Annotated in this window: 94 protein-coding genes and 4 tRNA genes (1 of these 98 only partly in view); 54 read left to right on the top strand and 44 right to left on the bottom strand. The window is 65.4% G+C overall.

Annotated features, from left to right (window positions below; translation table 11 throughout):
• The 3 genes from CH268_RS18010 to CH268_RS18000 all read left to right on the top strand — a co-directional run.
• A partial coding sequence (locus CH268_RS18010; protein ID WP_141215057.1) for an MBL fold metallo-hydrolase occupies positions 1–268 on the top strand: 268 nt, incomplete at its 5' end.
• 145 nt (positions 269–413) lie between these two features.
• Positions 414–1088 carry a DUF5642 family protein gene (locus tag CH268_RS18005; protein ID WP_371129016.1) on the top strand — a complete coding sequence of 225 codons (675 nt, stop codon included), beginning with the start codon at positions 414–416 and terminating at the stop codon, positions 1086–1088.
• 169 nt (positions 1089–1257) lie between these two features.
• Complete coding sequence (locus CH268_RS18000) at positions 1258–2373, top strand: DUF4192 domain-containing protein (RefSeq protein ID WP_045841790.1); 1116 nt, start codon at positions 1258–1260, stop codon at positions 2371–2373.
• A 12-nt stretch (positions 2374–2385) separates the two neighbouring features.
• On the opposite strand, the gene galE is transcribed toward CH268_RS18000, so the two are convergent.
• Both galE and CH268_RS17990 read right to left on the bottom strand, forming a co-directional pair.
• Positions 2386–3366 (bottom strand): UDP-glucose 4-epimerase GalE, encoded by a 981-nt coding sequence (gene galE / locus CH268_RS17995; protein ID WP_027496874.1) that lies wholly within the window; start codon positions 3364–3366, stop codon positions 2386–2388.
• A 46-nt stretch (positions 3367–3412) separates the two neighbouring features.
• Positions 3413–4099, bottom strand: a complete 687-nt coding sequence (locus CH268_RS17990) for a metal-dependent transcriptional regulator (RefSeq protein WP_027496875.1) — start codon at positions 4097–4099, stop codon at positions 3413–3415.
• Between the two features lie 185 nt (positions 4100–4284).
• Between CH268_RS17990 and CH268_RS17985 the strand changes: the two genes are divergently transcribed.
• Together CH268_RS17985 and CH268_RS17980 are read left to right on the top strand one after the other, a co-directional pair.
• Entirely contained in the window at positions 4285–5553 is a 1269-nt protein-coding gene (locus tag CH268_RS17985) for an acetoin utilization protein AcuC (RefSeq protein ID WP_048318380.1), read from the top strand.
• Positions 5554–5617: 64 nt separating this feature from the next.
• Positions 5618–8275: a bifunctional acetate--CoA ligase family protein/GNAT family N-acetyltransferase gene (locus CH268_RS17980; RefSeq protein ID WP_027496877.1), complete on the top strand. Its 2658-nt coding sequence runs from the start codon at positions 5618–5620 to the stop codon at positions 8273–8275.
• Positions 8276–8413: 138 nt separating this feature from the next.
• Here the strand turns inward: CH268_RS17980 and CH268_RS17975 are convergent, their stop codons facing one another.
• The 3 genes from CH268_RS17975 to CH268_RS17965 all read right to left on the bottom strand — a co-directional run bounded on the left by CH268_RS17975 (position 8414) and on the right by CH268_RS17965 (position 11450).
• Entirely contained in the window at positions 8414–9385 is a 972-nt protein-coding gene (locus tag CH268_RS17975; RefSeq protein ID WP_027496878.1) for a sigma-70 family RNA polymerase sigma factor, read from the bottom strand.
• A 169-nt stretch (positions 9386–9554) separates the two neighbouring features.
• Positions 9555–11036, bottom strand: coding sequence for a N5-glutamine methyltransferase family protein (locus CH268_RS17970; protein WP_094665404.1), 1482 nt, complete (start codon positions 11034–11036; stop codon positions 9555–9557).
• 45 nt (positions 11037–11081) lie between these two features.
• Positions 11082–11450: a DUF3099 domain-containing protein gene (locus tag CH268_RS17965; protein ID WP_027496880.1), complete on the bottom strand. Its 369-nt coding sequence runs from the start codon at positions 11448–11450 to the stop codon at positions 11082–11084.
• Positions 11451–11541: 91 nt separating this feature from the next.
• Here CH268_RS17965 and CH268_RS17960 point away from each other — a divergent pair, with 91 nt between their 5' ends.
• A complete protein-coding gene (locus CH268_RS17960; protein ID WP_027496881.1) occupies positions 11542–11778 on the top strand; it encodes a DUF3039 domain-containing protein in 237 nt (78 codons plus the stop codon).
• A gap of 38 nt (positions 11779–11816) precedes the next feature.
• On the opposite strand, the gene CH268_RS17955 is transcribed toward CH268_RS17960, so the two are convergent.
• Complete coding sequence (locus tag CH268_RS17955) at positions 11817–12881, bottom strand: YihY/virulence factor BrkB family protein (RefSeq protein WP_045841788.1); 1065 nt, start codon at positions 12879–12881, stop codon at positions 11817–11819.
• 191 nt (positions 12882–13072) lie between these two features.
• Between CH268_RS17955 and CH268_RS17950 the strand changes: the two genes are divergently transcribed.
• Positions 13073–14812 carry a DEAD/DEAH box helicase gene (locus CH268_RS17950; RefSeq protein ID WP_032400812.1) on the top strand — a complete coding sequence of 580 codons (1740 nt, stop codon included), beginning with the start codon at positions 13073–13075 and terminating at the stop codon, positions 14810–14812.
• 148 nt (positions 14813–14960) lie between these two features.
• Here CH268_RS17950 and CH268_RS17945 read toward each other — a convergent pair whose 3' ends face one another.
• Complete coding sequence (locus tag CH268_RS17945; protein WP_027496884.1) at positions 14961–15155, bottom strand: DUF7455 domain-containing protein; 195 nt, start codon at positions 15153–15155, stop codon at positions 14961–14963.
• Positions 15156–15388: 233 nt separating this feature from the next.
• Here CH268_RS17945 and CH268_RS17940 point away from each other — a divergent pair, with 233 nt between their 5' ends.
• Complete coding sequence (locus CH268_RS17940) at positions 15389–16318, top strand: EamA family transporter (protein WP_094665325.1); 930 nt, start codon at positions 15389–15391, stop codon at positions 16316–16318.
• A 71-nt stretch (positions 16319–16389) separates the two neighbouring features.
• Positions 16390–16749 (top strand): DUF952 domain-containing protein, encoded by a 360-nt coding sequence (locus CH268_RS17935; RefSeq protein ID WP_032370442.1) that lies wholly within the window; start codon positions 16390–16392, stop codon positions 16747–16749.
• A gap of 78 nt (positions 16750–16827) precedes the next feature.
• Here CH268_RS17935 and CH268_RS17930 read toward each other — a convergent pair whose 3' ends face one another.
• The gene (locus tag CH268_RS17930) at positions 16828–18156 is read right to left on the bottom strand and encodes an RNA polymerase sigma factor (RefSeq protein WP_032365052.1); all 1329 of its coding nucleotides are present in this window, start codon (positions 18154–18156) and stop codon (positions 16828–16830) included.
• Positions 18157–18316: 160 nt separating this feature from the next.
• Positions 18317–19141 carry a polyphosphate--glucose phosphotransferase gene (ppgK, locus tag CH268_RS17925; protein WP_048318496.1) on the bottom strand — a complete coding sequence of 275 codons (825 nt, stop codon included), beginning with the start codon at positions 19139–19141 and terminating at the stop codon, positions 18317–18319.
• Between the two features lie 198 nt (positions 19142–19339).
• Here ppgK and CH268_RS17920 point away from each other — a divergent pair, with 198 nt between their 5' ends.
• Positions 19340–20239, top strand: a complete 900-nt coding sequence (locus CH268_RS17920; protein WP_441346982.1) for an inositol monophosphatase family protein — start codon at positions 19340–19342, stop codon at positions 20237–20239.
• A 48-nt stretch (positions 20240–20287) separates the two neighbouring features.
• Here CH268_RS17920 and cei read toward each other — a convergent pair whose 3' ends face one another.
• A complete protein-coding gene (gene cei, locus CH268_RS17915) occupies positions 20288–20968 on the bottom strand; it encodes an envelope integrity protein Cei (protein WP_027496890.1) in 681 nt (226 codons plus the stop codon).
• Positions 20969–21511: 543 nt separating this feature from the next.
• Here cei and CH268_RS17910 point away from each other — a divergent pair.
• A complete protein-coding gene (locus CH268_RS17910; RefSeq protein ID WP_027496891.1) occupies positions 21512–21814 on the top strand; it encodes a DUF4193 domain-containing protein in 303 nt (100 codons plus the stop codon).
• Between the two features lie 86 nt (positions 21815–21900).
• Here CH268_RS17910 and CH268_RS17905 read toward each other — a convergent pair whose 3' ends face one another.
• On the bottom strand, positions 21901–22395 hold the full coding sequence (locus CH268_RS17905; protein WP_032370616.1) for a DUF3093 domain-containing protein: 495 nt from the start codon (positions 22393–22395) through the stop codon (positions 21901–21903).
• A 196-nt stretch (positions 22396–22591) separates the two neighbouring features.
• On the opposite strand from CH268_RS17905, the gene dut reads away from it, so the two are divergent.
• Positions 22592–23059: a dUTP diphosphatase gene (gene dut / locus CH268_RS17900; RefSeq protein WP_027496893.1), complete on the top strand. Its 468-nt coding sequence runs from the start codon at positions 22592–22594 to the stop codon at positions 23057–23059.
• A 78-nt stretch (positions 23060–23137) separates the two neighbouring features.
• Positions 23138–23965, top strand: a complete 828-nt coding sequence (locus tag CH268_RS17895; protein ID WP_094665321.1) for a DUF3710 domain-containing protein — start codon at positions 23138–23140, stop codon at positions 23963–23965.
• A 6-nt stretch (positions 23966–23971) separates the two neighbouring features.
• On the opposite strand, the gene CH268_RS17890 is transcribed toward CH268_RS17895, so the two are convergent.
• Positions 23972–24682 carry an alpha/beta fold hydrolase gene (locus CH268_RS17890; protein ID WP_255182433.1) on the bottom strand — a complete coding sequence of 237 codons (711 nt, stop codon included), beginning with the start codon at positions 24680–24682 and terminating at the stop codon, positions 23972–23974.
• A 167-nt stretch (positions 24683–24849) separates the two neighbouring features.
• Here CH268_RS17890 and CH268_RS17885 point away from each other — a divergent pair, with 167 nt between their 5' ends.
• Together CH268_RS17885 and CH268_RS17880 are read left to right on the top strand one after the other, a co-directional pair.
• Positions 24850–25227: an OB-fold nucleic acid binding domain-containing protein gene (locus CH268_RS17885; RefSeq protein WP_027496896.1), complete on the top strand. Its 378-nt coding sequence runs from the start codon at positions 24850–24852 to the stop codon at positions 25225–25227.
• Positions 25228–25339: 112 nt separating this feature from the next.
• Positions 25340–25999, top strand: coding sequence for a DUF3159 domain-containing protein (locus CH268_RS17880; RefSeq protein WP_094665402.1), 660 nt, complete (start codon positions 25340–25342; stop codon positions 25997–25999).
• On the opposite strand, the gene CH268_RS17875 is transcribed toward CH268_RS17880, so the two are convergent.
• Both CH268_RS17875 and CH268_RS17870 read right to left on the bottom strand, forming a co-directional pair.
• On the bottom strand, positions 25973–26632 hold the full coding sequence (locus CH268_RS17875) for a potassium channel family protein (RefSeq protein WP_094665317.1): 660 nt from the start codon (positions 26630–26632) through the stop codon (positions 25973–25975). The genes CH268_RS17880 and CH268_RS17875 overlap by 27 nt on opposite strands.
• A 49-nt stretch (positions 26633–26681) precedes the next feature.
• Positions 26682–27347, bottom strand: a complete 666-nt coding sequence (locus tag CH268_RS17870) for a potassium channel family protein (RefSeq protein ID WP_027496899.1) — start codon at positions 27345–27347, stop codon at positions 26682–26684.
• A 180-nt stretch (positions 27348–27527) separates the two neighbouring features.
• On the opposite strand from CH268_RS17870, the gene CH268_RS17865 reads away from it, so the two are divergent.
• From CH268_RS17865 to CH268_RS17855, 3 genes are read left to right on the top strand one after another with little or no spacing between them, the layout of a single operon-like run.
• Positions 27528–29525, top strand: coding sequence for an APC family permease (locus CH268_RS17865; RefSeq protein ID WP_032365101.1), 1998 nt, complete (start codon positions 27528–27530; stop codon positions 29523–29525).
• Positions 29522–30793: a class I SAM-dependent RNA methyltransferase gene (locus CH268_RS17860; RefSeq protein ID WP_094665315.1), complete on the top strand. Its 1272-nt coding sequence runs from the start codon at positions 29522–29524 to the stop codon at positions 30791–30793. The genes CH268_RS17865 and CH268_RS17860 overlap by 4 nt, the downstream gene beginning before the upstream one ends.
• A 44-nt stretch (positions 30794–30837) precedes the next feature.
• Positions 30838–31833 (top strand): iron-siderophore ABC transporter substrate-binding protein, encoded by a 996-nt coding sequence (locus tag CH268_RS17855; RefSeq protein WP_255182432.1) that lies wholly within the window; start codon positions 30838–30840, stop codon positions 31831–31833.
• Here CH268_RS17855 and CH268_RS27610 read toward each other — a convergent pair.
• Positions 31785–31982 (bottom strand): hypothetical protein, encoded by a 198-nt coding sequence (locus CH268_RS27610; RefSeq protein ID WP_037219315.1) that lies wholly within the window; start codon positions 31980–31982, stop codon positions 31785–31787. The genes CH268_RS17855 and CH268_RS27610 overlap by 49 nt on opposite strands.
• Before the next feature lie 25 nt (positions 31983–32007).
• Here CH268_RS27610 and CH268_RS17850 point away from each other — a divergent pair, with 25 nt between their 5' ends.
• The gene (locus CH268_RS17850; RefSeq protein ID WP_032382120.1) at positions 32008–32529 is read left to right on the top strand and encodes a CGNR zinc finger domain-containing protein; all 522 of its coding nucleotides are present in this window, start codon (positions 32008–32010) and stop codon (positions 32527–32529) included.
• Between the two features lie 22 nt (positions 32530–32551).
• On the opposite strand, the gene CH268_RS17845 is transcribed toward CH268_RS17850, so the two are convergent.
• On the bottom strand, positions 32552–33391 hold the full coding sequence (locus CH268_RS17845; protein ID WP_027496904.1) for an ABC transporter permease: 840 nt from the start codon (positions 33389–33391) through the stop codon (positions 32552–32554).
• Positions 33388–34401 (bottom strand): ATP-binding cassette domain-containing protein, encoded by a 1014-nt coding sequence (locus CH268_RS17840; RefSeq protein ID WP_094665311.1) that lies wholly within the window; start codon positions 34399–34401, stop codon positions 33388–33390. The genes CH268_RS17845 and CH268_RS17840 overlap by 4 nt, the downstream gene beginning before the upstream one ends.
• Before the next feature lie 164 nt (positions 34402–34565).
• On the opposite strand from CH268_RS17840, the gene CH268_RS17835 reads away from it, so the two are divergent.
• Together CH268_RS17835 and CH268_RS17830 are read left to right on the top strand one after the other, a co-directional pair.
• Positions 34566–35321 carry a sigma-70 family RNA polymerase sigma factor gene (locus tag CH268_RS17835; protein WP_027496905.1) on the top strand — a complete coding sequence of 252 codons (756 nt, stop codon included), beginning with the start codon at positions 34566–34568 and terminating at the stop codon, positions 35319–35321.
• Positions 35318–36076 carry an anti-sigma factor gene (locus tag CH268_RS17830; protein WP_032382119.1) on the top strand — a complete coding sequence of 253 codons (759 nt, stop codon included), beginning with the start codon at positions 35318–35320 and terminating at the stop codon, positions 36074–36076. Before CH268_RS17835 ends, CH268_RS17830 begins: the two co-directional genes overlap by 4 nt.
• A gap of 42 nt (positions 36077–36118) precedes the next feature.
• Here CH268_RS17830 and glsA read toward each other — a convergent pair whose 3' ends face one another.
• Positions 36119–37945: a glutaminase A gene (glsA, locus tag CH268_RS17825; RefSeq protein ID WP_094643157.1), complete on the bottom strand. Its 1827-nt coding sequence runs from the start codon at positions 37943–37945 to the stop codon at positions 36119–36121.
• A gap of 180 nt (positions 37946–38125) precedes the next feature.
• Here glsA and dxs point away from each other — a divergent pair, with 180 nt between their 5' ends.
• Positions 38126–40006, top strand: coding sequence for a 1-deoxy-D-xylulose-5-phosphate synthase (dxs, locus tag CH268_RS17820; RefSeq protein WP_094652920.1), 1881 nt, complete (start codon positions 38126–38128; stop codon positions 40004–40006).
• Here dxs and CH268_RS17815 read toward each other — a convergent pair.
• From CH268_RS17815 to CH268_RS17775, 8 genes are all read right to left on the bottom strand, one after another.
• On the bottom strand, positions 39993–41288 hold the full coding sequence (locus CH268_RS17815; RefSeq protein WP_094665309.1) for an MFS transporter: 1296 nt from the start codon (positions 41286–41288) through the stop codon (positions 39993–39995). The genes dxs and CH268_RS17815 overlap by 14 nt on opposite strands.
• Before the next feature lie 99 nt (positions 41289–41387).
• Positions 41388–42785: a sugar porter family MFS transporter gene (locus CH268_RS17810; RefSeq protein ID WP_032365061.1), complete on the bottom strand. Its 1398-nt coding sequence runs from the start codon at positions 42783–42785 to the stop codon at positions 41388–41390.
• A 218-nt stretch (positions 42786–43003) separates the two neighbouring features.
• Complete coding sequence (locus CH268_RS17800; protein WP_094665307.1) at positions 43004–43750, bottom strand: SDR family oxidoreductase; 747 nt, start codon at positions 43748–43750, stop codon at positions 43004–43006.
• A gap of 92 nt (positions 43751–43842) precedes the next feature.
• Positions 43843–44703, bottom strand: a complete 861-nt coding sequence (gene sigJ / locus CH268_RS17795) for an RNA polymerase sigma factor SigJ (RefSeq protein ID WP_094665305.1) — start codon at positions 44701–44703, stop codon at positions 43843–43845.
• 97 nt (positions 44704–44800) lie between these two features.
• Entirely contained in the window at positions 44801–46906 is a 2106-nt protein-coding gene (locus tag CH268_RS17790; protein ID WP_094665303.1) for a 3-hydroxyacyl-CoA dehydrogenase NAD-binding domain-containing protein, read from the bottom strand.
• Positions 46903–48129, bottom strand: coding sequence for a thiolase family protein (locus CH268_RS17785; RefSeq protein ID WP_032391474.1), 1227 nt, complete (start codon positions 48127–48129; stop codon positions 46903–46905). The genes CH268_RS17790 and CH268_RS17785 overlap by 4 nt, the downstream gene beginning before the upstream one ends.
• A 72-nt stretch (positions 48130–48201) precedes the next feature.
• Positions 48202–49482 (bottom strand): HRDC domain-containing protein, encoded by a 1281-nt coding sequence (locus CH268_RS17780; protein ID WP_094665301.1) that lies wholly within the window; start codon positions 49480–49482, stop codon positions 48202–48204.
• Positions 49483–49541: 59 nt separating this feature from the next.
• Positions 49542–50141 carry a DUF3000 domain-containing protein gene (locus CH268_RS17775; protein WP_255182431.1) on the bottom strand — a complete coding sequence of 200 codons (600 nt, stop codon included), beginning with the start codon at positions 50139–50141 and terminating at the stop codon, positions 49542–49544.
• 164 nt (positions 50142–50305) lie between these two features.
• On the opposite strand from CH268_RS17775, the gene hemE reads away from it, so the two are divergent.
• Genes hemE through CH268_RS17750 form a run of 5 tightly spaced genes read left to right on the top strand, consistent with a single transcriptional unit; the run spans position 50306 to position 56451 of the window.
• Positions 50306–51379: a uroporphyrinogen decarboxylase gene (gene hemE, locus CH268_RS17770; protein ID WP_094665297.1), complete on the top strand. Its 1074-nt coding sequence runs from the start codon at positions 50306–50308 to the stop codon at positions 51377–51379.
• Positions 51376–52731 (top strand): protoporphyrinogen oxidase, encoded by a 1356-nt coding sequence (locus CH268_RS17765; protein ID WP_094665295.1) that lies wholly within the window; start codon positions 51376–51378, stop codon positions 52729–52731. Before hemE ends, CH268_RS17765 begins: the two co-directional genes overlap by 4 nt.
• A 5-nt stretch (positions 52732–52736) precedes the next feature.
• Entirely contained in the window at positions 52737–53432 is a 696-nt protein-coding gene (gene hemQ / locus CH268_RS17760) for a hydrogen peroxide-dependent heme synthase (RefSeq protein WP_027496920.1), read from the top strand.
• Positions 53429–54133, top strand: coding sequence for an HAD family hydrolase (locus CH268_RS17755; RefSeq protein ID WP_255182430.1), 705 nt, complete (start codon positions 53429–53431; stop codon positions 54131–54133). Before hemQ ends, CH268_RS17755 begins: the two co-directional genes overlap by 4 nt.
• Complete coding sequence (locus CH268_RS17750; protein ID WP_255182429.1) at positions 54130–56451, top strand: molybdopterin-dependent oxidoreductase; 2322 nt, start codon at positions 54130–54132, stop codon at positions 56449–56451. Before CH268_RS17755 ends, CH268_RS17750 begins: the two co-directional genes overlap by 4 nt.
• On the opposite strand, the gene CH268_RS17745 is transcribed toward CH268_RS17750, so the two are convergent.
• The 6 genes from CH268_RS17745 to CH268_RS17720 form a co-directional block, all read right to left on the bottom strand.
• Positions 56429–56887, bottom strand: coding sequence for a MaoC family dehydratase (locus CH268_RS17745; RefSeq protein ID WP_176457974.1), 459 nt, complete (start codon positions 56885–56887; stop codon positions 56429–56431). The two genes, CH268_RS17750 and CH268_RS17745, sit on opposite strands and share 23 nt — an antisense overlap.
• 88 nt (positions 56888–56975) lie before the next feature.
• On the bottom strand, positions 56976–57788 hold the full coding sequence (locus tag CH268_RS17740; protein ID WP_032391471.1) for a polysaccharide pyruvyl transferase family protein: 813 nt from the start codon (positions 57786–57788) through the stop codon (positions 56976–56978).
• 125 nt (positions 57789–57913) lie between these two features.
• A complete protein-coding gene (gene msrB, locus CH268_RS17735; RefSeq protein WP_027496925.1) occupies positions 57914–58342 on the bottom strand; it encodes a peptide-methionine (R)-S-oxide reductase MsrB in 429 nt (142 codons plus the stop codon).
• A 27-nt stretch (positions 58343–58369) separates the two neighbouring features.
• Positions 58370–59647, bottom strand: a complete 1278-nt coding sequence (locus CH268_RS17730) for a glycosyltransferase family 87 protein (protein WP_239536511.1) — start codon at positions 59645–59647, stop codon at positions 58370–58372.
• A gap of 47 nt (positions 59648–59694) precedes the next feature.
• Positions 59695–61269: an alpha/beta hydrolase gene (locus CH268_RS17725; protein ID WP_094665293.1), complete on the bottom strand. Its 1575-nt coding sequence runs from the start codon at positions 61267–61269 to the stop codon at positions 59695–59697.
• A gap of 48 nt (positions 61270–61317) precedes the next feature.
• Complete coding sequence (locus CH268_RS17720) at positions 61318–62103, bottom strand: pyrimidine reductase family protein (protein ID WP_094665291.1); 786 nt, start codon at positions 62101–62103, stop codon at positions 61318–61320.
• Positions 62104–62137: 34 nt separating this feature from the next.
• On the opposite strand from CH268_RS17720, the gene zapE reads away from it, so the two are divergent.
• On the top strand, positions 62138–63151 hold the full coding sequence (zapE, locus tag CH268_RS17715) for a cell division protein ZapE (RefSeq protein WP_094665289.1): 1014 nt from the start codon (positions 62138–62140) through the stop codon (positions 63149–63151).
• Positions 63152–63172: 21 nt separating this feature from the next.
• On the opposite strand, the gene CH268_RS17710 is transcribed toward zapE, so the two are convergent.
• The 7 genes from CH268_RS17710 to CH268_RS17685 all read right to left on the bottom strand — a co-directional run bounded on the left by CH268_RS17710 (position 63173) and on the right by CH268_RS17685 (position 65616).
• The gene (locus CH268_RS17710; protein WP_255182428.1) at positions 63173–63700 is read right to left on the bottom strand and encodes a GNAT family N-acetyltransferase; all 528 of its coding nucleotides are present in this window, start codon (positions 63698–63700) and stop codon (positions 63173–63175) included.
• Positions 63697–64149 carry a hypothetical protein gene (locus tag CH268_RS28285; RefSeq protein ID WP_141215161.1) on the bottom strand — a complete coding sequence of 151 codons (453 nt, stop codon included), beginning with the start codon at positions 64147–64149 and terminating at the stop codon, positions 63697–63699. The genes CH268_RS17710 and CH268_RS28285 overlap by 4 nt, the downstream gene beginning before the upstream one ends.
• 17 nt (positions 64150–64166) lie before the next feature.
• On the bottom strand, positions 64167–64874 hold the full coding sequence (locus tag CH268_RS17705) for an alpha/beta hydrolase family protein (protein ID WP_052718684.1): 708 nt from the start codon (positions 64872–64874) through the stop codon (positions 64167–64169).
• Positions 64867–65217: a hypothetical protein gene (locus CH268_RS17700; RefSeq protein ID WP_052718683.1), complete on the bottom strand. Its 351-nt coding sequence runs from the start codon at positions 65215–65217 to the stop codon at positions 64867–64869. The genes CH268_RS17705 and CH268_RS17700 overlap by 8 nt, the downstream gene beginning before the upstream one ends.
• 126 nt (positions 65218–65343) lie before the next feature.
• Positions 65344–65418: transfer RNA gene (locus CH268_RS17695), tRNA-Val, on the bottom strand.
• A gap of 38 nt (positions 65419–65456) precedes the next feature.
• Positions 65457–65527 (bottom strand) — tRNA-Cys (locus CH268_RS17690).
• A gap of 17 nt (positions 65528–65544) precedes the next feature.
• A tRNA-Gly gene (locus CH268_RS17685) sits at positions 65545–65616 on the bottom strand.
• A gap of 265 nt (positions 65617–65881) precedes the next feature.
• Between CH268_RS17685 and CH268_RS17680 the strand changes: the two genes are divergently transcribed.
• From CH268_RS17680 to pdxS, 9 genes are all read left to right on the top strand, one after another.
• Positions 65882–65953: transfer RNA gene (locus tag CH268_RS17680), tRNA-Val, on the top strand.
• Between the two features lie 147 nt (positions 65954–66100).
• Complete coding sequence (locus CH268_RS17675) at positions 66101–66493, top strand: TIGR02611 family protein (protein WP_094621941.1); 393 nt, start codon at positions 66101–66103, stop codon at positions 66491–66493.
• A gap of 101 nt (positions 66494–66594) precedes the next feature.
• The gene (thrS, locus tag CH268_RS17670; RefSeq protein WP_094665285.1) at positions 66595–68655 is read left to right on the top strand and encodes a threonine--tRNA ligase; all 2061 of its coding nucleotides are present in this window, start codon (positions 66595–66597) and stop codon (positions 68653–68655) included.
• Position 68656: 1 nt separating this feature from the next.
• A complete protein-coding gene (locus CH268_RS17665; protein WP_027496935.1) occupies positions 68657–69211 on the top strand; it encodes an HIT family protein in 555 nt (184 codons plus the stop codon).
• A gap of 25 nt (positions 69212–69236) precedes the next feature.
• The gene (gene pgsA / locus CH268_RS17660) at positions 69237–69920 is read left to right on the top strand and encodes a phosphatidylinositol phosphate synthase (protein WP_027496936.1); all 684 of its coding nucleotides are present in this window, start codon (positions 69237–69239) and stop codon (positions 69918–69920) included.
• Positions 69917–70822 (top strand): phosphatidylinositol mannoside acyltransferase, encoded by a 906-nt coding sequence (locus CH268_RS17655; protein WP_032370467.1) that lies wholly within the window; start codon positions 69917–69919, stop codon positions 70820–70822. Before pgsA ends, CH268_RS17655 begins: the two co-directional genes overlap by 4 nt.
• Positions 70819–71943, top strand: coding sequence for a glycosyltransferase family 4 protein (locus tag CH268_RS17650; protein WP_027496938.1), 1125 nt, complete (start codon positions 70819–70821; stop codon positions 71941–71943). Before CH268_RS17655 ends, CH268_RS17650 begins: the two co-directional genes overlap by 4 nt.
• Entirely contained in the window at positions 71943–72968 is a 1026-nt protein-coding gene (locus CH268_RS17645; protein ID WP_032365079.1) for an NUDIX hydrolase, read from the top strand. The genes CH268_RS17650 and CH268_RS17645 overlap by 1 nt, the downstream gene beginning before the upstream one ends.
• A gap of 239 nt (positions 72969–73207) precedes the next feature.
• Positions 73208–74083 carry a pyridoxal 5'-phosphate synthase lyase subunit PdxS gene (pdxS, locus tag CH268_RS17640; RefSeq protein WP_094652899.1) on the top strand — a complete coding sequence of 292 codons (876 nt, stop codon included), beginning with the start codon at positions 73208–73210 and terminating at the stop codon, positions 74081–74083.
• Positions 74084–74105: 22 nt separating this feature from the next.
• Here the strand turns inward: pdxS and CH268_RS17635 are convergent, their stop codons facing one another.
• A complete protein-coding gene (locus CH268_RS17635; RefSeq protein WP_441346981.1) occupies positions 74106–74741 on the bottom strand; it encodes a hypothetical protein in 636 nt (211 codons plus the stop codon).
• A gap of 58 nt (positions 74742–74799) precedes the next feature.
• Between CH268_RS17635 and CH268_RS17630 the strand changes: the two genes are divergently transcribed.
• From CH268_RS17630 to CH268_RS17575, 12 genes are all read left to right on the top strand, one after another.
• Entirely contained in the window at positions 74800–75651 is an 852-nt protein-coding gene (locus CH268_RS17630) for an acyl-CoA thioesterase (protein ID WP_027496942.1), read from the top strand.
• Complete coding sequence (gene pdxT, locus CH268_RS17625) at positions 75648–76250, top strand: pyridoxal 5'-phosphate synthase glutaminase subunit PdxT (protein ID WP_094665283.1); 603 nt, start codon at positions 75648–75650, stop codon at positions 76248–76250. Before CH268_RS17630 ends, pdxT begins: the two co-directional genes overlap by 4 nt.
• 88 nt (positions 76251–76338) lie before the next feature.
• Complete coding sequence (locus CH268_RS17620; protein WP_032365082.1) at positions 76339–77097, top strand: YebC/PmpR family DNA-binding transcriptional regulator; 759 nt, start codon at positions 76339–76341, stop codon at positions 77095–77097.
• Between the two features lie 106 nt (positions 77098–77203).
• Positions 77204–77821: a crossover junction endodeoxyribonuclease RuvC gene (ruvC, locus tag CH268_RS17615; RefSeq protein ID WP_032370470.1), complete on the top strand. Its 618-nt coding sequence runs from the start codon at positions 77204–77206 to the stop codon at positions 77819–77821.
• Positions 77818–78423 (top strand): Holliday junction branch migration protein RuvA, encoded by a 606-nt coding sequence (gene ruvA / locus CH268_RS17610; protein ID WP_032372502.1) that lies wholly within the window; start codon positions 77818–77820, stop codon positions 78421–78423. The genes ruvC and ruvA overlap by 4 nt, the downstream gene beginning before the upstream one ends.
• Before the next feature lie 54 nt (positions 78424–78477).
• On the top strand, positions 78478–79506 hold the full coding sequence (ruvB, locus tag CH268_RS17605; protein ID WP_045841916.1) for a Holliday junction branch migration DNA helicase RuvB: 1029 nt from the start codon (positions 78478–78480) through the stop codon (positions 79504–79506).
• 138 nt (positions 79507–79644) lie between these two features.
• Positions 79645–80070, top strand: coding sequence for a preprotein translocase subunit YajC (gene yajC, locus CH268_RS17600; protein WP_032372501.1), 426 nt, complete (start codon positions 79645–79647; stop codon positions 80068–80070).
• 160 nt (positions 80071–80230) lie between these two features.
• Entirely contained in the window at positions 80231–82000 is a 1770-nt protein-coding gene (secD, locus tag CH268_RS17595; protein ID WP_032365084.1) for a protein translocase subunit SecD, read from the top strand.
• 1 nt (position 82001) lies between these two features.
• Entirely contained in the window at positions 82002–83183 is a 1182-nt protein-coding gene (gene secF / locus CH268_RS17590; protein ID WP_032372500.1) for a protein translocase subunit SecF, read from the top strand.
• A 20-nt stretch (positions 83184–83203) separates the two neighbouring features.
• Positions 83204–84907, top strand: a complete 1704-nt coding sequence (locus CH268_RS17585; protein ID WP_094665281.1) for an ABC transporter substrate-binding protein — start codon at positions 83204–83206, stop codon at positions 84905–84907.
• Positions 84904–85461 carry an adenine phosphoribosyltransferase gene (locus CH268_RS17580; protein ID WP_051365142.1) on the top strand — a complete coding sequence of 186 codons (558 nt, stop codon included), beginning with the start codon at positions 84904–84906 and terminating at the stop codon, positions 85459–85461. The genes CH268_RS17585 and CH268_RS17580 overlap by 4 nt, the downstream gene beginning before the upstream one ends.
• Before the next feature lie 299 nt (positions 85462–85760).
• On the top strand, positions 85761–88016 hold the full coding sequence (locus tag CH268_RS17575) for a RelA/SpoT family protein (RefSeq protein ID WP_167327864.1): 2256 nt from the start codon (positions 85761–85763) through the stop codon (positions 88014–88016).
• Positions 88017–88088: 72 nt separating this feature from the next.
• On the opposite strand, the gene CH268_RS17570 is transcribed toward CH268_RS17575, so the two are convergent.
• A complete protein-coding gene (locus CH268_RS17570) occupies positions 88089–88886 on the bottom strand; it encodes a peptidylprolyl isomerase (RefSeq protein WP_255182426.1) in 798 nt (265 codons plus the stop codon).
• Complete coding sequence (locus CH268_RS17565; protein WP_094665390.1) at positions 88883–89746, bottom strand: peptidylprolyl isomerase; 864 nt, start codon at positions 89744–89746, stop codon at positions 88883–88885. The genes CH268_RS17570 and CH268_RS17565 overlap by 4 nt, the downstream gene beginning before the upstream one ends.
• A 191-nt stretch (positions 89747–89937) precedes the next feature.
• On the opposite strand from CH268_RS17565, the gene CH268_RS17560 reads away from it, so the two are divergent.
• The 3 genes from CH268_RS17560 to CH268_RS17550 are packed head-to-tail and all read left to right on the top strand — an operon-like array spanning position 89938 to position 92532.
• Entirely contained in the window at positions 89938–90630 is a 693-nt protein-coding gene (locus CH268_RS17560) for an MBL fold metallo-hydrolase (protein ID WP_094665388.1), read from the top strand.
• Between the two features lie 2 nt (positions 90631–90632).
• Positions 90633–91904 (top strand): histidine--tRNA ligase, encoded by a 1272-nt coding sequence (gene hisS, locus CH268_RS17555; RefSeq protein ID WP_032388471.1) that lies wholly within the window; start codon positions 90633–90635, stop codon positions 91902–91904.
• Complete coding sequence (locus CH268_RS17550; RefSeq protein ID WP_094665279.1) at positions 91894–92532, top strand: hypothetical protein; 639 nt, start codon at positions 91894–91896, stop codon at positions 92530–92532. Before hisS ends, CH268_RS17550 begins: the two co-directional genes overlap by 11 nt.
• An 11-nt stretch (positions 92533–92543) precedes the next feature.
• Here the strand turns inward: CH268_RS17550 and CH268_RS17545 are convergent, their stop codons facing one another.
• Positions 92544–93014: a DUF3237 domain-containing protein gene (locus tag CH268_RS17545; protein WP_094665277.1), complete on the bottom strand. Its 471-nt coding sequence runs from the start codon at positions 93012–93014 to the stop codon at positions 92544–92546.
• A gap of 128 nt (positions 93015–93142) precedes the next feature.
• Between CH268_RS17545 and CH268_RS17540 the strand changes: the two genes are divergently transcribed.
• Positions 93143–94171, top strand: coding sequence for an Rv2578c family radical SAM protein (locus tag CH268_RS17540; protein ID WP_094665275.1), 1029 nt, complete (start codon positions 93143–93145; stop codon positions 94169–94171).
• A gap of 11 nt (positions 94172–94182) precedes the next feature.
• On the opposite strand, the gene ypfJ is transcribed toward CH268_RS17540, so the two are convergent.
• Complete coding sequence (ypfJ, locus tag CH268_RS17535) at positions 94183–95100, bottom strand: KPN_02809 family neutral zinc metallopeptidase (protein ID WP_094665386.1); 918 nt, start codon at positions 95098–95100, stop codon at positions 94183–94185.
• Between the two features lie 169 nt (positions 95101–95269).
• Between ypfJ and aspS the strand changes: the two genes are divergently transcribed.
• Positions 95270–95585, top strand: the beginning of a protein-coding gene (gene aspS, locus CH268_RS17530; protein ID WP_032372494.1) for an aspartate--tRNA ligase. It continues 1472 nt past the right edge of the window; the window shows 316 of its 1788 coding nt (coding positions 1–316); it begins with the start codon at positions 95270–95272; the stop codon falls past the right edge of the window.

The following is a 95585-nucleotide window of genomic DNA, read 5'->3' as shown; positions in this document are numbered from 1 at the left end:
GGCGTTGCATACTCCCGGTCATTCGCCGGGGTCGAGTTGTCTGTATCTGCCCGAGGCGGGTCAGTTGTTCTCGGGGGACACGTTGTTCTCCGGTGGGCCAGGGGCGACGGGGCGGTCGTATTCGGATTTCCCGACGATCATCGGCTCGATTCGGGATCGGTTGTTCGCGTTGCCCGCCGAGACCCGGGTCAACACCGGGCACGGAGACGGAACGAGTATCGGGGACGAGTCCCCGCACCTCGAGGAATGGATCGCCCGCGGGAACTGACACCGACGACACTGCCGTAGCTCGCCTGCCGCGTTCGAGGTAGGTGGAATGAGACAGTGGTGGGGACGCCGAAGCGCTCGCTGCGGCGTCCCCACGAACTCGAAGAGGACTTCACGTGAGCCGCGCCGCACAGACCCGCCTGACCATCGCTGCCACGTCGGCGGCGATCGGAGCATTCGTGCTGGTGGGGTGCAGCTCCACCGTCACCGGAACAGCCGAGCCCACCGCCGGTGGCACCACCGCATCGCAGCCCGGCACGGACCTGAACACACTGCTCATCGACCCGGCGAGCTTCCCGGCCCCGTACGACGCGTTGGTGCTGCCGCAGCAGGCCATCTCGCAGGCCGCTCCCGATCTCAGCGGAATACCGGCCGGCGCCGAGGTCAGCCCGGCAGGGTGCAAACCAGCGGACCAGGACTTCGGCCCGACCGGTACGGCGATGATCGTCGGCACCGACAACGACAGTCGATCCACGATCTCCATCGAACTGACCGCTGTCGACCAGCCGCTCTCGGCGCGCAAAGAGCAACTCGAACAGTGCGGCGAAGTGACCGCAACCAAGTCCGGTGCCACCTCCACGGTCACGTCCACGCTGACACCCGCACCGCCGATAGACGCTGACGACACACTCGCCGTCCGACAGACCGTCTCGTCGGGCACCGGCGGGGATGCCGTCACCCAGTCGATGTTGACCCTGATGGCGCAGGTCGACGGCGTGCGGATCTCGGCGACATTCATGTCCTTCGGGTCCGCCACACCCGATGCGATGACGCTGGACGAGCTGTTCACGGCCGCGGTGCAAAAGGTGAACCAGAGCTGACGTTCTCCCGCCGGAGTGGCGGCCTCTCTAGCAGAGCGGACCGACACGGTCCGCTCGGCGGAGGCGGGTGGACGCCGTTTCATCCACAGAGAGTCCGGCATGCACAGGGTGCTGCTCGGCCCCTGGTCGAGCCGGGAAGGCACCACGGAGCCTCGTAAGACTTCGAGGCATGTACACACCGACGAACTCCCACGACCCCTTCTCCGGTCGACACCGCGTACGGATCGGTGACGCGAGCGAACTGTTGGCCGCGATCCCGGCGATGCTCGGCTTCGATCCCCATCGATCGATGGTGCTGATCGCGCTCGAGGACGGCGGCACCAGCATCGGCCCGACGATGCGGCACGACCTCGTGCTGGCCGGCGAACACACCGATCGACGTGCGGGTAGCGACACTCGCGCCACGCCGGACATGCTCGACGTCATCGACTACCTGGCGGGCTACTGCGCATTCGAGAACATCGTCTCGGTGATCGCTGTGTTCGTCGACGACAGACTCGGCCGCAACGAGCGAACGCACTACACACTCGACGTTCAGGATCTGGTGAACGAGCTCGAGGTCACCCTCCCGACGTTCGGTGTGCGGCTCGAAGCCGCCTTCGCAACCTCGGCCATTGCCGATGCCGCGCACTGGTGGTCGCTACAGGGACCACGGCAGCACGGTCGTATAGCCGATCCGACGGCATCGCCGCTGACGGTGGCCAGAGTGCTGGACGGCTATCCGGTGCGACGCTCGAGAGACGAGCTCGCCGAATTCATCGCACCCGGCCCGGTCGAGACGGTGCAGGCAGTCGCCGCCGAGATGGCAAAGTTTCGGCGCAGCGGTGCACTGTCGCTGACCGACCACCTGACAGCGGTGTTGTCCTACCTCGCGCGGTCTCCCTACGACTCCGAGCTCGAGACCACCGACTTCGCGCGGGTCGCCGTCGCGATCGGGCATGTGCAGGTCCGGGACGCGGTGCTGGCACTGACTCTCGGTGAGGATGCAGATATCGTCGAGGAATTCTGGGCGCACCTCGTCCGTGTGGTTCCGAACCGCGAAAGAGCAATAGCAGCAACACTTCTCGCGTTCAGCGCCTACGTGCGAGGAGACGGGCCGATGGCCCGAATCGCGATCGATGCGGCCCTGAAGGCAGACAGCTCCCACAGTTTGGCGTCGCTGTTGGACCGGTCGCTCGGTGTCGGTGCCAGTCCTGCCCTGGTTCGCGAAGTCGCCGAGAGTGGGTTCGCCTGTGCGCGAGCCTGTGGCATTCGGCTACCGGGCGACCCGTTCGGTCGGCGCTGATCTGGAGTCTGCTCAGCGAGCCGCGTGAGAACGGTCGCCGAGCTGCTGCAGAAAGTCCCACGCATCGGACACGATGCGATCGAGATCGGTCAACTCCGGCGTCCAATGCAGTTCCTCGACGGCACGGGCGCTCGATGCGATCAGCACGGCCGGATCACCGAGCCTGCGAGGCGCATGTTCGACGGCAATGGGCAGTCCGGTGACGCGCTTGCACGACGAGATGACCTCGTCGACGGAGAATCCCGTTCCGCTGCCGAGGTTGTAGATGGAGTGCCGACCGGGTTGGGCGGCATCGACGGCGAGGATGTGCGCTTCGGCGAGATCGGCGACGTGGATGTAATCGCGGACGGCTGTGCCGTCGGGAGTGGGCCAGTCCGTGCCGAACACCGAGATCTTCTCTCGCTGACCGAGGGCGACCTGTAATACGAGGGGGATGAGATGGGTCTCGACGACGCGGTTCTCACCGAAACCCTTGTACGCGCCGGCCACGTTGAAGTACCTCAGACTGGTAGCGGCGAGACCGTAGGCCGCTGCGTACGAGGTGATGGCGTGGTCGATCGCGAGTTTCGTCGCACCGTACGGGTTGGTGGGACGTGTGGGGTCGTCCTCGGTGATGGGAGTCTTCTCGGGCTCGCCGTAGGTGGCCGCGGTGGAGGAGAACACCAACTTGGGGGTGCCGGAGGACCGGATCGCGTCCAGAAGAGCCAGGGACGTCACTACGTTCCCACTCCAGTACTTGTCCGGCGACACAACCGACTCGCCCACCAACGACTGCGCTGCGAAATGCAGAACTGCATCGAAGTCGCCGCCCGTCAATACTTCCGCCGCGACGTCTTTGATGTCACCCTCGACGAAAGTGACCCCGGCGGGAACGGCATCCCGATTACCGGTGGACAGGTTGTCCACGACGACGACCTCATGGCCGCGTTCGTCGAGTACCGCCGCGCACACACTGCCGACGTACCCTGCACCACCGGTAACGAGAAGCTTCACTGTTCGATCTCCCTCACACGCGGCAGAGGCCGTCCGTGGGAAGAGATCAGACCTTCTTCACCTGAACGGCATGCGCCATTTCGTCGGATATGTCGACACCACTGTGTCCTGGCACCGTGATCGTCACCGACCCGGGCTTGGCTTCGACTGTAACCCGGGCGTCGGGAACCACGCCCGCCTCGCGTAGCTGAGCGATGACCTCGGGGTCGGACTGAACGTGCTCGGCCAAGCGGCGAACGACGACCGCCGTAGGCTCGCCGAGCGGGACGTCGGTGAGACGAATGAGAGCCTCCGGTGCCAGTGTCGTCTGACCCAGACCCAGCTCCGCCAGACCAGGGATCGGATTACCGTAGGGCGAGGTCGTCGGGTTGTTCAGCACGGTGACCAACCGGCGCTCGACCTCCTCGCTCATCACGTGTTCCCAACGGCACGCCTCGGCGTGCACATCTTCCCAGCGCAGTCCGATGATGTCGACGAGCAGACGCTCCGCGAGACGGTGCTTGCGCATGACCGCGACGGCCAGGCTGCGGCCCTTCTCGGTCAGCTCCAGATGCCGGTCGCCGGCGACGGACAGAAGACCGTCGCGCTCCATTCGGGCGACGGTCTGACTGACGGTGGGACCACTCTGCTCCAGCCGCTCGGCGATCCGCGCGCGGAGCGGGATGACGCCTTCTTCTTCCAAATCGTAGATCGTCCGGAGGTACATCTCCGTGGTGTCGACCAGATCCTTCACACTCAACCCCTTCGTCGGGTTCGATCCTACCGTCAGCGGCTCTGAATCGGCGCTGCACCCGATGGCGGCGGGCGCGGCGCATCACAACCCCGGAAGCCGCTCGCCGTGGCGCGTCACAACCGGGTACCGAAGACAACACCGGAACCCGGCAACACCATCCCGCGCGGCAACGTAGTTTTGTCCGTATGTCTGATCAGGCGACACGCGCCGCCGTATCCATTCCGAACCGTCCCGAGGACATCGTCGTGTGGAGTGCGGACTATCTCGGTTACCGGTGGAGCGACGACCATCCGATGAACCCGACGCGGCTCGATCTGACGATGGCCCTCGCCACCGATCTCGGTGTGTTGGCGGGCGTGGAGCTCGTCGAACCGTCGGCGGCACCGGACTCGGAGCTGCTGCGTTTCCATACCAGCGCGTACATCGAGGCCGTCAAGCGCGCGCCGTCGCAGGGTCCGGCCCTGCGAGACCCCGACGACGTCGTCCACGGTCTCGGTTCCGACGACAACCCGGTGTTCGAGCACATGCACGAAGCCAGCGCGATGCTGACCGGCGGCTCCTTGGCGGCCGCGCGTGAGATCGCGTCGGGGCGGGCCAGGAGAGCCGTGAGCATCGGTGGTGGAATGCACCACGCGATGGCCGATTGGGCCTCGGGCTTCTGCGTCTACAACGACGCCGCCATCGCGATCTCGTGGTTGCTGGACAACGGGTTCGATCGCATCGCCTACATCGACGTCGACGCACACCACGGCGACGGCGTCCAAGCAGCGTTTCTCGGTGATCCTCGGGTTCTGACGGTTTCGTTGCATCAGCACCCGGCAACACTGTGGCCGAACACCGGATGGTCGACGGAGGTAGGAACCGAACGCGGCGAGGGTTCCTCGATCAACGTCCCGCTGCTGCCCGGTACCGCGGATCGACTCTGGCTGCGTGCATTCCATGCGATCGTTCCGGGCGCCATCGGAGCGTTCCGGCCGCAGATCATCGTCAGTCAGTGCGGCGTCGACAGTCACCGCGAGGATCCGCTCGCAGACCTCGCGCTCACCGTCGACGGGCAGAATGCGGCCTTCCTGGCGATGCGCGACCTTGCGGACCGATACTCGGAGGGTCGGTGGTTGGCCGTCGGGGGAGGCGGGTACGGCCTCGTCCGGGTGGTTCCACGGGCCTGGACTTATCTGATCGCCGCTGCCCTCGGCCGCGACATCGATCCGATGGCACCCCTACCCGACACCTGGCGCGAGCGAGTGAGAACCATGGCACCGAGCGTGGATCTGCCCCAGACCATGGGCGACGGTGGGGATGTCGACTATCCCGCCTGGGACGGTCCCGGCGGATCGTTGGCCGGAACGGACGGCACCGACCGGGCACTCGAACGTGTCGACTCGGCCATCATTGCCACTCGTCGAGCAGTGTTTCCGCTGCTCGGACTCGATCCGGAGGACCCGCGTGACTGATTCCACCGGCACCGAATCGGCCGCTGAACAGGCCGCCGCGACAGACGAGAAGAGCAGCAAGGAACTGGCGCGAGAGCGCGCGGAAACAGAGTTTCCGCGGCACTGGGTCGCCGACGTTCTGACGTCGGACGGCGGCGTCGTGCACCTGCGGCCCATCGTGCCCTCGGACTCCGAGGCCATCGTGGCTTTTCACGGACGACTGTCGGAGCGCACCAGATACCTTAGGTACTTCGGCCCCTATCCGACGATGCCGCAGCGGGACGTTCTGAACTTCACCACTGTCGACCATCACGACCGTGTGGCCTTCGTTGCAGTACTGGGCGACGACATCATCGCGGTCGGCCGGTACGAGCGGCTACCCGAGGGCGACGGCAACTCGGCCGAGGTTGCATTCGTCGTCGCCGACGCCCACCAGGGCCGCGGACTCGGACCCATCCTGCTCGAGCACCTCGCGGGTGCGGCCGCCGAGAACGGCGTCAACATGTTCGTCGCCGAGGTGTTGGCCGAGAACCGCAACATGGTCACCGTGTTCCGGGAGGCCGGATATCAGGTGAGCCGTTCCTTCGAGGGCGGCGTCCTGCGGCTGGAATTCGCCATCGATCCGAGCGAGGCGTTGCTGTCGGTGCGGAACTCTCGCGAGCGCGCAGCCGAGGCCCGTAGCGTTCGCAACGTACTCAGCCCTCGATCGGTCGCCGTCATCGGCGCATCGACCGACAGCTCCAAGGTGGGCAACGCGGTGCTGGCGAACTTGCTCGCCGGTAACTTCACGGGCCCGGTGTACCCCGTCAACGCCGACCACCGCTCGGTGCGCGGTGTGCGTGCGTACGCCACGGTGCACGACATCCCGGACCCGGTCGACCTTGCTATCGCGGCGGTTCCGGCCGATGCCATCGACGCGGTGCTCGACGACTGCCTGGACAAAGGTGTCAAAGCACTGCTCGTGGTGTCGGGTGGATTCGGCGAGACCGGGCCTGCGGGGCAGGAGAGCGAGCGCAGGCTGGTGCTCGCCGCCCGTGCCCACGGGATGCGATTGATCGGGCCCAACGCGCTCGGCGTCGCGAACACCGACCCTGAGTTCGGGTTGAACGCCACATTGGCACCGCATCTGCCGACCCCGGGCAACGTCGGCTTCTTCTGCCAGTCCGGCGCACTCGGCATCGCAATTCTCGACGAGGCAGCCAATCGCCGACTGGGTCTGTCGACGTTCGTCTCTGCCGGCAACCGAGCGGACGTCTCGGGCAACGACCTGTTGCAGTACTGGGACTCCGACCCGGCGACCGAGGTGATTCTGCTGTACCTGGAGAGCTTCGGAAATCCCCGCAAATTCACCCGAATCGCTCGACGGGTCGCGCGCAGCAAGCCGATCATCGCGGTCAAGAGCGGCCGCGGAGCCGTACCACCCGCACACGCCATCGGTGCCGACATCGACGATTCCATCGTCCGAGCGTTGTTCGCCCAAGCCGGAGTGATCCAGGTCGACACCATCTCCGAACTGTTCGACTGCGCAGTACTGTTCGGCAACCAACCCTTGCCGGCCGGCCCGCGTGTGGCCGTCGTGGGCAACTCCACGGCCCTGGGAGTCCTGGCCGTCGACGCCGCTCGCGCCAAAGGCTTGCATGCCGATATCCCGACCGACGTCGGACCGCAGGCCGGTCCCGAGGATTTTGCCGCGGCCGTCTCGTCGGCACTGGCCGCCTCCGACATCGATGCAGTGATCGTCGTGTTCGTGCCCCCGGTCGCGGTCGAGGTCGAACCGTTCGCGACTGCGCTGGGCAATGCGGTCCGGGGATCCGACAAGCCGGTGCTGTCGACATTCCTTGCCACCGAAGGTATCCCGGATGTGTTGGCTGTACGCGGGCCCGGCGGGCACCCGGTTCGGGGCTCGGTTCCGTCGTATTCGAGCCCCGAACGAGCCGTGGCGGCACTCGCCGCCGCGTGGCGGTATTCGTCCTGGCGCTCGCGGCCGGTGTCGAATCTGGTTCGGCCCAAGAGCATCGACGGCGATCGCGCCAAGCAGCTGGTCCGGGATTGGCGTTCGGCAGGGGGCCAAGGGCGCTGGCTGTCGGATTTCGAGACTGCCGAACTGTTGGCCTGTTACGGCCTCGACGTCGTGGCGTTCCGCGCCGTCACCGACGAGAACGAGGCCGTCGCGGCGGCCGACGAACTGGGGTACCCGGTTGCCGTGAAGGCGACAGGGAAGCGGTGGCGGCACCGGCCCGATCTGGGCGGTGTCCGCTTGGACGTCGCCGACGCCTCGGCAGTCCGTGTGGCATACCGCAACCTGGCGGCCGAATCCGGAGAGCCGCTACTGCACGTCCAGCGCATGGCAGTCAAGGGAATCGGCTGCGTGGTGCGGGTTCAGGACGACCCGTCGTTCGGATCGCTCATCTCGTTCGGTCTGGCCGGAGTGATCTCGGATCTGTTGGGCGACCGTGCCTACCGTGTGCTGCCGTTGACCGAGGACGAAGCGGCACAGTTGATCGACGCGCCGAAGGCTGCTCCGCTGCTGTCGGGCTACCGAAACGCCGTGCCGGTCAACAAGAGTGCGCTGATCGACCTCGTCCAGCGCATATCTGCGCTGGCCGAGGACATTCCCGACATCCGTGAGATTTCTTGCGAACCGGTGCTGGCATCCGCCGACGGCGCATACATCACCGATGCGCGAGTACGAATCGGGCCCGAACCGACGAAGGCAGACCTCGGTCCCCGACGATTGCGTTGACGAGGACTGTGTCGCCGAAAACGAGAGAAGCGGCGACCGAGCCGACGTCCCGAGGGGAAAAGAACGTCGGTTCGGCCACCGCGTCGGATGGCGCGAACGGGAGTGGTCACCGTCGCTCCACCGGTCGGAGAACCGGAATCAGCTGGCGTACGAACGCAACTTCTCGGCGCGGTCACCCTGGCGAAGCTTGACCATCACCTCGCGCTCGATCTGACGCACGCGCTCGCGAGACAGTCCGAAGAGCTTGCCGATCTGATCGAGGGTGCGCGGCTGGCCGTCGTCCAAGCCGTAGCGCAGACGAATGACCTGCTGCTCACGTTCGTCGAGGGTGCCGAGCACGACGCGAACGTCGCTGTGCAGCAGCCCGGCGATGACGGCGTTCTCGGCGGACGTGGCTTCCGAGTCCTCGATGAAGTCACCCAGCGGCGCTTCCTCGTCGCTACCCACCGGCATGTCGAGGCTGACCGGATCCCGGCTGTGGTCGAGCAGATCCGCAATCTTCTCCACTGCGATGCCCGATTCACTCGACAGCTCTTCGTCGGTTGCCTCGCGTCCGAGCTGCTGATGCAGCTCCCGCTTGATCCGGGCGAGTTTGTTGACCTGCTCGACGAGGTGGACAGGGAGCCGAATCGTTCGGCTCTGATCTGCCATGCCGCGAGTGATGGCCTGACGGATCCACCACGTTGCGTAGGTCGAGAACTTGAAGCCCTTCGCGTAGTCGAACTTTTCCATGGCGCGAATCAGGCCCAGGTTGCCCTCCTGGATCAGGTCGAGCAACGGCATTCCGCGACCGGTGTAGCGCTTGGCGAGCGAGACGACCAACCGGAGGTTTGCTTCGAGCAGATGGCTGCGCGCCGCGCTTCCGTCCCGCACGATGATGGCCAGGTTGCGCTTCTTGACTGCGCTCAACCGTTTCGTGTTCTCGAGAACCTGCTTGGCGTACAGACCTGCCTCGATCCTCTTGGCCAGGTCGACCTCTTCTTCAGCCGTCAGCAACGCGGTGCGGCCGATGCCGTTGAGGTACACGCGAACGAGATCGGCTGCTGGGCTCTGGGCGTCCAGATCGGCATCGGTGGGCCGCGGACGAATCGTGGTGCTGGGGCTGGTCATGACTTGCCTCCTGGTCGGTGGTGTCTCACAGGTTCAACGCTCGGGACGCTCCGATAAGTTCCCACGCCGATCCTTGTGATACCCGCCTGACCAGGGAATACGGCGGGTCCGTCCTGAGAAGTTGCTGAGAACGTTCGCAGCGGGAACGGCAGCGCAGCCCCAGGTCCGTTCAGCGAGCCGGCAACACGAGTCCGTGCCGCACCAGACCCTGCATCAGCGTCACCGCATGCCCCGCCAGTTCGTCGGCATCCTCACCGTGCGCGGCGGCGAGCAGCTCGACCAGTTCGCCCACCGCGAGCCCATCCGGACGCAGGCCCGCCAGAAGCGCGGCACCGAGCTCGTCGACGTCGTGCTGCCACTGTGGTCCGTTTCCCCGGTGTACACGGATCGCCACCGGAGCCCAGCCCTCGTCGCCGGGAAGAAACACCCGTTCGAGCGCGGTGTTGGGGTCGAGAGTCAGTACCGAGTCGAGAATGTCGTTGTCACGGAGCCACTCGAGCCGAGAGAAATACTCGAGCGACTCGTTCCCGATCGGGTCGGAGAACCCGTGCGTCAACTCCTCGGCCAGCAGATCCGTCGGAGAGTCCGTCTTGCGTAGATAGACGAACCCGAAACCGACGCCCTCGACACCCGCGGCGGCGAAATGATCGAGCCAGGACTGGGCCACCGCGGCCGCATCGGGGTCGCGCGGGTCCAAACCGCCGTCGCGCATCCAGGTGCCCACATACAGAGCGGGGTCTGCCACGTCACGCTCGACCACCCAGGCGTCGACGCCGTGGGCGGGAAGCCAGGAGGCCACTCTCGTACGCCAGTCCTCGCCCTCGAGGTGCACCCACGACGCGAGGATGGCAGCAGTCCCACCGAGGGTGAGGTGCTCGGGTGCCTGGGCGATCATCAATGCGCTCGCACCGTCGAGGTCGAGGCCGGAATCTCGGTACGAGTGCAGTACTTCGGCTCGTCCCACGACGAACGGGGGATTGGCGACGATCCGATCGAACGTACGTCCGGCCACCGGCTCGAACCACGAACCGTGCAGCAATTCGACGTCGAGACCGTTGAGGGCCGTCGTCGCTGCCGCCAGATCCATCGAACGCGGGCTGATGTCGGTCGCGGTGACCGTCGTTGCGTAGTCGCACGCGTGGACGGCTTGGACGCCGCATCCGGTTCCGACGTCGAGGACGGTGTCCACTGGCGAGGTCGGTGTACCGCGCAACAACGACAGCGACGCCTGGCCGACGCCGAGCACATGATCGGTGGCCGTGTCGGCGACGCGCATGCTGCCGTCGGGATCGGAGACGATCCACCGGGTTCCGTGCCCGGCGTCGAGGGGCCGGATGTCGAGCAGGGTGCGCACCGTGGATCCGGTACGAGTGAGAATGCCGGCCGAGATGGCTTCGGAGACGGTCAGCGGTGCGAGAGCGGCCGCGACCTCGTCCTCGGGGCAGTCGTCGACCAGCAGGAACAATCGCACCAGGACACCCAGATCTCCGCCGCCGAGGCTCGCATTGCGGACCGGTACCGGTTCGCTGCGTCCCAGTGCGGCGTGGGCGTCGGAGCCCAGCAACCTCAGGACGCCGTCGGCGTCGTAACCCGCGCGATCGAAGGCTTCACGGAGGGCAGCGGCGGCAGCGACCAGTGGGGACGGAGAAATCTGTGCGTTCACCCAGCAAGTGTCGCACCGCCTGTCGGCTTCCTGTCAGTCCTCGCCGGCTTCGATCACGCGGTGATTGCTCGATTCGATGGCCGGACTGTCGATGGTCCGGTAGTCGTACCGGCTCATTTCGTCCTTGGTACGCGGCGGCCGATCGTTCGCGATCAACACCGCCATCCATGGGAGCGGAATGGACAGACCGACGATCGCCATGGATATCCATGGGTTCATCCACATTCCGTATGCCAGTGCAGCGAGCACCAAGGCCGGTATGCGGAAGGACATGATGAACATGTACTTGCGGACACGCGCTTTGTGCTGCTCTTCCACCGACTGTTGCGCCTCGGTGATCAGGACGGGCCCATCCGGCGAGTCGCTGTACGCGCTTCCGTCGAACCCTGGGGTTCTCGTCATACCTCCACTGTGGCACTACCGCTCACAGATTGCATACGACGAGCTGTGCGACCGGTTCGAACACAGTGTGGCGACGGATTAATCTGTGTTCATGAGCACTCAGACGAAGGACCGTCCCGACATCGCTCCGGACGAAACCACCGACGATGACCGGCCGAAATTCTTCCATTACGTCAAGAAGAACAAGATCGCCGAAAGCGCCGTCATGGGTACCCATGTGGTAGCGCTGTGCGGCGAGGTGTTTCCGGTCACCAAGTCTGCAAAACCGGGCTCACCGGTGTGCCCGGACTGCAAGAAGGTCTACGAGGGCCTCAAGAAGGGCGAGTGACGGCTCACCTCCGACGGTGACCCCGCCGGACCCGACCGTCACTGAGACGGTTCGGGCCGGTCGGATCGCTGCCGATCGCCGACCACTTTGATCGGGCCTGTGGCCAGACGCCGCGCTACCGCGGTCACCGGTCCCGACGGCTTGTCGTCCGCCGCTGCCTGAGCAGCGAGCCACTCACGCATTTGATCCATTCGGGTTGCTCTGGCCGGCCAGAACTCCTGGATCGTCGCGTTGAACTCGGCTCCGAGGACCACGGCGAAGCCGAGAAAGAACGTGAAGAGCAGAAACGCGATCGGAGTTGCCAGCGCACCGTAGGTGTAGCCGGTGCTGGTGACCCAGGTCAGGTACCGGCGCAGTACGGCGCTGGCAATCATGAAGAACACCCCGGCCAGCAGTGCTCCACCGAGCAGACGATGCCAGGGCAGTGACGTGTGCAACGCCAGCTTGTACAACGTGGTCAGTCCGATGATCAGCAACAAGCCGACGGCCGGGTAGTACAGGAAGTCGACGAGTTCGCTGCCGACGGTCAGCCACGAATCGGGCAATATCTGCTGGACGTACACCGGTCCGAGTGCGACGAGCGGAAGCACGAACACCGCGATGATCAGGAAGCCGACGTACAGGAGCAGCGCGAAGAACCGCTGCCAGACGGGATTTCGCGCGTCGGCCTGTCCGTGTGCTTCGACGATGGAGTCCACGAACGTCGAGATCGCCGACGAGCCCGCCCACAGCGAGAGCAGAAAGCCGACCGAGACGATTTCGCCACTGCCCTGTGCGAGTACGTCTCGGACGGTCGGCGCGATGATCTGATCGACGACACTGCTGCTGAAGAGCGTGTTGCTGAAGGTGATGATCTTCGATTCGATGATGTCGACGGTGTTGGGGCCGAACCATCCTCCGACGAAACCGAGACTGCCCAGCACCCCGAGCAGAAGGGGCGGTAGCGACAGCGTCTGCCAGAAGGCGGCGGTCGCGGCCTTGCTGAAGATCGAATCGTCCCAGGCCTTGCCGAGCGTGCGCAGAGTCACTTTCCACACCGCACGTAGCGGGTTTCTCGCCGACAATCGCGGCGGTGTGGGAGTTGGGCCTGCAGACTCGCTCATGGTGCCTCCAGCATTCCTGACCGATGCCGACTTCGCCTAACGACCGACGCGCCGTGTCGCGTCCGACATCACCCCAGCGATGCGGGATCCGTCGGTACGGAGCGATAGGCTCCTCGGCGGACACTGCAGGGCTACCGAGAGCGCGAGGAATTTACATCGATGCCAGGAACCGGCGGCCAGTGAGCGCTGACATGTTCGATCCCACACCACCATCCACCGATCAGACGGCTGCGCCCGTCGCCGGCGGGGCACCGCTACGTGCCTGGCAGCGACGCGCGCTGACGAAGTATCTCGTCGCCTCGCCCAAGGACTTCCTGGCGGTGGCGACCCCGGGTGCAGGTAAGACCACGTTCGCCCTGCGCGTCGCGGCCGAACTGCTTGCGCACCGCACCGTCGATCAGGTGACGGTGGTGGCACCCACCGAGCACCTCAAGCATCAGTGGGCCGAGTCGGCGGCACGGGTGGGCATCGCGTTGGACTCACGCTTCTCCAACTCGACCGGGCAGACCTCGAGTGACTACCACGGTGTGGTGGTGACCTACGCGCAGATCGCCTCGCATCCGTTCAAGCACCGAGTGCGCACGGAGGCCCGCAAGACTCTGGTGATCCTCGACGAGATCCACCACGGTGGTGACGCGAAGAGCTGGGGCGAGGGCATCCGCGAGGCGTTCGGCGACGCCACCCGACGCCTTGCGTTGACGGGTACTCCGTTCCGCAGCGACGACAGTCCCATTCCGTTCGTCAATTACGAACCGGATCAGGACGGCCTGATGCGGTCGAAGGCCGATCACGCGTACGGCTACTCCGACGCCCTCGCCGACGGTGTCGTTCGCCCGGTCGTCTTCCTCGCGTATTCCGGGGAGGCACGGTGGCGGGACAGCGCAGGCGAGGAGTACACCGCTCGGTTGGGCGAGCCGCTGAATGCGGAGCAGACCGCACGGGCATGGCGTACCGCCCTCGACCCGCAGGGCGACTGGATGCCCGCGGTGCTGTTGGCTGCGAACACACGATTGGCACAGTTGCGGTCGGGCGGTATGCCCGACGCAGGTGGTCTCGTGATCGCGACCGACCAGACGGTGGCGCGGGCCTACGCCAAGCTGATCGAGGTGATCACGGGGGAGACGCCGACGCTCGTCCTCTCCGACGACCCCACATCCTCGGCTCGTATCGCCGAGTTCGGCAAGAGTGATCAGCGGTGGATGGTTGCCGTTCGCATGGTGTCCGAGGGTGTCGACGTTCCGCGTCTCGCCGTCGGCGTCTACGCCACCAGTGCATCCACTCCGCTGTACTTCGCGCAGGCAATCGGCCGTTTCGTGCGATCACGCCGTAAGGGCGAGACGGCGAGCGTCTTCCTGCCGTCGGTACCGGTCCTGCTCGACCTCGCCTCACAGCTCGAGGCTCAGCGCGACCATATTCTCGGCAAGCCCCACCGCGAGAAGGACGGCTTCGACGACGAGCTGCTGGCCGACGCCAACAAGCAGAAAGACGAGCTGGGCGAGGAAGAGAAGGCGTACACCTCCCTCGGCGCGGATGCCGAGCTCGATCAGGTGATCTACGACGGGTCCTCGTTCGGGACCGCGACGTTCTCGGGCAGCGACGAAGAGGCCGACTATCTCGGGCTCCCCGGCCTGCTCGACGCGACGCAGATGCGCGACCTGCTTCGCCAGCGTCAGCAGGAGCAGATCGACAAACCCGCTCCGGGCCCGGCGGTCCCCGCGCCTGCCGTCGTCAACGACAGGGCCACCAGTGCCGGCCAGTTGGCCGGCCTGAGGCGGGAATTGAACAGTTTGGTTGCGGTGTACCACCACCGGACGGGGAAGCCGCACGGCGTCATTCACGGCGATCTGCGTCGAATCTGCGGTGGCCCGCCGACGGCGATGGCATCGGCGGAGCAGCTGGGTGAGCGAATCGCGCAGTTGCGCAAAATGTAGCACCCGACGGACGAGCGCTGCCGGCGGACTGTGCCGGTGACACGACAACGACGGACGGTCCAGAGACCGTCCGTCGTTGTGATCGTGCGTTGATGCAGTTGTATCGGTACAGCTGTGGCGAACTGGCGTCCCCCGACGAGTCGGTGGGTTACACCGTGGAGTCCGATTCGGTCATCACCGTTGCGTTCACTTCACGCAAGCGGGCTTCGTGCTCGGTGGCGTGGTGACCGCAGAAGAGAAGCTCTCCACCGGTCGAGAGCACGACACGCGCGCGAGCCCCTGCACCGCACCGGTCGCACCGGTCCGCTGCTGTCAATTGTGGGCTGGTCAATGTTCCGGGCATGACTCCTCCGTACTGGCTTGCGGGTATGTCCCGTTCGCCTGGGGCCGGTCCGCCGCGTCGGTATGGCGCGGTTCGTTCACTCTGTCAGACGTATGGCGGTCACGCGTTGTTCCCGAGCGCGTTTCTTTGTGTTGTCACTAACACGAAACATGTCCTACGAGCAGGAACGCCGTGGATCCTGTTCGCTGACAGCTGATACGGAATCGGACGGGTGGCGGCAGTAGGGTCCCGGTGTGGCTTCGACTTCTCTCTCGCTGTCCGGCGCTTCGAGGCTGGGTATCCCGTCGCTGTTCGTGATCGGTGCCGTATGCATGTACGTCGGTGCGGCCATCGGAGTGTTCCTGTTCGACACGGTGAACCCGGCTGCGGTGGCCTGGCTGCGGGGCTTCGGTGCCGCTGTCGTCCTGATCGCCTGGCGTAGGCCGTGGCGTCGACGCGGCGGTGCCGGATCCGTATGGACGGTACGACGCGCGGTGACCGCTGCCGCGTTCGGAGCGGCCACCATCGGCATGAACGTGATGTTCTACGAGGCCATCGCTCGGCTGCCCCTCGGTGCGGCGGTCGCCATCGAGTTTCTGGGCCCGATCGTCGTCGCCGCAGCAGGATCTCGGAAGCTCACCGATGCACTCGCGGTCGTTCTGGTGGTTGCGGGCGTTGCTGCCATCGCATCGGCTCAGTTCGAGGGCGGCGAGGTGGGATTGATCGGAATCGCGTTCGCGCTCGGTTCGGCGGCTCTGTGGGCGGCGTACATCGTGCTGGGCAAGTCCGTGGCCGACGCCGGGCAGGGGCTCGACGACATGGCCGCCGGTTTCGGAATCGCATCGGTGGTTCTCGCCGTGCCGCTGTTCGCACCGTTCGCATTCGCGCACACCGACGTTCTGAGCGACTGGCGCATCTGGGTTCTGGGCCTGGGCGTCGGATTGTTGTCGAGCGTCGTTCCGTACGTTCTCGACCAGTACGTCCTGGTCCGAGTGGGTCGGGCTCGCTTCGCGTTGCTGTTGGCGTTGCTGCCCGCGACCGCGACTGTCGTCGGTGCCGTGGTGCTGACCCAGGTGCCGACGCTGCTCGAGTCCCTGGGAATCCTTGCCGTTATCGCCGCAGTGGTGCTCGGTGGCCTGCCGGGCCGAACGCGCGGTGGGGCGCCCACGCTGCCCCCGCCCTGACTTCCAGGACACGGCTCGGGAACGCGCGGGGTAGGGGACACGAGGCCCCGAGAACCCGGCACAATGGCGGTGTGACCGAACGAACCGACGTCCTCGTACATCTGTGCACCACGGAGGAGTGGTCGCGAATCCGGGGCGGTACCGAGTACACGCCGGAGTCGTTCGCCGAACTGGGTTTCGTTCACCTCTCCACGCCCGAGCAGGTGCATCTGCCCGCGAACCGGCTCTTCCCAGGACGCACCGATCTGGTGCTGCTGGCGCTGGACCCAGCGCGGTTGAGTGCGCCGGTGCAGTGGGAGCCGGGTGTGCCGTCCGACCCGCAGTCGATGCTGTTTCCGCACCTGTACGGACCGCTACCGCTCGAGGCCGTCACTGCCGCCGTCGAGTACCGACCGGGGCCAGCCGGGGATTTCGGGACGCCCGTGCTCTGACCGAAAGCCTGGCAGTCGCCAGCAACGAGAAGCGACCGCCGATCCGAAGATCGACGGTCGCTTGTCGTTCGAAGATTGTCAGTCCAGGTAGTCGCGCAGAACCTGGGACCGCGACGGGTGCCGCAGCTTCGACATCGTCTTGGACTCGATCTGACGAATTCGCTCGCGGGTGACTCCGTACACCTGCCCGATCTCGTCGAGGGTGCGGGGCTGTCCATCGGTGAGGCCGAAGCGGAGGCGAACTACGCCTGCTTCGCGCTCGGAGAGCGTCTCGAGCACCGACTGCAGCTGATCCTGCAGAAGCGTGAACGACACCGCGTCGACCGCGACGACAGCCTCGGAGTCCTCGATGAAGTCCCCGAGCTGGCTGTCACCCTCGTCACCGATGGTCTGGTCGAGGGAAATCGGCTCGCGAGCGTACTGCTGGATCTCCAGCACCTTCTCGGGCGTGATGTCCATCTCCTTGGCGAGTTCCTCCGGAGTGGGCTCGCGGCCCAGATCCTGCAGGAGCTCACGCTGGATGCGTCCGAGCTTGTTGATGACCTCGACCATGTGCACCGGGATACGAATGGTCCGGGCCTGGTCTGCCATGGCACGGGTGATGGCCTGGCGGATCCACCAGGTGGCGTACGTCGAGAACTTGTAGCCCTTGGTGTAGTCGAACTTCTCGACCGCGCGGATCAGACCCAGGTTGCCCTCCTGGATGAGATCCAGGAACGCCATGCCGCGGCCCGTGTAGCGCTTGGCCAGCGAGACGACGAGGCGGAGGTTTGCCTCGAGCAGGTGGTTCTTGGCGCGGTTGCCGTCACGGCAGATCCAGGTCATGTCACGCCGCTGGGCGACGGGGAGCTTCTCGCCCTTCTCCGCGGACTCGCGCATCTTCTCGACGGCGAACAGTCCTGCCTCGATGCGCTTGGCGAGCTCGACCTCTTCCTCGGCGTTGAGGAGGGCGACCTTGCCGATCTGCTTGAGGTACGCGCGAACCGAGTCCGCTGATGCGGTGAGCTCGGCGTCCTTGCGGGCCTGACGCAGGGCTTCGGATTCCTCTTCGTCCCAGACGAAGTCGCCGGAAGCCTTGTCCTCGGCAGTCGGCTCGCTCGTTGCGTCTTCTTCGGTGTCGTCGCCTGCGGCGACGACCTCGACGACGTCGTTCGCTGCGGCGGCAAGATCACCTTCGGAGATGTCGATGTCTTCGATTCCCGGGGTGCTCTCGTCGACGTCATCGCCGGTGGCGGGAGCTGCTGTCTTCTTCGCTGCGGCCTTCTTGGCCGGTGCCTTCTTGGCGGCGGCGCGTTTGGCCGGTGCCTTCTTAGCCGGTGCCTTCGCGGCGGGTGCCTTGACAGCAGGTTCAGGTGTCGCAGTTCCAGGTTCGGAATCTACGGTCTGACGGATATCGGTGGCTGCCACGTACGCCCTTTCGTGACGAAGTCGTGCGGCGTCACGCCAGAGTTGTTTCCGGCGGAGAGGTCTTCGGATTCGGCCGGCTGCGTACCGGCACACACCATTGTAACGACCTCTCAGGAGTTTGTTACCTACCCTCGTCCTTCGCAGGTGGCGACACCGCGTGTCAGTGCGGTGATCCAGCCGATGTACCGGTCTCGGCGGACGCGACGGCACTGTCCGCAGCGAGGGCCGCTCCGACGATCCCCGCCGTGTTCAGCAGGGTCGCGGGGACCACCGGAGTTCGGTTGGTCAGGTGCGGAATCCACTTCTCGCTCTTGCGACTGATTCCGCCACCGGCAATGAACAGGTCGGGCCACAGCAGCGCCTCGAACGTCGCGAGCACGGTGGAGACCTCTTTGGCCCATTCCTTGTAGGACAGCCCCTTGTTCTCCTTCACCGAGGACGCCGCGCGATGCTCGGCTTCCTTGCCGCCGATCTCCATGTGTCCGAATTCGGTGTTCGGCAGCAGAACTCCGTTGTGCAGAACGGCGGAACCGATGCCGGTGCCGAACGTGAGCAGAACGACGACCCCGTCCTTGCCCTTGCCGCCGCCGTACTTGTCCTCGGCGACCCCGGCGGCATCCGCGTCGTTGAGGACGGTGATGTTCTCGTTTCCGATGGCCTTCGCGAACAGTGCGCGCGCATCGGTGTCGATCCAACTCTTGTCGATGTTGGCGGCCGAACGAGCCACACCGTTGGTGACCACCGCGGGCAGAGTGACGCCGATCGGTCCGGTCCACTCGAAATGCGCGACGATCTCGGCCACGGTCCGCGCGACGGCGTCGGGGGTCGAGGGCTGAGGCGTCTCGATCTTGTAGCGATCGCCCACGAGCTCACCGGTGTTCAGGTCGACGATGCCGCCCTTGATGCCGCTGCCACCGACGTCGACGCCGAACCCGTGACGCTCGGCCGTCGCCGCGGTGCTGTTGTCCGAACCTGGCTGTGTCATGTCGATGCCGCTCCTGGCCTGATCGAATTCGTGTGTGCCGTCGCTTCGGAACAATAGTGCCGACCGTTCGTCGACGGGACGCCGACGCTGCAGCGGACGGCGAGCCGAGTGCTTCGGTGGTGTCGCACTGCCGAAGTGTGTTGCGATGTACGCGTGTCGAAACATGACGGAACGCAGACCCACACCGCCACTGAGCAATTGCCCCAGACGCCGGCAACCGTAGAACGGTCGGATACCGAACCGACGACACGTGATGTGGAGGCACTGCGCGGGGTCGCCGTTCGGGTTGCCACGGAGGCAGCCGAACACGTGCGAACGCGTCGTCCGCAGGTGTTCGGTGGCAGTCCCGCTGCGGAGGCAGCTGCCGTGCAGTCCAAGAGCACACCGACCGATCCGGTCACCGTCGTGGACACCGAAACCGAACGTGTTCTTCGCGAATTGTTGGCGCAGCTGCGTCCCACCGATTCCGTCCTCGGTGAGGAGGAAGGTGGCGGAGACGAATCCGTCGACGGAGTTCGGTGGGTGCTGGATCCGATCGACGGAACCGTCAATTTCATGTACGGCATTCCCGCGTACGCGGTCTCTGTCGCCGCGCAGATCGACGGAGTGAGCGTGGCAGGGGCCGTCGTCGACGTGGCCCGCGATGTGGTCTATTCGGCCGCGCAGGGGCACGGTTCGACGGCTCGGTACGCAGACGGTCGTATCGAACGGCTGCAGTGTTCGGGTGTGACCGAATTGTCGATGACGTTGCTGGCCACCGGATTCGGGTACGGATCACGACGCCGCGCGGCGCAGGGCGCGATCATCGCCGAACTGCTGCCGAAGGTGCGAGATATTCGCCGAATCGGTTCTGCAGCACTGGATCTGTGCATGGTCGCGTCCGGTGCCGTCGACGCACACTTCGAGCACGGGCTCAGCCCGTGGGACTGGGCGGCGGGGTCGCTGATCGCTGCCGAGGCCGGAGCCCTCGTCGATGTGCCCGCAGCGACGTCGTCGAGTGCGGACGGGGTCGTCACCGTGGCGATGGCCCCGGGAATCGCCGAACCCCTGACTGCCGCCCTACGACTCGTCGGCGCACTCGATCCGATTCCGAGCTGACGGACTGGTCCGACTCAGTAGCGCGATCGTCTCAGCAGCGCGATCGACTCAGCAACGAGACTGACGCGCGGCGGCGAGCAGATCGGGGTCGAGGGGCTGCGGCGCGGCACCGGGTGCTGCGCCCGCCAGCGTGCGTAGCACTTCCTCTGCGTCGTCGTTCGGCTGAATCTCGCTGAAGTAGGTGCCGAGTGCCAGATCCACCGAGTCGTCGGTCCTCGAGTCCTCGATGAGTTCTGCACACGGTGCGAGGAGCCACACTGCGCTCGCGGCACCGATACCCGCGGATCCGAATCGGATCTGGCCCTGGCACTGCATGTTCTGGTCGACGTAGACGGGATCGTTGCCCACCTGCACGTCCGGAGCACTCGCGAAGCCGTAGTCACTGAGCTGAGCCGCCACGTGTGCAGCTTGGCCGCGTTCGCCGTTGGCGTTGAACACTCGTACCTTCGATGCCGACAGGGCGGCAGGCTCGACGTCGAGAAGTGTCGTCGGGTCGACTTCCTCGCCGAGGGCAACCGGCTGCGTTCCGTCGGTGGCAGCGGTCGTGGTCGGGGTGTTGCATTCGGCAGTGGCCGATGTCGTCTCGGTGGTGGTGAACACCTTGACCCACACGACCACGGCGAGCAGAGCGAGTACTGCGAACACGGCGATGATCGGAAGTGCGCGGCGTCGACGGAACGGACGGCCGCGGTCGTCGACCGGCTGGCCTTCGGTGATCAGAGAAACCACAGTGATTCTTCGCCTTTCCGTCGGCAGTCGCCGAGACCGGTACACGGAGTCGGTTCACACCGACGCGTGCCTACTGTAGATGCCCGCGGTCCTCGGCGACGGCACACTCGGCCGCGAGCTCGCCGAAAGCAGTGCACGCGACCCGTTTGCACCGCGAAAACCAGCAGCAGAACTGCTTCTGCGGACTGCGGAATGAAGCCGGTGATCTCGGTGTTGATGCGGCGTGCACGGAGGCAATCAAGTGATCGGCGATTCGGTTTCGGCTTTGGGGTCGGCGTCGGCTATTGTCTGGCGGCCGCAGTGCTTAAGAAACAGAAAGCTGCCGGTGAATCGTCGATCAGGTGAGCGAAATCTCGATCGAGTTTCAACCGGCGGAATTCGGGAACTACCCGGTGTAGTTTCCGGCACCGCGTGATGAACCTGTTCGATCGAGAATCAAATCGGTGGGAGCGAGCAAGCGCCCTCTTCACAGCCGACGGCCACAAGCCGACCACACCGGCAGCTTCCACCACACACGTACGAAGATGAGGGGTTACGAGAACAATGGCAACCGATTACGACGCTCCGAGAAGAACAGAATCCGACGACGTCTCGGAGGACTCTCTCGAAGAATTGAAGGCTCGCCGCAACGAGGCGCAGTCCGCAGTCGTCGACGTGGACGAGTCAGACACCGCCGAGTCCTTCGAGCTCCCGGGTGCCGACCTGTCCGGCGAAGAGCTTTCGGTCCGGGTGGTTCCCAAGCAGGCGGACGAATTCACCTGTTCGAGCTGCTTCCTGGTGCACCACCGCAGTCGACTGGCCAGCGATGCCAACGGCGTCCTCATGTGCCGGGACTGCGCTGCCTGATCGACGGCAAGCCCTGATCGAGGGCAGGCGATGCCCGGCCGAGCGGCCGGGCAGTGAGGTTTCGCAGCGAGAGCCCGACGGCTGGGTCAGCGAGCTTCCACGCCGTGGGCACTGAGCACGGCGAGTAGATCCTCCGGCCGCTTGGTGCTGATCAACCAGTAGGGCGTCGGGTCGTCCGGGTCGTCCAGTACGACGATCACCATCTGTTTCACCCAGGTGCGGTGCTGTACGAAGGCAAGCGGGTCCAGCTGCCTTCCCAGCGCCGCACTTTTTGCTGTCGCGGGCACCACGGCTGCCTTGGACGCGACGTCGAGAGGCAGATGCGCTTTGCCGACCCGTAGTTCGAGGCCGGCGGACGACGACCCGGTCGAGTCAGAGCTCGGATCGGTGGCCACCACCTGCACACGTAACCTGCTGAACGCCACGAGAGCCCAGGCGACCAGGGGCAGGAGCAACACGTAGGGCAGCCAGGCGCGAACACCGGGGGCACCCATGTGTACCTCCGCTGCGAGTAGTACCGCCAGCGCTGCGCCGGCCACCCACCACCAGAGGGGTACCCACAGTCGTTCGGCGTAGAGCACCGACTCCGAGCCGGGGGAACCGGCACGCGAGGTGGGGTCGTCGGACTCGGGGTTCGCCCGATCGGCCTGTCGATCTGCAGTCACCCCACCCAGGGTAGTCGCCGCGCCGACGGCGAAGCAGATCAGCGTAGTCTCGTTCGACGTGAGTGACGAAGTCATCGAGTCCCGCAACACGCTTTCCGGCGACCAGCTCGAGGTGCCCCCGGACCGCCCCGGGGAGGTTCGACTTCGCCGGTTGGACCCAGATCTACCGGTTCCCACGCGTGCGCACGAGGGTGACGCGGGTGTGGATCTGCGGATCACCGCGCCAGTGACGATCGCTCCGGGCGAACGGGTTCTCGTGGGCACGGGGATTGCGGTGGCCCTGCCCCTCGGGATGGTGGGGCTGATCCACCCGCGCTCGGGCCTGGCGGCCAAATCGGGACTGTCGGTCGTCAACACCCCTGGCACCATCGACGCTGGATACCGCGGGGAGATCAAGGTCTGCTTGATCAACCACGATCTCCGGACGCCCATCGTGCTCGATCGCGGCGATCGAATCGCTCAGTTGGTGGTGCAGCGCGTCGAATTGGTCGAGTTCGTCGAAGTGGATCGACTCGACGACACCGTTCGAGGGGACGGCGGTCACGGTTCGACCGGCGGACATGCGAGTCTGGTGCAGTGACGTCCTACGTAGTGCGTCTGTCGCGACGGTCGTCGGTGTACAGCGAACTGAATGCAACCGAGAAGAAGAGAGCTGAACATGTTCGGACGGCGTAAGAAGAACGACGCCGGCAGTGCCTCCGCGTCCAGCGCGGAGCCATTCGTCGACGGCCGCGACGACGACAACGACGATGCGACCGCGGACACCACCGTCGAGGGGCCCCACGATCTCGGTGATCTGGACGAGGATCGCGAGAGCGTCGCGGCGAACCGGCTGGATCTCGGCTCGGTGTTGATCCCTCTCCCCGAGGGCGGGCAACTGCAGGTCGAGATGTCTCAGGCGGGCAGCCCGCAAGCAGTACACATCGTCACCCAGTTCGGGCGCATCACCATCGCCGCCTACGCTGCCCCGAAGTCTCCGGGGCAGTGGCGCGAGGTGGCAGCCGATCTGGCGACATCGCTCCGCAACGACAAGGCCGAGACGACCGTGGAGACCGGGCCGTGGGGCCGCGAGTTGGTCGGTGTCACCGCCAACGCCGATCTGCGCTTCATCGGTGTCGACGGGTATCGCTGGATGGTTCGATGCGTCCTCGCCGGGCCGTCGGGCGCGGTGGCGGAGGACCAGCCCCTGGTCCAGCTCGCGCACTCGATTCTTCGACAGACCGTCGTCGACCGTGGCACCGATCCGCACCCGGTGCGTACTCCGTTGCCGGTGGTTCTGCCGCAGGTGTTGGCCGAGCAACTGGCGGCTGCCGCGCAGCAGCAAGCAGCGCAGCAGGCCGCGCCGGCGCAGCCCACCGCCCCTGATGCGAACACCGATGCGGCGCAGCAGCAGTCGACTCCGCAACCGAACGCCGAACAACCCGGTGCCGAGCGCGCTCCGCGCCGCGGAGCGTCCGGATCGGCGATTCAGCAACTGGGGGGCTGAGCGGCGTCAGACGTCGTGCGCCGCGGTCAGAGCGTCGACGGCTGCTCGGCCCAGGACCCCCGGGTCGAGTCCGATGTCCGTCAAAGTCACGGTCCGCAGTACGCCTCTCGGCAGGGCGCGAGCCCACTGCTCCGCAACCGCGATCGGATGCACCGGGTCGTCGACCGCGCCCACCACGACGGTCGGCGCGTCGATCCGCGCGAGACGGTCCAACTCCGGGCCTCGGTACGAGGCCGCCTCGTCCAGCGCGCGGGGGAGCGCCGGCCACTGCGACGCCCAGGATCGCGCCAGGGTGCACGCGAGCCACTCCGGGCTCGAATTTGCCATCGTCGCCGTGACGCTGTCGAGCCCGTGTTCGCGAAGCGACCCAGCCGTGAACCGTGCGCTCAGTGCAGCCGGTGAGCCGGTGGGATCGCCCGTCCACGCCGGCAGCGCCAGCGCCAACGCGACGACGCTCGAGCGGTTGCGTTCGGCCCAGTGCGCCGCGACGGCTGCACCCAGCGAGATTCCGGCGACCACGACGGGACCGTGCGCGCGTACAGCCTCGTCGAGTGCACCGAGATAGCTCCCCACCACGCCGGTCGGGTCGGGTTCCACGGCGACAGTGGTCAATCCCACAACGTCGAACGCCTGCCCGAATGCCTCCTGCGCGAACTGCGCGTCCGATCCCGTCCCCGGTAGAACGATCGCGGTGGAGGTCTCGAATCGAGTGTGCACGAGACGATTGTGCACGCCCCCGTTCGACGGCGTGGCGGTGGTTGGTCAGCGCGCCAGATCGGGTCTACAGTGGCGAAGTACCAGCTATGACGAGGGAAACTCCCAGGTCGCCGCAACTGCTCCCAGGAGTGGAGCTGCGAGACGACCCCCACCCGCAGGAGCGCACAATGGCACCCGCTGCCGCAGGATACTTTCGCCGTTTGACGCGAAAGTTGACCGAGGACATCGATCAGCTCGACGCCGAGGAGATGGCCGAATCCTCCGAAGCGTCCGGAGCTCGACGCGCCTGCGATTGCTCGCGTGGCGAAGAGGTCACGATGTTGGGTCGTCTACGCAGCGTCGAAGCGTGTTCCAAGGCCGCGAACGCCAACATCGAAGCGGAGTTCTTCGACGGCACCGACACAGTGACTCTCCTGTGGATCGGCCGGCGCAAGATTGCCGGAATCGAGCCGGGCAAGACGGTCCTGGTGCGTGGCCGGGTCGGCGAACGCGATGGACGCAAGATCGTCTACAACCCGTACTACGAACTGCGCGACGACAACTGATCGTCCCCGGTATGGCACTCTCGTTCTCGTGACGAACAGCGACGATGCAGTGCCGCACCCGAGAACGTCGAACACGCCGGAACCGGTACCCGACACGTCGACGCCGGACGCCGTGAAGACCGCCGCCCCCACCGTGCTCGAGCAGCTCGGTGGCGTGAGCGGCTTGGTGTATTCCACACTGCCCGTGGTCGTCTTCGTCCCGTTCAACAGCTATTTCGGCCTGTCGGTCGCTCTGTGGGCGGCGTTGGGTGTCGCCGCGGCCGTTCTGGTGTGGCGGCTGGTACGCCGCAGCCCGATACAACCGGCCATCTCCGGATTCTTCGGCGTAGGCATCTGCGCATTCATCGCGTACCGCACCGGGGACGCCAAGGGCTACTTCCTGTTCGGCATCTATACATCACTCGTCTACGGCGGGGCGTTCGTGCTGTCGGTACTCGCCCGGTGGCCGCTCGTCGGCGTCATCTGGGGTTACCTCAACGGCAAGGGAACGTCGTGGCGTCGGGAGCGGTCTGCGGTTCGCTACTACGACGTGGCCACTACCGCCTGGGCGTCGGTGTTCGCTGCGCGCTACATCGTTCAGTCCCAGCTCTACGACTCGGACCAGACCGGCTGGCTCGCGGTGGCACGGATCGGGATGGGGTGGCCCCTGACCGGCGTAGCCCTACTGGTGACTCTGTGGGCGGTGCGTCAGGCAGATCGAGCGCTGGACCTCGCATCGAACGACGAACAGGCCGACGAGCTGCCGTCAGGTCAGACCGACCGCAGCACGTAGTTCGTCCTCCACCTCTTTCGCCGCGACGAAGAGCAACTCGTCACCGCCTTCGAGTGGATCGTCGTGCTGCGGAACGATGACACGGCCACCGCGAAGAATCGTCACCAGTGCTGCGTCCCGCGGTAGCTGGAGCTTGCGTACCGGCTTGCCCGCCAGGGGCGTGTTATCGGGCAGAGTGATCTCCACGAGATTTGCCTGCCCTTTGCGGAATGTCATCAGGTGGACCAGATCGCCTACCGACACGGCCTCCTCCACTAGTGACGCCAGCATGCGCGGGGTCGAGACTGCGACATCGACACCCCAGGCCGCGTCGAAGAGCCATTCGTTTCTGGGGTCGTTGACCCGGGCCACCACGCGGTTCACGCCGAACTCGGTTTTGGCCAGCAAGCTGAGCACCAGGTTCGCCTTGTCGTCGCCGGTAGCGGCGATCACCACGTCGTAGTTCTCGAGATGGGCGGCCTCGAGCAGACTCAACTCACAGGCGTCCGCGAGCACCCATTCGGCCTCGGGTACCGCGGCCTGATCGACGTGGTCGAGTTTGCGTTCGAGGAGCATCACCTCGTGCTCGCTTCGGATCAATTCGCGTGCAATGGATCTGCCGACTGCGCCGGCACCGGCGATGGCGACTTTCATGGCTTCCCGTTCGGGTCGATGGGGGAGGAGAACAACGTACGGGCGAGCATCAGTCGTCCGACGGCGGCGGATTGCCGGCCAATGCGATGGCCTCGGCGACGGTCCCGGAGACGGCAGCGACGTACACCTCGTCGCCTGCCTGGATCACGGTGCGCTTGTCGGGCAGCAGTCCGGTGCCGAAACGGATGACGAACGCGGCCCGCGACCGGGTCGCATCCTCGAGTACCGACAATTTCTTGCCGATCCACGCATCGTGGAAGTCGAGCAGCACCACCGCGACGCTCCCGGACGGATCTCGCCACTTGGTGGTGGGGTCGTCCCGCAGAAGATTGTGCAGAAACCGGTCGGTCGCCCACGGCACTGTGGCCACGGTCGGAATACCTAGGCGCTCGTACACGGCGGCGCGTTTGGCGTCGTAGATCCTGGCGACGACCTTCTCGACGCCGAACGTCTCGCGCGCGACGCGCGCGGAGATGATGTTGGAATTGTCACCGGAGGATACGGCTGCGAATGCCTCCGCCTTTTCGATTCCGGCGCGCACCAACACATCTCGGTCGAATCCCATACCGACTACTCGATGCCCGCCGAAGTCGGGGTCGAGGCGCAGAAACGCGGTTTCGTCGCGGTCGATGATCGCCACCTCGTGCCCGATGCGCTCGAGCGCTCCGGCCAGCGATGCGCCGACACGGCCACACCCCATCACAACTACGTACAACGCCCAGCTCCGTCCCGATCTCGATTGCCGACCAACACTGCCGACGACATTGCCACCGTGTGCATGCGAGCACCAACGTATCGGGGATTCGTCACCGGCTCGACCGTGGGTGGGCATCGGATGGAAGTCAAAGGGCGCGTGGTTGCGCCGCCGGCGACCCGACGGCCTACGCTTCTGATCGTGTCCAAGGTCTCGACTGCCGCAAAGCGGCTGGTTCTCGGTAAGCCGTTCCGCAGCGACAAGCTCGGTCATACCTTGCTACCCAAGCGAATCGCGCTACCGGTGTTCGCCTCGGACGCCATGTCCTCGGTTGCGTACGCACCCGAAGAGATCTTCCTGGTGTTGTCCGTGGCCGGGATATCGGCGCTCACGTTCACTCCGTGGATCGGTCTCGCGGTCTGTGTCGTGATGGCGGTGGTGGTCGCCAGCTACCGGCAGAACGTGCACGCTTACCCGTCCGGCGGTGGTGATTACGAGGTCGCGACCACCAACCTCGGTCCTGCGGCGGGTCTGACCGTGGGTAGTGCGTTGTTGGTGGACTACGTGCTGACCGTGGCGGTCTCCATTTCGGCGGCCGCGTCGAACATCGGTTCGGCCGTACCCTTCGTCGCGCAGCACAAGGTGCTGTTCGCGGTGGTGGCCATCGTGTTCATCACGTCGATCAACCTGCGCGGTATCCGCGAGTCGGGTGCCGCGTTCGCCATTCCCACATACGCCTTCATGGGCGGCATGTTCCTGATGTTGGGCTACGGGTTGTTCCGGGTCTACGTGCTCGGAGACGACATTCACGCCGAGTCGGCGACGTTCGATCTGAAAGCCGAGGACTCGCATCTGTACGGAATCGCGTTCGCGTTCCTCGTCGCGCGGGCGTTCTCGTCGGGTTGCGCGGCGCTGACCGGAGTCGAGGCCATCAGTAACGGGGTGCCTGCATTCGAGAAACCCAAGTCCCGCAACGCGGCAACCACGCTGTTGCTGCTCGGCGGTATCGGCATCACGTTGTTGATGGGCATCATCGTGCTGGCGCAGAAGATCGGCATCAAGTACGCGATGGACCCGGAGACGCAGCTGATCGGGGCACCGGATGGCTACCACCAGAAGACGTTGATCGCGCAGTTGGCGGAGGCAGTGTTCAGCGGGTTCCCCGTTGGGTTCTTCTTCATCACCGCCGTGACGGCGTTGATCCTGGTACTCGCCGCGAACACGGCATTCAACGGCTTCCCCGTGCTGGGCTCGGTGCTCGCTCAGGACCGGTATCTACCCCGACAGTTGCACACGCGCGGCGATCGCCTTGCCTTCAGTAACGGCATCCTGTTCCTGTCCGGTGCAGCCATCGTGTTCGTCGTGGTGTTCGGAGCAGAGGTCACCAAGCTCATCCAGCTCTACATCGTGGGTGTGTTCGTCTCGTTCACCCTGAGCCAGACCGGCATGATCCGGCACTGGACCCGCCTGCTCCGAACCGAGACCGATGGCGAGCAGCGCGGCAGGATGCAGCGCTCGCGGGTGGTCAACAGCGTCGGTCTGGCCATGACGGCGACCGTTCTCGTGATCGTGTTGATCACCAAGTTCGCTGCCGGAGCCTGGATCGCGATCGTGGCGATGGTGGCCATCTTCATCCTGATGCGGATGATCAGAAAGCACTACGACACCGTGGCGCGCGAGCTCGAGAACGAGGTGTGGGACGGCGTACTACCCAGCCGCACGCACTCGATCGTGCTGGTGTCCAAGCTGCACATGCCGACCCTGCGGGCTCTCGCCTACGCACGCGCGACCAGGCCCGACACTCTCGAAGCCGTCACCGTCAACGTCGACGAGGTGGACACCCGAGCATTGGTGCGTGAATGGGAGGCCAGTGACGTCTCGGTACCCCTCAAGGTCGTCGAATCGCCCTACCGCGAAGTCACCAAGCCGGTTCTGGACTACGTCAAACGAGTTCGACGCGACTCACCACGTGATGTGGTGACCGTCTTCATCCCCGAGTACGTCGTCGGTCACTGGTGGGAGCAGGTCCTGCACAACCAGAGTGCGCTGAGATTGAAGTCCCGACTGCTGTTTCAACCCGGCGTGATGGTCACCAGCGTTCCGTGGCAGCTGCGCTCGTCGGAGAAGGCCAGGCGCGAGGTGCTCGGAAATGCGCCGGGTGCATCGCGTCGCGGCTACGAACCGCCGGCGGGCAAATGACCGCGAACTGGTTCGGGCTGGTGCTCGACGTCGAACTGGGCGCTCCCGGACACGGTGGGTTCTGCGTGGCCCGTCACGAAGGTCGAGTGGTGTTCGTTCGCCACGGGCTACCGGGGGAACGCGTCATGGCCAAGGTGACCGAGGATCGCGGTGGGTCGTTCTGCCGCGCCGACGCGATCGAGATCCTCACCGCGTCTCCGGACCGCATCGACGCTCGCTGCCCCATCTCCGGGCCCGGTGGTTCGGGATGCTGCGACTATTCTCACGCGACCCCCGAAGCCGGTCGTCGACTCAAGTCCTCCGTCGTCGCCGAACAGCTGCGCCGCGTCGCGGGCATCGAGCGGGACGTTCCGGTCGAGGAGTTGCCGGGCACCGGCGACGGCACCGGATGGCGGACCCGTGTTCGGCTGGCAGTGGATTCGGGTGGACGGCCCGGCTACCACCGCTATCGAAGCAGTTCGATCGTCACGGAGTTGTCGTGCCCGCAAATGGATCCGGTTGCGTTCGACGGATTGTCGGGCCGTGAGTGGCGCGCAGGTGCCGAATTGCAGGTGGTCCTCGACGGTACGGGTGAACGCCATGTGGTGGAGGTGGCACCGGCCCAGTTGACGCGAACCGGACGCCGGTCTCCGGGCCGCCGCGGTGCGTCGGCGCGCCGAGCAGCGTCGTCCCGGGCCAGGCCGGAAAAGGCTGTCATCGGGTCGGGTCGCGTCACCGAATTCGTCTCGGCGCGGCCGTGGACACTCGATGCCACCGGCTTCTGGCAGGCGCACAAGGGAGCGGCCCAGGTGTACACCGACGTCGTGCGCGACTGGGCGGACGCCGAGCCGGGTGACGGCGCATGGGATCTCTACGGCGGTGTCGGCGTGTTCGCGGCGGCTCTCGCCGAGCGGGTGGGATCGAGCGGACGAGTCACCAGCGTCGAGTTCTCGCGCCGGGCCGCCGAGGACGGGCGTTCGGCGCTGCACGACCTTGCTCAGGTCTCGTTCGCGCCGGGCCGGGTCGAGCGATCGATGGATTCGTTGCCGGAATCGGTGGCGGTGGCGGTACTCGATCCGCCGCGAGCCGGTGCCGGACGCGACGTCATCGAAGGTCTCGCGACGCGGTCTCCCCGCACGATCGTCCACATCGGCTGCGATCCGGCATCGTTCGCGCGGGACGCGAGCCTCTACCGGGCAGCCGGTTACGAGCTGACGGACGTGCGCGCGTTCGACGCGTTTCCTCTGACCAGCCACGTCGAATGTATCGGCCGCTTCGTCCGTAAATAGGGTTGCCTCACCAATCTTGGCGAGTCTGACGTACCGTTTCTCGGGTGAGAATTTGTCGCACCGTCGGTGCTGTGTCGGTCGCCCTGCTGTTCCTGACCGCCGTCGTCTCGTGTGGGTCGGGCGGGGACGACGGACCCGGATCGGAGGCGCCGTCCGACGGATCGGCGGCTGCGTTCCCTGTCACGATCGATACCGAGTTCGGCGACGTGACCGTCGACAGTGCCCCGCAGCGCGTCGTCGCGCTCGGCTGGGGCGACGCGGAAACCGCACTCGCGCTCGGTGTCTCACCGGTCGGTGCGAGCGACTGGCTCGCCTTCGGCGGCGACGGCGTCGGTCCGTGGGCGGCCGGGCTCTACGACGCACCACCGCAGATCATCGGGACGCAGGAGCCGTCGTTCGAGCAGGTCGCGGCGCTCGAGCCGGATCTGATCCTCGACACCAAGAGCTCCGGTGATGCCGATCGGTACGCCACGCTTTCCGCCATTGCTCCGACGGTGGGTATACCGGCGGGGGCGGACAACTACCTGACAACGCTCGAGCAGCAGGTCACGATGGTGGCCACGGCACTCGGCAAGCAGTCCGAAGGGGACGCGCTGCTCGCAGGAATCGCCGACCGTTTCGATGCAACGGCCGCTGCCCATCCGGAATTCGCCGGCAAGACAGCGGTGGTCGGGGCCTACAGCGGCACCGGATACGGCGCATACATCTCGTCGAACAGTCGACTCGAGTTCATGAAGAAGCTCGGCTTCGTCACCAGCCCGACCATCGATTCTCTTCCGCCGCGCGGCTTCTCGGTTCCGATTTCCGGGGAGGAGCTCGACCTGCTCGACGCCGACGTACTGATCGTCTTCCCCATCCAGAAGGCGCCGTCCGAGGTGACCGACAATCCGCTGTTCCAACGGATTCCGGCTGTCGCGGACGGCCGCTACGTCGTGTTCGACGACCCGGAAGTCGCGAAGTCCTACGCCACCAACTCGGCGCTGTCCATCGGCTATGCACTCGACACGGTGGTGCCTGCGGTGGCGAACGTGCTGGGGTGATCCACTTCGGCAACCGGGGCGAATGTCTGCGCGGGTACCGAGACGATGCGTTGAGCTCCGCAGTGGCAGCCCTGGTAGCCGACGAGGCCTTCGCTGGTGTCGTGGAGCGAGCGGGTGGTCCAGGAGTGTGTGCTGTGTTCGATGTCCATGCATCCACTGTGATGTAATGGTCTTGTGCACATCAACCCTTACGGAGAATATGCCGTGAAACTGGGCATCGACCTCCTCAACCGGCCACCCACGTCGCCGAGCGAACTGGGTGCCCGCTGCATCGACGCCGGCCTCGTTCCCGACTGGACTGCCACCGACGACGATCTCGCGGACACACTCGAGTTCCTCCGCGAGTGGGCTCGCGTGGTGGATGCAGAGACAGCCGAGGAGCGCGCCGAGGCCCTGAACGCCCTCCTTGCACAGGCATCCGCGTACCCGCGACTGACCAACCATGCCGACGACGGCTGGCACATGCACTATCGCGACCCCAACATCGCGTTGGGCGGCGTCATCAGGGCACTGGTCGGTGTCGGTACCGCGCTGCACTTGACCGGTCGCGGAATGGACAGACTCCATCGGTGTGCCGCAGCCGACTGCACGACCGCCTTCGCCGACACCTCACGTACCGGACGGCAGCGGTACTGCGGAACCGTGTGCTCGAATCGGGACGCAGTCCGCCGACACCGAGCCCGCGCCGCATCCTGACGCTTGCACCGGGAGGCGCGGATCAGGACTTGCGGTTGTACAGCCGCATCGTGATCGGTCCGAAGATCGCCAGCATCGCCGCCGACAGCACCAGAGTCACTCCGAGTTGGCCGGTGTCGACATCGCCCTGCATCAGGCCTCGAAGTGACGTCACCAGAAAGCTGACCGGGTTGACGTCGACGAACGCACGAAGCCACCCCGGCATCGTGTTGGGGTCGACGAAGATGTTGCTCGCGAACGTCAGCGGAAACAGGATGAACATCGACATCCCCATCACGGCTGCCTCGGTGCGCACGATCATGGCGATCATCGTCCAGATCCAGGACAGACAGAACGAGAACACGAGCAACAGCACTATCGATGCGATCACACCGAGCAGCCCGCCTTGCGGCCGGAAACCGAGAATCAGCCCCAAGATCAGTACGATCACCGACGCCAACGTGTAGCGCACGACGTCACCCAGCAACGCACCGACCAGCGGCGACGGACGCCAGATCGGCAACGATCGGAACCGGTCGAACACACCCTTCTCGATGTCCTTGTTCATCGTCACGCCGGTGTACATCGTGATCATCACCACGGTTTGCACCAGGATGCCCGGCAGCAGAAACTGGATGTACGCGTCGGTCGAACCGGCCAGAGCGCCACCGAACAGGTACGTGAACAACAGCGTGAACATGATCGGAAACGCCGTCACGTCGAACAACTGCTCCGGTACGTGCTTGATCTTCAGCAACGCCCGCCAGCCGAAACTCAGCGAGGTCGACAGCGACGACGGACGCTCCGGCCTCGGACCTGCGGCTGAGAGAACATCGATGATCGTCGACGCCTGTGGGGCGGATCGTTGGGCCTCGGTGGTCATGACGCGATCTCCGCGTTGTCGATTTCAGCTTTTTTCACACCCACCGGCTCCACTCCCGCTCCCGCGTCGTGCCCGGTCAGCGCCAGGAACACCTCGTCCAGACTCGGCTGACCGAGGGTGAAGGATGCGATGGCGATTCCGGCGGATTCGAGAGCAGGAAGGATCGGTGCCGCCTGCGCCGGATTGTCCAGTCGTGCGGACACGGTGAACGGGTCGGCGTCCTCGGTCACGGTGCTGCCGACCAGATCTCGAACGATTCTCGCCGCGGCATTCCGGTGCCCGGCATCGAGCACGCGCAGGTGCAGTGAGTTCGATCCCACCGATGCCTTCAGCTCGCCCGTCGTGCCCTCGGCGATGACTTTGCCGTGGTCGATCACCGCCACGCGCCCGGCCAGGTGGTCGGCCTCGTCGAGATACTGCGTCGTCAGCAGTACCGTCGTGCCGCCTGCCACCAGTGCACGGACGATCTCCCAGACGTGATTGCGACTGCGCGGGTCCAGGCCGGTGGTGGGTTCGTCGAGAAAGATCAGCTCGGGGGTGACGATGATGCTCGCCGCGATGTCGATGCGCCTGCGCATGCCACCGGAGTAGGTCTTGACCTGTCGCGGTCCGGCGTCGGCGATGTCGAATGCTGTCAACAGTTGATCAGCGCGCGCTCGGGCGGCCGGACGTGAGTAGCCGAGCAGCCGCGCCAGCAGAACGAGATTCTCGGTGCCGGTCAGATCCTCGTCGAGCGAGGCGAATTGACCCGTGAGAGAGACTTTTCGGCGAACGGCCTCCGGCTCGGTTGCCACGTCGTGTCCCAGGACTCGTGCGCTGCCGCCGTCTATCGGAAGAAGTGTCGCCAGCATCCGGATGGTCGTGGTTTTCCCGGCCCCGTTGGGTCCGAGTACGCCGTACACCCCGCCGGACGGGATCGACAGATCCACGCCGTCGACTGCGGCGGTGGTGCCGAAATGTTTGACGAGCCCGTGGGTTTCGATGGCCGTCATGCGTGTCCGTCCCTCCATCGAGCTGTCCGCCCGATTGCCCGCGTTTGTCCGATTCTCGCACCCAGGATGAAGCCCGGTCCAATTCTGCGCAAACGAATTTCGGTCGCGGACCATCCCTCGGGGTGTTTGTTCCGAATATGTACTGCGGCGGGAAAACGCGGAGGTTTCGATATGAGGGCTACATGACCACTAGTGTCATGATCGATGAACTCGATCATGAACCCGTCTGCTGGGACGACAGTCCGATGAGCGTGCCGTTCTCCGACGCTTCCGGATCTGCGGGCACCGGCCGTGACCGAACGCCGCCCGAGTCCGAGGACAGCACCTCGGTCGAGGATGCGGTGTGCGCAGTACCGAGCCCGCAGCTGAAGAATCTGCGTGCCGAGGAGACGGACCGTCTCCGTCGCCTGATGGCCGCCGTTGCCCAGGGCGACCGGTCGGCCTTCGCCGAACTGTACGACGCCACGTCCTCCCGTGTGTACGGGATGGTGGTGCGCGTGCTTCGCGATCCGGGGTACAGCGAGGAGACCGCGCAGGAGGTGTTCCTCCAGATCTGGCGTGCGGCACCGAATTACGATCCGAGCCAGGGGAGTCCGCTGGCGTGGATCATGACGCTGGCACATCGCCGGGCGGTCGATCGGGTACGTAGCGAACAGTCGGGTACCGACCGCGAGGCGGCGTACGGTGCCGTGAGTCACACACCCGAGCACGACGAGGTACTCGAGACGGTGACCCAGCGGCTCGAATCGGAGGCGGTCGTGGCCTGTCTCGACACTCTGACCGATACGCAGAGCGAGTCGGTACGAATGGCTTATTACAGCGGGTACACCTATCGCGAGGTTGCCGAACGGCTCGGGGTGGCCGTGCCGACGATCAAATCGCGCATACGAGATGGATTGATCAAGTTGAAGACATGCCTGGGGGTGATCCCGCAATGAGTGAAGCGTCACGGCAACGACTGCTGGACGAAGCGGAGGTCTATGCCCTCCACGCGATGAGCGAGTCCGAGCGGCGCGCCATCGAATCCGAGCGAATCCGCGTCGACGAGACGACCCGGGCACAATTCGACATCCTCGTGGGTGAGATTCACGAAACGCTGGCGTTGGCTGCGGCGGCAGACGCCACTCCCGCACCCGAACGCGTGCGGGAGGCCGTGCTAGCGCGTGTCGCCGCGAGCGATCAGGAGCCGACGGTCCGAGAACTTCCGCCGAACGTCACTCCACTGCACCGGCACCGACGTGAGCGCTCAAAGACGTGGCGATACTCGATGGTGTCCGCGGCTGCCGCGATCGTCGTCGCAGTCGGCGGTGTAGTCGTCGTCACGCAGACCATGGGCTCGGACCCGCAGCCTTCCCAGGCCGAGCAGATCGTCGCAGCGCCCGACGCTCGTGAGGCGTCCGCTGAGTTCCCGGGTGGCGGCACTGCAAAGGTGTCGTACTCGCTGAGCCGAGATGCGGTCGTGGTGACTCTGAACGGTGTCCCGGAGCCGCCCTCGGGCCGGGTCTACCAGATGTGGTTCGTCGACGGTGCGCCGCGCTCCGCCGGCGTTGTCACCGAGGATCAGCTCACGTCGAGCGACGGCACCGTGGTGGACGGCATGGGAGCGTCGACCAACTTCGCGTTCTCGCTCGAGCCTGCCGGCGGCTCGGCGCAGCCCACCGAGGTCCTCACGATGATCACGCTCGACGCCTGATCAGGGGCCAAGCACGTCCACTCGGGCGGTTCGACAGTCGGATCAGATGCCGATGTCGAACCGCCCGAGCGTCTTGACGACGGCCGCCATCTGGCCGTACGCGCCGCTGGCCAGATTTTCCAGTAGCGCCAGCTTCACTTCCGGGGCGTCCCGAGTCAGTGCCTCGAAATGCGATACCGACACGACCACCAGATCGACAGGGGTGTCGGCCACCATGTCCAGCAGGAACGGCACCGACATCAGCAGCGGCATCTCGCCGAAGCTCATCCCGGGGGAGAGCGTCGTGATGCGGTGTGTGCCCCCGTCTGCGGACACGGCCGTCGATGTCACTTCTCCGCGCAGAATCAAGAACAGACCCGCTGCAGGCGCACCACGGTGAACGATGACGTCGCCCCGTGCGTAGTGACGTTTCTCCAGATAAGGAGTCACCGAGTCGAATTGCTCGGTGGACAGACCGGCGAGCAACGGGTGCTCGGCCGGAGTGATCTCTGCCGGTTGCCGCGCGCCGGAGCAGTGCCGATCGAGCAGCAGGTTCTCTGCCCACTGGATGGCCGAGCTCAGACTCGAGTACACCCGGCCCGCCGGATCATTCGGGTCCAGGCTCGACGTCGTGTGGCCCATGATGGCTCTGGGATCCACCAGGCACACCACACAGCCGTGGTCGGCGAGATCGCGGCGTAGGTCCTCGAACATCGAACGGGCGATGTCGCTCACCTCGTCGACGCCACGAACGTCGATGACGAGTGCATCGAGATTCCGGTCGAGGTTGCCGATCTCGCGGACCGCTGTCTCGGCACCCGAGAACAGCAGGTCCCCGTGCAACTCGTAGACCCGCGCGCGGTCGCCGACTGCAGCGAGTGTGGCCTGTTCGATCTCGGATCGTCGTTTTCGCGACGGTGCCTCGGTGAGAACGTACCGACGTCGAATCGACGATTTCGCGGCCCGAGTGACGTGCAGAAAGTGCAATTCGAGTCTGGTGGAGAGTTCTCGGCAGGCAGCAACGCCGCGCACGCTGTTGCCGTGCGAATCGAGGCGGGGGGAGTAGACGGCGATGCCCATCTGCCCGGGAAGCACCGCCAGGATGCCGCCGCCGACCCCACTCTTGGCCGGCATACCCACCCGCGCCACCCAGTCGCCTGCGCCGTCGTACATGCCACAGGTCGTCATCACCGACAGCACGCGTTCGACCAGTGCGGGTGCCAGGGCGCGCTCCTTGGTGTGGGGATTGACTCCGTTGTTGGCCATCGTGGCGGCCATCATGGCCAGATCAGCCGCCGTGACGTCGATCGAGCACTGGCGGAAGTACAGGTCCACGGCGGCCTCCGGATCGTGGTCGATGATGCCGAAGGACCGCAGCATGTAGCCGATGGCGCGATTGCGGTGTCCGGTGCGCGCTTCGGATCGATACACCGCGTCGTTGAAGCTCAGAGACCTTCCTGCGTACCGGGAATACGACGCTCGGATGCGCTCGAATCGTTCCTCTGCGGTGCGGCCGCCGATGAGCGACGCGGACGTGATCGCACCCGCGTTGATCATCGGGTTTCGGGGCCGCTCGGTGACGGCGTCCAGGCTGATCTCGTTGAACGGCTCACCCGAGGGTTCGACGTCGATCTTGCCCGCGACGACGTCGAGGCCGCGGTCGGCCAGCGCGAGTGCATAGGTGAAGGGCTTGGAGATGGATTGGATGGTGAACGGCATCCTCGTGTCGCCGACTTCGTACACGTAGCCGTCGGTGGTCGTCAGGGCGATACCGAAGCCGTCCGGCGTCACGGCTGCGAGTTCGGGGATGTAGTCGGCGACCTGTCCCGACGCGTCGTCCCGGCACAGTTCGTGAACCCGGGTCAGGATGGCATCGACGACGTTGCTCATGGGCGACACTGTATGTCGGGTGTCCGTTTCGAGCGTATTCGAGGTTAGGGGCGACTGACCCCGGGCACCTGCCTACTCGACGGTAGTGTCGGCGAGACAATGCTGGACGGGGCGGCTGGGCGCAGCCACTCCGTAGACTGGTTTTTCGAATATGTTTTCCGGCCGGAGGGAGCGATCTCGTTGGGTGTCCTAGCGCGAATTCAGACGCCCGAGGACTTGCGCGACCTCGATAGTGCGGAGCTGGCCGAACTGGCTCGCGAGATCCGCGCCTTCCTGGTCGAGAAGGTATCGGCAACAGGGGGCCACCTCGGTCCCAATCTGGGAGTGGTGGAGCTGACTCTGGCGATCCACCGCACCTTCGACTCACCGCGTGATCCGGTCATCTTCGACACGGGCCACCAGGCCTACGTGCACAAGATGCTCACCGGACGCGCAGGAATGTTCGACACACTCCGCAAGCAGGGCGGGCTGTCCGGCTATCCGTCTCGGGTCGAGAGCGAACACGACTGGGTCGAGTCCTCGCACGCATCGGCATCCTTGTCGTATGCCGACGGGTTGGCCAAAGCGTTCGCCCTCAAGGGAGAGGCCGACCGGCATGTCGTGGCTGTGGTCGGTGACGGCGCGCTGACCGGCGGTATGTGCTGGGAGGCGCTGAACAACATCGCCGCCGGCCGAGACCGGTCGCTGGTGATCGTCGTCAACGACAACGGCCGTTCGTACGCCCCGACCATCGGCGGGCTGGCCGATCACCTGGCAGCTCTGCGACTGCAGCCGGGATACGAGAAGATTCTCGACAACGGCCGCCGGATCGTACGACGGATCCCCGTCGTCGGCCGCGCCGCCTACACGATGCTGCACGGCATGAAAGCCGGAGTGAAGGACGCCATCAGCCCGCAGGTCATGTTCACCGATCTCGGCATCAAGTACCTGGGCCCGGTGGACGGTCACGACCAGCACGCCATGGAATCGGCACTGCGCAGAGCCAAGGCGTACGGCGGCCCGGTCATCGTGCACGCGGTGACGCGCAAGGGCATGGGCTACATCCATGCCGAGAACGACGTAGCCGACCAGATGCACGCCACCGGCGTCATCGATCCTGCGACCGGCCTGGCCCGATCCAAATCGGCTCCGGATTGGACGTCGGTGTTCTCGGCGGCGCTCATCGAGCAGGGCGAGCAGAACGAGGACGTCGTGGCCATCACCGCCGCAATGGCCGCGCCCACCGGGCTCGCGGCGTTCGGGGTGCGGTTTCCGGACCGAATGTTCGACGTGGGTATCGCCGAGCAGCATGCGATGACGTCGGCCGCCGGGCTTGCGCTCGGCGGCATGCATCCCGTGGTCGCCATCTACTCCACGTTCCTCAACCGCGCGTTCGATCAACTGCTGATGGACGTCGCCCTGTTGGGTCTTCCCGTCACCATCGTGTTGGATCGCGCGGGAGTCACCGGTGCCGACGGCGCGTCCCACAACGGCATGTGGGACATGTCTCTACTCGGCATCGTTCCGGGCATGAAGGTGGCAGCGCCCCGAGACGCCGCCACTCTTCGAGAGGAGCTGGCCGAGGCGATCGCCACCTCGGACGGCCCTACGGCACTTCGCTTCCCGAAGGGCGCGGTCACCGAAACGGTGCCTGCGGTGCGCAGGTTGGACGGAATACTCGACGTGCTGACCGAGCCGTCCGAGGCCACCGGCGACGTGCTGATCGTTGCCGTCGGGGTGTTCGGGTCGCTCGCCCTCGACGCCGCGAAAAAGCTCGAAGCAGAGGGTATTTCGGTTGCCGTCGTGGATCCACGCTGGGTGCTCCCGGTCCCGCAGTCGCTGCTCAAGATGGCCGAGGATTACCGGTTGGTCGTCACCGTCGAGGACAGCGGCCTGCACGGCGGGATAGGTTCGACGCTCTCGGCCGCGCTGCGCGGTGCCGGTGTCGACGTGCCCTGCCGCGATCTCGGTGTGCCGCAACGATTCCTGGACCACGCATCTCGGGAGCAACTGCACCACGAGTTCGGACTCACCTGCGAAACCGTGGTGCAGCAAGTTTCGCATTGGGTCAAGAGCCTCTGACGGCGTCGGCCGGCTCCGCCTCGCTTCCGACCACGACGCGGCGGCCGGCCACCGCACCTGCTGCAGCCATGGGAATCGTCACTAACAGAAGAAACACAATCGACGGTTCCCACCGCTGCGTCGCCGAATGAACGGCTCCGCACACCAGCGGACCGGCAGCAGCCAGCACGTATCCGACCGTCTGCGCCATGGAACTGAGCGACGCAGCATCACGGGCGTTCGAGGCCCGCAGATTCATCAGCGTCAGCGCGAGCGACAACTGCCCGCCCTGGCCCAAACCGAGCAGTACCGCCCACACCAGGGCCCAGGAATCGGCCGACGACACTATCCCGAGCAGGCCCACGCACGTCGGTAGCGTCACGGCGACCGCCAACGCGCTCTGGTTCCCCAACCTTGTCGCCAGGCTCGGAACCGTCAATGCAGTCAGCACGCTGCTGACCGACAATGCCGTCAACAGCAGACCGGCATCACGCGCGTCCACCCCGCGGTCACGAAAGATCGTAGGTAACCACGCGATCATCGAATACGCCATCAGCGACTGCAAACCCATGAATGCCGTCAACGACCACGCCACGGGCGATGTCAGAACCCCCGTGCGACTCCGAGGAGCGTCGTCGGGGACTGTCGCCGACCCGGCAACCGACAGCCCGCGCGACAGCGTTCGCCCGAAGACCGCCATACTTCCGGCGGCCAATACGACCGGAATCGACCACAGCCCCAGAACAATCCGCCAACCACCGTCGAACGCCTCGGCCAACGGAACGGACACTCCCGACGCCACTCCCGCACTGGCACTGATCACAGCGGTCAACACCCCGGTCAACAACCCCAGTCGTCGCCCCGCCGCCGCATCGGGTTCACCTATCGAACTCCACTCTCTGCCCCTGGGTCGTTCCGACAGGCTCCACTCCCGCACCACCAGACGGACGAAAACCGGACCCAACACATTCGCGACCGCGATACCCGCCGCCGCGACGAGAGTGCCGACCACGAGGATCGGCCACGACGGCACCGCGCGTACAGCTGTGCCGACGGCCACCAGGAACAGGCACACCACGAGAACGTGCGTGACCTGGGCGCGGCGCACGAAATAGCGTGCGGTGGCGGCGAATACACCGAGGCAGATCACCGGACCCGTGGTCAGCAACGCCATGGATGTCGAGTTCGCGGAGTAGAACTTGGCGATGTCGGAGGTGAGTGCCGACGTACTGCCGAACAGCAGGCGCAGGCTCAGTCCGAACACCACGTCGGTGCCCACGGCGCATGCGATACGAAGCTTCATGTCCTACTTTCGACGGCAGATCGACCGACAGAGTGCACCCCCACCCTGCCTTATCGGTCGAGAGAACCGCGGACCCGCCGTCGTTCGGGCAACCTCGATTCAGACGCCCATCTCTTCGAGTTCCATCCCTTTGGTCTCGGTGATCTTGTATTTGACGAAGAAGAAGGAAAGGAGAGCGAACAGTGCGAAGAACGAGTAGATGAAGCCGAGTCCGATGGTGTCGGACAACGGCGGGAATGCCAATGTGATGGCGAAATTCGCTATCCAGTTCGCGGCGGTACTGATGCCCAACGCCACGGCACGCATTCGATTGGGGAACATCTCTCCGAGCATCACCCACATGATCGGTCCCCATGTTGCTGCGAAGAAGACCACGAACAGATTTGCGCCGACGAGCGCGACCGGGCCCCACGGCGACGGCAATTCGAGTTGGTCGCCGCTTCCGACGGCTTGCGTGAACGAGACTGCGGCCAGGACCAAACCGACGAACATGCCGATCGAGCCGATCATCAACAGATTTCGGCGACCGAATCGATCGACGAACAAGATTGCGACGAATGTCATCGATACATTGATGACGGACGTGATCACCGACGTGACGAACGATTGATTTTCGCTGAATCCCACCGATTTCCACAGCGTCGTCGAGTAGTAGAAGATCGCGTTGATCCCGACGAACTGCTGCAGAATCGCCATCGTGATACCGACCCACACGATCGGCTGCAGACCGAATTTGGGTCCTCGGATATCGGCGAACGAGGATTTGGATTCTCGCCGGAGAGTCAGGCGAATTTCCCGGATGCGTTCGTCGGGATTCACTTCGCCGGTGATGTCGCCCAGAATGCGGGCAGCTTCCTCGTCGAGGTGTTTACCCACCAGGTACCGAGGTGATTCCGGAATGAGGGTCGCGAGAAATCCGTAGACCAGTGCGGGCGCGACGCCGACCAGGAACATCCACCGCCACGCTTCGAGGCCGAACCACAGATCGTTCGACGGTCCGCCTGCCGCGTTCTGAAGAACCGCATCCGAGAGCAGCGCGGCAAAGATTCCGACGGTGATTGCCAATTGCTGCAGCGATGCCAATCCACCGCGATAGCGAGCCGGTGCTATCTCCGAGATGTACGCGGGCGCGATCACCGACGCAATTCCGATACCCAGCCCGCCGAGGACCCTCCACAACATCAGATCGGGGACGCTGAAGGCGAACCCGGACCCCACCGAGGAAATGGTGAACAGCGCGGAGCCGAGCAGCATCACCTTCTTGCGGCCCCAACTGTCGGCCAGGCGACCGGCGAACCAGGCTCCGACCGCGCACCCGAGTAGCGCGATTGCGACCGCGAACCCCGTGACGAACGACGACAGAGCGAAATTTTCCTGGATCGAGTCGACTGCACCGTTGACGACGGACGAATCGAATCCGAACAGAAACCCGCCGACAGCGGCGGCGATGGTGACTCCGATGACCTTTGCGGTGTGCCGATCGGTCGATTGCGTCATGGCATGAACCAGCTTTCGGGTGAACAGCGTCCATGGTGGTCGTCGCCATCTTCGTCCTCGGAGTGCCGGCGCGTCAGTGAAATCGCCTCGATATTCGTGGCGTGCAGCGATCCAATTGCGGAAATAGGCGAAATGTCCGATATTGCGCTGTCGAACTCGAAGTTGCGGACGGAAAACTGCCGTAAGTCGTCCATAACTTCGAGTTCGGCGGCAGGTGGCTATCGCGCCTGGGTGGCCGACCACTGATCGAAGGTCTGGAAACCGTGATCCGAACCGGTCGTGGTGACCAGCGTTCCGTCTCGCATCGCGCGACCGTATGCGCCGGGAATCGGGACCTCGAGCACCAGGCCACGGGCACCGATGGCACGTGCATAGCGCCGCACCATCTCGGCCATCCGTTCTTGTCTCGGCCCGCCGAGGTCGGCAACGCGGCCCGCGGGGGAGTGCTCGGCCAGATCGATCAGTCGATCGGCGACCTCGCGGGCGGCGATCGGTTGCGAGACCATCTTCGGGACGATGCTCACCGGACCGAACGACGCGCGTGCACGGATCTGAGCGGCGAATTCGTGGAATTGAGTGGCTCGCAGGATCGTCCACGGCACTGACCCGGACCGAATCATGTTCTCCTGCTCGACTTTTCCGGCGTAGTACGAGTGCGGAGCCTTGTCTATCCCCACGATGGACAGCGCCACATGGTGGCCGACTCCGGCCTCGATCTCGGCCGCCAGCAAGTTGCGGGTGACGGCGGAGAAGAACGCCGTCGATTCCTTCGCCGAGACCGTTTGTGTCGACGCGACATCGACGGCGGCGTCGACGCCGGCCAGAGCGTCGGACAGGCCGGTCCCGTCGACGAGGTCGACACCGGCCGACCGCGACAGCACGACGACCTCGTGCCCACGCTCACGCGCCACGTCGACGACATGCGTTCCGACGGTTCCTGTTCCACCGGCTACGGCGATCTTCATCGTGTGTCCACCTGTCCTGTTCGGAGTCGATCGGCTCGAGGAGTTCGGGCCTCACCTGCACTGACGACGTAGCCCACGAGAATGTATGGCCGTCACGACCAGTGTCGAAGTTTCTCAGGGTTGAGCACGATCCACACGTCGGTGACCACGGCGGAATCGGTGCGGAAACCGATCACACCGGTGACCACACCGTGTCGGCGAAGGACTATCCCGGTCAGGCCGTTGACCGATTCGATCAACCGGTCGAGGTCGGTGGACTTGACGGTGATACCCAGAACGAAGCGGGCGACCCGATCGGCCCCGCGAACCGGGTTGCGGGCCGCCGACACTCGTCCGCCGCCGTCACTGACGAGGGTGATGTCGGGGGCGAGCAGTGCGACGAGCGCATCGAGATCTCCGCCGGCGGCGGCAGCCACGAAAGCGCGGACGACGCGGTCGTGGGTGTCGGGAGCGCTGGGGCCGCGGCGATCGTCGTGCACCCGTCGCCGAGCAGCCGAGGCCAGTTGGCGGCAGGCGGCGGGGGTCCGACCGAGAACGTTCGCGATGTCGTCGAATGGAATCGCGAATGCATCGTGCAGCACGAACGCGACACGTTCTGCCGGGCTCAGTGAGTCCAGAACGACGAGCAACGCCAGGCCGACGGACTCGTGGAGGGCGACGCGGTCGGCCGGGTCCGATGTGCCGTCGTCGCCGGTCGCAAGGGCTCGGACGGGTTCGGGAAGCCATTGCCCCACATAGTGTTCCCGGCGTACGCGGGCGGATCCGAGCAGGTCCAGACAGATGCGGCCGACGACGCGGGTGAGCCACGCACGGGGGACGTCGATGGCGTCACGTTCGGCGTCGGTGAGTCGGTACCAGCGGAGCAGCGCTTCCGATGCCGCGTCCTCGGCGTCGCTGTAGGAGCCCAGCATTCGATAGCCGATGCCGATCAACCGACTGCGTTCGCTGTTCATCGGATCAGACCTTATCCCGACACGAAAAAGCCGAGTTCGAGGTTATGGACGAAAATCCGGAGAAACCCGTCCATAACCTCGAACTCGGCGGGTACAGCTAGACGCTGGCAACACCGGGCGCGAGGAAGCGCTGACCGGTGGCGGCCTCGGACGCGCCGCTGCGATCCAGGTACGGAGTGATGCCGCCGTTCCAGAAGCCGAAGCCACCGCCGAGGAGCAGGCAGAGGTCGATATCCTCGGCTGCTGCCACGACGCCCTCGTCGAGCATGATCTTGATCTCGTCGGCGATCGCGTTGCGGGTTCGCTCGAGAACCTGTTCGGCCGTCGACGGTGAATCACCCTGCGGCCACAGTGCGGCCACCTCGGGGTCGACGACCTGGCCCTCGGGTCCGTAGGTCCACACGCCCGGCTTCTTCGCCTCGACGAGCGCACGGAATCCGGCGGAGTCCTTGAATCGCTCCGGGTACGCCTCGGCCAGTGTTTCCGCGGTGTGCAGAGCGACGGCCGGTCCGACGAGGGCCAGCAACGTCAGCGGGCTCATCGGCATGCCGAGTTCGCCCACTGCGCCGTCGGCCACATCGAACGGGGTGCCCTCATCGATGGCGCTGATGATCTCGTTCGACGCGCGCGTGACGAGACGGTTGAAGACGAATCCGGGGAGATCCGCCGACAGCACGGCCGACTTCTTGAGGGTCTTGGCCGTCGCGAATGCCGTTGCGAGAGTGGCGTCGTCGGTCTTCTCGCCCTTGACGACCTCGAGCAGCGGAAGTACGGCCACGGGGTTGAAGAAGTGGAAACCGACGACCCGCTCGGGGTGCTTCAGATCGGCCGCCATCTTCGTGATCGACAGCGAAGACGTGTTGGTCGCGAGAATCGTTTCGGCAGAGACGAATTCCTCGACCTCGGCGAACACCTTCTTCTTGACGTCCAGGTTCTCGAACACGGCCTCGATGACGAAGTCGGTGTTGGCGAACGCAGACTTGTCGATCGAGCCGGACACCAACGCCTTCAACCGATTCGCGGCGTCGGGGGACAGGCGCTTCTTGCCGAGCAGCTTGTCGATCTCGCTGTGAACGTAGCCGACGCCCTTGTCGATGCGCTCCTGATCGATGTCGGTGAGGATCACCGGCACCTTGAGCTGGCGCACGAACAGCAGTGCGAGCTGGCTGGCCATCAGACCGGCACCGACGATGCCGACACCGGAGATCTTGCGCGCGAGCGACTTGTCGGGCGCACCGGCGGGACGCTTTGCGCGCTTCTGAACCAAGTCGAAGGCGTACAAACCGGCACGCAACTCGTCCTTGACCAACAGCGTCGACAGCGCGTCGTCCTCGGCCGCGAAGGCCTTGTCGAGAGACGCGGAATCGGTGATGTCGGTGTTCTTGGCGAGCTCGAGCAGGTCGACGGCAGCGACCGGTCCCGGTGCGAAATTGCCGGTCTTGCCGGCCACGATGCCCCTGGCACGGGCGATGGCGTCGTCCCAGGCCTGCCCGCGGTCGATCTCGGGACGGTGGGGGACGACCTCGCCCTTGATGACCTGAGCGGCCCACGCGAGGGACTGCTCGAGGAAGTCAGCTCCGCCGAAGAGGGCGTCGGCGATTCCCAGGTCGAGTGCCTGCTGCGGCTTGAGGACGCGGTTCTGGTTCAGTGCGTTCTCGATCACGACGGTGACCGCGTTCGAGGCTCCGATGATGTTGGGCAGCAACTGAGTTCCGCCCCATCCCGGTACCAGGCCGAGGAAGGTCTCGGGCAGGCCGAGCGCGGCAGCGTTCTCCGCGACGGTCCGGTAGTGCGAGTGCAGTCCTACTTCGAGTCCACCGCCGAGTGCGGCACCGTTGATCAAGGCAAACGTCGGAATCGTGCTTTCGCGCAGGCGACGGAACACCTTGTGGCCGAGCTGCCCGATCTGCAGCGCCTCGTCCTTGGTCTTGATGTTCGGCACACCGTTGAGGTCGGCACCGACGGCGAATATGAACGGCTTGCCGGTGACGGCGATGGCGACCGGGTTCGCTGCGAATGCCTCGTCCAGTGCGGCGTCGAACTTGGCGAGTCCGCCGGGACCGAAGGTCGACGGCTTGGTGTGATCGAAGCCGTTGTCCAGGGTCACCAGTGCGATGGAGCCGTCGAGCCCCGGTACGGACACGATCTTGGTGAACGCGTTCGTGACTACCTCGTCCTCGAACGCCGTCGTGATGTCACTCATGCCTTGGCTCCTGAGTAGTCAGCGTGGTTGGGGTTCTCCCAGATGACGGTGCCGCCCATGCCGAGACCGATGCACATGGTCGTCAGGCCGTAGCGGACGTCGGGTTGCTGGGCGAACTGACGACTGAGCTGCGTCATCAGGCGGACGCCCGAGGAAGCGAGCGGGTGGCCACACGCGATGGCGCCGCCCCACTGGTTGACGCGGGGGTCGTCGTCGGCGATGCCGTAGTGCTCGAGGAAGGCGAGAACCTGGATGGCGAAGGCCTCGTTGATCTCGAACAGACCGATGTCGTCGATGCTCAATCCGGTTCGGCCGAGCAGCTTTTCGGTTGCGGGAACCGGGCCGATGCCCATGACGGCGGGATCGACGCCGGCGAAGCTGAAGCCGACCATCCGCATCCCGATGTTCAGGCCGAGCTCGTGCGCGGTGTCCTCACCGGCGAGGATCGCCGCGGTGGCGCCGTCGTTGAGTCCCGCGGCATTGCCTGCGGTGACGCGACCTGCGGGCCGGAACGGCGTCTTGAGCTTGGCGAGGTCTTCGACGGTGGTGCCGGGACGAGGTGGCTCGTCTTCGGTGGCCAGACCCCATCCTGCGGCGGATTTCGTGGCGACCGGAACGAGAGTGTCGGCGATGTAGCCGGCCTTCTTGGCGGCGTCGTACTTGTTCTGGCTCGCGACGGCGTAGGCGTCGGTGCGGTCCTTGGTGATGCTCGGGAACCGGTCGTGCAGGTTCTCGGCGGTGTTGCCCATCACCAGTGCACTGGGATCGACGAGCTTGTCGGCGAGGAAGCGCGGGTTGGGGTCGACACCCTCACCCATCGGGTGGCGGCCCATGTGCTCGACTCCGCCTGCGATGACGACGTCGTACTGGCCGAATCCGATTCCCGATCCGGTGGTGGTCACCGAGGTCATCGCACCCGCGCACATGCGGTCGATCGCAAATCCCGGGACGCTGCGGGGGAGCCCGGCCAGGAGAGCGGACGTCCGGCCGATGGTCAGGCCCTGATCGCCGGTCTGTGTGGTCGCAGCGATCGCGACCTCGTCGATGCGCTCGGGAGGAAGATTGGGGTTCTTGCGGAGAAGCTCGCGTATTGCTTTGACGACGAGGTCGTCTGCGCGAGTGTCGGCGTACATGCCCTTGGGGCCTGCTTTGCCGAACGGGGTACGGATGCCGTCGACGAAGACAACATTCCTCTGTGAGCTGGTGGACGGGGGTACAGACACGCTTTTCGATCCTCCCGACAGATGCGGACGACTCGTCCGGGTGCCCGGACGCGCCACCCACTGTAGCGGGTATTACCCGTCGGTAACTTGGGAAGGGTGCAGTGCCTTCGTCAGAACCGGCACCACCAGCGAGCGTTGCCACGGCCGAGCCCCACCCTCGGTCAACCGAGCGTCGATCATCTCTCCTGGGTCGACGCCGTCGTCGTCGGGAGTCTGCCAATCCCATACGAGTCGCCGAAGTAGATCCGGCATCAGCAGGTTCTCGACCGGTACCGACACCGATTCACTCAGCTCGGTCATCGCCGCTCGCACATCGGCCAGTCGGGACGCTGCGTCCGGATCGCGGCGGGCCCATCGGTTGACCGGGGGCGGCCCGTCGAACGATGCCGCCATCGACGGCAACTCCGCGGTGGGCAGCGCCCGTGCTCGGGTCAGGGCCGAGGCCCACAACCGAGAGGACCGACGCTGACGGGGGCCGCCGAAGACCGGTAGCTGTTCGAGTTCGCGTGAGGACTTCGGATCGGCCGTCGCCGCGGCGACGATCGCCGAGTCGGGCAGGACCCGGCTGGGCGCGACGTCGCGCTTGGCCGCCAATTCGTCTCGGGTGGTCCACAATTCGCGGACGGCAGCCAACGTTCGTGGTGACTTGATCGCATGGATTCCCGATGTCCGACGCCATCTGTCGGTTTTCGGTTTGGGCGGACCGAGGGCGAGGATGTGGGCGAATTCCTGTGCCGCCCAGTCCGTTTTGCCTTGTCGTTCGAGCTCCGCGGCCATTTCGTCGCGAAGCTCGAGCAGAACTTCGACGTCGAGGGCGGCGTAGTTGAGCCAGGTGTCGGGGAGGGGACGGGTGGACCAGTCGGCCGCGCCGTGCCCCTTCTGCAGGGCCAGGCCGAGGGTTCGCTCGACTATCGCACCGAGGCCGACGCGGTCGAATCCTGCCAAGCGGCCGGCGAGTTCGGTGTCGTACAGCGTGGCGGGGACGAGCCCCAGTTCGGCGAGACCGGGCAGGTCCTGGTCCGCGGAGTGCAATACCCATTCGAGCGGGTTGATGACCTCCGCCAGTGGCGCGAGGTCGCCGGTGACGGGTATGGGGTCGAGCAACACGGTGCCTGCGCCGCGGCGGCGGAACTGCACGAGGTACGCACGTTGGGAGTAGCGGAAGCCGGACGCGCGCTCGGCGTCGACAGCGAGGGGCCCGTGGCCTGCGGCGAGTGCCTCTGCGGCTGCGCGAACGGCATCGACGGTGTCGACGACGTCGGGAACCCCGTCAGCGGGGGCCAACAACGGAACGGCGACAGGCTCGTCCGCTTCTACATCCGACGCGGCGTCCGGGGAACTCTCGGCTGACATGAGATGTGACTCTAGGCCCTGGGGCCGAACGGGCCGGCAACTATGTACGACTGGAACTGCTATGTCCGACTGGAACTGCGCTGACCGAGGGTGGTGATGCCCGCGGGCGGCAGGCCCGCGGCGTAGGCGAGCACCTCGCAGAACGCCTCGACGTGGGTCGAGAGATCCTCGGACGTCGCCGTCCAGGACGCGCGAAGTTCGAGTTGGTGAGCCTTCGGCGGGCCGGCGATGTCGCCGTACCGTACCGAGCTGGTCGAGGTGACCGTGCCACCGAGCGCGTTCAACGGTTCCGATCGCGATTCGAGGGCGTCGACCAGCCAACTCCAGCCGACCTCGGGGAGCAGCGGATCGTCGGCGAGGGACTCGTCCACGTCGGCCTGGATGTACGCGACCAGGCGGTGAGTGCCGTTCCAGGCCTCGGCACCGTCGGGGTCGTACAACAGGATCAGACGGCCGAACGCGTCGCCGTCGCTCTGTTCGTCGATCTGCTCGGAGTCGGCGTGCTTGACCTCGGCACCGATCGCATAGCTGTACGGAGCGAGTCTCTGCGGCGGCCGAATCGGACCGATTTCGATCGACGGGTGTACCTGCGCCCGATGCATCGCGTCGATGGCGGCGCGGAAAGGCGCAGGTTCGGCGTCAGATCGGTGCTCGGTCACGTCACCGGACGTTAGACGCGTCACGTTGCCCTGCGATGGAGGCGCGCCGAGCCGTGATCGAACTGCGCCGAGCGTCCGTCGAACGATCCGAGTGTCCTGAACTGCGATGAGTGTCTCGCCCTCGAGGGTAGCGGCGGTCGTCGCACGTGGCAGCATGGACGGTGATGAACGCCGAATCGCACACCGCAGCCCCCGCCCGACGAGAACTTCCGGAGGCGCCGTTTCTGGCCGCGATCGACGGTCGACCGACGTCGAGGCGGCCGGTGTGGTTCATGCGTCAGGCCGGCAGGTCCCTTCCGGAATACCGCAAGATCCGTGCAGGCATCGGGATGTTGGACTCGTGCTTCCGGCCCGATCTGGTCGCCGAGATCACCTTGCAGCCCGTACGTCGTCACGACGTCGACGCAGCGATCCTCTTCTCCGACATCGTGGTTCCGCTCAAAGCCGCGGGCATCGATCTCGACATCGTCGCCGGTACCGGACCGGTGGTTGCGCATCCGGTGCGTTCGGCTGCGGACGTCGCGGCTCTGCCCGTCCTCACTGCCGACCAGGTGCAGCCGGTGGCCGACGCCGTCCGCATTCTCACGCGTGAGCTGGAAAGCACTCCGCTGATCGGATTCGCCGGAGCACCCTTCACTCTTGCGTCCTACCTGGTCGAGGGTGGTCCGAGCCGCAATCACGAGAAGACCAAAGCACTGATGCGGTCCGATCCGGCCACGTGGCATGCCTTGCTCGACGCATTGGCCTCCACCACGATCACCTTTCTGCAGGCCCAGCTGGCTGCGGGCGTCGACGCCGTTCAGGTGTTCGACTCCTGGGCGGGTGCACTCTCGCTCGCCGATTACCGCAAGTACGTCTTGCCGCACTCGACGCGAGTGTTCGACGCCGTGTCCTCGGCCGGCGTCCCGAAGATCCACTTCGGGGTCGGCACCGGAGAACTGCTCGGTGCCATGGGCGAGGCCGGTGCCGACGTGGTCGGGGTCGACTGGCGGATTCCGCTCGACGATGCGGTGCACCGGGTGGGCCACGGCAAGGCTCTGCAAGGCAATCTCGATCCCGCAGTGCTGTTCGCGGGCTGGGACGCAGTCGAGGCCGAGGTCCGACGCATTGCCGCCGAGGCGGATCGTGCGATCGCGGCCGGTGCCCGCGGCCACGTGTTCAATCTCGGCCACGGCGTGCTTCCCGATACCGATCCCGACATCCTGACTCGCGTCGTCTCGTTGGTGCATTCGTTGTGACCGTCCGGCGTTACGCCGTTGTCGGCGGCGGAATTTCCGGCCTCGTCGCGGCGTATCGCTTGCGGCAGGCGTGCGGGCCCGACGCAGAGATCACTCTCGTCGAGGCATCGTCCCGGGTGGGCGGCACCCTGCGCACCACCTCGGTCGGCGATCAGTCGCTCGATGTCGGTGCCGAGGCATTCATCGGTCGCCGCCCGGAGGTGCCCGCGCTGCTTGCGGAACTGGGGCTCACCGATCAGCTCGTGCACCCGTCGACGGTGCGACCGCTCGTCTTCTCCGGTGGTCGCACTCATCCACTTCCGGTGGGCACCCTGATGGGTATCCCATCGTCGGCGGAGTCCGTCCGAGAGCTGGTCGATCCGTCCGAGCTGCACATCATCGACACCGAGACCGAGCGGCCGTTTCGATGGGTCCGGGGCTCCGATGCCAGCGTGGCCGATCTTGTGGGCACACGTTTCGGGGACCAGGTGGTGAGCCGTTCGGTCGATCCACTGCTCGGCGGGGTCTACTCCGGTTCGGCGAGCTCCATCGGTGTCCGTGCTGCGCTGCCGACGCTGGCCGCTGCGTTGGACAACGGCGCGGCGAACCTGACCGAGGCTGTGCTGAAGGCACTCCCGACTCCGTCCCCGGGGCCGGTGTTCGGTGGACTCCGGGACGGCTACGCGGTGCTGCTCGATGCCTTGGTTACAGCCACCGACGCTCGCGTTCTGCGCGAGACGAGCGTCGGCGAGATCCGCCGTGAGTCGGGCGGCTGGTTCGTCGATCGGGTGGGTGTGGTCGACGGGGTCGTGCTGGCGGTACCGGCACCGATACTGGCCGATCTCATCGCAGACCTCGCACCGGACGCGTCGCGCGCGGCCCGTGAGATCGAACTGGCGTCGTCGACGGTCGTGGCGATGGCGTTTCCGACGTCGACCGAGCTGCCGCAGAATTCGGGAATTCTGGTGGCGACGGACGCGGGGCTGGACGTGAAGGCGTTCACGCTGTCCAGTCGAAAGTGGCCGCACCTGGCCGAGCGTGACGCGGTACTGCTGCGAGCCTCGCTCGGGCGTTTCGGCGACGACACCGCCGCGCAGCGATCCGACGAGGACACGATCGACGTCGCGCTCGCCGACCTGGCCACGGTCGCGGGTATCGACACCCGGCCGCTGGCAGTGACCGTCCAGCGGTGGCCGGGCGGATTGCCGCAGTACGCTCCCGGACACCTCGACCGCGTCGCCGCCATCGAATCCGGAGTGTCCGAACTCGCCGGGCTCGCCGTGACCGGAGCGTGGCAGCGCGGCGTCGGGGTGCCGGCCTGTATTGCGTCCGCCACCACCGCTGCCGCCCGTCTGGTCGAGGTGGCACGATAGGGGCCATGGCACGCCTCGATTACTCAGCGCTCAATTCGACTCTCCGGTACTTGATGTTCTCGGTCTACAAGGTCACACCCGGGGTTCTGGGCGACGACCGCGCGGCCGCTGCGAAGGAAGCGAGGGCATTCTTCGAGGGCCGTGAGGACAAGGGTGTCGTCGTGCGCGGGGTCTACGACATCGCCGGCATGCGGGCCGACGCCGACTTCATGGTGTGGACGCACGCCGAGCGCATCGAGGACCTTCAGGCGACGTACTCCGACTTCCGGCGCACCACCGCGCTGGGCAAGGCGAGCACGCCGGTATGGAGCAACACTGCTCTGCACCGCCCCGCCGAGTTCAACAAGAGCCACGTGCCTGCGTTCATCGCGGGCGAGGATCCGGGTGCGTACATCTGCGTGTACCCGTTCGTCCGCTCGATCGACTGGTACCTGCTGCCCGACGAGGAACGTCGGACGATGCTCGCCGATCACGGGAAGGCAGCACGCGACTACAAGGACGTGCGCGCCAACACCGTCCCCTCGTTCGCGCTCGGTGACTACGAGTGGATCCTGGCTTTCGAAGCACCCGAGCTCGACCGCATCGTGGACCTGATGCGCGATCTCCGGGCCACCGAGGCACGCCGACACGTGCGCGAGGAGACGCCGTTCTTCACCGGCCCTCGGGTCGAGGTGGACGCGCTCGTCGAATCACTACCGTGACGGGGACGGACACACCCATCGTCGACGCCGTTCTCTTCGACTTCTCCGGCACACTCTTCCGACTGGAAGAGGAGCCGTCGTGGTTCGACGGTGTGCACGATGCCGACGGCGTTCCGGTCGACGGAGCCGGAGCCGCCGAGCTCATGCGACGCATGACCGCTCCGGTCGGCGAGACCGTCGAGTTCGACGACGCCACTCGGCACGCATGGCGTCATCGCGATCTGGATCCGGCCCTGCATCGGCAGGCGTATCTGCACGTTCTGGCGCAGTCCGGCATCACCGCCGCGGCACAGGCCGAATCGGTGTACGGACGAGTCATCGACGCCGACTCCTGGACGCCCTATCCCGACACGGAAGCGGCACTGTCGACATTGGCGGGACGGTCGATTCGCGTCGGGGTGCTGAGCAACATTGCCTTCGACATCCGTCCTGCGTTCACTGCTCGGGGCCTGGACCGGTACGTCGACGAATTCGTGCTCTCGTTCGAGGTCGGGCACGTCAAACCGCAACCGGAGATCTTCCGACATGCGGTGGCCGCTCTCGGCGTCGAGCCCGCGCGGACACTGATGGTGGGCGACAGTGCCGAGGCCGACGGCGCGGCACAGGAGATCGGGTGCAGTTTCGCACTCGTCGATCCGGTGCCGACGGCCGAGCGTCCCGACGCACTGCTGGCAGCGTTGAGCGCGTTCGGGATTCGATGACCGGAGTGACCGGCGTCCAGCACATGGGCCACTGGGGGATGTTCCGCGCCGACTCGGACGGACGCGACGTCACCGCGATTCATCCTCAGGTGACGGACAGCAATCCTTCCCCGGTGCTGGGCAACCTCGTCGGTTCGGTGACCCATCGATCCCGAGTCACCTCGCCTGCGATACGCAGAGGCTGGCTCGAGAACGGTCCCGGCCCCACCGACAGGCGCGGTAGCGAGGAGTTCGTCGACGTCTCGTGGGACGAGCTCACCGACCTGTTGTCGCGCGAATTGCGCCGCGTGGTGGACACATTCGGCAACAACGCCATCTACGGCGGGTCGTACGGTTGGGCCAGTGCCGGCCGCTTTCATCATGCGCAGAGTCAGGTACACCGCTTCCTGAACTGCATCGGCGGCTACACGCGATCCGTGCACAGCTATTCGCTCGGTGCGACCGGCGTCATCATGCCGCACGTGCTCGGCGCGCACTGGAAGATGTTCTCCCGCTCCACATCCTGGTCCGTGATCGCCGAACACACCGAACTGCTGGTGGCGTTCGGCGGAGTTCCGGTGAAGAACACCGGCATCAATCACGGTGGTACGTCGGATCATCCGACCGTCGGTTCGCTCGACGCGATGCGCGCCCGCGGCGGGCAGATCGTCACCGTCGGTCCATTGCGCAACGACATGTCGGGCGAGGCGCGGTGGATCGCCCCACGCCCCGGAACCGACGTGGCGATGATGCTGGCTCTGGCATACGTCCTGGCCGACGAAAAACTGCACGACACAGCGTTTCTGGAGAAATACTGCGAGGGTTACCCCGAGTTCGAGCGCTACCTTCTCGGTGTCTCGGACGACACTCCCAAGACCCCGCAGTGGGCGTCGGACATCTGCGGCATCGAGCCCATGATCATCGCGGACCTCGCCCGGGAGATGGCCTCGAAACGCACGATGGTCACCGTCACCTGGTCGTTGCAACGTACGCAGCACGGTGAACAGGCTCCGTGGATGGGCATCACGTTGGCAGCGATGTTAGGCGAAATCGGCGTTCCCGGTGGGGGATTCGGACACGGATACGGCTCGATGAACGAGCCCGGCCTCGCTCCTGTGCCCTATCCGTTGCCGACACTGCCGCAGGGAATCAATCCGGTGGCCGATCTGATTCCGGTTGCAGCTGTCTCGGACATGCTGCTCAACCCCGGGCACGAATTCGACTACGACGGCCGACGTTTGGTCTATCCCGACATCAAAGTGGTCTATTGGGCGGGCGGCAACCCGTTTCATCACCACCAGGATCTGGGACGATTGCGCCGGGCACTCGGCAGGCCCGATACCGTCGTCGTCCACGATCCCTACTGGACGCCGATGGCCAAGCACGCAGACGTCGTAGTCCCGTCGACCACATCGCTGGAACGGTCGGATCTGAGCTGCACACGCAACGATCCACTGCTCGTGGCCATGGCGCCGGCCGCCGAGCGATTCGCCGACTCGCGCGACGATTACGACACTTTCGCGGAACTCGCTACGAAACTCGGTGTGGGGCAGCAGTTCACCGAGGGGCGCACGTCACAGCAATGGCTCGAGCACATGTACGGGCAGTGGCGCGAGTACTTGCGGGCCGACGGCGTGCAGACCCCGGAATTCGAAGACTTCACGCGTGAGGGCTCGTTCCGGATGAAGACCGAGGACGAGTTGACGTTCCTGGAGGATTTTCGCCAGGACCCGATCGGCAACGCGCTGCGGACACCGAGCGGCAAGATCGAGATATTCTCGGCGACGGTCGCGGGGTTCGATTACGAGGATTGCCGCGGGCACCCGATGTGGTTCGAGCCGCAGGAATGGCTCGGCGGGGCGCGGGCCGAGCAGTTTCCTCTGCACTTGATCGCCAACCAGCCGCGCACCAGGCTGCACAGTCAGCTCGATCACGGTGCGGTGAGCCGACATTCGAAGATTCAGGGCCGAGAGCCGATACGAATGCACCCGTCAGCGGCAGCGGCCAGGGGAGTGTCGGACGGTGACGTCGTGCGGGTGTTCAACGACCGCGGTTCGTGCCTGGCCGGTGTGGTCGTCGACGACGCGATGCTCGAAGCGGTAGTTCAGTTGTCGACCGGGGCCTGGTACGACCCGCTCGATCCGGCTGATCCCGATTCGATGTGCAAGCACGGCAGCGTGAACGTTCTCACCGCCGACGTCGGGTCGTCGTCGCTCTCGCGAGGGTGCACCGGGCAGCACGTGCTGGTGGAGATCGAACGCTACGACGCGCCGCTGCCGCCGATCACTGCGTTCGATCCACCGGTGACACGATCGGTCAGAACACCACCCGCGAGATGATCTCGGCAACCAAGGCCGGCTTGTCCTCGCCTTCGATCTCGAGCGTTGCGGTCGTCACGATCTGCAACGCTCCGCCCGACGCGTCCTCGACAGAGGTGAGGGTGGTCCGCAACCGGACATGGGATCCGACCTTGACAGGGTTGATGAAGCGAACTTTGTTGGAGCCGTAGTTGATTCCGAGTTTGGTGTTCTCGATGGTGTAGATCTGCCAGTTCAGCATCGACACGAGCGACAGACTCAGGAATCCGTGGGCGATCGGAGCGCCGAACGGGCTCTCTTTTTTCGCTCGTTCGACGTCGACGTGGATCCACTGGTGGTCGCCGGTGGCGTCGGCGAAGGTGTTCACCCGTTCATGGGTGATCTGGAGCCAGTCGCTGGTTCCCAGTTCTTCGCCGACGGCCGCCTTGATCTGCTCTGGTGAGGTGAAAGTGCGCATGCTCACAGTATGCACCGTCGCAATAGGGCGCTCGAAAGCGATCATGTGGGAGCGAACGATGACCGGCTCGAGTGTCGGCCTGTCGAATTCAGGCTGTGTAGGGCGGAGCGAAAGGAAAGGCTCCGATCAGATTGTCCTGAATTTCTTTCAGATTCGGGACCGGCCGATATTCGTGCTGTAGCTGCGCGATTCGATCGTGATCTCGCGCAAGGTCCGACGAATGCTGGACAGCTTCTCGGTCGAAAGCAGAGTAATAATCGTCGAATTTGTATCCGTTGCCGCCTATGTCTTGCGGCAGCTTTATCCATGCGTTGGGGATGCCGTACGAGTCTGCGACGATCAACCCGTGCAGACTCGTGGACATCACGAAGTCACATGCAGTGATGTCGGCGATCACCTTGGCCGGCTTTCTGGACGGGTCGATCAACGTGACGCTCTTGTCTCGCGCAAGCGAGCGCACTACGGGATCCTTCTTGTGCACCCAGTGGTAGACGAGGCCGATCCGGCCGGGTACACGTGGGGAGCGTGCATAGACTCTGTTCGCCAGCAGCCCGGGGTCCCCGACCGCGACCTCGCGCTCGGACTTGATGCGTCCCAGCGATAGATGTCCGCGAACCGCGTAGAAGTCGAAATCGGGGTAGCTGAAGTCTCGTTCGTGGGCGGCGTCACTGAGCATGAAACCCGAGCCCCAGACCTTGAGACCCTTCCGGGCCTGCATGAGCTGGACCATTTCCAGGGTGGAACCTGCCCCGATCATGTCGCAGCGCTTCGCGCGACGCCAGGAACACTTCTGCCCGAACAATGTTCCGACCAGTCCCGGCGTCAATTCGTCACCGAAATTGGGTGTGACGCCGGTGATTTTCACCTGGCGCCACCAGAAGGTCTTGATCGACGTGGCCACAACCCCAAAGCTACCCTAACGATCGGGTCAAGCAGAGGTAATCTCCGGAGTTCGCGGCTCGGTTTCGACGCATCCTCAGCACAGGTTCGCCGAGTGCGCGGCGATCCCCGGGATGTCCGGACCGATCAGGATGCAGGCTTGAGCACCAGAGAAATCGAGTTGATGCAGTACCGCTGGTCGGTCGGGGTGGGGTAGCCCTCGCCCTCGAAGACGTGGCCGAGGTGGCTGTGGCAGTTGCGGCAGACGACCTCGACGCGGCGCATACCGAGGGTGGTGTCCTCTTTCAGGATGACGGCGTCGCTGTCGGCCGGGTCGAAGAAAGACGGCCATCCGCAATGCGATTCGAACTTCTCAGTGCTGCGGAACAGTTCGGCTCCGCAGGCGCGGCACTCGTAGATGCCTTCGGTGGTGGTGTCGGTGTATTCGCCGACGCCCGGGCGCTCGGTACCGGCCTGACGCAGAACCGCGTACTCCTCGGGTGTCAGCTTCTCCCGCCACTGCGCGTCGGTGAGCTGGACGGCCGGAGCGGCATTGTTGTCTGTTGCTGAACTCATGCTGACACGCTAATACGATTTGCCGGGTTATGCCGTTTTCGCTGGTGACGCGGTCGGTAACAGGTAGCTGGGCTCGATTCCCTCGTCGAGCCGTCCCTCTGATCTCGCGGCGAACCAGCGTCCGACGAGCACTCCGAAGATCACGACGATCAGCAGCGCCCAACCGAAGGTGGTGCGGAGATAGTCGAGGGCCCGTCCGGTTTCGATCCACCGTCCGGACAACCAACGATCGGCGTTCATGAACCCGTAGATCGCGAGCCAGGCCGGCCAGTTCCGGAGTAGCGAGTTCCTGAGCACGACCGTCATGAGCAACGGGAACAGCATCATCGAGTAGTACATCTGGCCCAGTGAGCCCAGCAGCCAGTGCGCGGTGAGGATCAGGCCGGAGGTGGTGGCGAAGAAGAACAGTCGATCTTCTCGGCAGTACCGGTAGAGCAACCACAGCGAGACCAACACCATGATGCCCAGGACGGCGCGGATGCCGAGGGTCAGGAACTCGGGCACTCCGTAGTAACGGCCGTTGCCGACGACAGCGCTGTTGAAGTAGTCACGCGTCTGCAGCAGGTACGGCAGCGTCCGATCGATGAAATTCATGGGATCGACGGACAACGGCCAGGCGATGGCCATCATCACCACCGGGATGGCAATCGAGGTGATGAACACCTTCCACTGTCTCGTCATCAGGGGGAGCAGCAGCAGTGGTGCGAGCATCGGCTTGATCGCCAGGGTCAAGCCCATCGCGACACCGGCGGACAAATCCTTGCGCTGCAACAGGAATCCGAGAAACGCCACTTCGCCGAGGAGTACGAAACCGTTGAAGTTGGTGAACACCAGTGTGTTCGTCACCGTCTCGCTGACGAAGGCAGCCAGGAGCAGGGCGGGTGCAGCCACCGAGTCCAACCGGAAGCCGAAGATGCGCAGCAGGATGTACAGCGCGACGAGGATGGCCACGGTGCTGGCAAGGATGAACAGCCAGCGAGAGCGCTCCGGGTCGATGATGGCGATGGGGGAGAGCAGCATCGTCGCGCTCGGCTGGTACAGGTAATGAGGATCGACCGAATCGAAGTTCGCGGTGTACACCGGCTGCCGGTTGAGGAACGCGAGAGCTGCGTTGTACACCGGGTTGAAGTCGTTGGTGACATCGCCGTTGACCGCCCTGATCACCACCCGATGCACGACGGTCATGATGGCGATCGGCCAGAGCGCGTACTTGATTACTTCGGCGGTGGTCCGCCCGGTACGCGGCTCCAGAAAGCTAAGTGACACCCGCGAACGGTACCCGAGACGGTCGGTGCGGCCGTTCAGGACACCCCGCGGGGCCCGTGTCTTTCGCGACCCTCCGAGGAGTCGAGTCAGGCCGGACAGACGGTGCCGTCGGTCGGAAGCGTCGTGTCTCGGGCGTAGGTGACAGCAGCACTCTGCAGGCACTGCGACCCGCCGATGCTCGGATGCCCGCTGCCCTGCCAGGCGGCCGACGCGACGGCGGCACCCGTCGCACCGATCAGGCCGGTGACCGAGGACAGGCCGCCGTTGCCGACGATCGGGTCGCCGGCGTTGGACAGCACCAGGACCGGAACGTCCAGCGAGGTGGGCAGTGGGACGGAGGGAGCTGTCGGCCAGGACGAGCACAGCAATGCCGTCAGGGCAGCATCGGTTCCGTAGATCGGGTAGCGGTCGGCCCACCCCGGTGCCAGGTCGCGGACGCCCTGCGGAGAGGGCCACTGCTGCCCGTCCGTGCAGCGGGCGACGAACTGGCCGTCGGTGCTGTACGCCGCCCGGCCTCGTTCGGCGAGCGCTGCGAGCGCAGTCGTGTCGGAGGCGGCGGCAGCGGAGAGCGTCGAGGACAGATCTCTCGCCCGCGTCGACGCGTCTCCCGCGGTCGAGGCCAGCGCAAAGGTGATCGCGTCGAGAATTTCGTGTGTGGACAGCGGTGCGAACTCGCCGCCGGCGGCGCGCTTGATCAACTGTGCCACTGCGGCCGTCGGGTCATTTCCGAGCGAGCAGTTCAGCGCGACGCAACGCTGTGCGAAGGCAGCGAACGCCGCTTCCTTGCCCTGAGTTCGCTGCTCGGCGAGCGTTGCCTGGTCGGCGTTGACGCCCGTCGGCGAATCGAGGATCAGGCGCGCGACGTTGTCGGGAAACTTCGCGGCGTAGGCCATGGCGGTGAGAGAACCGTCTCCCGCTCCGATCAGGCCGATCCGGTCCACGCCCCACAACTGTCGAAGCCGATCGAGATCGTCCGCGGCGTACCCGGTGCCGAAGGCGAGCTCCTGCGGCTGCAGGGTGTCGGTGCATTCGATGGTGGCGTCTCGTCCCGCGTCGACCGCGCGGTCGACGGAGTCCGAGTCGGATCTGGAGAACTGTCCCAGGGCATCGACGGCAGCCTTGGTAGGCGCCTGGGGGGTGTCGTCGATGCAGTCCACGGCCGTCGAGCGTCCGATCCCGCGGCGATCCACGGCAACGATCGGATGTGCCTCGAGCAGCGTGGCGAGTGGGCCGGCGGCCATCGTGGCCAAGGTTGCGATGGACGAACGATCCGAACCGGACGTGAACACCAGGGGCCCGGCATCGACGGGTGTCCGGTCGAGCGTGGCCCGAAGCGCCCCGACGGCAAAGGTGCCGAACATCTGACCGCTGGCGTCCACATCGGCCTCGTACTCACCGCATTCGAGGGTCAGGCCCGGCGTGGTGGCGGTGAGCCCGAACATTCCGAGGGTGGCCGAGGTGCACTCGGACCAATCGAGGTCGGTGGTCGGAACAGCGAGTGCAGCCGGTTCGGGCGGGGTTTCGGGCGACGACTCGGCGGGCTGACCGGGCGAGCGCTGCTCCACCGCCACTTCGGGACGGATCGACGGGCCGCCTCCACAGGCCGCGCAGACCGTGGCGACGAGGAGTACTGCGGCGAGCAACGAACGTTTCTGCGTCACGGTGCGAGGCTATCTACTTTTGCTTCGCTGCCGCGCCCGCGTCTCTCGTCACGGCCGCACCCAGCGGGTCAACAGCGTGCCGTCGGTGTCGCCGAGCACGAGTGCGCGCTGCATGGAGGTATCGGCGGCGTGTGCGGCATGGGCGATGCGGCCGGCAGGCCCACTGATCAGCTTCGGTGAGATCGTCAGGCACACGTCGTCCGCTGCCCCGTCGGTCACCAGCTGACCGAACAGTCCTGGTCCGCCCTCGCACAGCACTCGACCGAATCCGAGCTGGGACAGAGACTCGAGAATGTCGGTGGTCGACACCGATTCGCCGGACACCTCGAGCACCGTCGCCCCGGCCGTCCGGAGTTCGCCTACCGCAGAGCGGTCCGCCGCGGCGGACGTGAGCACCACCGGCATCACCGCTGTGTCCGTCAGTAGGCGAGACCGCGCATCGATGGAGCCGGAGGCGGTGACGACCACGATGGTCGGCACCGATTCCTGACCGTTCGCCTGCCGGCGAGCGATGACATCGGGAGACAGGGCGACCCCGCCGTAGTTCTCTCCGCGCACGGTGCCGGCGCCGACGAGCACCGCATCGCACAGCTCTCGCAGGATGCCGAACAACCGGGTGTCGGCCGGGGTGCCCAATCCGGCCGAGGCACCGTCGGAGGTGACGGACCCGTCGATACTGGAGACGAAATTGGTACGGATCCACGGTCGGCCCACATCGGTCGGGTAGGCATACAGCGATCGCAGACCGTCGTCGTCCACTTCGGTTCCGACGGCGGGGAGCGCTGCGGCGGCCTGCTCCGATGTGAAGTAGGTCCCAATATCGAGAAGCTGCATGAGTCACATGAGACCACGTCGTTACGCTCGATCAATGCCCGCACGCCTTGTCGACCGAAATCCCGTGGTCCCCTCCGATCAGCTGATCGCGCAGATGGTTCCGCCGGCGATGTTCGACGACGTCAGCTTCTCCTCGTACATTCCCGATCCCAAGGAGCCGACGCAGGCCGCTGCAGTCGCGAAAGCCGAGGAATTCGCGAACAAGGTGCAGAAGATCCGCGGCAAGGGCAAGCGCGGACTGTTCGGTAAGAAGACCCCGGCCACCGGTGCGGGGCTCTACCTCGACGGCGGCTTCGGCGTCGGTAAGACCCACTTGCTGGCCTCGATCTATCACAGCGTCCCCGAACCGAAGGCGTTCGGCACGTTCGTGGAGTTGACGCACGTCGTCGGTGCATTGGGCTTCAACAAGGCTCTCGAAGAGCTCTCGAACCACAGTGTTCTGTGCATCGACGAGTTCGAGCTCGACGATCCGGGCGACACGATGTTGGTCTCGCGACTGCTGTCGGAGCTCTCGCAGCGCGGCGTGTCCATCGTGGCGACGTCGAACACCCTGCCCGGCCAGCTCGGCGAAGGCCGCTTCGCGGCCGAGGACTTCCTACGGGAGATCAAGAAGCTCGGTTCGATCTTCGAATCCGTCCGCGTCGACGGTCCCGATTACCGGCACCGCGATCTGCCGCCGGCCCCGGAGCCGACGTCGGAGGCCGAGCTCGTCGAGCGCGCCGACGGTATCGAGGGCGCGACCCTGGACGACTTCGACGACCTGCTGGCGCACCTGAGCACGCTGCACCCGTCGCGCTACGGCAAGTTGCTGGACGGTATTCCCGTGGTGTTCCTGAAGAACGTGCACCCGGCTTCCGATCAGGCAATTGCGTTGCGACTGGTCGTTCTCGCCGACCGCCTGTACGACGCGGGTATTCCGGTGACGGCCTCGGGTGGCAAGCTCGACGAGATCTTCACCGAGGAGATGCTCGCGGGTGGTTACCGGAAGAAGTACCTCCGTGCGACGTCCCGTCTGCTCGCGCTGTCTCGTTTCGCTGCCGTCGGCTGACCTGCTTCGGTCGCGGCAGGCTCAGAGCTGCACCTGCATGACGTAGTCGTCGTGCGTCCGGTCGCCGACGACGAACGTCTTGGTGCCGGCTACCTCGAATCCGTGTTTGGCATAGAACTTCTGGGCGCGGACGTTCTGTTGGTTGACGCCCAGCCACGCCCCTCCGCAGCCGTGCCGACGAGCACTGTCCAGCGCCGACGTCATCAGGCGCGCTGCGACTCCGCCGCCGTGTTCGGTGGGTCGGACGTACAGCTTGCTGATCTCTACCGTCGGCTCGTGGGACAGCGCCGAGCGGATGCCGGAGTCGGTGGGAGTGCCGAACACCAGCATCGCGTATCCGAGTACCTGTGCCTCGGCCGACTCGTCGAGCAGTACGGTCCTGTTCGGGTCGGCGATGTACGTCTCGAAGTGCTTGGCCGACAACACGTTCGAGATGAAAGTCTCGATATCGCCGGGTTGCGTTCCCGGTGGGCAGGCCAAGGGGAAGGTCAGTGCGGCCAGATCGGCGACTCGGTGCGCATCCGCCGGGCCCGCCTCACGAACGCTCACAGCTGATCGACGGCATTCTTCGCGTCCCGCAACGACAGTCCTGTTCGATCGCGCAGCAGCTTGATCGCCGCAATCGCTTTGCCTTCCGATTTGAGTGCCGTCAGTCGGGGGAGGAGGTCGTCCCATCGCACGGGACCCGAACTCGCTGCATCGAGAATGGTCGACGGGGGAGGAAACGGTGCTCCGCGTTGCATCGTCTCGATTGCGTTCTTGGCATCGAGCAATCCGGCACCGGTTCGATCACGGAAAACCTTGATGGCCTGAATCTTCTTGTCGGCGGCCAACAATCGGTGAATTTCTGCTCGCGCTTCGTCGTCCAGTCCTACCAGCTTCAGGCTCTGGGACGTGGCACGCGATCTGTCCGGCTTTCGACGCGCGAGGAACCAGGCCGCGAGCACCGCGGTATCGACGAGGACCAGCGCAACGATGAACCATCCCCAGGTCGGCATAACGTCAGTACACCACTTCAGCGTGACGGGTCGAAGAGCGGGACGACGCCCGACGGATCGGCGGGCAGCGACTCGAACAGTGAGACAGCAGCATCGAGAGTCCGCTGCGCTGCGTCGTACTTCGCCGGTGCGAGATCGTGGCCTGCACCGTCGATGTCGATCAGCAGTGTGGGCGCGGGAACCATAGCGAACGCCGCCCCGAGTTCTTCGGTGGTAGCGAACGGATCCTTGGTGCCGTGCAGCACAACAGTGGGGGTACGGAGGTCGGGCAGATGGTGGGTCCGAAGCTTGTCGGGCTTTCCCGGTGGGTGCAGGGGATAGGACGTCAGCACCAGACCGTCCACGAGACCCGGCTGCTCCGACGCGATCATCGATCCCTGCCTGCCGCCGTACGAATGCCCGCCGAACACGACGAACCCGTCGGTTTCCGCACGTAGTCGATCGACGGCCGCGGCGATCCCCATCCGGTCCTCCTCGGAGCGGGAGGGATGCGGAGGACCCTTGGCCTTGCGGACTCGGAACGGGAGGTCGAACCGCAACACCGTGAAGCCGGCCGCCGCCCACACCGACGCAATGTTCTGTAGGAGCACCGACCCACAGTTGCCGCCCGCACCGTGAGTGAGAGCGAGCCCTCCGCGCGACGGGATCGGCGGCGTGTGAAGAAACGCGACGCCCCCGCCGAGTTCGATGTCGGCGGGGGCGTCGGGAACGTCGTGTTCAGCCATCGGTCGAGGACGTTACCTTTTCGTCGCTGCCGGCGTGATGGGTGTCCGTGCTGTCTGTTTCGGAGCTGTCGGATGCATCCTGATCGTCGGCATCCACCATCTCACCGTTGTCGTCGACCATGTCGGCAAAGGCTGTACCCGCGACGGTGCCGTTGGTTCCGGGGAGAGCCACAGTGGGCCGAGCGCCGGGTCGGTATCGGTCGTCGAGTCCCTCGACCGATTTCTTCGCTTCTTCGAGTGTGGCGTCGTCGACCTGAGGCTCTTCGCTGTCGGTCGCGCTACCGGGGCCGGCCGTGTCGGTGGGTGTTTCGTCCGTGGGTGCACTGCGAGCATCGTCCGACACGTGAGTGTCCTTCCATCGAAGTGTGTGCGTCGTCTCCACTGTGCACTTCTATGGCGTGAATCACCACCGAGACTGGGCAAGACACAAAAAAGGACCCCCTCGAAAGGGGGTCCTTTGTTCTGACTGTGGTGCGCGATACTGGGATTGAACCAGTGACCTCTTCCGTGTCAGGGAAGCGCTCTCCCGCTGAGCTAATCGCGCATGTCCTCGCATCGGCCTTCACAACCGACGCACTAGCGAGGTGGAGACGGGAATCGAACCCGTGTGCACGGCTTTGCAGGCCGTTGCCTCACCACTCGGCCACTCCACCATGGGTCGAGACCCTCGAGCGGATGACGGGATTCGAACCCGCGACCCTCACCTTGGCAAGGTGATGCGCTACCACTGCGCCACATCCGCATACCCCGGAGGCAATCACTGCTGGGCAGTTGCTGTCTCCGTGGTGCGGGGAAAACATTAACCCAACGGGAGTGAAACTCACAAATCTCGTGGTCAGCCCCAGAATTCGGGTCTCTGGCGGCTGTGAACCGTGTGAAAGATGGGGTCGGGCCGGGTCCGGGGGAGCGAGGTCTGCGCTCGATGCAGGCGTCGAATGCGACATCGACGAGCCGGAGCAGGCGATTCGATCCACTGCAACACCTCGTGTTAATGTTTTGCCTCGTTCGGTCCCGTGGCTCAGTGGAAGAGCGTCCGCTTCACACGCGGAAGGTCGCTGGTTCGATCCCAGCCGGGACCACAGACGAAGAAAGCCCGCACCGCTTGTCGGTGCGGGCTTTTTGGTGTTCCGTCCCGGTAATCTGACCCGGTGAGCACCGACGGATACACGTCCCGCGAGGCGGACGGCAAGACCAGCACAGCGGACTCGAGTGGTCCGGCAGAACAGCTGGCGAAGAAGCATCGACGGTTTCGGTCTCGCATCGCCGAGAACAAGTCGCTCGATCTCGCCTACCGGATCACTGTCGGTGTCGTCGGAGCTCTGGTGTTGGCGTTGGGTGTGCTGGCCATTCCGTACCCCGGCCCCGGCTGGCTGATCGTGTTCGCAGGACTGGGCATCCTGGCCTCGGAGTTCGAGTGGGCCAAGGGCGCGCTGCGCTTCGTCCGCAAGAGGTACGACGCGTTCATGGCCTGGTTCTCGAAGCAGTCGATCGTCGTCAAGGGACTCGGCGTGTTGTTCACGACGGTCGTCGTGCTCGCAACACTGTGGCTTCTGGGCACTTTCGCGCTGGTCGGAGGTTGGTTCGGCCTCGACTGGACCTGGCTCGAGAGTCCCTTGTGACGCACGCGCCGCGCTGAGGGCCGCGCGGTTGCCCGTTGCCGATAGGCTGTCGGAGGCCTTCCTGGCCAGATGAACCGATCGAGGAGTACATCGCTGTGAGCATGCCCGTTGTCGCCGCCGTCTCGCCCGCCCGCATCTCGGTGCAGGCAGGAACGACCGCAGGTACGGCGCTACGCGACACCGGCCTGCCGAACAAGGGTCCCGACGCGATCGTCGTCGTGCGAGATCCGGAGGGCAAGCTCCGTGACCTGTCGTGGGCTCCCGACTCCGATACCGAGGTCGAGCCGGTCCCGGCGAACACCGAGGACGGGCGAAGCGTCATCAGGCACTCGGCTGCGCACGTTCTTGCTCAGGCCGTTCAGGAACTCTTCCCCGATGCCAAGCTGGGCATCGGCCCGTTCATCAAGGACGGCTTCTACTACGACTTCGACGTGAAGCAGCCGTTCACCCCCGAGGATCTGACTGCGCTCGAGAAGAAGATGAAGCAGATCGTCAAGGCCGGGCAGCGGTTCTCGCGTCGGGTGTACGAATCGGTGGATCAGGCCCGTGAAGAGTTGGCGAACGAGCCCTACAAACTCGAACTGATCGACGACAAGTCCGGGATCGACGATCCCGAGGTCATGGAAGTCGGCGGGGGAGAGCTCACCGCGTACGACAACCTCAATCCCCGTACCGGTGAACGCATCTGGGGCGATCTGTGCCGCGGCCCGCACATCCCCACCACCAAGTACGTGCCGGCGTTCAAGCTCACCCGCAGCTCGGCTGCGTACTGGCGGGGCAACCAGGACAACGCCGATCTGCAACGCATCTACGGCACCGCGTGGGAGTCCACCGAGGCGCTCGATGCGCATCTCGAGTTGCTCGCCGAAGCCGAACGTCGTGATCACCGCAAGCTCGGTTCCGAGTTGGACCTGTTCAGCTTTCCCGACGAACTGGGTTCCGGTCTTCCGGTGTTCCACCCCAAGGGCGGCGTGATCCGCAACGAACTCGAGAACTACTCACGTCAGCGCCACATCGAAGAGGGCTACGAGTTCGTCAACACCCCGCACATCACCAAGGGCCATCTGTACGAGGTGTCCGGTCACCTCGATTGGTACCGGGACGGCATGTTCCCGGCGATGCACCTGGACGCCGAACTCGACGAGAACGGCGACGTGCGCAAGCCCGGCCAGGACTACTACCTCAAGCCGATGAACTGCCCGATGCACAATCTGATCTTCCGCTCCCGAGGGCGCTCGTACCGCGAACTGCCGCTGCGTCTGTTCGAGTTCGGAACGGTGTACCGCTACGAGAAGTCCGGCGTCATCCACGGTCTGACCCGAGTACGCGGCATGACTCAGGACGACGCGCACATCTTCTGCACTCGCGACCAGATGCGCGACGAGCTGACTCGTGCTCTGGAATTCGTTCTCGGACTGCTCAAGGACTACGGACTCGACGACTTCTACCTCGAACTGTCGACTCGCAATCCGGAAAAGTCCGTCGGCAGCGACGAAGTTTGGGAGGAGGCGACCACCACCCTCGCCGAGGTGGCCGAGGCGTCGGGTCTCGATCTGGTGCCCGACCCGGGCGGTGCCGCGTTCTACGGTCCGAAGATCTCGGTGCAGGCGAAGGATGCGCTCGGCCGCACCTGGCAGATGTCGACCATTCAGCTCGACTTCAACCTGCCCGAGCGTTTCGAGCTCGAGTACACCGGTTCCGGTGGTACCAAGGAGCGCCCGGTGATGATTCACCGTGCCCTGTTCGGATCCATCGAGCGGTTCTTCGGTGTGCTGACCGAGCACTACGCCGGTGCTTTCCCGGCCTGGCTGGCGCCCGTGCAGGTCGTCGGAATTCCGGTGGCCGAGGTGCATCAGGACCATCTCTTCGCGGTGGTGAAGGAACTGAAGAAGCGCGGAGTCAGGGCCGAGGTCGACGCGAGCGACGACCGAATGCAGAAGAAGATCTTCAATCAGACAGCGCAGAAGGTCCCGTTCATGCTGCTGGCCGGCGAGCGCGACGTCGAAGCAGGTGCCGTCAGCTTCCGATTCCGGGACGGCACTCAGGTCAACGGGGTTCCGGTGGCGGAGGCCGTGACCGTGATCACCGAGTGGATCGCCGCGCGAAACAACGCATCACCGACCGCCGAACTCGTGCAGACCAGTACCGCCGGAGTGAGCTGACATGGAAGAACACGACGAGTCGATCGTCGCCACCGGTGCCGGTGAACCGGATCGGCTGCAGCGATTGTGGACTCCCCATCGGATGTCGTATATCGCCGAGGCCCCACAGGGTTCGGCGGAGGGTTCGGCGAAGTCGACCGAGCCGTTCTCCGACATCCCGAAGATGACGGACGAGGACGGACTGGTCGTCGCGCGCGGCGAATCGGTGTATGCCGTACTCAACCTGTACCCGTACAACCCCGGCCACACGATGATCGTGCCGTACCGACGTGTCGCGGCGCTCGAGGATCTCACGCCCGCCGAGAGCTCGGAGCTGATGGCGTTCACGCAGAAGATGATTCGCGTGATCAAGCGAGTGTCGAGCCCGCACGGTTTCAATGTCGGCCTCAACCTCGGGGCGGCTGCAGGCGGTTCGCTGGCCGAGCACCTGCACCAGCACATCGTGCCGCGGTGGGGTGGTGACGCCAACTTCATCACGGTGATCGGCGGTGCCAAGGTGATGCCGCAACTGCTCCGCGACACTCGGGCCCTGCTTGCCTCGGCCTGGAACGAATGAACCACCGGCAAGGGGAGAGTGCGGCGTGCTGAGCATCTTCGGCCGTGCGCCGGTCTCGAAGTTGACGGCCCCGTTGGGCCGAGCGCTCAACAGCACCGGCCTGACTCCGGACTCGGTGACAATCATCGGCACGGTCGTCACCGTGACCGCTGCGGTGACGATGTTCCCTGCCGGCTACCTGTGGTGGGGCTCGATCGTCATCACCCTGTTCGTTCTGTTCGACATGCTCGACGGCGCGATGGCCCGCGCACGAGGAGGCGGCACCAAATACGGTGCCGTTCTCGACGCGACGTGCGACCGCGTTGCGGACGGCGCGATATTCGGCGGCTTGGCCTGGTGGGCCGTGTATTCCGAGAACGACAAGCTACTGCTCGTTGCCACTCTTGTCTGCCTGGTCACCTCGCAGGTCATCTCGTACGCCAAAGCGCGCGCCGAGGCCAGCGGCCTGTCCGCGGACGGTGGTTGGATCGAACGACCCGACCGCCTCGTCATTGTTCTGGTCGGGGCCGGGCTCACCGGTGTCGGAAGACATTTCGACATTCCATGGCTGGACAGTCTCATCTATCCCGCAATGTGGATTCTTGCCGCGCTGAGCATCGTGACCGTGTTCCAACGAGTGCTCGCCGTCCGCGGATCCGAGGGTGCCCGCGACATCATCGTGCCGCCGGCTCCGTCGGTCTCCGACGACGGCGGTGTGGAGCCGACATGAATCTGTCGGAACGCGCGTCCGACGCCGGGTACGCCGCGGGGTGGCGTCTCGTCCGGTCGTTACCCGAGGGTGTCGCCCGTCGGTTGTTCGACCGCGGCGCCGACTTCGCCTCGTCCCGTAACGGCGGCCCGGATCAGCTGCGCCGCAATCTCGCTCGGGTGCTGGGGACCACGGCGGAGCAGGTCCCGGATGACCTGATCCGAGACAGTGTTCGCTCCTACGCCCGGTACTGGCGTGAGGCATTCCGGCTGCCGTCGATGGACCTGGCCGCTCAGGCGGCCGTCATCGATCGGTGCGTGTACGGCAAGGAACATCTCGAAGCGGCGCTCGGTGCCGGCAAGGGAGTGGTGCTCGCACTACCGCACAGCGGCAACTGGGACATGGCCGGAATGTGGTTGGTACGGACGCACGGTGGCCTCTCGACCGTGGCCGAGAGGCTGAAGCCGGAGTCGCTGTACCAACGCTTCGTGGCGTATCGCGAGAGCCTGGGATTCGAGATCTTTCCGCTCAGCGGCGGCGAGCAACCGCCCCTGCTCGCGTTGTCCGACAGACTGCGCCAGAACAAGGTGGTCTGCCTGCTCGGCGAACGAGACCTGGCCAAGCACGGAGTACCGGTGACCTTCTTCGGGGAACCGACACGAATGCCGGCGGGTGCGGCCAAGCTCGCCATCGACACCGGCGCCACGCTGCTCCCGGTACACGGCTATTTCGACGGCGACGGTTGGGGATTCGACATCTCGCCCGCGGTGGACGTCTCGCAGGGAGTAGCCGCTGCGACCCAGACGGTTGCGGATCATTTCGCCGCCGGAATCCGCGCTCATCCCGCCGATTGGCACATGCTGCAGCCGCTGTGGATGAGCGACTGGTCGGCAGAGCGCCGGGCCCGAATCGAGGGCACATGAGAATCGGCATGGTGTGCCCGTACTCGTTCGATGTGCCGGGCGGAGTACAGGCCCACGTCCAGCAGCTGGCCGAGGTCTTCATCGAACGCGGTCACCGGGTCAGCGTTCTGGCTCCCGCCTCGGACGGCGTCGAGCTCCCCGAATTCGTGGTGTCGGCCGGAGAAGCCTTGGCCATTCCGTACAACGGGTCGGTCGCCCGGCTGCGATTCGGCCCGGTGACGTACTCACGGATCCGAAAGTGGATCTCGGAGAACGACTTCGACGTGCTGCACATTCACGAGCCCAATGCGCCGAGTCTGTCGATGCTGGCACTCAAGGCCGCGGACGGCCCGATCGTGGCCACGTTCCACACATCCACCACCAAGTCTCTCGTGCTCAGCACGTTCCAGGGCGTGCTGCGGCCCTATCACGAGAAGATCAGCGGCCGGATCGCCGTGTCCGAGTTGGCGCGGCGATGGCAGGTCGAGGCGCTCGGGTCCGATGCGGTCGAAATTCCCAACGGAGTCGACGTACCGGCGTTCGCCGACGCGGACGTGCTCGACGGCTATCCACGTCCGGGCCGGACGGTGCTGTTCCTGGGCCGCTTCGACGAACCGCGCAAGGGAATGGCCGTGCTGCTGGGCGCGCTACCGGCCCTCGTCGAATCTCACCCCGACATCGAAATTCTCATCGTCGGCAGGGGCGACGAGGACAAGCTCCGCAAGGAAGCAGGCGCGCTGGCCTCGCATCTGACCTTCCTCGGCCAGGTGGACGACGCGACGAAGGCTTCCGCGATGCGTAGCGCCGACGTGTATTGCGCCCCCAACCTCGGCGGCGAAAGCTTCGGCATCGTTCTGGTGGAGGCGATGGCAGCCGGAACCCCCGTGGTGGCAAGCGAACTGGACGCGTTCCGTCGGGTCCTACGCGACGGCGCATGTGGCCTGCTGGTTCCGATCGACGATTCTGCGGCACTCGCGGCAGCGGTCACCTCCATTCTGTCCGACGACGCCGTCCGCGAGCGTCTCGTCGACGCCGCCTCGGCGGCCGTGTCCACGTACGACTGGCCTGTCGTCGCCGAACAGATCCTGCGCGTGTACGAGACGGTCACCCTCGGCGGACAGAAAGTGCGAGCCGCGAGCTGATGACACTGTCTGCCGTCACCATCCTGGTCCTCGGACTGATCGCGGTTCTGATCCTCGTCGTCGGGCTGTGGGCCTACGGAACCGCCAACCGACTCGATCGGCTCCACGTTCGCACAGACCTCGCCTGGCAGGCCCTCGATGCTGCACTCGCGCGCCGAGCCGTCGTCGCGCGAGCCGTGTCGGCCGCCACCCGGGGCTCGGTGTCGTCGAGCAAAGAGCTTGCTGCACTGGCAGATCGAGCCGAACGCGCCGACCGATCGCAGCGGGAGGAAGCGGAGAACGCGGTGTCCATGGCACTCGCCGTTGTCGAACCGGCCGCGCTGCCACCACAACTTGTCGCCGAACTCGCCGACGCCGAAGCACGCGTGTTGATCGCACGACGGTTCCACAACGACGCCGTCCGAGACACCCTCGCTCTGCGGGTACGCCGTCCGGTCCGGTGGCTGCATCTCGGCGGCACCGCGGCCCTGCCGTCGTACTTCGAGATCGCGGAGCGCTCGGCCGCGGCAACGTTCGGTAGTGAGACTCGGGCGACGCCGCGTACCTCTGCGCGGGTGGTGTTGCTCGACGAGCGTGGCCGTGTCCTGCTCCTGCGTGGACACGACCCCACGGTGCCCGAGACGTTCTTCTGGTTCACCATCGGAGGTGCGGTGGAGAAGGGGGAGTCCCTTCGCGAGGCGGCGGTACGCGAAGTGCACGAGGAGACCGGCCTGACCGTCGACGCGTCCGACCTGCGCGGACCGCTGTGGCGTCGAGTCGCGACCTTCCCGTTCAACGGAACGTTGATCCGGTCCGAGGAACTGTTCTTCGCGCATCGGACGCAGGAGTTCGAGCCCGAGAGTGCCGGGTTCACGGACTTCGAGCGACGAACCGTCACCGGGCATCGCTGGTGTACCGAGGCAGACATCCGGGCGCTGAGTGCTGTCGGCGAAAACGTGTACCCACAGGATTTGGCCGAACTTCTCGACGAGGTCAACGTAGCGCTCGCGCGACGCGGCGACCCGGACGTCAGGGCCATCCGCTGACAATCTGGACCTTTCCGACCAGTCCAGCAATCTTCAAGTGGTTATGGGAAACGACGCGGTAGCGGCCTACAGTTCTGGGCGCGTCGCCGCGCCGGCCCGCCCCTTCGCGGGCAGGGCCGCGGCTCTGCGCGAAGATCCGGACTGCCGAGAACACAGGAGTTGGCTTGAGTACCCCACACGCCCCCAATTCGCCCGCTGCTTCCACTGGATCCGCTGACGGCGGGTCCAACGAGAACGGAATCGGCACCGCTCGCGTCAAGCGCGGTATGGCCGAGATGCTCAAGGGCGGCGTCATCATGGACGTGGTCACCGCAGACCAGGCGAAGATCGCCGAGGATGCCGGTGCCGTTGCCGTCATGGCGCTCGAGCGCGTTCCCGCCGACATCCGCGCGCAGGGCGGGGTGTCGCGGATGAGCGATCCGGACATGATCGACAGCATCATCTCCTCGGTCAGCATTCCGGTGATGGCCAAGGCCCGCATCGGGCACTTCGTCGAGGCGCAGATCCTGCAGAGCCTGGGTGTCGACTACATCGACGAGTCCGAGGTCCTCACCCCGGCCGACTATGCCAATCACATCGACAAGTGGAATTTCACCGTTCCGTTCGTGTGTGGTGCCACCAACCTGGGTGAAGCACTGCGTCGAATCACCGAGGGCGCAGCCATGATTCGCTCCAAGGGCGAGGCCGGCACCGGCGATGTCTCGAACGCGACTACCCACATGCGCAAGATTCGCGACGAGATTCGCCGTCTCACATCACTTCCCGAAGACGAGCTCTACGTCGCGGCGAAGGAATTGCAGGCTCCGTACGATCTCGTCGTCGAAATCGCCCGTGCCGGAAAGCTGCCCGTCACGTTGTTCACCGCCGGCGGTATCGCCACCCCGGCCGACGCAGCGATGATGATGCAACTCGGTGCCGAGGGAGTGTTCGTCGGATCGGGAATCTTCAAGTCCGGCAACCCGAAAGAACGTGCCGAGGCAATCGTCAAGGCCACTACCTTCTTCGACGACCCGGATGTCCTCGCCAAGGTCTCCCGTGGACTCGGCGAGGCGATGGTCGGCATCAACGTCGACGACCTGCCCGTCGCACACCGGCTCGCCGAGCGCGGTTGGTGACCGTCCTCTTCCGGTCGCGTAGCTACTGACTGCGTTCCAGTGCCGGGCGGTCCGGATGGTCCCACCGGACCGCGAAGTCCGGCCGCTCGGCGCAGTCGTCGATCGAGTCGTTGTACTCGAGCAGTGCCGTGCAGGTCCATTGGTCGGCCGTGTCGGTCCTCCGACGCAGCGCACCCTCGGACAACCGCAACTGCACTCGAAGATCGACGTCCAGTCCTCGGCCCAGCAGCATCGGACCGGCAATCAGGACTATGTGATTCGGCGCGGCCTCGACGGTACGAGCGCGGGCGGATCGATCGGTTGCCTCATCCCACAGACGCGGCAGATAGTGACCTCGGCCACCGGCACGCAGCGGCGCGATGACCTCACGGATCACGGCATCGTAGTCGAACCACACAGTGCGGTAGCTCAATTCGTCCGTTCGCGAATACTCGAATCGAATGGACGCCGGCCGGACGTAATCGTGCAGGTCGACGACGTCGGCACGCCTGCCCTGTGCGCGGGCGTGTTCGGCTGTGCGAGAGGCGAAGTCGACCGGCTTCGCGGCGTCGGCACCGTCGACGACAACGATCGTTCGCGACCCGGCGGGGCACGCATCGACGATCGACCTGGTCAGAAGATCGGGAAATATCGGTATTGGTTGACCCACACCGACCATCTTGCCTGGTCCACTCATTGTTAGCCTGAGCCGTTGTCACAGAAAGGTGGACACAGCCATGGCCAGCATCGAGGACATTCTCGAATTGGAACGAATCGAGAACGACATCTATCGGGGACGCACGTTCCCGAGCCGGCTGCCGCGTACGTTCGGCGGCCAGGTTGCCGGCCAGGCGCTCGTCGCGGCCGTGCGCACCGTGGCGCCCGAGTTCCGCGTGCATTCGCTGCACGGCTACTTTCTCCGGCCGGGTAACCCGAACGAGCCGGCCGTGTTCATGGTCGATCGTATTCGGGACGGCCGGTCGTTCTGCACCCGTCGAGTGACCGGAATTCAGCACGGCAAGGCCATCTTCACGATGTCCGCCTCGTTCCACGGCGACGACGACGGGATCTCCCATCAGGACCTCATGCCCGAGGTGGTCGGACCGGAATCATTGCCCGACCCCACCACCCTGGCGGAGTACGACACCTCCTACTACAAGGAGTGGTCCGAATGGGACATCCGTCTCATTCCCGACGATCAGACCGTCAAGCATCCCAGTTTCGCTGCGCAGCAACGGGTCTGGTTCAGGTACCGCGACACGCTGCCCGACGATCAGGTGTTCCATGTCTGCGCGCTCGCCTACATGAGCGACATGACGCTCATCGGATCGGCCAAGGTGCCGCACCCGGACGCCGTCACGCAGACGGCCTCCCTCGATCACGCGCTGTGGTTCCTCAGGCCGTTCCGAGCGGACGAATGGTTGCTCTACGACCAGACGTCGCCGTCCGCTGATTTCGGACGGGCACTGGCCCAGGGGCGAATCTTCGACATCTCCGGTCGTATGGTCGCCGCCGTCGTCCAAGAGGGACTGATGCGCTTCGAGCGGGACACCTCGAAGCCACACGTCGATCCCTTCGGATTGAAGTGACGCCGCCGACGATCGGCGTACTCGCACTACAGGGCGATGTTCGCGAGCACTTGGCCGCGCTGGAGTCGAGCGGTGCGCACGGAATCACCGTGCGGCGGCCGGACGAACTCGCCCGAATCGACGGGTTGATCATTCCCGGTGGCGAATCCACGACGATGAGCACCCTGCTCGGTGTATTCGATCTGCTCGGGCCGCTGCGAGCTCGTCTGGCCGACGGTATGCCCGCGTACGGATCGTGCGCGGGGATGATCCTGTTGGCGTCGGACATCCTCGACACCAGGCCCGACGCGGAACACCTCGACGGTCTCGATATCACCGTGCGCCGCAACGCTTTCGGCCGACAGGTCGACTCGTTCGAGACCGATCTCGAATTCGCCGACATCGAGGGCGGACCGATGCGCGCAGTGTTCATTCGCGCGCCCTGGGTCGAGCGTGTCGGTGCGGACGTCGAAGTACTCGCCACCGTCCCGAACGGGCCTGCTGCGGGCCGTGTGGTGGCCGTGCGCCAGAACCGAGTGCTGGCCACCAGCTTCCATCCCGAGGTCACCGGAGACGATCGAGTGCACCGACTCTTCGTGGACATGGTGCGCAGCGCGTAGAAACCCGTAATCGCCGGTTGGGGCGGAGCAAGGACACGGGCGAGTAAAGTCGACAACACTGATTTCGAGCAGGAAGGGGCCCTATCGCATGAGCGGCCACTCAAAATGGGCCACCACCAAGCACAAGAAGGCGGTGATCGACGCCCGACGTGGCAAGTCTTTCGCCAAGCTCATCAAGAACATCGAGGTGGCGGCCCGCACGGGTGGCGGTGACCCCACCGGGAACCCGACGCTCTTCGACGCCATTCAGAAGGCGAAGAAGACCTCGGTGCCTATCGACAACATCGAACGTGCGCGCAAGCGAGGTGCAGGCGAAGAGACCGGTGGTGCCGATTGGCAGACCATCATGTACGAGGGCTACGGACCCAACGGTGTCGCCATCCTCATCGAGTGCCTCACCGACAACCGCAATCGCGCCGCAGGCGAGGTTCGCGTCGCGATGACGCGCAACGGCGGAAACATGGCCGATCCGGGTTCGGTGTCGTACCTGTTCTCGCGCAAGGGTGTGGTGACCCTCGAGAAGAACGGTCAGAGCGAGGACGACGTGTTGATGGCGGTTCTCGAGGCCGGTGCCGAGGAAGTGAACGACAACGGCGACACGTTCGAGATCGTCAGTGAGCCGACCGATCTGATCGCAGTGCGTACCGCACTGCAGGACGCGGGCATCGACTACGACTCCGCGGAGGCGAGCTTCCAGGCTTCGGTCAACGTCCCGGTGGACGCAGACGGAGCGCGCAAGGTCTTCAAGCTGATCGACGCCCTCGAAGACAGCGACGACGTGCAGAACGTCTGGTCCAACGTCGACCTGTCGGACGAGGTCATGGCCGAACTGGACGACGAGGACTGACCCGGTCCGCTTGCTCACGGTGATCGACCGGGTGTCGTAGCCCTGATCCGTCGGTGCGCTCCGCTACGCTATCGAACAACAGTTCGTAAGCGGAAGGTGTGGTGACGTGCGGGTGATGGGTGTCGACCCCGGTCTCACCAGGTGTGGGCTCAGTTTGATCGAGGGAGGCGTCGGTCGCACAGTCGTCGCTCTCGACGTGGATGTGGTCCGGACTCCCGCCGACATGGATCTCGCGCAGCGTCTGCTGCGGATATCCGAGGCGGCTGAATATTGGCTCGATACCCACAAACCGTCGGTGGTGGCGATCGAGCGAGTCTTCGCTCAGCACAACGTACGGACGGCCATGGGCACCGCGCAGGCAGGCGGCGTCATCGCACTGGCTGCGGCCCGGCGCGGTATCGACGTCTGCTTCCACACTCCCAGTGAGGTGAAGGCAGCCGTCACCGGCAACGGTTCGGCCGACAAGGCGCAGGTCACCGCCATGGTCATGCGCATTCTCGGGCTGCAGACCGCGCCGACTCCCGCTGATGCCGCTGATGCGTTGGCTCTGGGTATCTGTCACTGCTGGCGCGCGCCGATGATCGCCCGGATGGCCAAAGCCGAGGCGATGGCCGCCGAGCAGAAGCGCAAGTACGACGCGCGTCTGGCCGAGGAACGCAAAGCTCGCGCCGCGGTGGCGCGCAAAATCGAGAAACTGGCCAAGAAGGAGGCGGGCGCACGGTGATCGCATCCATTCGCGGGTCGGTGATCGACATCGCTCTCGATCACGCAGTACTCGAGGCGGCCGGTGTCGGATATCGCGTCAATGCCACACCGGCGACGTTGGCGACGCTGCATCGGGGGAGCGAGTCGACTCTGCTCACCACCATGATCGTGCGCGAGGACTCGCAAACGCTGTACGGGTTTCCCGACAAGGAATCACGTGAGCTGTTCGAGCTGCTGCTCACGGTTTCCGGAGTCGGGCCACGAATTGCGATGGCCACACTTGCGGTACACGAACCCGACTCCCTGCGAACAGCTTTGGCGGACAGCGACATCGGGGCCCTCACCAGAGTTCCCGGTATCGGCAAGCGCGGGGCCGAGAGGATGGTGGTCGAGCTGCGCGACAAGGTCGACGCCGTTGTCGGCCGCGCCGGCAGTTCCGTGGTGCCCGGTTCCGGGGTCGGCAACTCGATGCGCGATCAGATCGTCGAAGCCCTGATCGGTCTCGGATTCCCGGCGAAGCAGGCCGAGGAGGCCACCGACGCGGTACTCGCACAGCAGCCCGAGGCCACGACGTCCACCGCACTGCGGGCCGCGTTGGCGTACCTCGGTAAGTCCAGGTAGGTCGGCGTGACCGAGGACGACGAGTTCGGGGAATCTCAGGTCGGTGCGGAGGCCATGTCCGACGACCTCGACATCGAGACCAGTCTGCGTCCGAAGAACCTCACCGATTTCATCGGTCAGCCTCGGGTGCGTGAGCAACTGCAGCTGGTGCTCTCGGGGGCGAAGATGCGCGGCGGCACCCCCGATCACATCCTGATGTCGGGTCCGCCCGGGCTGGGAAAGACCAGCATGGCGATGATCATCGCCGCAGAGCTCGGCACGTCACTGCGGTTGACCTCCGGGCCCGCCCTCGAGCGTGCGGGCGATCTGGCCGCGATGCTCAGCAACCTCGTCGAAGGGGACGTTCTGTTCATCGACGAGATTCATCGGATCGCCCGGCCGGCCGAGGAAATGTTGTATCTGGCCATGGAGGACTTCCGTGTCGACGTGATCGTCGGCAAGGGGCCGGGAGCGACGTCGATTCCGTTGGAAGTCGCCCCATTCACTCTGGTCGGTGCAACGACCCGGTCCGGCGCCCTCACCGGACCGCTGCGCGACCGCTTCGGGTTCGTGGCGCACATGGATTTCTACGAGCCCAGTGAACTCGAACGAATCCTGATGCGATCCGCTGGGATTCTGGGTGTCCCCATCGACCGCGACGGCTGCGCCGAGATCGCAGGACGCTCGCGTGGCACACCCCGAATCGCGAACCGGCTGCTGCGCCGAGTTCGCGACTACGCGGACGTGCGCGGGGACGGCACCGTCACCCAGGACACCGCCAAGGCCGCGCTCGTGGTCTACGACGTGGACAAGCTCGGACTGGATCGCCTCGACCGTGCCGTCCTCAGCGCGCTGATCCGAAGTTTCGGCGGGGGACCGGTGGGAGTGTCCACTCTCGCTGTCGCCGTCGGCGAGGAGCCCTCGACGGTCGAGGAAGTGTGTGAGCCGTTCCTGGTACGGGCCGGGATGATCGCCCGCACGCCGCGCGGTCGCGTCGCCACCGCCGCCGCCTGGCACCACCTCGGTCTCACCCCGCCGCCGGACCTCGCAGTCGGGGGAATTTCGGTGCGATCGGCCGAGGTCCAGCAGGGATTATTCGAGTGAAACGGCCGCAACACGAGACGAACGGACCGAGCGGGCCACAGGTGATGGCACACTGGGTAGCTGCGAGGCCCGCACCAGCGATGTTCTCGCACGAGACAATGACGATTATCGAACCGAACTTCGAGGACTGACCTTCCGATGGATTTGCTGTTTCCGCTGCTGATCGTGGCCCTTCTGGTACCGCTGTTTCTCAACGCGCGCCGACAGAAGAAGGTGCTGGCCAAGACCACGGAAATGCAGGACTCGCTGAAGGTCGGCGACGAGGTCGTCACCACTGCAGGCCTGTATGCACGAGTGGTCCTCGTCGAGGACGACACGATCGACCTCGAGATCGCCGACGGCGTCATCACCACGTGGTCCCGCGCCGTCGTGCGTGAGGTTCTGCCCGACGACACCGAGTTCGACGACGGCGAATCGGACGAGAACGCCTTCGATTCGGTGCCCGGTGCCGGCACCGCCGCGGTCGGCCCCACCGAGCCGGCAGCTCCGTCGCTGCACAAGGACGTCGGGAACCCCGCCGACGAAACCGTCGAGCAGACGACGAAGCGCCTCGAAAAAGAGTGACGTAACGAAGATCCGAACCGCTGTCGGAGACACAATCCGGCAGCGGTTTCGTCTGCGGTGAGCGTCGTGGTGCACAATCGCACCGCCCGCCGCTGACACAACGAGGCACGAGCCAACAGGAACAGACACTTTTCCACCGCCCAGAGGAGAATCACACACCGTGGCACCTTCCAGCGGATCGGTGCATCCCGCCCGCTATCTCGCCGTCTTCGCGGTGCTGATGGCGGCGGTGTATGCCCTGGTCTTCTTCACCGGAGACAAAGACCCCTCGCCGAAGTTGGGAATCGACCTGCAGGGCGGCACGCGAGTGACGCTGACTGCACGCACGCCCGACGGAAATGCGCCGTCGCAGGACAGCCTCAAGCAGGCGCAGCAGATCATCGAGACCCGCGTCAACGGTCTCGGCGTGTCCGGTTCCGAGGTGGTCATCGACGGCGACAATCTCGTCATCACGGTGCCCGGTGACGACAGCTCTCAGGCGAGAACTCTGGGGCAGACCGCTCGACTGTTCATTCGTCCGGTGGTGGGGTCGGTTGCACCATCCGCAGGCCAGGCGACGCCGGGTTCTCCGCAGACTCCGACGGACCCGGCTGCGCCGGCAGATCCGGCGACAGCCGTCGATCCTGCTGCTCCAGCTGCTCCGCAGAGTCGGGTGTTTCCGGCGCAGGATCCGACGACGGTAGACCCGACCCCCGCTCCGACAACCGGTGCTCCGGCCTCGGACGCACCCGCGACGGACGCCCCGACCTCGAGTGATCCCGCCGAAAACGCGTCGCTGTCCGACGCCGATCGGGCAGCCCAGGAGATCGCCGACGCGAAGGCGCTTCGTCAGAGCGAGGATCAGCAGATACAGCAGCTCGCCATGCAGTCGCTCGATTGCAACGCCGCGGACCCGCTCGCCGGCAACGACGATCCTGCACTCCCGCTCGTGGCCTGCTCCACCGACGGAACAGCTGTCTACCTTCTCGGTCCCACGATCATCGACGGTCAGCAGATCGCCGACGCGACGTCGGGATTCGACAACCAGCAGGCTCAGTTCCAGGTAAGCCTGACGTTCGATTCCGAGGGGTCGAACACCTGGGCGCAGTTCACGGCTGCGAACCTGCAGAAGCAGGCCGCATTCGTACTGGACTCGAAGGTGATCAGCGCGCCGGTCATTCAGGGTGCCACTCCCGCCGGTAGTGCCACGTCGATCACCGGCAACTTCAACGCGCAGAGCGCTTCCGAACTGGCCAACACGCTCAAGTACGGTTCGCTGCCGCTGTCGTTCGTGTCCTCCGAGGCCGAAACGGTCTCGGCCACACTGGGATTGGCGTCACTCGAAGCAGGCCTGATCGCCGGTGCCATCGGCTTGGCCCTCGTGCTGGTCTACTGCCTGCTGTACTACCGAGCCCTCGGCCTGCTCACGGCTCTGTCGTTGGCGCTGGCCGGGCTCGTCGTCTACGGCATCCTGATCCTGCTCGGCAGGTGGATCAGCTTCACCCTCGACCTCGCCGGCATCGCCGGCCTGATCATCGGTATCGGCATGACCGCGGACTCTTTCGTGGTGTTCTTCGAGCGCATCAAGGACGAGATTCGGGAGGGCCGCAGCTTCCGGTCCGCAGTGCCCCGCGGTTGGGCCCGCGCACGCAAGACAATCCTGTCCGGCAACGCGGTCAGCTTCATCGCCGCTGCCGTTCTGTACGTACTGGCAGTCGGTCAGGTGCGCGGCTTCGCGTTCACCCTGGGACTGACGACCATCCTCGACGTCATCGTCGTGGTGCTGGTGACGTGGCCGCTGGTGAATCTGGCGTCGAAGTCGAAATTCTGGTCCAAGCCGTCCGTCAACGGTCTCGGCGCGGTTCAGCAGATCGCGCTCGAACGAAAGCGCGCCGCCAACAAGGCAGTCGCCGTCAAGACCGGCGCCGCGTCGCCGTCGAAGGAGGCATGACATGTCCGATACGGCCACCTCGACCCCATCGCCTCTCGACGATTCGAGCGTCGACCAGTCCACGCAGCCCAGGCACAGTTGGTTCTCTCGTCTCTACACCGGCACCGGTGCATTCGAGATCGTCGGACGCCGCAGGTTCTACTACGTGCTGACCGGCGTCATCGTGCTGATCTGCCTGCTCAGCTTCCTCGTGCGTGGGTTCACGCTCGGTATCGACTTCGAGGGCGGCACCCGCATCGCATTGCCCGCCGCGGACAACATCTCCACCGAGCAGGTCGAAACCGTCTACAACGACTCGCTGGGCATGCCCCCGGTGTCGGTCCAGACGGTCGGCTCGGGTGCCGCGGCCACGGTGCAGATCCGTTCCGAGGCGCTCGATCCAGCCGAAGTCGACACTCTTCGACAGGCTCTGTTCCAGTCCTTCCAGCCACAGGACAACTCGGGCACCGCAACGCCCAATGCCATCAGCGTGTCCGACGTGAGTGAGACATGGGGGAGTCAGATCACCCAGAAGGCTCTGATAGCCCTCGCGGTGTTCCTGGTGATCGTCAGCATCTACATCGCCATCCGATACGAACGAGATATGGCGCTGGCGGCCCTGGCCGCATTGGGCTTCGACCTCGTCGTCACCGCAGGCGTCTATTCACTCGTCGGCTTCGAGGTGACCCCGGCCACGGTGATCGGTCTGCTGACCATTCTGGGCTTCTCGCTGTACGACTCCGTCGTGGTGTTCGACAAGGTGGAGGAGAACACCCGAGGCATCTTGAACCTGCACCGCAAGACGTACGCGGAGCAGGCCAACCTCGCCGTGAATCAGACTCTGATGCGATCGATCAACACGACCGTGATCGGTGTTCTGCCGGTCATCGCGTTGATGATCGTCGCGGTCTGGCTGCTGGGCGTGGGAACGCTCAAGGACCTCGCTCTCGTGCAGCTCGTCGGCATGATCGTCGGTGCCTACTCGTCCATCTTCTTCGCCACGCCGCTGTTGGTGACCCTGAAGGAGAAGTGGGGCCCGGTCGCGGTCCACACTCGCAAGGTCCACTCCAAGCGTGCCGACGCGGCGGCGCGCGCCGCCGGTCTCGCACCCGAACCGGTGGCCGTCGGCGTGGATGTCAGCAAGGCGTCGGCACCGCAGCCCGGCAATCGCCCTACTGGGAAGCGGAACAAGAAGCGCCGATAGCGAGATCGTAGAGATGGAGAGTGCACGTGGAACGTAGGTGGAGCGCGGCACTGCTGGCAGCGGGTCTGGCCGCAGCGTCGCTCACCGCATGTTCGGCCTCGGAGGACAAGGTGCCTTCCATCGGGTACTCGTTCGACAACGTGGTGAACAACTACAACGCCAGGACCGTCGACGGGGCCGCGTCGGGAGCGCGTCAGGCGTTCACACGAGTCCAGGTCGGGTTCAGCTACCTGGGACCGGACGGTGATGCGCTGTCGGACAACGACATCGGTACCGTCGCCGTGGTGCCTGGGGACGTTCTTACGCTGCAGTACACGATCGCGCCTGCGGCGAAATACTCCGACGGCGCACCGATGGCGTGCGATGACCTGGTGCTGGCGTGGGCCGCCAACAGCGGCCGGTTCGCCACCGACCGTCCCCTGTTCGACGCGGCGTCGACGGCGGGATACTCCGACATCGCGAGCATCGACTGCGTCCCCGGGTCCAAGGACGCCACCGTCGTCTTCGCCCCGGGCCGCAGCTACCAGAACTGGCGAGCTCTGTTCGGTGCCACCGATCTTTTGCCCGCACACGTGGCTGCGCGCGCGGCCGGGGTACCGAACGTCGTCGATCCCATAGTGGCCGGCGATGACGGTGTCGTCTCTCGGATCGCCGACTTCTGGAACACCGGGTGGACGTTGACGCCCGGTTCTGTCGACACGTCTCTGTTGCCGTCGGCCGGTCCGTACCGCGTCGACTCGTACACCGCCGAGGACGGGTTGGTTCTGGTCGCGAACGACGCCTGGTGGGGCATTCCGCCGGAGACGCAAAGAGTCGTGATCTGGCCCAAGGGCACCGACGTCCCGGCGAAGATTGCCGATGGATCTCTGGACGTGATCGACCAGGGTGCGGGCGCGATCGATCTGGGTTCGACAGAGGGGTTCGAGACCGTCACGGAACCGTCGCGAGGCGTCGAGCAGCTGACGTTCGCGACCCAGGGCGCGCTGGCGGATGCGAGTGCTCGCCGGGCCGTGGCCGCATGCATCCCGCGAACGGACCTGTTCGACACACTCGGGCACCCTGGCTTCGAGGCACCGCCGGCCGGGCCCGGCTCCGGCGTCGTCGATTCTCGGCTGATGCAGCCGGACACTCTGGTGTACCCCTCGGTGGCTGCGACGGTCGGGGACCGGTACCAGCGGTCGGACCTGGACCGCGCGGGCAAGGAACTGGCCGCGTCGGGTAACAGTGCGCTGACCGTACGCGTCGGCTACCTGGCACCGGACGCGCGCCGCGCTCAGCTGGTCAGCCGAATGGCGACCGATTGTGCGGCGGCGGGGATCACCGTCGAGGACGCGAGCTCACCGGAGTTCACGCCGTCCGCGCTTCGTGCCGGAACAGTGGACGCCGTTCTCGGCGGCGCGGGGTCGCTGCCAGGGCCGACCGGCTCGGCGTCGTCCGTCGTCGCACGGTACTCGTTGCGAACCGGCATCGGCCTCAACGTGGGCGGGTACAGCAACGGGCGGATCGACTCGATCGTCGACCAGCTGGCGGTGACCGACGATCCCGAGCGCGTGCTGGCGTTGGCGACCGAGGGCGAGAACATTCTGTGGAACGACATTCCGTCGCTTCCGCTGTACAGCGAGCCGCGCACCACCGTCGTCAGCGACGGTATGCAGGACGTCGTGGCCAACCCCACGGCGGCCGGTGCCGGCTGGAACATGGATCGGTGGGTACTTCTGAAATGAGCGATGCGACAGTGACTCAGGACGGCGGGGTGCGCGGTGATGCCGTGTCGGCCGTGCATCGGCTGACGCGGTGGGTGGACGATTTTCCCGTGGACGGGGTGCGGTTCGGCGACCTGACCCCGGTGTTCGCGGAGGGGCCCGCGTTGCGCAGTGTCGTCACGGCACTGGCGGAGGGTTTCGAGAACGTCGATCTGGTGGCCGGCATCGATGCCCGAGGGTTTCTGCTGGGAGCGGGCGTGGGACTCGAGCTCGGTTGCGGGGTGCTCGCTGTACGCAAGGCGGGCAAACTGCCGCCGCCCGTGCACTCGCGAACCTACGATCTCGAGTACGGAACCGCGGAACTGCAGATTCCGACCTCCATCGAGCTGGCCGGTCGACGGGTGCTCGTGGTCGACGATGTCCTCGCCACCGGCGGTACCGTCGATGCGACAGCTCGGTTGCTGGCCGAGCAGGGCGCGGTGGTGGTCGGGGCGACCGTGGTGCTGGAAATCGAGGCGCTCGACGGCCGCAGCAAGTGCAGTGACTACCCGCTCGCCTGCCTGGTTCGAGTCTGAGGACTAAAGTCGACTGATACAGCGTCGACCGGATCTGTCCTGGCGTCGGCGCGAATGTGTGGCAGGAGGTGATGAGAGTGACCCGTTATATCGATCAGCCCTTGCCCGAGCGGCCCGCAGTTGCCGATCGGCCGGGAACCGGTGCGGATTCGGTTGCGTCCGGCGATACGAGCGCGGTCGTCGATACCGCAGTGGTCAACGATCCGGTGGTGGACAGACCGGGCGTGCGCGAGCCGGTGTCGAGTGATTCGGCGCAGGCCGACGACCAGGCACCGTCGGGTGCACGCAATTCGGCACCCGTGCCCACCTCGGCCTCCCGTCGAGTTCGGGCGCGGCTCGCTCGTCGCATCACGGCCGGACGCAGCGCGGCGGTCAAGCCCGTCCTCGAACCTCTGGTCAGTCTGCATCGCGAGCTGTATCCCAAGGCCGATCTGACGCTGCTGCAGCGGGCCTACGACGTCGCGGACGAGCTGCATTCCACACAGATGCGCAAGTCCGGCGATCCGTACATCACCCATCCACTTGCCGTGGCGAACATTCTCGCCGAACTGGGCATGGACACCACCACGCTGGTTGCGGCCCTGCTGCACGACACGGTGGAGGACACCGGCTACTCGTTGGCCAAGTTGACCGAGGAGTTCGGTGACGAGGTGTCCCATCTGGTCGACGGGGTCACCAAGCTGGACAAGGTCGTACTGGGGACGGCCGCCGAGGGCGAGACCATCCGCAAGATGATCATCGCGATGGCGCGGGACCCGCGGGTGTTGGTCATCAAGGTCGCCGATCGACTGCACAACATGCGCACGATGCGATTCCTGCCCCCGGAGAAGCAGGCCCGCAAAGCCAAGGAAACACTGGAAGTCATTGCGCCGCTTGCTCATCGGCTGGGTATGGCCACCGTCAAATGGGAGCTCGAAGACCTGGCCTTCGCCATTCTCCATCCCAAGAAGTACGACGAGATCGTTCGGCTGGTCGCCGATCGGGCACCGTCCCGCGACACGTACCTCGAGAAGGTACGGGCCGAGATCAACGCCACACTGGCGGCTTCGAGAATCAGCGCCGTCGTCGAGGGACGTCCCAAGCACTACTGGTCGATCTACCAGAAGATGATCGTCAAGGGCCGCGACTTCGACGACATTCACGACCTCGTCGGAGTGCGGATTCTGTGCGACGAGATTCGCGACTGCTATGCCGCGGTCGGCGTCGTGCACTCGCTGTGGCAGCCGATGGCGGGCCGCTTCAAGGACTACATCGCGCAGCCACGGTACGGCGTCTACCAGTCGCTGCACACCACGGTGATCGGGCCCGAGGGCAAGCCACTCGAAGTGCAGATTCGCACCAGGGACATGCACCGCACCGCGGAGTTCGGTATCGCTGCTCACTGGCGATACAAGGAGACCAAGGGCAAGCACTCGCAGGACAACGCCGAGGTCGACGACATGGCGTGGATGCGCCAGTTGCTCGACTGGCAGCGTGAAGCGGCCGACCCGGGCGAGTTCCTCGAATCGCTGCGCTACGACCTGGCGGTCAAGGAAATCTTCGTCTTCACCCCGAAGGGCGATGTAGTCACGCTTCCCGCCGGATCGTGTCCGGTCGACTTCGCCTATGCGGTGCACACCGAAGTGGGTCACCGCTGTATCGGAGCCCGGGTCAACGGTCGCCTGGTGGCACTCGAACGAACCCTCGACAACGGCGAGGTGGTCGAGGTCTTCACGTCCAAGGCCGTCACGGCCGGGCCGAGTCGAGATTGGCAGGGCTTCGTCGCGTCACCGCGTGCGAAGACCAAGATCCGGCAGTGGTTCGCCAAGGAACGTCGCGAAGAGGCCCTCGAAGCCGGTAAGGACGCCATCGCGAAAGAGGTCCGTCGCGGCGGACTTCCGTTGCAGCGCTTGATGAATGCCGAGTCCATGTCGGCCATCTCCCACGAACTGCGGTACGTGGACGTGTCAGCGTTGTACACCGCGGTCGGTGAGAACCACGTTTCTGCTCGCCACGTCGTGCAGAGGCTGGTCGCTCATCTCGGTGGTGTCGGTGACGTCGAGGAAGAACTCGCGGAGCGCTCTACGCCGTCGACCATTCCGACGAGACCGCGTCAGGTCGGAGACGCCGGGGTACTGGTCACCGGTGCCGAGGGTGTCGTGGCAAAACTCGCCAAGTGCTGCACCCCTGTACCCGGGGACGAAATACTCGGGTTCGTCACCCGCGGCGGGTCGGTCAGCGTCCACCGCACCGACTGCACCAATGCGCGGTCGCTCGAGGAGCAGTCCGAGCGCTTCATCGAGGTGCAATGGGCACCGTCGGCCTCCTCGGTGTTCCTCGTGGCCATTCAGATCGAGGCCCTGGACCGGCATCGGTTGCTCTCGGACGTCACGAAGGCTCTGGCCGACGAGAAGGTCAACATCCTCTCGGCATCCGTCGCGACGTCGGGCGATCGGGTGGCTATCAGCAAGTTCACGTTCGAGATGGGTGACCCCAAGCATCTGGGGCACGTGCTCAACGTCGTGCGCAACGTGGAGGGCGTGTACGACGTGTACCGGCTCACCTCGGCGGCCTGACCGAATTCCGACCCGATACGACGACAGGGTGAGCAGACATTTCTGCTCACCCTGTCGTCGTCGTGCGGTACCTCAGGTTGCCGAGGTGATGACCACCGGATTCGCTGGTGCTCCGTCCTCTGCACCGCCGCTGACTCCACCGGCCGCAATGGCGTCGAGGGTCTGCAGGCCGGCTTCGGAGATGGTGCCGAACACCGTGTACTGCGGCGGCAGCACAGAGTCGGCGTACACCAGGAAGAACTGGCTGCCGTTGGTGTCAGGGCCTGCGTTGGCCATGGCCAGGGTGCCACGGGGGTAGACGACCGGGTTCTGGGCCTGCGCGGGATCGTCGGCGAACGCCGTTGTGGGGTATTCGTTGGCGAAGCTGTAGCCGGGGCCGCCACGACCCGATCCCGACGGGTCGCCGCATTGCAACACTTCGAGGCCGGGGGAGGTGGTCAACCGATGACACGGTGCGCCGTCGAAGTAACCCTGCTGAGCCAGGCTGACCACACTGTTGACGGCGCACGGGGCCTCGGTACGGTCGAGCGTCATTCCGATGTCGCCCTGGGTCGTCGACAGCGTCACGTCGACCGTTCCGAAGACGTCGATGTTCTCGGTCGGAGGCGGAGCAACCTCCTTGGCGGCCGGAGACTCCGCCGGGTACGCACACGAGACCGTATCGGTGGTCGGCTGCGGAACGGGCGGCAGCGCACCGAACCGCGACAGATTCAGCGGCGGCCGCGGGGTGGTCGTCGTGGCCGACGTCGAGGCAGCGGTCGTCGAACCGGTCGCAGCGGGCGTGGCAGCGGTCTCCGTCGATCCGGAGCAGCCGGCGAGAAGAAGTACCGCAGCGGAGGCTGCGATCACCAGACCGGGTACGCGTGTCACAGGTCGCTCTGCATCGAGGTGATGTCCACCGGCTCGGCCGGTGCGCCGTCGGAGGCACCGCCCTGCGCACCCTTGGCCGCGATGGCATCCAAGGTGGCGAGACCGGTCTCGTCGATCGTGCCGAAGGCGGTGTAGGCGGGCGGGAGTTGCGAATCGCCGTAGACGAGGAAGAACTGGCTGCCGTTGGTTCCCGGGCCGGCGTTGGCCATCGCCAGGGTTCCGCGGGGATACAGGACAGGAGTCTGCGCGGCAGGATCGCCCTCGGCGTACGTGTCGGTGGGGAACTCGTCGGCGAACTGGTAGCCCGGCCCGCCACTACCGGAGCCGGTGGGATCGCCGCACTGCAGCACCTGCAGGCCGGCACCCGTCGTCAGGCGGTGGCAGGTGGTGCCGTCGAAGTAGCCCTGATTGGCCAGGGACACGAAACTGTTCACCGTGCACGGGGATTCGGGGTTGTTCAGTGTCAGGCCGATGTTGCCGGCGGTCGTGGCCATGCTGTAGCTCAAGGGCTCGTCGCTGGTGGGGACGTTCTCGGTGCGGGGAGGGGTGTTGGGCTTGGCGGCCGGCTGCGCGGCGGCAGGGTAGGAACAGTTCACCGTCTCGGGCAGCGGTTCCGTACGGCCCGCAGCGATGATCGAATCGGCCGGTGCAGACGTGGTCGAGTCCTGCGCCGTGCTCGCGTCGTCGTCACCGCGGGTCACCACGAAGACGACCGAGACAACGGCCACGACCGCAACCACACCGAGGATGGAGCCGGCGATCGTCAACTGCTTCCGACGTCGTGCTCGCTCTGCGCGTCGTACGAGTTGGCGTTCGAGCTTTCGCTTGGCAGCCTCGCGCCGTTGCTCGTTGCTGGGCAATTCGTGTCCTCCCGCTTGTCCTGGTTCGACCACGCCTGCTCGCTGAGCGGGTGGGTCGTGTGGTAGCCGGCCGACAATCGGCCAACGCGAGTTTGCCATCATTGCCTGAGAGCATGCTGGGGGGACCCGACGAGAACCTCCCCACTAAGCTGGCTCGGTACTTCGGCCTCTGCCTCTTAGGAGCGATTGTCTTGCTCGTCACCGGATTCCCCGCAGGAATGTTTCAGACGAACTGCTACATCCTCGCTCAGGACGACGCCTCCGACTGCGTCGTGGTCGATCCAGGCCAGGATGCCGCCGATCCGTTGGTCGACTTCCTGACGCGATCCTCGCTGACCCCGACGGCGGTGCTGCTGACCCACGGTCATCTGGACCACACGTGGTCCGTGGAGCCGGTCTGCTCGAAGTACGGAATCCCCGCATACATCGCGCCCGAGGATCGATACATGTTGGCGGACCCGATCAAAGGGACCGGTCCGACGCTCGCTGCCGTGCTCGGCGACCTCGAGTTCCACGAGCCGGACGAGGTCATCGAGTTGGCGCACGAGCAACGTCTGAGCCTCGCGGGAATCGACTTCACGGTCGTGCACACTCCAGGGCACACGCAGGGCTCGGTGGTGTTCCTCACCGAGGCCAACGGTCCCGACGGGACGGTTCCGTTGGCGCTGACCGGCGACACCTTGTTCGCCGGGTCGATCGGCCGGACAGATCTGCCCGGCGGCGACCACGATCAACTTCTACGGTCCATCGCGTCGCGGTTGCTGCCGCTGCGCGACGAGACCGTCGTGCTCCCCGGACACGGCGGACAGAGTTCCATCGGTCAGGAACGCGGGTCCAATCCGTTCCTCGTTGGACTCGGCGACCTCGAGCAAGGAAAGCTGTGACCGTGAGCAAGCCGACCACCTTTTCCGCGCCCAAGGGCATTCCCGATTACTTCCCCCCGAATTCGGCCGAATTCGTCGCTGTCCGGGAGGGCCTCCTCGGTGCCGCCCGCGCCGCCGGGTACGGCCATATCGAACTCCCGATCTTCGAGGACACCGGGTTGTTCGCCCGGGGAGTCGGCGAATCGACCGACGTGGTCAGCAAGGAGATGTACACCTTCTCCGATCGCGGCGACCGATCGGTGACATTGCGTCCCGAGGGCACCGCCGGGGTCATGCGCGCTGTGATCGAGCACGGCTTGGACCGCGGGGCGCTGCCGGTCAAGTTGGCCTACGCCGGACCGTTCTTCCGGTACGAGCGCCCGCAGGCCGGCCGCTACCGACAACTCCAGCAGGTCGGTGTCGAGGCGATCGGCGTCGACGACCCGGCTCTCGACGCCGAGGTCATCGCCGTTGCCGACGCCGGGTTCCGCGCCCTCGGTCTCACCGGCTTCAGGCTCGAGATCACCTCGCTCGGTGACGACACCTGCCGCCCGCAGTATCGAGAGTTGCTGCAGCAGTTCCTCTTTGCGCTTCCGTTGGACGAGGACACGCGTCGACGCGCCGAGATCAACCCGCTGCGGGTTCTCGATGACAAGCGGCCGGAGGTTCGCGAGATGACTGCCGACGCGCCGTTGATGCTCGACCATCTCTCCGATTCTGCGAAGCAGCACTTCGACGAGGTGCTGGCCTACCTCGATGTGATGAATGTTCCGTACCTGGTCAACCCGCGCATGGTTCGTGGACTCGACTACTACACGAAGACGACGTTCGAGTTCGTGCACGACGGCCTCGGGGCCCAATCGGGCATCGGCGGCGGCGGCCGCTACGACGGCCTGATGGAGCAGTTGGGCGGGCAGGCGCTGTCGGGTATCGGATTCGGGCTCGGTGTCGACCGCACCGTCCTCGCGTTGGCCGCCGAGGGCAAGACCGCAGGCACGACGTCGCGGTGTCAGGTGTTCGGCATCCCGATGGGTGCCGCGGCCAAACTCGCGATCGTCGACATCGCGGCGCAGTTGCGTGAACGTGGCATCGCGGTGGACATGGCGTACGGAAATCGCGGCATGAAGGGAGCGATGAAAGCGGCCGATCGTTCGGGAGCCCGATACGCACTCGTGCTGGGCGATCAAGAGCTGTCGGCCGAATCCATCGTGATGAAAGACCTTTCGAACGGCGAGCAGGAGACGGTCGCGTTGGCCGACGTGGTCGACGTCCTCGGAGTGCACCTTGGCCGATGACCCTCGGCCCTCGGCGGGTCCGGTAGCCCTCGATCTGGTCTCGGCGGAGTTCCTCGCGCCGCGGTTGCGCAAGATCGTGGTCGGTTCGCTGCTGCTCGGGGTCGTGCTGGGCGTCGTTCTGGCGCTCTTCGCCCCCGTGTGGGTGGCAGTCCTCGTCGGAGTGATCGTCGGTGGTCCGGCAGCGCTGTCGGGTTGGCTGGGATTGCGCCGCCGGGTGTGGCTCGACGGGCCCCGGCTGTGCGCTCGGGGACTGCGTACCCGACGGCTGAACATGCCGGAGGTGGTGACGGCGGAAATGACCATCCGCACGGCCGGAATCGACCAGATCTCGCTGCGGCTCTACGACGGTCGTACTCGTATCGTTCTGCCGTTGGCGCTCTACACCAGAGGCGGCGGCCGCGAACTGCCGATTCTTGCGTTGCGCACGCTCGCCGATTCGCTGTGGACCACCGAACTCGTTCCCGCGGCCGCCATCGCGTCGGTGCTGGTGGATCAGCTGCGGGCCGAGGCTCGCGACGCCGGGCTGGATGAACGGCCCCTCTACCGAGCGATCGAACTGGTTCGCAGCAAGGGGCGCACTCCGCATGCGACGTTGACCGACCGTGAGGTCGCACAGCTGCTCGGATGAGCGGACGGCTCTCAGGTCACCAGGAATGCGTCGAGCACCACGGCCTCGGCCGATCGTGAGCCGGAGGTGACGACGAGGGCCCGGTTCAGGTACGTGAACTTCGGAACAGCGGTCGACACTTGCAACGTGCCTCGGAAGTAGTAGGTCGACGGGTCGACCTCACGGTCGGGATCGTTCAGTGCGTCGATGACCTCGGCCGGTCCGAACTGGACTCCTCGGTAGTCGAGCGAAAGGTAACCGCCGGTTGCCAATTCGAGGACGAGATCGCTGCTGAACTCGGTGCACCCGTCGGGCCGGGTGACGCTGACGACGGTCGATCGAGCAGCAAGAGTGCCCTCGATGTCGGGGCCGGGTGCGGCCCCGCCGAGGACGGTGGTGACTATTCGGTCGCCTTCGGGCACCGAACCGATCTCGATGGCCGGTCCCAGGGTGAGGCCCAGGCGCAGAATGGGTTCCAGGGTCGGTGTGTTCGGGGCGGTCACGTGCGGTGCACTCCTAGGATCGACTTCGGGCCCTACGCTATCGCTTGTCGGCTGCCGGACCCGACCGGGGGATGCGGGGGAGCGATGCCGACCTTGACACGACATAGAACAAATGTTCGACTGTGTGCATGCGATGGGCCGGTCAGACTCTCGATGCCGCGGACGAGGGCGCGCTACCGGGGCTCGAACGGTCCGGGCTCGTCCGCAGCGTGCAGACCCCGGAGTTCGAGGGCATCACATTTCACGAGGTGCTGTGCAAGAGTGCCCTGAACGAGGTTCCGGGCGAATCGCAGGTGCCGTTCTCGTGGACCGTCAATCCGATGCGCGGATGCTCACATGCGTGCCGGTACTGCTTCGCCAGGCCGACGCACGAATACCTGGACCTCGATTCCGGTAACGATTTCGACTCGCAGATCGTCGTCAAGACGAACGTTGCGGCAGTCCTCCGCAAAGAGCTCGCACGTCGATCCTGGAAGCGGGAGCCGGTCGCGCTCGGGACCAACACCGATCCCTATCAGCGCGCCGAGGGGCGATATCGGTTGATGCCCGGCATCATTCGTGCGTTGACCGAGTCGGGTACGCCGTTCTCGATCCTGACCAAGGGAACGCTGTTGCGCCGGGATCTGCCGCTGCTGACCCTGGCCGCCCAGAAGGTCGACGTACACGTGAGCATCAGTTTGGCGATCCACGATGCAGATCTGCAGAAGCAGCTCGAACCCGGAACACCCAGTCCGCGAGCACGATTGGACCTCATCCGCGCCGTGCGGGATGCGGGACTCGACTGCGGTGTGCTGGTGGCGCCGGTCATTCCGTTTCTCACCGACGGAGCCAGACAACTCGACGGGCTGATCGCTGCGCTGGCTGAGGCCGGGGCGACGACCGTCACGGCGCTGCCGATGCATCTTCGATCGAGCACCAAGGACTGGTACATGAGCTGGCTGGTGAAGGAGCACCCGGCGTTGGTACGCAGATACCGCCAGCTCTACGGACACGGGGCGTACGTCACTCCGGAGTACAAGCAGTGGCTGAAGGCGAGAATCGATCCGCTGCTCGACACCTACGGTTTCGCCGCCGACCAGACCCGCGCGTTGCCCGCGAACGAGCCTGCCGAACCCCGCGGGTTGGTGACCTCGGGGCCGGCACTCACGCTGTTCTGAGTAGTACTGGTTCAGGGATTGTCGAGGTCGCGAGCCGAGAACGTGTCGCAGGCCGCCACTTGTCCGGTCTCGTAGCCGGTGGAGAACCATGCCTGGCGTTGGGCGGACGAGCCGTGCGTCCAGCCTTCGGGGTTGACGCGACCGGTCGACGCCTGCTGAATCCGGTCGTCGCCCACCGACGACGCTGCCGACAGGGCATCGTCGATATCGGTGGCGGTCAGCGGTTCGAGGAACGGGACGCCGGTGTCCGGATCGACGGTCTCGGCTGCGTAATGCGCCCAGATTCCGGCGTAGCAGTCGGCTTGCAACTCCACCTTGACGCCGCCGGACTCGGGTCCCTGCGGATCGGCCTGCGCGCGGCCTATGTCGCCCAGCTGATTCTGGATGTGGTGGCCGATCTCGTGCGCCACGACGTACTCCTGCGCGAGTGGCCCACCGCTGGAGCCGAATTGATCGACGAGGACCTGAAAGAAGCTCGTGTCGAAATACGCGGTGGAATCGGCCGGGCAGTAGAACGGCCCGACGGCACTGGTGGCGTTACCGCAGCCGGTGTTCGTTGCTCCCGAGAACAGATTCACGCCGGGCTGAACGTAGGCGACGCCGGTCTGGGCTTGGAGCTGAGATTCCCAGACGGTGTCCAGACTTCCTACGGTGAAGTCGATACGGCAATCGACGTTGCTGTTCGCGTCTGCGACGTCACAGTCGAGAGTTCCCGACGTCCCGGAGCCGTTCTGACCCGCAGAGCTGTCGCCACCGCTGATCTGGTTCAGGATTGCTCCCGGGTCGCCGCCGAAAAGCAGCGCGAGGACGATGATGACCAGTCCACCGGCACCACCGCCGATCGCCAACTTGCCGCGTCCGCCGCCTCCGCCGCCACCGCCGACGGAGACTCGGCCCGGTGTCGTTTGCGAGCCTTCTCTGAACGTCATGTTGGAGTTCCCCTCCGCCGAGCCCGCATCTGCGGTGCGAACCGATGCCGCCACTGTCGGCCTTAGCTTCGCATGCCGGGACGGCATCTCGTTTCCTTCTATGGTGATGTGCTCCGTAGGATCGGTGAGCGAAGAACACGATCAGCGGATTTTTCTCGAAAGGACACCCGTGCTGCGCACCCATCTCGCCGGCTCATTACGCCCCGAGCACGTCGACCGAACTGTGACGTTGACGGGATGGGTGGCCCGTCGACGCGACCACGGTGGCGTCATCTTCATCGATCTGCGTGACGCCTCCGGTGTGTCTCAGGTCGTCTTCCGCGAGGGAGCAGCACTCGAGCAGGCCCACCGACTGCGCGCCGAGTACGTGGTGAAGGTGACCGGCAAGGTCGAGGGTCGTCCCGAAGGCAACGCGAACTACGAGATCCCCACCGGTGCCATCGAGGTCGAGGCATCCGAGATCGAGGTGTTGTCCGAGGCCGCAC

This window comes from Rhodococcus sp. 06-1460-1B (assembly GCF_002258475.1).
GTDB lineage: Bacteria > Actinomycetota > Actinomycetes > Mycobacteriales > Mycobacteriaceae > Rhodococcoides > Rhodococcoides fascians.
The sequence above is the reverse complement of the archived record's forward strand: the minus strand, read 5'-3'. Positions and strand labels throughout refer to the sequence as shown.

Coding starts and splice junctions, on each gene's coding strand:
- CH268_RS27610 (WP_037219315.1), bottom strand. CDS start 31,982: ATGGACATCGAACACAGCACACACTCCTGGACCACCCGCTCGCTCCAC.
- CH268_RS17750 (WP_255182429.1), top strand. CDS start 54,130: ATGACCGGAGTGACCGGCGTCCAGCACATGGGCCACTGGGGGATGTTC.
- CH268_RS17815 (WP_094665309.1), bottom strand. CDS start 41,288: ATGAAGCTTCGTATCGCATGCGCCGTGGGCACCGACGTGGTGTTCGGA.
- CH268_RS17580 (WP_051365142.1), top strand. CDS start 84,904: ATGAGCGATGCGACAGTGACTCAGGACGGCGGGGTGCGCGGTGATGCC.
- CH268_RS17620 (WP_032365082.1), top strand. CDS start 76,339: ATGAGCGGCCACTCAAAATGGGCCACCACCAAGCACAAGAAGGCGGTG.
- CH268_RS17645 (WP_032365079.1), top strand. CDS start 71,943: ATGACACTGTCTGCCGTCACCATCCTGGTCCTCGGACTGATCGCGGTT.
- CH268_RS17965 (WP_027496880.1), bottom strand. CDS start 11,450: ATGACGAGAACCCCAGGGTTCGACGGAAGCGCGTACAGCGACTCGCCG.
- CH268_RS17910 (WP_027496891.1), top strand. CDS start 21,512: ATGGCAACCGATTACGACGCTCCGAGAAGAACAGAATCCGACGACGTC.
- CH268_RS28285 (WP_141215161.1), bottom strand. CDS start 64,149: ATGCCGACCTGGGGATGGTTCATCGTTGCGCTGGTCCTCGTCGATACC.
- CH268_RS17835 (WP_027496905.1), top strand. CDS start 34,566: ATGACCACTAGTGTCATGATCGATGAACTCGATCATGAACCCGTCTGC.
- CH268_RS17650 (WP_027496938.1), top strand. CDS start 70,819: ATGAGAATCGGCATGGTGTGCCCGTACTCGTTCGATGTGCCGGGCGGA.
- sigJ (WP_094665305.1), bottom strand. CDS start 44,703: ATGAACAGCGAACGCAGTCGGTTGATCGGCATCGGCTATCGAATGCTG.
- CH268_RS17955 (WP_045841788.1), bottom strand. CDS start 12,881: ATGAGCGAGTCTGCAGGCCCAACTCCCACACCGCCGCGATTGTCGGCG.
- glsA (WP_094643157.1), bottom strand. CDS start 37,945: ATGAGCAACGTCGTCGATGCCATCCTGACCCGGGTTCACGAACTGTGC.
- thrS (WP_094665285.1), top strand. CDS start 66,595: ATGCCCGTTGTCGCCGCCGTCTCGCCCGCCCGCATCTCGGTGCAGGCA.
- hemE (WP_094665297.1), top strand. CDS start 50,306: ATGAACGCCGAATCGCACACCGCAGCCCCCGCCCGACGAGAACTTCCG.
- CH268_RS17830 (WP_032382119.1), top strand. CDS start 35,318: ATGAGTGAAGCGTCACGGCAACGACTGCTGGACGAAGCGGAGGTCTAT.
- CH268_RS17860 (WP_094665315.1), top strand. CDS start 29,522: ATGACCGCGAACTGGTTCGGGCTGGTGCTCGACGTCGAACTGGGCGCT.
- CH268_RS17975 (WP_027496878.1), bottom strand. CDS start 9,385: ATGACCAGCCCCAGCACCACGATTCGTCCGCGGCCCACCGATGCCGAT.
- secF (WP_032372500.1), top strand. CDS start 82,002: ATGTCCGATACGGCCACCTCGACCCCATCGCCTCTCGACGATTCGAGC.
- CH268_RS17960 (WP_027496881.1), top strand. CDS start 11,542: ATGAGCACTCAGACGAAGGACCGTCCCGACATCGCTCCGGACGAAACC.
- CH268_RS17720 (WP_094665291.1), bottom strand. CDS start 62,103: ATGCAGCTTCTCGATATTGGGACCTACTTCACATCGGAGCAGGCCGCC.
- CH268_RS17810 (WP_032365061.1), bottom strand. CDS start 42,785: ATGACGCAATCGACCGATCGGCACACCGCAAAGGTCATCGGAGTCACC.
- msrB (WP_027496925.1), bottom strand. CDS start 58,342: ATGAGTTCAGCAACAGACAACAATGCCGCTCCGGCCGTCCAGCTCACC.
- CH268_RS17705 (WP_052718684.1), bottom strand. CDS start 64,874: ATGGCTGAACACGACGTTCCCGACGCCCCCGCCGACATCGAACTCGGC.
- CH268_RS17845 (WP_027496904.1), bottom strand. CDS start 33,391: ATGACCACCGAGGCCCAACGATCCGCCCCACAGGCGTCGACGATCATC.
- CH268_RS17665 (WP_027496935.1), top strand. CDS start 68,657: ATGGAAGAACACGACGAGTCGATCGTCGCCACCGGTGCCGGTGAACCG.
- CH268_RS17655 (WP_032370467.1), top strand. CDS start 69,917: ATGAATCTGTCGGAACGCGCGTCCGACGCCGGGTACGCCGCGGGGTGG.
- CH268_RS17950 (WP_032400812.1), top strand. CDS start 13,073: ATGTTCGATCCCACACCACCATCCACCGATCAGACGGCTGCGCCCGTC.
- CH268_RS17630 (WP_027496942.1), top strand. CDS start 74,800: ATGGCCAGCATCGAGGACATTCTCGAATTGGAACGAATCGAGAACGAC.
- CH268_RS17800 (WP_094665307.1), bottom strand. CDS start 43,750: ATGAAGATCGCCGTAGCCGGTGGAACAGGAACCGTCGGAACGCATGTC.
- CH268_RS17875 (WP_094665317.1), bottom strand. CDS start 26,632: ATGAAAGTCGCCATCGCCGGTGCCGGCGCAGTCGGCAGATCCATTGCA.
- CH268_RS18000 (WP_045841790.1), top strand. CDS start 1,258: ATGTACACACCGACGAACTCCCACGACCCCTTCTCCGGTCGACACCGC.
- CH268_RS17840 (WP_094665311.1), bottom strand. CDS start 34,401: ATGGAGGGACGGACACGCATGACGGCCATCGAAACCCACGGGCTCGTC.
- ypfJ (WP_094665386.1), bottom strand. CDS start 95,100: ATGACGTTCAGAGAAGGCTCGCAAACGACACCGGGCCGAGTCTCCGTC.
- ppgK (WP_048318496.1), bottom strand. CDS start 19,141: ATGACACAGCCAGGTTCGGACAACAGCACCGCGGCGACGGCCGAGCGT.
- CH268_RS17540 (WP_094665275.1), top strand. CDS start 93,143: ATGCGATGGGCCGGTCAGACTCTCGATGCCGCGGACGAGGGCGCGCTA.
- ruvB (WP_045841916.1), top strand. CDS start 78,478: ATGTCCGACGACCTCGACATCGAGACCAGTCTGCGTCCGAAGAACCTC.
- CH268_RS17780 (WP_094665301.1), bottom strand. CDS start 49,482: ATGTCAGCCGAGAGTTCCCCGGACGCCGCGTCGGATGTAGAAGCGGAC.
- zapE (WP_094665289.1), top strand. CDS start 62,138: ATGCCCGCACGCCTTGTCGACCGAAATCCCGTGGTCCCCTCCGATCAG.
- CH268_RS17790 (WP_094665303.1), bottom strand. CDS start 46,906: ATGAGTGACATCACGACGGCGTTCGAGGACGAGGTAGTCACGAACGCG.
- CH268_RS17885 (WP_027496896.1), top strand. CDS start 24,850: ATGGCACCCGCTGCCGCAGGATACTTTCGCCGTTTGACGCGAAAGTTG.
- yajC (WP_032372501.1), top strand. CDS start 79,645: ATGGATTTGCTGTTTCCGCTGCTGATCGTGGCCCTTCTGGTACCGCTG.
- CH268_RS17895 (WP_094665321.1), top strand. CDS start 23,138: ATGTTCGGACGGCGTAAGAAGAACGACGCCGGCAGTGCCTCCGCGTCC.
- CH268_RS17635 (WP_441346981.1), bottom strand. CDS start 74,741: ATGGTCGGTGTGGGTCAACCAATACCGATATTTCCCGATCTTCTGACC.
- CH268_RS17985 (WP_048318380.1), top strand. CDS start 4,285: ATGTCTGATCAGGCGACACGCGCCGCCGTATCCATTCCGAACCGTCCC.
- CH268_RS17745 (WP_176457974.1), bottom strand. CDS start 56,887: ATGCGCACTTTCACCTCACCAGAGCAGATCAAGGCGGCCGTCGGCGAA.
- hemQ (WP_027496920.1), top strand. CDS start 52,737: ATGGCACGCCTCGATTACTCAGCGCTCAATTCGACTCTCCGGTACTTG.
- CH268_RS17945 (WP_027496884.1), bottom strand. CDS start 15,155: ATGCCCGGAACATTGACCAGCCCACAATTGACAGCAGCGGACCGGTGC.